This is a genomic window from Cryobacterium sp. BB307 (genome assembly GCF_012274275.1).
Lineage (GTDB): Bacteria > Actinomycetota > Actinomycetes > Actinomycetales > Microbacteriaceae > Terrimesophilobacter.
Map to the genome: position 1 here is coordinate 57,024 of NZ_JAANZA010000003.1, position 114,853 is coordinate 171,876.

Genomic DNA, 114,853 nt, shown 5'->3' on the forward strand with positions numbered 1-114,853 from the left:
GCGCGATTCGCGACGCTCGCTCGCGAGGCTGCCGTTCCGGTAGCGGCCGGCTTGTCCATGACCCTTCCCGGCATCCCGGTGGTGTTCGCCGGCGACGAGTTGGGCCTCACGGGCATGGACGGCGAGGACTCGCGCACACCCATGCCGTGGGCGACCATCGACGAGCATGACGAGACCATGACGCTGTACCGCGAGCTCATCGCGTTGCGGAACGCCCATCCGGCGCTGAGCTCGGGTGGCCTCCGTTGGCTTGTCGTCGACGACGAGGCTCTGGTGTTCATTCGCGAGGCAGCCGGGGAGTCGGTCCTCGTGGTGGCAACACGCTCAAGCCTGCAGATGGAGCTGGAGCCCAACGCCGTCGCCGGTATCGGTTCAGCCAAGCGGTTGTTCGGCGACACGGTGATTGAGCCGAGCGGGAAGATCCAGGCGACCGGACCGTCGTTCAGCGCCTACCTGCTGCCCGGCGTGCGGATCGCAGCCTGACGCGAGTTTCGAGCGCCCTTGACCGGGCCTCTCAGCTTGCGGCGAGCAGCACCGTCTGGAACTGCGACACGTACCGCTGCTCCTCCGCCGACTGCAGGTAGCGGAACGTCTTCGCATCCTCCAGCGTGATCGGTGTCGGGAACACCATCCGGTTCTGCGCCACCGCAGGGTCGAGGGCAGACGACTCGAGTTCCCGGATGTCGACGGGCGATACGTAATTGGTGCCCGCGGCGACCTGCACGGCGACCGACGGGTCGAAGTAGAAGTTCACGAAGTTCTCGACGTGCGTCTTGCGCTGCGACCCGATCGGGATGACCAGGTCCTGCGTCCATAGCACGCCACCCGGGGTCGGCAGAGCGAAGCCCCATTGATCGCCAGCTTCCTGGTTAAGCCGCAGGATGTCAGCCGAGCGCGCGAAGGTGGCGAGGGTCTTGCCCGACTTGAGGTCGTCCGTGTAGTTCGCGCCCTGCACCGCGCCGACCTGGCCGCTGGCGACGTGACCACGAAGCACCTCAACGGCGGCGGCGAATTCGGTGTCGCCCCAGCCGCCCGAGATGTCGACCCCGCCGTCGAGCATGATGAGGCCCATGGTCTCGCTCATGCTCGAGAGGACACCCACCTTGCCCTTGAGCGACGGGTCCCACAGCTGGGAGACGGCGGTCAGGCCGTCGCCGAGCTCTGCCTTGTTCCAGGCGATTCCGGTGAAGCCGTTGCGCCACGGCATCGACTTCGTGCGCTGCGGGTCGTAGGCGGCCTGACTGAAGCGCGGGCGGATGTGCGCGGTGTTCGGCATGCGCTCGAGACCGAACTCCTGCACGTAGCCGAGACGGATCCAGCGCGCAGCCATCCACTGGTTCAGCACGACCGCATCGGAGCCGATGTCCTGACCCTTGCTGAGCTGCTCCTTGACCTTGTTGTAGTAGAGGTTGTCGTCCTTGACCGCACTCGAGTACGTGACGTCAACGCCGAACGTGCCAGCGAACTGCGCCAGCACTGGGAAGTCTTCACCGACGGTGTTGCGGTACGTTTCCCAGCTGTCAACACGCAGCGATCTCTGCTGGTCGGAGAGGTCCGCCGCGGGCGACGGCCTGGCTGGCTCGTTGCTCGAGCACGCTGCGACGGTGAGGGCGGCGGCGCCGACCCCGGCGCCCTGCAGGATGTTGCGACGGGTCAGACTGAGCGGGCGTGCTGAAGTCATGCGAGCGGTTCCTATCGAATCGGGCAAACCACGATGGTCCCCCGCTCGATAGTGGCAGAAGCGGTCCTCACAATATGAGCACCAAAACTGGGGGTACTCCCGCGAAACCCCGCGTTAGCGTTTTGTTCGCTTGTCTGGCGGCATCCGGCGTCGCTAGGCTACGAACTCGCCGCCAGCAGCACCGACTGGTATTGCGCGATGTAACGCTGCTCCTCCGCTGCGGCGAGGTGCCGGAACGTCTTCGTGCCCTGCAGGGAGACGGGTGTGGGGAACACCAGCCGATTGGCGGCCACAGCCGGGTCGAGAGCCGACGCTTCCTGGTCGCGGATGTCGACCGGCGACACGTAGTTGGTGGCCGCAGCGACCTGCACCGCAACCGTCGGCTCGTAATAGTGGTTGACGAAGGCCTCGACGTTGCCCTTGCGCGCCGATCCGATCGGGACGACCAGGTCCTGCGTCCAGAGCACGCCACCGGCGGCCGGGATGGCGAAGCCCCACGGCTCGTCGAACGCTTCGCCCGACCCCGCCCGGGCCGCAGCGGCCTGGTTCAGTCGCAGGATGTCCGCCGACCGCGCGAAGCCCGCGACGATGTCGCCCGACGTCAGCGCATCCAGGTACTTCGAGTCCTGGATCGCCGCGACCTGGCCGCTCACGACGTGCTGGTGGAGCGTGTCGGTCGCCGCCGTGAACTCGGCATCTCCCCAGGCGCCCGAGATGTCGACACCGGCGTCGAGCATGATCAGGCCGATGGTCTCCTGCATGCTCGACAGCACGCCAACCCGGCCCTTCAGCGCCGGATCCCACAACTGCGAGACGCTCCTGATGCCGTCCGGGAACTCCGCCCGGTTCCAGGCGATGCCGGTGATAGCGCTCCGCCAGGGCATCGAGTGCATCCGCTTCGGGTCGAACGCCGCTTCCCGGAACCGAGGCCGAACGTTCACCGTGTTCGGCATGGTGTCAAGCGCGAACTGCTGCGTGTAACCGAGCCGGATCCAGCGTGCGACCATCCATTCGCTCAGCACGACGGCATCCGCGCCGATGTCACTGCCGGACGCGAGGCGGGTCTTGACGTCGTTGTAGTACAGGTTGTCGTCGGTGACGGCCTTCCAGTAGGAGACATCGACGTCGTACTGTTTGGCGAACTCCTCGATGCCCGGAAAGTCCTCGCCGAGCGTGTTGCCGTAGGTTTCCCAGCTGTCGATGCGCAGCGTGCGCCACTCGTCGGAGCGGTCGGCCGCGGGCGAGGGCTTCGCAGGCTGGTTGCTCGAGCACGCGGCGAGACCGATCACCGCACCGCCGATACCGGCTGCGGCGAGAAGGTTGCGACGGGAAGGAAGCGGGCTCGAGCGGTGTGCGGGCAGCATGGGCGGGACTTTCGTGCTCTGGCGGGTTCTTAGGAAGCCTCGGATGCTTCCGGTGCGAGCGTGGCGCATCCGACCTAACGCTGAACGACGCTCAGGTGAACAGCGGGTGAACCGACCCGTTACAGAGCGGCGAGCCTCTTCCGCCTGGCCGCCGACGAGACCTGCACGACGATCACGATGACGATCGCCGCAATGAACACTGCGCTGGCGACGACATTGGCCTCAGGCGGGATTCCGCGCGCAGCAGCCGTGTAGATGTACCTCGGCAGCGTGACGGCGGGACCGGCGTTGAAGTTGGTGATGATGAAGTCGTCGAAGCTCAGCGCAAAGGACAGCAGCGCTGCGGCCATGATCCCGGGTATCAGCAGCGGGAAGGTGATATGCCAGAACACCTGTGCGGGCGAACCGTACAGGTCGCGGCCGGCCTCCTCGAGCGCCGGATCGAGTGACTCGATGCGGGCGCGCACCGTCACCACCACGAAACTGATGCAGAACATGGTGTGGGCCAGGATGATCGTGCCGACGCCCTTCTGGACACCGGCGGTGAGGAACTCGGCGGCCAGTCCGGCACCGAGGACGACCTCGGGGGTTGCCATCGGCAGGAAAAGCAGCAGCGTCGTCGCCTTGCGGAACCGGAACCGGTAACGGACCAGTGCGATGGCGATCATCGTCCCGAGTACGGTAGCGAGGACTGTCGCGACGACACCGACCAGGATGCTGGTGCCGAACGCCTCGCACACGCCCTGCGACTGGCACACGTTGAGCCAGTTGTCGAGCGTGAATCCACGCCAGATGATGTTGGTGCGCCGGGCGTCGTTGAACGAGAACACGATCGTGTAGACGATCGGGATGAGGATGAAAGTGAACGCGATGACGCTGTACACGATGAGCGCGTAGCGACCGAACCCTCGAGTCATACCAGGTCCTCCGTTCCGCTGCGCCTCACGTAGAAGCTGATCAGGACCAGGATGACGCTCATCAGGATGAACGACAGTGCGGCCGCGGCCGGGTAGTTCTGCAGCACCAGGAAGTTCGCCTCGATGACGTTTCCGATCATCGCCGTGTCGGTGGAGCCGAGGAAGTCGCGGCTGGCGTTGATGTAGTCGCCAGCGGCGGGGATGAACGTGAGCAGCACGCCGGAGATGATGCCCGGCGCCGACAGCGGAAGCGTCACCTTGCGGAAGGTTGTCGCCGGTGACGCGTAGAGGTCGGCTCCCGCCTCCACGTAGCGCAGGTCCAGGCGCTCGAGCGAGGTGTAGATGGGCAGCACCATGAACGGGATGAAGTTGTAGGTGAGGCCGAAGATCACCGAGAACGCGGTGCCGGTGATCTGGGCATCCGCGGGCATTAGTTGGAGCGCCTGCAGGAACGAGACGACCGGTCCCTCGTCGGCGAGGATCTGCTTCCAGGCCAGCGTCCGCAGCAGGAAGCTGATGAAGAACGGCGCGATCACGAGGACGAGGGCGAGGCCCTGCAGCAGCCGGTAGGGCCGCAGGGTCACGCCGATGAAATACGCGAGCGGGTAGCTGAACAGCAACGCAAACACCGTGGCCGTGACGGCGTAGCCGAACGAGCGCAGGATGTGCGGCCCGTACCGTTCGATCACGACCACGTAGTTCTGCCAGTTGAACGCGTAATCGTAGCTTCCGATATCCCCGGTCAGGCTCGGCTGCTGCAGGCTCGTGAGCGCGAGCGACACCAGCGGGACGGCGAAGAACAGCAGCAGGTACAGGATGCCGGGCAACAGCAGGAAGAGGACGACCCTGCTCTTCCGCCGGGGCGCCTGCTCGACAGCCGGCGCCTCGGTCGAGGCGAATGCACCGAAGGCCATCTCAGCCCGCCTCGAGCTCCGACTCGAGCCGCTTCCTGCGTTGCACCGCGAGGGTCTGGGTGTCGGTGTCCGACGCGAACTTGGACTCCTCGCCCGGCTCGTCCAGCAGGCCGAAGCCGTGCTCGATGTGCCAGGTCAGCCAGACCTCTGCCCCCTCTGCGGCGACTGGACCGAACGTCGAGTTCTGGGCGAACACGACGATCGAGCCGACGCCGGGTATGTCCACCAGGTACTGGGTGCTCACGCCGGAGAACGAGACGTCCGCGATGCGGCCGGGGCCGAGCAGGTTGTCCTCCGGAACCGGCGTCGGCGCTTCGGTGTGCAGGCGCAGCTTCTCCGGCCGGATGCCCACGGTGACCTCGCCCGTGTGCCGCTTGGCGCGCGACTTGGGCACGACGATCTTGTGACCCGCGAGTTCGACCGAGATCGAGTCGGCTGTCGTGCCCGCTACCGGGCCGGTGAACAGGTTCGACTGGCCGAGGAAGTTCGCCACGAACGCGGTGTGCGGCAACTCGTACAACTCCTCGGGCGCGCCGAGCTGCTCGATCCTGCCCTTGTTCATCACCGCGACGGTGTCGGCCATTGTCATGGCCTCCTCCTGGTCGTGGGTCACGTGCAGGAAGGTGAGCCCGACCTCACCCTGGATCGATTTCAACTCGAGCTGCATCTGGCGCCGCAGCTTGAGGTCGAGCGCACCGAGCGGCTCGTCCAGGAGCAGCAGCGCCGGTCGGTTCACGATCGCGCGCGCGAGCGCGACACGCTGCTGCTGCCCACCGGAGAGCTGCTGCGGCTTGCGCCCGGCGAGGTGGTCGAGCTCGACCAGGCGCAGCGCTTCGTGTGCCTTCTGCCCCGCGTCGGAGATTCCTCGTCGCTTCAGGCCGAACTCCACGTTCTCCAGCACGGTCATATGCGGGAACAGCGCGTAGCTCTGGAACACGGTGTTGACTGGCCGCTGGTGCGGCTTGGTCGAGGTCACGTCCTTTCCGCCGATCAGGATGCGCCCTTCTGTTGCGTCCTCGAGTCCGGCGACGAGGCGCAGGGTCGTGGTCTTGCCGCATCCGGATGGCCCCAGCAGCGCGAAGAACGAGCCTGCGGGGATGGTGAGTGTCAGGTCGTCAACCGCCGTGAACCCCGGGAATCTCTTTGTCACTCCCTGGAGTTCAAGGTCGGCTCCGGCCTCGTCGAATTGCCCTCTTGCCATTGTCAGCCCAGCAGCACGCTCTGGAACTCGCTGCCGTATTGCTGCTCCTCCGCGTTGGAGAGCTTGCGGAATACGTGAACCTGGGAGAGCGTGTCGTCGTCGGGGAAGATCAACTGGTTTTCGGCGAGCTCGGGATCGATGGCGATTGCGGCCTCCTTCGCCCCCACGACCGGTGTCACGTAGTTCACCCACGCGGCGACCTCTGCTGCCACCTCTGGCTCGTAGTAGTAGTTGATGAGCGCCTCGGCGTTCTTCTTGTGCGGCGACCCCATCGGCACGACGAAGTTGTCGTTCCACAGCGTGCCGCCTGCTTCCGGAATCGCGAACTTCCACTTCTCTTCGCCTGCTTCGGCGTTGATCAGCGTGATGTCACCCGACCAGCAGATGGCCGCGAGGGTGTCACCGTTGACGAGGTCCTCCAAGTAGGAGTTACCGCGGACGGCGCCGATCTGACCGGATTCCACCTGCTCGCGGAAGACATCCATCGCTTTCGCCCACTCGTCGTCACCCCAGTCTCCCGAGATGTCGACGCCCTCGTCTTGCAGGATCACGCCCATCGTGTCGCGCATCTCGGACAGCACGCCGACGCGGCCCTTGAGGGACGGGTCCCACAGGTCGCTCACGGACTTGAGGCCGTTCGGGACTTTCTCGATGTTCCAGCAGATCCCGGCGAAACCACCCTGCCACGGGATGCTCTTCTGACGGCCAGGGTCGAAGTCGGTGTCAGCGAACTCCGGCGTCAGGTTGGAGATGTTCGGGATGTTTGCGTGGTCGAGATCCTGGACGAAGCCGAGGTTGATCCAGCGGGTGATCATCCAGTCGGTGAGGCAGACCGTGTCCGCCCCGATGTCCTGACCGAGCGCCAGCTGGTCGCGCACCTTCGCGTAGTAGGTGTTGTTGTCGTCGACGTCGATCAGGTACTCGACGCTGATCCCGGTCTTCTCCTGGAAGCCTTCGATCGTCGGGTAGTTTCCGTCGTCATCCTCGTCGATGTAGGCGGGCCAGTTCGCCCAGCGCACTGTCTTATCGGTGTCGGAGACGTCCTCGGCGGGCGTGAGCACGGTGCGTCCTGATGGGGTGCAGGCGGCGAGTCCCAGCGCGACCGCGCCTGCACCCGTGCCAGCCAACATGGTGCGACGGGACAGCTGGTGCGCTCGAGCCTGCTGGACAAGACGGCGGATGATCGGGTCTTCGGGCAGTTGGCGGTTCATTAGCTTTGCCTCTTCTCTCAAGCAACGCTGCAAGGGGTCGGAGTCACGCATCACACGTGCCGTGGAAAGATACTTGCACACTCCCGCGCAATATCGCACCACTCACGGCTGTTTACGGCAGGTTCTTTTCACGATTGTGACGAAATCAGCACAAATGTGCGGGGGTTACGTTCGGAATCCATCGTGGCATCCGAGCTATGGTTGTAGCTGAGCGGTGATCCAATGACGGGCCCGCGTTTCGTCATGTCTACGGCAGGAGAGCAATGAAGGTCGGCATCCCCAAGGAGATCAAGAACAACGAGTTCAGGGTCGCGATCACGCCGGCGGGGGTTCATGACCTCGTCTCCAACGGCCACGACGTCATTGTCGAGACCGGCGCTGGGCTGGGGTCATCGATTACCGACAGCGAGTACGCGGCCGCGGGGGCGACTATCGCGCCGGATGCAGCGAGCACCTGGGGCGAAGCCGACCTGTTGCTAAAGGTCAAGGAGCCGGTGCCCAGCGAGTACGGGTTCTTCCGTGAGGACCTCACTCTCTTCGCCTACCTGCACCTTGCCGCCGAGCCCGAGCTGACCAGGGCCCTTGTTCAGAGCCGTATGACGGCGATCGCCTACGAGACGGTGCAGCTGCCGTCGCGGGCCCTGCCGCTGCTCGCCCCGATGAGCGAGGTCGCCGGACGACTCGCCCCCATCGTCGGCGCCTACTCGATGCTGAAGCCTGCCGGCGGCCCCGGTCTCCTTGTCCCCGGCGTACCCGGCACCGCTCCCGCCAAGGTGGTCGTGCTCGGTGGTGGCGTCGCTGGCACGAACGCGATCTCGGTCGCGGTCGGCCTTGGCGCCGAGGTCACCGTGCTCGACACCAACCTGCAGCGGCTGAAGGAACTCGACGCGCTCTACAGCGGGCGCATCCGCACCATCGCGTCCAACGCGTTCGAGGTCGAGCGTGCTGTCCTGCCTGCCGACCTTGTCATCGGGTCCGTGCTGATCCCGGGTGCCAAGGCGCCGAAGCTGGTCAGCAATGACCTGGTGTCCCGGATGCGTCCGGGCAGCGTGCTCGTCGACATCGCCGTCGACCAGGGCGGTTGTTTCGAGGACTCCCGCCCGACCACGCACTCGGACCCGACCTTCAGGGTGCACAATTCGCTGTTCTACTGTGTCGCCAACATGCCCGGAGCGGTTCCGAACACGTCGACGTATGCGCTGACCAACGCCACCATGCCGTACGTGCGCGCGGTCGCGAACAACGGCTGGCAAGTCGCGCTGCAGGCTGACCCGAGTCTCGCGCTCGGCCTGAACACGCACGGCGGTCGGGTTGTCAACCGGCCGGTCGCCGAGGCGCTCGGCTACGACCACGTGCAGCTGGAAGAGGCGATCGCCTAACGCCGCCGGCGGGCCGTGGCGGGTCGGCCGCCTGCTATGCAGGAGCTTCCTCGTTCTGCAGGACATGTGGCCCGGTTGCCATGGATTGTCGGGGATCCGGGCGCGTTTGACGGCGGATGTCCTGCACAACAGGGGTCCCGGCGATCAATCGACTGCGCAACTGAGCGCGCGCACGGTGATAGCGGCTGCGAATCGTGCCCTCCTTGATGCGAAGGATGCGACTCACCTCGACAAGCGAGAACCCGTCCCAGTGAACGAGGCCGATGATGTCGCGATCGACTGGGTCGAGTTCTCGAAGCATCGCGTGCAATTCGGCGTACTCGGACGAGTCAACGAATCCTGAGTCGTGGTTCGTCAGGAGTTCGCTCCTGAGCCGGTCAGCAACTGCACGGCGGCGATACCCGCTGCGTCGATGGTGCAGGAGAACGTTCCGGGCGATTCCGAACATCCATGGCCGGACTTCGTCATTCGATCGGGGCAGCGATGCCGCACGCTTCCAAAGGATCATGAAGGTCTCCGCGAGTAGGTCCGCCGCGTCGTGCGACGGCTCCACACGTCGGGACAAGTACGCGAGCAAAGCCGGAGAATGGTCCGCTACCGCTCGCTCGATGCGTGCACGACGCGACTCCGAGTGTTCTCTCACAGGTCTGCCGGGACGCAGGTCATCCCGTGGGCATCCACCCCGACCGTGTCGCCTGGCTCGCTGAACCAGAGCACTCCAGGTACGACCTCGCGGGCGAACTTCTGGAGAAACGGCGAAAGTTGATCGGCTACGCGCCGTTCGCCATCGGGATCGAACGGCTCCGGCTTCCCGGCGTCATAGAGGTGCTGCCCGAAGCCCGCCCAATCACGAGCTTCGATCGCTTCGTCCAGCGCTGCGCGATCTCCCGGACCCGGGTTGCGCAATTCGATCCAAGCGCGACAGGTCTCGGAATGCCCATCGTCGGTGGTCCAGTTCACCGGGATTGGAGTCGTGTTTCTTGCGTTCTCCAGTGGCATGCTCACGCCCGCCCAGTGTGACATCTCCACCACAGCGACACCCGCACCCGCCGTGAGAGCCAATGAGCCGCCAACGAGCATGGGCACGAACCATCGTGACCTCACCGGACGACCTTCCCGAAGCTGTGCAGGCATCGATGCGTCAACCAGCATCGCGGTCTCGCGCAACGCGGCCGGCGTCATCGGCTTGATGGCGGCTGAGAGCAGTTCGTCGAGTCGGTCGTCGTTCACGGATCCTCCAGTGGTGTTTGCCTCTTCATTCCCGGATCGCTGCACATCGTTGCACACCGACGAACTTGACAGGTTTTAGCCCTGTTTAGGCATCGGCAGGGCGACCCGCTCCACCGGCCCGTCGCCGGGCACGAGCCACGCCGTCTGGCGCGGGTTCTCCAGCGGCGGCGGCAGTTCAGCGAGTCTCGTCACTGCACGGAACTCGGAAGTGGAGCAGCCGTGCACGAGGACAGGAAGCCTTGACCGCAAGCGTGGCAGCAAACCCCAGCGCGCCTGCCACGCATCCGGATCACCGATGATGACCGTGCGGCGTCCACCACTTGCCGGTTCCAGGCCATCCGCCGCCGAATCCAGTTCGACGACCTCGAGGTCCGACCCCAGCGTGCGCAGAAGGTCGCCGAGCTGGCCAGGTGCCGCAGCGACAACAGCAAACGATCCGTCCAGCCGCTCCGCGACGGGTGGTGTCACCGGCCGGGGCGCGGGAGACAGCGGATCGGCGAGCACGAACTGGATGCGCTTCGCTTGCCACTGGCCGCCGCCGGGCGGCAGCGTCGGATCGTGCAGCCCCGGCTCACCACCCGCCAGCAGGTAGTCCGCTCGATCGGGAATCCGCAGGAGGATCCGGCTGTCGCACAACGCCGAGATCGCGTTCGATCCGAGCCGTCGAGCCGCCGCGACGACACGCACGCCGGCCGATGGCCCCTCCTGCAGCACCGCGGCCAGCAACTCCACGAAAGCCTGCTGGTAGTCGATGGTGAACCTCGAGCACAGGGTGTCCAGGTCGTCGACCAGCAGCAGCGGAACCGTTCGCTGTCCGGCCCTCACCGCGGCGAGCGTGCCGAACACGACATCCCACGCTCCCTCGATGTCGGCCGGGATGAGCTGCGCGTTGCCTGCTGAGCCGATGGCGGCCAGCGCCCCGCTCTTGCCTGAACCCGCCCCGCCGAGCACAAGCAGGTTCCCGTGCTGACGCGGACGGTAGACCGCGACCGGCTGCTCTTGCCGCTCGGGCAGGTCGAACAGGCCAATCGGCACGGCGATCTCGTCTGCGTCGGCGTCCCCTCCGAGCAGCGCCGGCAAGGCCGAGAACGGGAGTCTCGGCGGCAGCGGGTCCAGCCACGGGCGGTGCAGCTCCCATTCGCGGTCCCGCCAAACCGCGGCGACCTCCCGGGCGTCCGCGGGTCCGGCCAGAGCTAGTTGCACGATAGTCGGTCGCTCCCCCGCGACCGCCGCGAGCGCCCGACCGGGCGTACGCGGCAGTCGCGACGCATCCGGCACGCCCACCACCGCCGCGCTGTCAGCTGGATTGTTCACCCGCAGGCAGATGCGCAGGGAGCAGTTCGCCAGTACGGCATCCCGGATGACGCCGGATGGCCGCTGCGTGCACAGCACCAGGTGGAGGCCGAGCGACCGGCCGCGCGCGGCGATATCGGCGAACAGCTCATGCAGGCCGGGGAGCTCGCTGACCATGGCAGCGAACTCGTCGACCACGATCACTAGTCTCGGCAAGACCCCAGGCGCGAGCTCCGCCACGTCCTTCACCGCGGCGCGCGCGAGCGCCGCCTCACGCCTTCTCAGCTCCGCGCGCAGGCTCTCCAGTGCGCGGCCGGCCTCCCGCTCGTCCAGATCGGTCACGACACCCGCGCAGTGCGGCAATACCGCCAGCGGGGCGAACGCCGAACCGCCCTTGAAGTCAACCAACAGGAAGTTCACCTCCAGCGGAGAGCGTGTCGAAGCCAGTGCGAGCGCCAGCGTGACGAGCAGTTCGCTCTTGCCGCTTCCGGTCGTGCCTCCGACGAGCAGATGGGGGCCGTCCCGCACGAGGTCAAGGATGACCGGTCCAGCCGCACCGACCCCGATCGCGCAGCCGAACACGCCACCGCCGACGCGGCCGATCGATGAGAACGTGACGGACTCCGGGAGGCCCGCGGATGCGCCCAGGCCATCCTGCTCCGCCGCCAGCGCCAGTCGCCGGCTGAACGCGACGGCCTGTTCCAGCGACGCGAACTCGGGAACAAGGTCGCGAACGTCGGGCACTTCCGGATGGCTGAGGATCCCAGCGGGAGCAGTCAGCGAGACAACTACTCGGCACGAGCTTGGGAGCGTGTCGGCGGTCGCGGCCACCGCGACGACGATCGTGTCGTCGTCCGAGACGAACTCGACGCCAGGCACCTCCGACGACAGCTCGACCCGGTGCGGTAGGTCACGCAGCCAGCGCCATTCGGTTGCCGCCCGGATGGTGACGTCACCCGGCCCAAGCGCAAAGGCGAGCCTCAACGTCACGGCTCGCGCGGCGGCGTGAGCGAGAGGGAGCGGCCCGCAGAAGCCGATGCCGAGCCGAGCATCGACGCTCACCGGGGCGTCCGGAAGGCGGGTCGCGTGCTCCAGCAACTCGAGCAGCGACGGATCGTCGGACAGCGTCGGCGCGAGGTCGAGTCCGCTGACCAGCGTGCCGCTGCCGATGCGCACCGGCAGCGCATCGCCGCCTCGCGCTCGCCACCGCTCCGGATCCCGGTGACCGTTTCCGAGGAGCCTCGAAAACGACGGCGCCGCGGATTCGGCCGCGTCCCGCTCGCGGTCGTGCTCGGTGTCGATACTCTCCCGCGTGCGACGCACAGTTGCCTCGAATGCGGCATGCGCCTCACGGGAGCGACGGGTGTTGCCGCGCCTCGAGTCGACCAGGCTCGCGATCGCCACCAGCGGTCCTAGCAGCGCGAACAGCAGCGTGAACGGCGATGAGGTCAGCAGGAACAGCGCGAGGGACACCACCACGGGCGCGATCGTCGCGATCAGCGGGAATGGTGCGCGTGCCGGCGCCTGCGGTGGGGTCGGCAACGCGATCGATGGCACTGGACAACCCCACCAGACGCCCGCGCTCCTCGGATGCCCGCGCCTCGGCATCCGGGGACATCGCCGGCTCGATCCTGTGCCGCGCGGAGCGGACCTCGGGCGCCGCTCTATCAGCTGACGATGAAGAACTGCTCGCCGATGTCAATGCGGGAGCCGCGGATCACGCGGTAGCGTCGATCGGCTTGCAATCGGCGTGGCAGGGCCTCGGGCTCCCTCAGCACCGTCCCGTTGCCGGAGAACCGGTCACGAACCCAGAACACGCCGGACTCCTGCCCGTACTCGAGGTGCGTCTTGGACACCGAGCGCGTCGGGTCGACCACCGCGAGCAGCTGGTCGAAGTACTCGCCGGGCTCCGGGCGCGGATTCCGGCCGACCAGACCGGAGCCGAAGACCGTGTAGCTCTCGCCCGTGCTGAACTGGAGCACGAACCGCTCGCCGGTGACCCCCAGGGCAACGATGCGGGTCGCCTCGACGTCCTCGAAGGCCGTGGACGGTTCGGCGGGCGCTGGGACCGGCTCGTGCTCGAGCACTGGCTCGGGTTCGGGAGCCGGCTCCGGTTCCAGTTCGAGCTCGGGTTCGGGAGCCGGCTCCGGCTCCGGCTCCAGCTCCGCTTCCGGCTCTGGCTCCCACTCCGGCTCCAGTTCCGGCATCTCTTCGACCTCCGTGACGGTGGGCACGCCCACCGGGATGGCCGTCACGACCGCGGTGTCGCGCGGATCGCCACCCGACGCGAATGCCTTGCTCACCGCCTGCGACACGAAGCCGCACTCGGGGCAGAAGATGTCCTCGCGAAGCATGGCCGAGCCACACTGGTCGCACCGGGTCTCGTCGACCGCAGCCCCCAGCGACGGCGGCGGTGCGGGTGTCGTCAGAGGACGAGCGACGATCGGGCGTGGGGGTGGCGCGACGGTGGTCTTCACCGCCCTGCCGCATTCGCCGCAGAACAGTGCCCCGGTCGGCAGCTCGGTGGAGCAGTAGCTGCACTTCATTGCGGCTTCCCCTCCCGCCGGAACAGCTTGCTGACACTATATCCACCGAGCGATCGCAGTGAGACGAGGGCCTTCAGCCGCTCCCATCGGGTGAGCCCGGCACCGAGCGCGTAGCGCAGCTCCTCAACCGCGCTCCACACCTGGTCCGCATCCTCGTCGCTCGGATTGCCGGGGGCGAAGACCGCACGGTCGGCCACCGACGCGAGAACCAGGGGCTGCGTGCCGCCCACCGCCTGCGCCACCTCGAGCCGGGTCGGGGCGGCGCCAGGGCTGACGCCATGATCGATTGCCGTGTCCTCGAACTCCCGCCATCCGCCGGCGATGCGCAGTGCGGCTGTCGGCGCCTTCCGCCTGAGCCGGCGTCTGCGCCACTTCGCCGCGACGATCGTGATGAACGGAGACAGGACGATCGCGGCGACGACCAGTGAGAGCCCGAGCACGGCGAGCACACGGAGGACGATGCCGACGATCACGTTCTCCTCCGGCGGCTGCTCCTGGGTGCTCTCCGGCGGAAGCTGGGTGTCCGGCTGCTCGGGCTCGAGCACCGGCGGCTGGACCGGCGACTGCGGGCGCGCGACGACGGCAGGGTCCTCGGGGACCTCGGCGGGGATGGGTCGCTCCGGCGGCGTCGGGTCGATCGCGACCCAGCCGTAGCGGGCGGTGTTCACCTCGATCCACGCAGTGATGTCATTCCCCCGGATGATGGTGCTGCCGCCCGCGGTCGGATCGGTGGAGAAACCGACGACGACGCGCGCCGGGAACCCGAGTTCTCGCGCCATCAGCGCTGCGGTGACCGCGTACTGTTCCTGGTCGCCGATCATCCGCTGCGAGCCGAGAAGCTCGGTGATGCGGTCGGCGCCGTGCCCCGATCGGCTCACCGGCTCATCCGGATCGATGCCGTGGCTGACGAATCCCTCGGCGCGCAGTCCGTTCAGCATCGCTGCGAGACGCTCCCCCGGACCGTTCGCGTTTCGCACCCACCTGTCCAGTGTTGCCGCGAGCTCGTCGGGGACGACCTGCACAGGCGGCTGCGGAAGCGGGTTCGGTTCCAGGCTGGTGAGCTGCTCGTCGGTCGGCTGGGTGGGGATCACCGCGGTGACCGTGTAGCTATCGCCGCCGTCCAGCGAACCGAGCACCGCCGCCGAGCCCGTGCTGTCGTTGTAGTAGAAGCTGTCGCGAAGCTGCCGTCCCCGGTCGCCCGCGAAGTCGATGCTCACGAGCTTGCCGACCGTGGGCACCCAGACATCCGAGTAGCCCTGGATCGTGAACACCGCGGTCACCTCGTCGCCGTCAACCGACGACTGGTCGACACGGAACGGCAGGCGTGTGAACGAACCGGATGCGCTCTCGACGTCCGGGGTCCCAACCGAGTACACGATGCCGTCGTAGGTGTCGAGTGTCGCGACCCGGATGAAGGTACCTGGGGGCAAGCCGTCGACGGTGAACAGTGTGCGAGTCGCCTCCGGCTGAGTGAGCATCGCCCGGAAGCCGACGAGCGGACTCGCATAGTCACGCGGGTCGAACGGCTGCTCGATGCTCGAGCGGAGCACGATCCGCTCATGACCGGGAGGCAGCAGCGTCGCCGCCCCCACCCCGGTGCTGGCGGCGATGGCGAAGATCGCGCCCGCGCTGAGCAGGGTGCGCACGCCGACGAACGGGCCGTCTGGTCGCGTCTCGAGCGGCCCGGCTGGGTCGGTCGCCTGACGTGCGAGCAACCGCACCGCCTCCCGCCTGCGGTACCAGCGCCGCCAGATGAGCCACAGCAGCACGCTCGCGACCAGCCCGAGGGTGAGTCGGAGTGGCCATTGCGCCTCGATCGGGCCGAAGAGGCCGGCGACGAGGTAGACGGCCAGTGGCCCGATGGCGGCCAGTTCGCCGTAACGCGCGCGCAGCGCCACCGACAGGGTGATCACGACGGTGACGAGGATCAGGGCGAACGCGGGGACGAGCAGGGCCTGGAAGCTGCCAACAGGGAGGCTGATGGTGAGCAGCTGCTTCCAGCCGAGCGCCACGCCAGCGATCAGGTCGATAAGACCGTCGACGGAGGGCAGCAGGCCGGCGATCGCCTTGCCCGGCACTGCCAGCGGGACGCCGAGCAGCAGGAACGCGCCCGCTGTGGCCAGCAGCAGCACCAGGCTTGACGCGCGCACGCGGGCCCCGATGATCGCGATCGCGGATCCGACGAGGACCGTGACGACGGCCATGATCACGAACGGTGGGCTCCCGTAGGTCGCCCAGAAGGCGGTGATCGCCAGCGCCATGGTGAGCCACACCATCGCGGTGCTGACGATGATGAAGCCGACCCCGGGTTGCTGGTTCATGCCGCCGCCGATCGGGCGAGGGCTCGAGCGAAGTCGTTCAGCGACCCGATCGTGAGCACGCTCAGGCCGGGCACGCGACGCAGGCCGGGGATCGTCTCCGGGTCGCAGACCACCGCGACGACCTCGACGTCGACCGGGAAGCTCGCGGATGCCGCCCGCAGCGTGCCCGGTGTCGGCAGCGAGCCGCAGATCAGGAAGGCGACGGAGACGCCCGCGATGCCGTCGGCGACCACGCGCGCCACGTCCCGCACCTGCAGGGCGGTGGGAGCGAGCTCGACCGTCGCGAGATCGTCCAGCAGGCGGGGCCGTGTCAGCGTGTCCAGCTTGGCGACCGAGAACAGCTTGCGCTTGGCGAACTCTGGGGTGCGCTCTCCCACCACCACCGAGACCTGGCGCGCGTCCCGGATGGCTCGCACGCCGAGCGATCCGGTGACGCTGACCGCGAGCTCGAATTCCTCGGCGTTGGCGTAGTCCGCCTCGGCGAGGCTCAGAGCGACCACGAGGTGGCTGCGCCGTGTCTCCTCGAACTGGCGCACCATGTAGGTCCCGGTCTTCGCCGTGCTCTTCCAGTGGATGTAGCGTCGTTCGTCACCGGTGGTGTACTCGCGCAGGGCGTGGAAGGCGACATCGCTGTTGGAGAGCTGCCGGGTCGGATTCCCCTCGAGGTCGCGGATGAATCCGGTGGTCGTGCTCGGGATTCCGATTGTGCGCGGGTGCACGAACAGCTGGCTCTGCTCTGTCCACAGCAGTTCGCGCCGCACCAGGCCGATCGGATCGGCGCGGACCGTGCGCACAGGGCCGATGGAGAGCACACCGCGCTTGGCGGTGGGGATGACGAAGTCGTGCTCGAAAGTGGTCCCGCGGCTCAGTCCAGGCATGGCGAACTCTGCGAGTCCCCGCCCGACCGGAACCTCCACCGTTGTCCCGAGCAGACGCCGGCGGGTGGGGTTGCGGGCGACCACGGTCCCGACGGCCTCTTCTCCGACCACGACTCGCGGATGCTCAAGGGTCAGGTCGAACTGGAATGGGCTGCGGCCGACGAGGTAGAGCACCGCGAACAGCAGCAGGATCACGCAGAGGTAGCCGACGACGAGCAGTTCGCTCCAGCCGAATCGGTAGCCGGCGATGAGGCTCAGCGGCAGGACCGCGAGCAGGGTCCAGCCGAGCGGTGTGATGACCCCCGCGATCCTGCTCAGCGATTCGCGCAGCAGCGCGCCGACCGACTTGCTGAAGCGCACGATCGCGACGATGGTGTCGGCGAGCACGCCGGTGCGGTCGCCGACGATCCGGGCGCGGGTGTTGTGCAGGTCGAGCGTTGAAGCCGTGTCGAAGCGGCCGGAGACGCCTCGCGGCGACTGAGTGCGGACGATGCCGTTCTTCACACGGCTTGCCTCTCGGACGGTGGTGGCGTCTCGAGCAGGAGCTGGGCGACGATGCTGGAGGTCGTGACACCGTCGAACTCCGCCTCCGGATCGAGCACCAGCCGGTGCGCGAGCACCGGCTCCGCCAGCACCTTGACGTCATCCGGGATGACGTAGTGTCGACCGCTCGCGGCTGCGAGCGTCTTCGCCGTCCGCACGAGCGCGAGAGCGGCGCGCACGCTGGCACCCAGCCGCACCTCGTCCGAGTTGCGGCTCGCGTCGACGAGCCGGGAGACGTAGTCGTTGATCGACGGGTCGACATGAACCGTGCGGGCCCGAGCGGCCAGCTCGATGATCTGGGCCGCGGTGACCACGGCCGGGATCGTCGAATCGTGGGCCCGCGTCCCCGCCCCCTGGAGGATGCGCAGCGTGGACGCGTGGTCCGGATAGCCGATCGAGGCCTTCATGATGAAGCGGTCGAGTTGCGCCTCCGGCAGTCGGTACGTGCCAGCCTGCTCGATCGGGTTCTGCGTTGCGATGACCATGAACGGCATGCCGACATGGTGGGTGACGCCGTCGACGGTGACGTGGTCCTCTTCCATCACCTCGAGCAGGGCAGCCTGCGTCTTCGGGCTCGCACGGTTGATCTCGTCGGCGAGGACGATGTTGGCGAACACCGGGCCGCGGTGGAACTCGAACTCGCCGGAGCGCTGGTCGTACACGCTCACCCCGGTGATGTCCCCCGGGAGCAGGTCGGGTGTGAACTGGATCCGGTTGGTCGAGCCGTCGATGCTCTGCGCCATCGCGCGAGCGAGGCTGGTCTTCCCTGTGCCCGGGTAGTCCTCGAGCAGCAGGTGGCCTTCGCTGAGCATCGCGGTGAACGCGAGCTTGACGATGAACGTCTTTCCGAGCAGCACCTGGTCGACGCCGGCGACGAGCCGGTTAAAGACGTCGGCGAACTGCGTGGCCTGCTCTGGGGTCATCGTCATGCTGGTGCCTCTTCCGCGGTGCGTGTCGGTGTCGTGGTCGTGCGGGTCATTGCGAAGTCAATCATGGCGAGCACACCGCCTCGGCGAAGCCCGGGTCGGTGTGCTGCGTGCCCGTTCCGAAGTCGACGACGGCCTTGACTCGCACGGAGACCTGGCTGCCGAGCAGTCCGGGCGATGGCACCGTCGGATCGTCTGAGAAGGCAGTCCACCCCCCGAGCACTGCGCCGTCGTTGAACGACCACAGGTAGCTGACGGTGGGAGTGCCGGCGTTGATGGGCGGGTTCGCCGACGCGAGCTCGCCGACGACACAACTGAGCACGCTCGCCCGCGCGTTCACCGGGGTGACGGTCTGCGGGTCGGATGCCGGTCCGCAGAAGCTGTCGGACAGGTCACGGCAGCCGCGGAAGCTGACCGTGAGCGGATGCCCGTAGACGCTGGAATCTGCGGTCGAGGTGAGCCAGCGGTCGGCCGGAACGTCGCGCCACGCGCCGCCGTTCACCTGGTACTGGAACTTCTCGGCAGACAGGCTCGCGACCGCCAGGTCGGCGCCCGCGCGCGCGTCGTACTGGCCGCCATGGGGTTCAAGCACCAGGCTCCCGCTCGCCTGGCCGGGAGGCCTCAGGCTCAGCACAGAACCGGAGGCGGTCGGGGTGCAGTAGTAGCCGTTGTCCGCGTAGACGACGTAGCGGTAGGTGCCGCCGTCGTCGGTCGAGGTGTCGACCCAGCCGCTGGCCACCGGACCACCGGATCCGGGGTTCGGTGCGCGACACACCGTCGGCATCGCGTCGCTCGCATTGAACCGTCCGACCGAGTAGCTCACCGACGGCGCTCCGTTTGCGGCGCTCGCTCCCCAGGTGACCCGGATGTGACCTTGCGCGTTGACGACCGCCGCGGCGACGCCGCCGGCGGTCTGGCTCGGCGGCCCGACCGTCGTCACCGCCACAGGGGCGTTGCGCTGCCAGGCGGCGCTGCTCAGCACTTGCGCGCTGTTGCGCGCGTACACGCTGATCGAATACTGGGTGGCCGGCGCGAGCTCCCCGCCGCTGTTGCTGAACGCGAACGTCGTCGTGCCCGGTCCGACCGTCGGCGACAGATCGACGCCGGGGCCGATGATGCGGATGGTGTAGCCGACGAGCGCCGACCCCGGCGACGGGTCCGGCACCGGGTTCCAGGAGACCGAGATGGACCCGCCGGCCGGTGCGGTGTTCGTCGGGACCGCGGAGATTCCGCTTGGCGCGGCCGGCAGCACGTCCGACCAGGCGCTGCTCGGCGCGGTCGCCGGAGTCGAGCGGCCGATCGAGTTGATCGCGACCACGGAGACGGTCAACGCGTTCTCGGGTCCGTTGCCTGGCGTCGGGATGTCGCAGCCGCTCGTGATGGCGCACGCGGTCGTGCTGACCACGTCACCGGCGCGAGTGGCGATGACCTCGTAGCCGGTGATCGGCGAGTTGTTCGCTGCCCCTGGGGTCCAGGCGACGGTGAGTCGCCGGTCACCGAACGAGGTGACGGTGACGCCGGTGACCGGGTCGGGGACATCCTGAATCTGGACGCGCACGCTGCCCCACACCGCGCGGTCAATGTCCCGAGTCGCATCGAGCACCCGGTACTGGATGTTGATGTCCTGCGGAGCCGCGTCCTCAGTGACCGTCACGGACAGCCGGCGGCTGTCCGGGCTCGGCACGACCTGCACGCCGGCTGGCAGCGCGGAACCGTCGATGCCGCGCACCTCGATCACCGACATCGGGCTGCCGGGGAACGGGTTGCCCGGTTCGTCGTTGGCGAGCACGTCGACGACGGTCGTCTGCCCGCGCGCGGCGATGGCGATGTCATCCGCCGGTCGCGCGAGAGGTCTGCTGGACGCCACTACCGAGAGCTGGATGCTGCCTGCCTTGCCGACGGTCAGCTCGTCCCTGACACCGAGCACGAGGGCGGTGGATGATCCCTTGACCGCGTTCTCCGCGGCGCGGATCACCAGCTCCTGCCCGGTGAGTGAGTAGCTGAACCCGACCGGCAACGGCGCGAGCGCCGTGTAGGTGAGCTCGTCCAAATCATCCGGATACGGGTAGGTGGTGAGCTCGAGCAGGTCGAGCACCTTCTCCTCGGCCGGTTCGAACTCGATGACGCCGCCATTGAACACGGGCGGCTGGTTCTCGCGCGGGGTGACGTTGATCGGCAGCACGAGGGTGGCGCGGCGACCGTTCGGGTCGTTCGCGCTCGCCCCGTCGGTGACCTCGAACGAGATCGACGCCGGCCCGAAGTACTTGTCCGCGGAGGTGAACACGAGCGTGTGGTCGTCGATGACAAGTGAATCGCCGTTGGAGTGAGTCGCCTGCACGGTCGTGCGGTCCGCGAGCCGCACCGTGCCGCCGCCGATTGCGACGACGTATTCTGCCAGCGGGATGCGCAGCGTCGACTCGCTGGGAATGGTGAGCGGCCGAGCACGCCGGTTCACCTGAGGGAGGGCGTCGTCATAGCCGGGCACCCAGATGAAGGCGTACGACACGATCGTGGGGTCGCCGGGGTGCGCAACCCCGAACGGGATGATCTGGCTCTTGTCGTGCACGCGCACCCGGATGCGCTGCCCGTCGGTCAACTCCGCCGTACTGTCGAACCCGGGCAGCAGGGAGACCCGCAGCGACGACACCGGCCCGTCGGCGAAGAAGACGCCAGCGAGCACGTTCACGTCGACCTCGTCCCGGTCGAGGACATCCGTCAGGGTGAGCACGGTGTCGGTGGCGACCGGGTAGGAGAGCGGCGCCTCCGGGTCGACGGTCACGGTCAGGAACGCCGAACTGGTGCCGCCCAGCTCATTCTGGATCCGGTAGATGATGCCGTAGGAGCCCGGCGCTGCCGGAGCGGTGACGGTGACGACCTCACCGTTGGTCTTGGCGACGATATCCGGCGTATTCGGCTCCACCTCGACCACCCTCAGCGGGCTTCCATCGGGATCGGAGTCGTTGCCGAGCACTTGCACCGTCACCGTGCTGCCGGGCCTCGTGAGCACTTCGTCGGCGGTAGCCACCGGGTTGCGCGGCCCGTCGAGCCGGGCGGTGATGCCGACGCGGACGGTGCCGGTTGCCCGTGCGCCCAGCGCGTCGACGACCGTGTAGGTGAAGGTGTCCGTGCCAGCCGAGTAGGTGCCGGCCTCATAGGTGAGCGAGTCGGAGGTGACACCGACCACCGCGCCCTTCTGCGGATTGGTCGCCTGCCCCAGCAGCTGCACGGTGTCCCCGTCGGGGTCGATCCCGGACAGCGGGATGCTGATGGTCACCGACTCGCCCGCGAGCACGCGTGCGATGACGGGCTGCGGCGCCGGCGGCTGGTTGGTCTCCGGCACGGCCTCCCGCACCGCGATCTGCACCTGCGCTTGAGCCGCCTGACCGTCAGGGCCGGTCACCTCATAGGTCGCGGTGAAGTTGCCCGGCTCCTGGGGTGCGAGATAGCGGAGCATGGTGCCCGCCGCGAACAGCAGACCGGCACCGTCCCCGAGGGTCGTCGCCAGTTTCGGGCTGAGGGTGAGTTCTTCGCCATCCGGATGCGAGTCGTTCGCGAGCACCGGAATGTCGATCGCCGCACCGACCCGCACCGCGGTCGCATCGGAGACGGCGACCGGCGGCTGCAGCAGCGTCGGCCTGGGGATCTCGACGACCGTGACGACGCCCTCGGCCTCGGCGAGGCCGTTGCTGACCCGGTAGTTGAAGGTGACCGGGCCGGAGTCGAATGGCGCGGTCAGCGTCACGCGCACGGCACGCTGCTCGAGGACCTCGGCCTGGATGCCCGAGCCGGACGGGATGTTGTACACCCCGGTGAGCAGCAGTACGCCACCGGCAGGGTCGATGTCGGTGCCGGCGATGTCGACCGTCTCGGTGCCGAGCGTCTGCACGAACACGGTCTTCGGCACGGTGATGGGCTTGGTGTTGGCATCCGGCGGCGCGGCGACGTCGATGCGCACGATCCCGGTCGCGGACTGGGTCCCGTCGTTGACCACGTACTCGAGGTTGAAGGTGCGGGGTTGTTCGCTCAGGAAGCGGAAGGTGCCCCGCTCGAGGTTGGGCGTGATGGTCGCTCCGGCGACGGAGGGGACGCTGCCGAGACGCACCTCGCCGGTGCCGCCGCGCACGTGCTCGAGCGGCGACACTCGGATCTCCTGCCCGGCGTAGGCGAGCACCACGAAAGGTTCGGCGATGATCGGCACCTCGCCGGCCGGCGAGACCTCGACCGTCAGCGTGCCGAAGCCTTCGGCCGAGCCGTCGGTGACGCCGAGGGTGACGGTGCGGCTGGGCCCGCTGCCGCCGCCCTCCGTGAACACGACGACCCCCTCCGGCTTGTAGCTGACCTGGTCGGGACCGGCGACTGCGGCAGAGGACAGGTAGATGGAGTCACCGTCGGGGTCGACCCAGTCGCCGAGCACGGGGGTGCTAACCCGGCCGCCTTCGGCGACGAGCGTGGAGGAGTTGCGCACCTGCTGCGGCGGCGAGTTCTCCCCCGAGGAACGGACCGTGACGGTGACCCTGGCTGTCGCCTCGCCGCCGCGGCCGTCGCTGATGGTGTAGTCGAAGGTGAGGACTCCGGATGCCGCCGGCGTCAGGCTCAGCTGCAGTTGCTGCCGATTGTTGATGAGGTCGATCCGGCCGATCGCCTCGTCCAGCGGGGTGACCAGCGAGATGACCAGCACGTCGCCGTTCGGGTCGTAGTCGTTGAGCAGCACCGGCAGCACCGAGCTGCGGCCCGGCCGCGCACCGAACTCGTCCGGCACCGCGACCGGCGGCTGCTGGACCTTCTCGAACTCGGTCTCGGCATCCGGATCGTCGACGACGATCTCGTCGTCGTCCTGGGCGACGGTGATCAACTGGTCCCAGTTGTCGATCAGCTCACCGGAGCGCTGCACCGCCCAGGTGGCGCCGCTCGCCGGATCGTTCAGCACGACGCGGGCGTCGTTGACGTTGAAGGTCAGCTGCGCGGCGCCGGCCGGCATGGCGTCCAGCGTGAGCAGTTCGCCGTCGCCTTCGCCGCACTTTCGCCAGGCACCGCCGTCCGACCAGGCCGCGTAGGAGCAGCCGTCGACCTCGACCGGCGCGGCGGCGAACCCGCCGCGACCGTCGACCAGCGTGCGAGGTTCGCCGGAGGCCAGTGGCACCGACAGCAACCCTCCGCTGAAGGCGATGAGAGCTGCCGACCCAGACGCGGTCGACGACTGCAGCCTCGGCCGGTCCGCGGCGCTGAACGCGTCGGACAGGTCGAGCTCGCGGCCGTCGACGACCAGCTGGCGTGAGATCGCGTCGAACAGCAGCCAGCTGTCGCCGATCTTGGCGACCGACAGTTGGGCGTTGACCTCATCGAACGCGTGCGGGACAGTTTGCACTGTCGACATCGAGCCGGCTGCGTCGACCAGGTAGAACTGTGCTGCTGCCTGCGAGTACGCGGCGAGCTGCCCTTGCTCATCGACGCTGTAGACGGCGCCACCGCCCAGGTTCAGTGTGGCCTCCGATTCGAGGTCGAAGGTGCCGAGGTCCGCGACCGGCATAATCCACACGCGCCCGTCCCCGTCGGTCAGCACCGCGTTCTCTCCAGCGAGGAAGACCCTCGGCGCGAGCGTCGGCGTCGGCACGCCGTCGATCACCGTCGACGTCGCGGGGTCGATGATGTCGATCCGCGCGTTGCCACGGTCGAGCATGAGCACGTCCGCGCCGTGCTGCACTACCTCGAGCTCCGCGCCATCCGCCTCGACGATCGAGTTGAATTCGAGCACCTGGGTGTTGGCTCGCCCGATGACCTGACGCTCACCGTTGGCGACCCACACCGAAGCGTCGTTGAGGTTCACCTTCTGCGCCTCGTACCCGCCGGAGACCACGGCGACCGTCGCGACCAGGGCCGCGATGACGCCGCAGCTGGTCACCGTCGCGGCGAGCGATCGGTGGTCCTTCAGCCAGCGCTTCAGCATCGGTGGTCCGTCACTGGCCTATCTGCACGCATTTCTCGCCGCTGGCCGGCCCGGTGCGGCCTTCGCGGTTGACGGTGACCGTGATGCAGACACGGTCTCCGCGCTCGGCTGCGACCGAGAACGACTCGGACTGCTGGATGCTTGTGGAGCGTCCGCCGTCCGTCGAGATCTGATAGCTGTCGCCGCCAACCAGGCCGGGGTCGGACCAGCTGAAGGTCACGGCATCCGTGTGCAGCTGGGCCTCGATGTCGGTGACCTGCGGAATGTCCGCCAGGTTGCTTCTGAGCAGCACGATCGCGGCAACGGTGCCGAGAGTGATCACAAGCAGGGCGCTGATCACGGTGATCCACGCGAACGCCGCGATCGGTCGTCCGTCCGGTTCACGGCTGTTGGTCGACCGCGCCGTGCCCAGCTCCTGCGACTGCATGCCCCCGGCGGTCTGCGCCGTCCGCAGCCGTTTGCGCCGCCGCGGTGGGACCGCGGTCAGCTGCCCGGCCGCGACACGGATGCGCGTCCTTTCCCCGAGATCGCCGACGCTCCTGGCGGCCCAGTCGTCCACCGCGACCTCGACCGGCGTCTGGCGCACACCCAGCTGGGATTCGATGGATTGGAACTCCCGCACCAGCTCGAGGGCGCTCGCGGGCCGGTCCTCGGGTTTCCTGGACATCGCGCGCAGCAAAGCCTCCTCGAGAGCGGCCGGGACATCCGACCTGCCGAGGGGCAGCGGTTTCCCGCGGGTGATGCGGGCCATCAGGTCGGCCGGCTCGTTCGCCCCGCCGGGGATCTCGAACGGAGAACGCCCGGCCAGCAGCGAGTACACCGTCGCGGCGAGCGAGAACACCTCGCTGGCCACCGTCCCTGCCGTCTGGTCCAGCAGCACCTCTGGTGCCGACCAGGGGATCGACATGCCGACAGCCTCGAACTGGTCGGATTCGCTCAGCGTCGAGGCGATCCCGAAGTCGGAGAGCACCGGATGCCCGTACGCGGTCAGCAGGATGTTGGACGGCTTGATGTCGCGATGCAGCACCCCCTCGCGGTGTGCGGATTCGATTCCGCTGCCGACCTTGATGGCGATCGACAGCACCTCGACGACCGGGATCCGCTCGCGCCGGTAGCGCTCGCTCAGAGACGGCGAGCACAGCTCCATGACGAGGTAGGGCCGGCCGTCGGATGACACGCCCGCCTGGTACACCGTGAGGATCGATGGGTGCGTGCTCAGCTGCGCCATGAGGTTGGCTTCGGCCTGGAACATCTGCCGCACGTGGTCGTTGACCATCTCGCTCAGCATGACCTTGACGGCCACTTGCCTGCGCGGCATGTTCTGCTCGTACAGGAAGACGTCGGCGAAACCGCCGGAGCCGAGCACGTGCACGTAGGAGAACCCGGGCAGCACCGGAGGCTGTGAAGGCAGACGCCGCGCCATGGTGCCCCCTCACTTCTGCCGTGTCCCCTTGGCGCCTCGGGCGGGCGCCACATCGGTTCCTACATTGTAGGCAAAGGGAGGGCGAACACTACTCGCCGCGGCGGCACCGGATCCGGTGGCCCGTCACCCCACTCCGAGGGGGCTGTCCGCGGCCGCTCAGCCGTCGACGCTGACGACGTCGACAACCAGGGCGGTGATGTTGTCGCGACCGCCCGCTGCGAGCGCGGCGTCGACGAGGGCCTTCGCGGTCTCCTCGGCCTCCATTCCCGCGGCCAGGTGCAGCCGCAGGCGCTCGTGGTCGACCTCGCGCGACAACCCGTCGGAGCAGATCAGAAAGCGCATCGACCGCTTCACCGGCAGGAGCCAGACATCAAGCATCGGTTCGGCGTTGAAGCCGACCGCGCGCGTGATGACGTTGCTCTCGGGGTGCTGCTCCGCATCCGCCGGATCGAGCAGTCCGGCGCTCACCAGTTCCTGCACGACCGAGTGGTCGACGGTGACCTGGGTGAGAAGATTGCCTTCGAGCAGGTAGACGCGCGAGTCGCCGATGTTGAATACCGCCCACTGCGGCTGCTCCTCGGAGCGGGTGAGGACGGCCCCGGTGACGGTTGTTCCCACTCCGACGCCCTCGACATCCGTCGCCGACACCAGATCGACGGTCGCCTGCCGGAGCGCCTGGATGACCGCTTCCGGTGTTGTGAAGTCGTCACCGGCGAGTTCCGCGAGCCGTTTGACCACTGCGTCGCTTGCGACATCGCCGGCCGCGTGTCCGCCCATGCCGTCGGCGACCGCGAACACCGGCGGCAAGGCGACCAGGCTGTCCTCGTTGTGGGTGCGCTTGCGGCCGATGTCGGTCGCTGCGCCCCAGGCCAACTCGATCGCGCCGCCGTCCGGAATTCGGATGACCTGCTCTCCGGTGTTGGAACCGAGTTCCGTCATGTCCGCTCCCCCTGCTCGATCTCGATCCGGATGCCGTCGCCGATGTCGACGATGCTGCCGGAGAAGGCGACCATCGACTCCCCGCGTCTCAGCGTGAGTGGTTCCGCCCCTGGCAGCAGCACCGTGGTGCCGTTGGTCGGGCTGAGGCTCGTGACGACGACGGTGCGGCCCTCCTGTCGCACCGAGACGTGGGTGCCGGAGATCTCGCGCCGTCGGGACGGCACACGCACCAGCCGGAACGGCTTGCCGCCGGTGATGCGCGGCGTGCTCGGCGCACGGCCGATGAACGCTGGCACCTCGAGGCTGAACTCGTGGCTGCCGATCCGGATGCGGCTGCTGACAAGCGGGGTCGGCTGCGGTTCGTCGGCGACCGGCTCTGCCAGGCCGGCCGGCGCCGGCTGCGCAGCCGGCGTCGGCACCGGACGGGTGGCCGGATGGCCGGCATCCGGCAGCAGGATGATCGTGTCGTCGTCGGCGACGTCGGCATCGTCGGCCGGTGCGTGCTGGATCGGCCCGATGATGACGGTGTCGTCGACGTCTGAGCGCACGGGACGATACTTCCACATCCACCCCACGAACAGGTGGGGAAGCGCTACTTCCCGATGTAGGACATCACGTGCTTGATACGCGTGTAGTCCTCGAATCCGTAGCTCGAGAGGTCCTTGCCGTAGCCGGAGTGCTTGAACCCGCCGTGCGGCATCTCGGCGACGATCGGGATGTGCGTGTTGATCCAGACGCATCCGAAATCGAGGTGCTTGGCGAAGCGCATCGCCCGGCCGTGATCCCTGGTCCACACCGATGAAGCGAGGCCGTACTGCACGCCGTTCGCCCACTCGAGGGCCTGCTCTTCGCCGGTGAACGACTGCACGGTGATGACAGGACCGAAGATCTCGTTCTGGATGGCGTCGTCGCTCTGCCTGAGGCCACTGACGATGGTGGGCTCATAGAAGTAGCCGGACTCCCCCTGCCTGCGCCCGCCGACTTCGACGTTGGCGTTCGACGGGAGCGACTCGATGACGCCCTTGACGCGCTCGAACTGGTTCAGGTTGTTGAGCGGACCGAACAGCACGTCCTCGGTCGGGGCGCCGGTGCGCACGTTCGCGCGCACGTACTGGACGGCGGCCGCGACGAATTCGTCGTGAATCGACTCGTGAACGAGGACGCGTGTGGCCGCGGTGCAGTCCTGGCCGGCGTTGAAGTAGCCGGCGGTGGCGATGCCCTCCACCGCCTTGTCGATGTCGGCGTCGTCGAAGACGATGACCGGCGCCTTGCCACCGAGCTCGAGGTGGACGCGCTTGAGGTCGCTCGCGGCCTCGCGCGCCACCTCCATACCGGCACGGACCGAACCGGTGATCGAGACCATCTGCGGGATCCGGTGCCTGATCATGGCTGCGCCGGTGGTGCGGTCTCCGGTGATGACGTTGAGCACGCCGGGCGGCAGGAACTCGGCGGCCACCTCGGCAAGCAGCAGCGTCGAAGTGGGCGTGGTGTCGCTGGGCTTCAGCACTGTCGTGTTGCCCGCGGCGAGCGCCGGTGCGAACTTCCACACCGCCATGTTGAGCGGGTAGTTCCACGGGGTGACCTGGCCGATGACGCCGATCGGCTCGCGACGGATGCTCGAGGTGTGGTCGGGCATGTACTCGGCGGTCGCCATGCCCGAGAGGTGGCGGGCTTCGCCCGCGAAGAAGCGGATCTGGTCGACGGAGAGCAGGATCTCGTCCTCGACGAGGGTCCCGAGCGGCTTGCCGGTGTCCTTCGACTCTGCCGCGGCGAACTCGTCGGCCCGTGCTTCCATCGCGTCGGCGATGCGGAACAGCGCGAGCTGCCGCTCGGCGGGAGTTGTCTCTCCCCAGGTCTCGAATGCCTTGGCGGCGGCGGCGAAAGCCGCGTCGACATCGGCGTCGCTCGACACCGGCGAGGTCGCGTAGGTCTCCTCGGTCACCGGATCGACGACGGCGAAGGATGAGTCGGCGTTCGCCTGCGTGAAGTCACCGTCAATGAAGTTGCGCAGTTCTGTGGTCATGTCTCCCAACCTAGCCACTGGTTCAGGGAAACTCCATGCCTCAAGGCAACCGATTTCGTCGTGAGAGTGGCGCGAATGTACTGATTCGCTTGTACAAGTGTCAGTTCACTGACAGAATCGCTATATGTCAACGCACGGGAAGAACGGCGGCCTCGATGACGTCTCCAAGGCGATCATCGAACAGTTGCAGAGCGACGGTCGCCGCTCGTACGCCGAGATCGGCAAGGCTGTCGGGCTCAGCGAGGCCGCTGTGCGGCAGCGCGTGCAGAAGCTGACCGACTCGGGCGTGATGCAGATCGTGGCCGTGACCGACCCGATGCAGCTGGGGTTCTACCGGCAGGCGATGATCGGGGTTCGCGTCGAGGGCGATTCGACAATCGTCGCCGATCGGCTGGCCGCCATCCGCGAAGTCGACTATGTCGTGCTGACGGCGGGCAGTTTCGACCTCCTGGCAGAGGTCGTCTGCGAGAGCGACGACGACCTGATCGCATTGCTCAACAAGGAGATCAGGAACATTCCGGGCGTGCAGTCCACGGAAACCTTCGTGTACCTGCGACTGAAGAAGCAGTTCTACAACTGGGGAACGAGATAGGGAAATGACAACGACAACCTCCGCTGGGATCAACCTCACTGAGGCCGACCTGCAGCAAAAGGCCAAAGACCACCTCTGGATGCACTTCGCGCGCCAGTCGACGATGGAGACCGACGGCGTGCCCATCATCGTGCGCGGCGATGGACACCACATCTGGGACAGCCGCGGAAAGCGCTACTTCGACGCGCTCAGCGGGCTGTTCGTCGTCAACGCGGGGCACGGGCGCAAGCGCCTCGCCGAGGCAGCGGCGCGGCAGGCCGAGACGCTCGCCTTCTTCCCGATCTGGTCCTACGCGCATCCGGCGGCCATCGAACTGGCCGACCGGCTCGCCGACTACGCTCCCGGCGACCTGAACCACGTGTTCTTCTCGACCGGCGGTGGCGAGGCGGTCGAGACGGCGTTCAAGCTCGCGAAGGCGTACTGGAAGCTGCAGGGCCGGCCGACCAAGCACAAGGTCATCTCACGCTACGTCGCCTACCACGGCACGCCGCAGGGCGCGCTGGCCATCACAGGCATCCCGGCGATGAAGGAGATGTTCGAACCGGTCACCCCCGGCGGGTTCCGGGTGCCGAACACCAACTTCTACCGCGCCAAGGAGATGGGTTACGAGGGAGAGACCATCGAGGGCTTCGGCCAATGGGCGGCGAACCGCATCGAGGAGATGATCCTCATGGAGGGCCCAGAGACCGTCGCGGCCGTCTTCCTCGAGCCGGTGCAGAACTCGGGCGGATGCTTCCCGCCGCCTCCCGGCTACTTCCAGCGCGTTCGTGAGATCTGCGACAAGTACGACGTCCTCATGGTCGCCGACGAGGTGATCACCGGATTCGGCCGGATCGGCAACTGGTTCGCGTCGACCACCTACGGCTTCGTACCGGACATGATCACCTGCGCGAAGGGCCTCACCAGCGGCTACTCCCCCGCAGGTGCCACCATCGTGAGCGATCGTATCTACGAGCCGTTCCGCACCGGAGAGACAGCCTTCTACCACGGCTACACGTTCGGCGGACACCCGGTGTCGGCGGCGGTGGCACTGGAGAACCTCAACATCTTCGAGGAGGAGAAGCTCAACGAGAACGTGCGAGAGAACTCGCCGATCTTCCGGGCGACGCTCGAGAAGCTGCTCGACCTGCCGATCGTCGGCGATGTCCGCGGCGACGGCTACTTCTTCGGAATCGAGCTGGTCAAGGACAAGGACACGCGCGAGACATTCAACGACGAGGAGTCGGAGCGCTTGCTGCGCGGCTTCTTGTCGAAGGCGCTGTTCGACGCCGGCCTGTACTGCCGCGCGGACGACCGGGGAGACCCGGTGGTGCAGCTCGCGCCGCCGCTGACCATCGGTCCGGCCGAGTTCGACGAGATCGAAAGCATCCTGCGCTCCGTGCTGAGCGAGGCGTGGACCCGACTCTGACCGACAACGCGTCGCACCCGAGCCTCTGGATGGACACGCTCGGGCGCGATGCGGTCGGAATTCGCGAGCCGCTGGCCGGCGACATCGAGGCGGACGTCGCCATCATCGGCGGCGGGCTCACCGGCCTGTGGAGCGCCTACTACCTCCTGCAGCACCGGCCCGACCTGCGCGTCGTGGTGCTGGAGAAGCGGTTCGCCGGGTTCGGCGCCTCCGGACGCAACGGCGGCTGGTGCTCTGCGCTGTTTCCCAAGTCGGCGAGCGCGCTGGAGCGCCGTCACGGTTTCGCCGCCGCGGTCGCGATGCGGCGGGCGATGGTGGACACGGTGGACGAAGTCGGCCGGGTCGTCACGGCCGAGGGCATCGACTGCGACTTCCTGAAGGGCGGCACGCTGCTCTTCGCACGCACGCCCGCCCAGCTTTCAAGCGCGCGCGCCGACGTGGTGGAGTCGACCAGGTTCGGTGTCGACGAGTTGCGGATGCTCGCGGACCCCGACCGCGTGCTGGATCCGTCGTGCGCACGCGTGCATCCGGCGAAGCTCGTACGCGGCGTCGCCGAAGTGGTGGAGCGCCTCAGCGCGGTGATCCACGAGGCCACCACGGTCACGTCCTGGCAGCCCGGAGTCGTCACCACCGACCGCGGCGCGGTGCGGGCTGGCTCGATCATCGTCGCGACGGAGGGCTACGGCGCTGCCATCGCGCAGACCCACCGCTCGGTGCTTCCGCTGTACTCGCTCATGATCGCCACCGAACCGCTCCCGGATGCGCTCTGGGAGGAACTGGGGATCGAACACGGGCAGACCTTCTCCGACTACCGGCACCTGCTGATCTACGGGCAGCGCACGGCCGACAACCGGATCGCGTTCGGTGGACGCGGCGCCAGATATCACTGGGGCAGCAGCATCCGGTCCGATTACGACCGCAGCACGCGCGTGTTCCACCATCTGCGCGAGGCGCTCGTCGACCTGTTCCCGCAGCTGGCGGACGTCGCCGTCACGCACAGCTGGGGCGGGCCGCTCGGTGTGCCGCGCGACTGGCACGCCGCGGTGCGGTACGACGAGCACACCGGCATCGGCTGGGCGGGCGGCTACGTCGGCGACGGGCTGTCGACCACGAACTTGGCCGGGCGCACGCTCGCGGAGTTGATCACCGGCGAACGCACCGAACTGAGCGAGCTGGCGTGGGTAGGGCATCGCTCCCGTGACTGGGAGAGGGAACCGCTGCGCTTCCTCGGTGCGAACGCCGGCCTGCTCGCGATGTCGGCCGCGGACATCGAGGAGCGCGTCACGAAGCGCCCCTCCCTCGTGGCGCGTGCGATGGGCCCGCTCGTCGGGCAGTGACCGGCCGCCGAGGCTGCCGATCGTCATTGAGTCGGGAGGAGTGGCCCCTATCCGCTAGCTCATAACGGCCAAACCTCCCGACTCAACTGCACAACAAACTCGTTACGAAGCCGAAACGCGCGGTTCCGCGATTCGCCCGCTGGTAGCCTAGACGGGCCAGTTCACCCGAAGGAACCGATGATCGACGACCCCGAACTACCCCTCAGGCGGATTCGGCGTCGTCGGCGGCGCTGGCCTGCGATCGTCGGCGGGGTGGTCGTGGCGATTCTCGTCGCCGGAGCGGGCGGCGCCGGAATCTGGGCCGCGAACAACCCGCAGCACGTCCTGGACCGCGTCACGGTCTGGCAGTTCGAACCCACCGGGGACGTCGCCGGTCATGTCGAGCGCCTGAAGCTCACCGAGCACGGCGAATACCTGTACTACGCGAGCCAGCCGGAAGTGAACTCCGGAGAGGCGTTCGAGGCGAGTTGCCCGAGCCGCGACGAGGACTTCGGCATCCTCGGCTGCTACCGGCCCGCCGAGAAGCTCATCTTCATCTTCGACATCACCGACGAACGCCTCGACGGCGCCGAGGAGGTCACCGCCGCGCACGAGCTGCTGCATGCGGCGTGGGACCGGATGGACACCGACGAGCGCGATCGCCTTGCGGTGCTGCTCGAGGCCGAGTTCGACGCCCTCGCCGACGACGAGCGCTTCCAGGCGCGCATGGAGTTCTACGCCAAGACCGAGCCAGGGCAGCACGCCAATGAACTGCACTCGATCATCGGCACCGAGGTGCGCGAGCTGGCACCCGAGCTCGAGGAGTACTACGAGCGCTACTTCACCGACCGCAGCATCGTCGTCGGCCTGCACGAGCGCTCCAATACCGTCCTCACCCAACTGCGCGCCGAGGCCAGTGCGCTGGTGGAGCAGCTGGACGCCTTGGCGCTGGAGATCGAGGCCGACTACGAGGCGTACACGGCCGGCTACGAGCGGCTGAACGTCGACGTGGATGTGTTCAACGCTCGCGCCGACCGCGGCGACTTCGAGAGCTCGTTCGCCTTCAACCGGGAACGGGATGCGCTGCTCTCCCGCCAGAAGGCGCTCGACGCCCTGTTCACCTCCATCCAGGACCGCAAGGGCCAGTATGACGAGATGGTGATCCAGCTCGGCGAGGTCGACGCGACCCTCGGCGAGCTGCAGCGGGGCCTCAACATCGGCTCCCAGGAAGCCGCCGACCTGTAGCCGACTACACCTCGTCAGAGACGGGGGCGGCGAACTGCGCGTCGTAAAGTCGGCGGTACGCCCCGTCCGCATCCAGCAGTTCCGCGTGGGTGCCCTGCTCGACGATGCGTCCCTTCTCCATCACCAGGATCAGGTCCGCGTCGCGGATGGTGGAGAGCCGGTGCGCGATCACGAAACTGGTCCGGTCGCTGCGCAGCGCGGCCATCGCATGCTGCACGAGCACCTCGGTGCGAGTGTCGACCGAACTGGTTGCCTCATCCAGGATGAGCACGCTCGGCTTGGCCAGGAACGCGCGCGCGATGGTGAGCAGCTGCTTCTCCCCCGCACTGACGTTGGACGCCTCGTCGTCGAGGACCGTGTCGTAGCCGTCGGGCAGGGTGCGCACGAACCGGTCCACGTAGCTGGCCTCGGCTGCCGCCTCGATCTCGGCCTCTGTGGCATCCGGGCGGCCGTAGGCGATGTTGTCGCGGATGGTGCCGCCGAACAGCCAGGTGTCCTGCAGAACCATTCCGGTGCGGGAGCGGAGGTCGTCGCGGGTCATGTCCCGGATGTCGACGCCGTCCAGTGTGATGCGCCCGGCGTCCAGCTCGTAGAACCGCATGATGAGGTTCACGAGCGTGGTCTTGCCCGCGCCGGTGGGCCCGACGATCGCGATCGTGCTGCCGGGTTCCGCGACGAGGTTGATGTTCTCCAGCAGCGGCCGGTCCGGTGAATAGGAGAATGACACATCCTGGAACTCAAGGCGCCCGCTGCGAGTGCCGGGGGTTGCCGGATGCTCAGGGTCGGGGGTCTGCTCGCGCGCGTCCAGCAGCTGGAAGACCCGCTCGGCGGAGGCGACGCCGGACTGGATCAGGTTCGCCATGCTGCCCAGCTGCGCGACCGGCTGGGTGAATTGGCGCGAGTACTGGATGAAGGCCTGCACGTCACCGAGCCGCATCGAGCCGGCGGCGACCTGCAGCCCACCGACCACGGCAATGGCCACGTAGAGCAGGTTTCCGACGAACATCATCGACGGCATGATGATGCCGGACACGAACTGGGCGCCGAAGCTGGCCTCGAACAGCTCCTGGTTCTTCTCCTCGAAACGCTTGCCCACCTCACGTTGCCGGCCGAAGACCTTGACCAGCGAGTGGCCGGTGATGGCCTCCTCGACCTGCGCGTTCAGCTCACCGGTGTTCTTCCACTGCGCCACGAACATCGGCTGCGACCGGCGCGCGATCAGCGCGGTGATCACTACCGAAAGCGGGATGGTGACCAGCGCGATGAGGGTCAGCAGCGGCGAGGTGATGAACATCATGATCGCGATGCCGATGACCGTCAGCAGCGAGGTCAAGATCTGGCTCAGTGTCTGCTGGATGCTCTGCGACACGTTGTCGATGTCGTTGGTGACCCGGCTCAGCAGCTCGCCGCGGGGCATCCGGTCGAAGTAGCCGAGCGGGAGACGGTTGATCTTGTCCTCGACGTCCGCGCGCAGCGTGTAGATGGTGCGCTGCACGACGGCGTTGAGCACCAGACCCTGCAGCCAGCCGAACACCGACGCGAGCACGTAGAGCGTGAGCACCCACAGCAGCACCGTGCTGAGCGCAGCGAAGTCGATGCCGGCACCGGGGACCAGGTGCATGCCGCTCAGCAGGTCAGCCTGCTGGGTCTCGCCGGCCGCACGCAACTGGGCGATCACCTGCTCCTGGGTGACCCCGGCCGGCAGCTGCTTCGAGATCGCACCCTCGAAGATGAGGTTGGTGCCCTCGCCGAGAAGCTTCGGCCCGAGGACCGAAAAGACGACGCTGATGATCGCAAGCACTGTGACGGCGATAAGGCTCAGCCATTCCGCACTGAGCAGCCCGGCGAGCCGCCGCAGCGACCGGGCGAAGTTCAGCGGCTTCTCGACCGGCGCACCCATGTTCCAGCCGCCGCGCTCGCCCTTCGGCAGTCGCTCGGGCGAACGCTCCTCCTCGGGCTCGACCGCATCCGCCGAGTCGCCGGATGCGCGTTCCGCCTCGTCCCTGAAGCTCACGCCGCCTCCTCCGGGGTCAATTGCGACGAGACGATCTCTCGGTAGGTCTCGTTCGAGAAAAGCAGCTCATCGTGCGTGCCACGCCCGACGATCTCGCCCTTCTCCAGCACCAGGATCTGGTCGGCGTCGATGATGGTCGAAACGCGCTGCGCGACGATCAGCTGGGTCGCGCCGTGCACGTTGCTGCTGAGCGCCGCGCGGAGTCGCGCATCCGTTCCCGTGTCGAGCGCGGAGAACGAGTCGTCGAACACATAGAACTCCGGCTTCTTCACCAGCGCGCGGGCGATGGCGAGCCGTTGCCGCTGCCCGCCGGACACGTTCGTGCCGCCCTGCGCGATCGTCGCCTCGAGCTGGCCGTCGAGCTCCTCGACGAAGTCCCGGCCCTGCGCGATCTCCAGTGCAGCCCACAGCTCGTCGTCGGTCGCATCCGGCTTGCCGAACCGCAGGTTGGAGGCGACGGTGCCCGAGAACAGGTACGGCTTCTGCGGCACGAGCCCGATAAGACTCCAGAGCAGGTCGGGGTCGAGGTCGCGAACGTCGACACCATCGACCAGCACCGCGCCGGCGGTGGCGTCGACCAGCCGCGGGATCAGGCTCACCAGAGTGGTCTTGCCCGCGCCCGTGCTGCCGATGATGGCTGTGCGCGTGCCGGGCTGAATGGTGAAGCTCAGCGACCGGAGAACCGGCAGTTCCGCGCCGGGGTAGGAGAAGGTCACATCGCGGAACTCGAGCGAGCCGGGAACGCCAAGTTCGGTCACCGGCGATACGGGGGGCGTCACCGAGGTCTCGGTCTTCAGCACCTCCCCGATGCGGTCGGCGCTGACCGCGGCGCGCGGCAGCAGGACGCCAAGGAAGGTGGCCATCATGACGCCCATCAGAATCTGCACCAGGTACTGCAGGAAGGCCACGAGCGTGCCGACCTCGATCTCGCCGGCGTCGACCCGGAGCCCACCGAACCAGATGACCGCGACGCTCGAGACGTTCATCACGAGCAGCACGGTGGGGAACATGAGTGCGAACAGCCGGCCGGCGCGCAGCGCGGTGTCAGTCAGGTCCCGGTTGGCGGTCGCGAACCGCTCCCGCTCCGCCTTCTCGCGCACGAACGCGCGGATGACCCGGATGCCGGTGAGCTGCTCACGCAGCACCTGGTTGACCCGGTCGATGCGCTTCTGCATGAGCCGGAACAGCGGCACCATCCGCACGATGATCGCCCCGAGCGCGATCAGCAGCACCGGGATGCTCACGGCCATCAGCCAGGACAGCCCGACATCCTGCTGCAGCGCGAGGATCACGCCGCCGATGGCGAGGATCGGCGCGGAGATGAACAGCGTGCAGGTCATCAGCACGACCATCTGCACCTGCTGCACGTCATTCGTGGCGCGAGTGATGAGCGATGGTGCGCCGAAGGAGGCGACCTCACGCTCGGAGAATTCGCTCACCCGGTGGAAGATGCCGTCGCGCAGGTCGCGCCCGAGCAGCATCGCCGTCTTGGCGCCGAAGTAGACCGCGGCGATGGCCGCCGTGATCTGCACGAGGGTGACCCCGAGCATCACGCTGCCCACCATCAGGATGTACCCGATGTCGCCCGTGGCGATTCCGTCATCGATGATGTCGGCGTTGAGGGTCGGGAGGTACAGCGACGCGATCGACTGGGCAAGCTGGAAGGCTGCGACCGCGACAAGGAGGGGCCAGTGGGGCTTCAGGAAGCGCCCCAGCAGAGGAAGAAGCATAGGGAAGAGAGTGTACTCCGGCGGTGGGATCGCGGCTTCTACACTTGGGAAAAGTCAAGGAGGTCGGCGTGCGCGCGGTCAGCTATTCGGAGTACGGGGGTCCCGAGGTGTTGCAGGTGGTCGACCTGCCGGATCCGGAGGTCGGCGATGGCACGGTGCGCGTGCGGGTGCGCGCGGCCGGTCTGAACCCGTTCGACTTCAAGGTTCGTCGCGGCGGCTACCTGCCGTCGCATACCCTGCCGAGCCTGCAGGGTGCCGAGTTCGCCGGTGTCGTCGACGCGGTCGGTGATGGTGTCACCGGATGGGCTGCAGGCGACGAGGTGCTCGGCTGGGTCGGCCGCGGCGCGCAGGCCGAGTTGGTCGTTGTCCCCGCGAAGAACCTCGCGCGCAAGCCGGCTTCGCTGGACTGGGCGGCGGCCGCCGGGATCGGACTCGTCGGCAACACCGCGAAGCGGTCGACCCAATCGCTTGGCCTGGGCGACGCCGACACGGTGTTTGTGAGCGGCGCATCCGGAAGCGTCGGCCTGCTGAGCGCCCAGTTCGCGCTGCGCACCGGGGCGAAGGTCGTCGGCACCGCCGGCCCGGCGCACCACGACTTCCTGTCTGGCCTCGGCATCGTCCCGGTCGCCTACGGTGATGGCATGCTCGACCGGTTGCGCGAAGCCGCGCCGCAGGGGTTCACGGCGATGCTGGACACGATCGGGGGCGAGTCGATCGAAGCCGGGCTCGCGCTCGGCATCCCGCCGGAACGCATCAACACCATCGCGGACAGCGCCTCGGCGCAGACGTATGGGCTGAACACGGTCGGCGGCGGCGGCAAGACCGCAGCGGAGCTCGAGGAGCTCGCGGCAGACCTCGCCGATGGACGCCTGGTGCTGCCGGTGCGCGCTGCCTTCCCTCTCGACCAGGTCGCTGATGCGTTCCGGGAGCTGGAATCTCGCCACGGCTCGGGCAAGGTCGTGCTGCTCCTCTGATCACCCGCAAAGGTTTGTGCCAAAAGCAAGCGAACGTTCCGTTGCGGTTGGCACAAACCTCTGCCGAGGGTGCCGAGCTAGGCGAAGATCGCGGTGATCTGGGCGACCTCGTCGGCGGTGGGCTTCCACAGCGTGCCCAGACCGGCATTCTGTTCGATCTGCTCAACGCTCGTGGCGCCAGCGATGACACTCGTGACGTTCGGCTGGGCGAGCAGCCAGGCGAAGGTCGCCGCGATCATGCTCACGCCGCGCTCGTCGCAGAACGCGCGGTAGCGCTCGACGGCGTCCCAGTTCACAGTCGCCATCAGCTCGGGCTTGATGACGGTGATGCGCGCGCCCTTCGGGCCGCCGTCCTTCGAGTACTTGCCGGTGAGGATGCCGTTGTACAACGGGAAGAACGGCAGGAACCCCAGCCCATACTGGCGCACGGCCGGCAGCACCTCCTTCTCGACACCGCGGGAGAGCAGGCTGTACTCGTTCTGCGCCGAGATGAAGCGCTGGTGCCCGTTCAGGCGCGCCGTGAACTCAGCCTCGGCGATCTGCCAGCCGGTCAAGTTCGAGTGGCCGAAGTAGCGGATCTTGCCCTCGTCGACGAGTTCATCGAGCGCCGCGATGGTCTCCTCGATCGGGGTGTGCGCATCCGGGGCGTGCAGTTGGTACAGGTCGATCCAGTCGGTCTGCAGGCGGCGAAGCGACGCCTCGATCGCGAGACGGATGTACCGGCGCGAGCCGCGAGCGCCCCAGTCGGGACCGTTGGCGCCGGCCATGTCCATGCCGAACTTGCTCGCGAGCACGATCTGATCGCGGCGCCCCTTGAGCGCGTTGCCCATGAGCGTCTCGCTGAGCCCCCGCTCGTGGCCGTAGATGTCTGCGGTGTCGAAGAGTGTGATGCCGGCATCGATCGCTGCGCCGATGACCCGGTCGGTGCCCTCCTGTGTCTCGGTTGCCGTGTGGGCGCGGCCGAAGTTGTTGCAGCCGAGGCCGACGGTGGAGACACGGAGCCCGGATGGGCCGAGATTGCGGTAGTCGATCGTTGCCATTCCCCTACGCTATCCGCTCCTCACCACGGCTCTTGACCGCCGCGGAGTGCGCCGATCACCGGCCGTTCGTGCCGGACGCGACAACGCCCGAGTACCGTCGCCCCATGACCGCATCAGCCCCGTCCCCGTCCTTTCTCGTCCGCACCGACAGCCCGATCGGGCGGCTCGAACTCTCCAGCGACGGGGCGAACGTCACGCGTCTGGTAGTCGAGTCGAACGGCACCCTGCCGCGGGACGGTGAGCCGGAGCGGGGCAATCGTGTGCTCGAACGTGCTGTTCAGCAGCTCGAGCAGTACTTCTCGGGTCGACGTCGGAAGTTTCGCCTGCCGCTGCAGCTGACTGGCACGGCGTTTCAGCAGGCGATCTGGAATCGATTGCTCGAGCTCGAGCATGGTGAGGTCATCAGTTACGGGACTCTCGGCGCGGCGGCCGGTCGAGCCGGGTCCGGACGGGCGGTGGGCACGGCCGTGCGCAGCAATCCGGTGCCGATCATCGTGCCGTGCCACCGGGTGCTGTCCACCGCCGGCACCGTGATCGGGTACTCGGGCGGACAAGGCATCCCGACCAAGCTGTGGCTGCTCGCCCACGAAGGGGTGCTGCTCCCCCAGCCAGCCTGACGGGTCTCAGGCGACAAGCAGCTCCAGCTCGCCGCCGTCGGCGACAGTCAGGTCGAATCCGGCGCCGGCCGCCCAGGCGGTGAGGGACGCGGCATCCGAATGCTCGATGCCGGCTTCGAGCAGAGCCCGGGTGAAGAGGCCCTTCGACTTCTTGTTGAAGTGGTTCAGCGCACGCCGTCGGCCGTCACCGTCGGCGGACACCACACGCACGTAGGCTGCCTGCGACGGCGCAGGGCCCATGTCGACGTAGGACTCGGAGCGAAGATCCAGCACGAACGTCTCCCGGGCCAGTTCGGCCGCGATGGCATCCCGCCAGGTGCGCTGCAGCGACACGCCCGGCAGGCGCGAGTCGTGCGACAGCCGATACGCCGGAATCGGGTCCAGCGCCCCGACGAGTCCGAACAGCGCCGAATGGACGACCAGGTGGCGACCGGCGAACTCCCGCGCACCGACCGACAGGCTCTGCGCGTCGAGCGCGTCGAACAGCACTCCCGTGTAACGGTCCATGGCGGGCAGCTGGGGCGACCGGTTGATCGCGCGGTTGCGTTCCAGTTCGTGCGACTGGGTGGGGCCGAGCTTCAACGCCCGCGCGGCGACCTGGGGATCCTCGTCGAGCAAGCCCAGCGCATCGAGGACCGCCGTGCGTGGTTCGGTCAGCGCCGGGAAGCGCAGCGCCGCGAGGTCCAGCGCCGTGTCCGGCGCGCCACCGTCGCGTTTGGTCTCGGACGGCGGGAGGAGGATCAGCATCGTGGCGGCTCGCAGGTAGACGGCGAATGGGCAGGTGGTGAGACACGAAATCGGCGGGAGCCCCAGGGTTCCCGCCGATTTCGAAGAGTGCGCGCCTCTAGGAGATCAGTTCGGCGTTGCGCGCCACGATCGTCACCGTGTCGTGCTCGACCGAGAGGAAACCGTCCTCGGCGTTTGCCCTGACGGTGGCGCCGTCCTCGGTCGTGACGCGAACCTCGCCGACGCCGAGGATCGCGAGCATCGGCTCGTGACCGGGCAGGATGCCGATCTCTCCCTCGACCGTGCGGGCGACGATCTGCTTCGCACGACCCGACCACACCTCCTGGGCGGCCGAGACGACGCTCACGTTGAGGTCGGCCATATCAGCCGTTCTCCTTCTGGATCTGCGCCCAGCGCTCTTCGACGTCCGAGATCGAACCGACGTTGAAGAACGCCTGCTCTGCGACGTGATCGAAGTCGCCGCGAGCGATCGCGTCGAAGCTCTCGATGGTGTCCTTCAGCGGAACGGTCGAGCCCTCGACACCGGTGAACTTCTTCGCCATGTAGGTGTTCTGCGAGAGGAACTGCTGGATGCGGCGCGCACGCGACACCGTGATCTTGTCCTCTTCGGACAGTTCGTCCACACCGAGGATCGCGATGATCTCCTGCAGTTCCTTGTTCTTCTGCAGGATCTGCTTCACGGTCGTCGCGACGCGGTAGTGGTCCTCGCCCAGGTAGCGCGGGTCCATGATGCGGCTCGTCGAGGTGAGCGGGTCGACCGCGGGGTACAGACCGCGAGATGCGATCTCACGGCTGAGCTCGGTCGTCGCGTCAAGGTGCGCGAAGGTCGTCGCCGGGGCCGGGTCGGTGTAGTCGTCCGCGGGAACGTAGATCGCCTGCAACGACGTGATCGAGTGACCACGCGTCGAGGTGATGCGCTCCTGCAAGATGCCCATCTCGTCGGCAAGGTTCGGCTGGTAGCCCACCGCGGACGGCATGCGGCCCAGCAGCGTCGATACCTCGGAGCCGGCCTGCGTGAAGCGGAAGATGTTGTCGATGAACAGCAGCACGTCCTGCTTCTGCACGTCGCGGAAGTACTCGGCCATGGTCAGGGCCGACAGCGCGACACGCAGACGCGTGCCGGGCGGCTCGTCCATCTGGCCGAACACGAGCGCGGTCTTGTCGAAGACGCCCGCCTCTTCCATCTCGTGGATGAGGTCGTTGCCCTCACGGGTGCGCTCACCGACACCGGCGAACACGGACACACCACCGTGGTCCTGCGCGACGCGCTGGATCATCTCCTGGATGAGGACGGTCTTGCCGACGCCCGCACCACCGAACAGGCCGATCTTTCCACCGAGCACGTACGGCGTGAGCAGGTCGATGACCTTGATGCCGGTCTCGAACAGCTGGGTCTTCGACTCGAGCTGGTCGAACGCCGGGGGCCGGCGGTGGATGGGCCAGCGTTCGGTGATCTCGATGGTCTCGCCTGGCTCGGCATTCAGCACATCGCCGATGACGTTGAAGACGCGACCCTTGGTGACATCACCGACGGGAACCGAGATCGGGGCGCCGGTGTCACGCACTTCCTGGCCGCGGACCAGGCCGTCGGTCGGGTTCAGAGCGATGGCGCGTACAACGTCGTCGCCGAGGTGCTGCGCGACCTCGAGGGTGATCTCGTGCGCGTCGTCGCCGATGGTGACGGTGGTCTTCAGCGCCTGGTAGATGTCGGGGATCGCATCGTGCGGGAACTCGATGTCGACGACCGGGCCGGTGACGCGCGAGACGCGGCCAATGCCGGAGTTGTCGAGCGGCAGCTGGTCGGCCTTCTTCGCCCGGGATGCCGCGGGCTTGCGCGCCGCGGGCTTCTTGTTCTCAGCGGGGGCTGTCGTGGTCATGGCTTCCCTATTCTCCTAAAGAAGGTTACTTGGCCGAGGCGAGGGCGTCTGCGCCGCCGACGATCTCGGAAATCTGCTGGGTGATCTCGGACTGGCGCGCGTTGTTGGCTAGGCGCGTGTAGTCCCGGATGAGCTTGTCTGCGTTGTCGCTCGCCGACTTCATCGCCTTCTGCGTCGCCGCCTGCTTGCTCGCATCCGACTGCAGGAGCGCATTGAAGATGCGGCTCTCGATGTAGACCGGCAGCAGCGCGTCCAACACTGCGTCGACCTCGGGCTCGAACTCGTAGAGCGGAAGGATCTCGCGCTCCCCGGGCTCCTCGACACCCTCGACGACCTCCAGCGGCAGCAGACGAACGACCTCGGGGGTCTGCGTCAGCATGCTCACGAAGCGGTTGTAGACGATGTGGATCTCATCCACTCCGCCTTCGCTCGTCGGCTGGATGAACCGCGACACCAGGGCATCGCCGATCTCGCGAGCGAGCTCCACCTTGGGGGTGTCGGTGCCGCCGATCCAGGCTTCCTCGGTGGCACGCTTGCGGAACGCGAAGTACCCGACAGCCTTGCGGCCGATGAGGTAGTAGACGACGTCCTTGCCCTGGCTCTTCAGCAGGCTCGCGAGTTCCTCAGCCTCGCGGAGCACGTTCGCGTTGAACGCGCCCGCGAGACCGCGGTCCGAGGAGAAGATGACGATCGCAGCGCGCTCGACCTTCTCCGGCTCGGTGGTGAGGATGTGGTCGACGTTGGAGTACGTCGCGACGGCCGAGACCGCACGCGTGACCGCACGCGAGTACGGTCCTGAGGCCGCGACCCGCTGTTGCGCCTTCTGGATGCGCGAAGCGGCGATCAGCTCCATGGCCCGAGTGATCTTCTTGGTCGTCTGGGCAGAACGAATTTTCTGCCGGTAGACCCGAAGTTGCGCTCCCATGTCCCTACTCTTCTCGTGTTACTCGTGCGGTCTCAGGTGGCCGGTTCAGCGGCGTGCCTTGACGATTTGCTCCTGGTTGACGTCTTCCTCGTCGAGTTCTTCGAACTCTTCGTGGCCCGCCTGGATGAGCGACTTGCCCTCGCTGGTCTGGAACTCCAGCTTGAACTTGTCGACCTCCTTGTCCAGGGTCGCGATGGTGTCGTCGTCCAGCTTGCTGGTCTCGCGCAGCGTGTCGAGCACCTTGGTGTTGCGTGCGAGGTGGTCGAGCAGTTCGCGCTCGAAGCGCAGGATGTCCTCGACCGGGACCTCGTCAAGCTTCCCGTTGGTGCCGGCCCAGATCGAGACGACCTGGTCCTCCACCGGGTACGGCGAGTACTGCGGCTGCTTGAGCAGCTCGGTGAGGCGGGCGCCTCGCGCGAGCTGGCGGCGGCTGGCGGCGTCGAGGTCGGATGCGAACATCGCGAACGCCTCGAGCGCGCGGTACTGGGCGAGCTCGATCTTGAGAGTGCCGGAGACCGACTTGATCGACTTGAGCTGCGCGTCACCGCCGACTCGCGAGACGGAGATTCCGACGTCGACGGCCGGGCGCTGGTTCGAGTTGAACAGGTCGGACTGCAGGAAGATCTGGCCGTCGGTGATCGAGATCACGTTGGTCGGGATGTACGCCGAGACGTCGTTCGCCTTGGTCTCGATGATCGGCAGGCCGGTCATCGATCCGGCGCCGAGCTCGTCCGACAGCTTCGCGCAACGCTCGAGCAGGCGCGAGTGCAGGTAGAACACGTCACCGGGGTATGCCTCACGGCCCGGCGGGCGGCGCAGCAGCAGCGACACGGCGCGGTAGGCCTCAGCCTGCTTCGACAGGTCATCGAAGATGATCAGGACGTGCTTGCCCTGGTACATCCAGTGCTGGCCGATCGCGCTGCCGGTGTACGGCGCAAGGTACTTGAAGCCCGCAGCGTCGGATGCCGGGGCGGCGACGATGGTGGTGTACTCCATCGCGCCGGCGTCCTCGAGCGCGCCCTTGACGGATGCGATGGTCGAGCCCTTCTGGCCGATCGCGACGTAGATGCAGCGGACCTGCTTGTCGGTGTCGCCCGACTCCCAGTTCGCCTTCTGGTTGATGATCGTGTCGATCGCAAGAGCGGTCTTGCCGGTCTGGCGGTCACCGATGATCAGCTGGCGCTGGCCGCGGCCGATCGGGATCATCGCGTCGATCGCCTTGATGCCGGTCTGCAGCGGCTCGTGCACGCTCTTGCGCTGCATGACGCCGGGCGCCTGCAGTTCGAGCGCGCGGCGACCATCCGTTGCGACCTCGCCGAGACCGTCGATCGGGTTGCCGAGCGGGTCGACCACGCGGCCGAGGTAGCCGTCGCCGACGGGGACCGAGAGAACCTCGCCCGTGCGGGTGACCTCCATGCCCTCTTCGATGCCGGTGAACTCACCGAGCACGACGACGCCGATCTCGTCCTCGTCGAGGTTGAGCGCGAGGCCCAGCGTGCCGTCGGCGAACCGCAGAAGCTCGTTCGCCATGGCGCCCGGGAGCCCCTCGACGTGAGCGATGCCGTCCGCGGCGTCGATGACCGTGCCGACCTCGGCCGTTGCGGCCTTGTTCGGCTCGTAGGACTTCACGAAGTCCTGCAGCGCGCCGCGGATCTCCTCCGGGCTGATCGTCAGTTCTGCCATTGTCGTACCCTTTCGTGCGGGGCTAGGCCCCTGAAGTGTCGACTCGCTAGCCAGCGAGTTGAAGTCTGAGTTCCCCGAGCTTGGACGCGACCGTGTCGTCGATCACGTCGTTGCCGACCTGCACGCGCAGGCCGCCGATGATCGTCGGGTCGACCACCAGGTTGATGGTGAGCTGCCCGTAGCGTGCCGCGAGACCGGCACGCAGCCGCTGGAGCTGTTCGGATGCGAGCGGCTGAGCTGCGGTGACGGTGGCGATGCGGCTGCCGGCCTCGCTCGCGACGATCTCGGCCGCGTCGCGAAGCAGCGCGCCGATGCGGCGGCCGCGAGGCTGCTGCACCAGGTGGCGGACGATGACGAGCGTCTGCTCGGAGGCCTTGCCCGCCAGCAGAGCGTCGACGAGCGCGAGCTTCGCGTCCGCATCCCCGAGTTTGCTGACGACCGCCAGCTCCAGCTCGGCGTCGGACGTCACCGCTGCACCGAACGCGAACAGCTCACCGACGATGTCGGTTCCCGCGTCGGCCGACCGGGCGACAGCGCGGATGCCGATCTCCTCGATGCCGGCCAGAAGGTCGACCCCGCTTGACCAGCGGTTGGCCACCAGCACGTCGAGCAGACCGCGCGGCTGCTCCTCGAGCGCGCCGAAGATGCGGTCAGCGAGGACGCGCTTCTGCTCGGCCGAGGCGGACGGGTCGGCAATGGCCGACGCGAGCTGCTTCGACCCTCCGATGAGCCGACCTGCCGACAGCAGTTCTGCACCGGTCGACATCGGCACCGGACCCGGAGCTGCTGACAGCGCTGAACGCGCCGCCTCGAGCGCCTGAGTGGTGGCTGAACCCATTTACTTTCTCGCCTTCGCCCTGCCGGAGGTCGCTCCGGCGGTGGCGGTCGTCTGCTTCTCGCCGGCTTCGAGGTCAGCGAGGAAGCGGTCGACGAGCGCCGCTGATTTCCTGTCGTCGCTGAGGCTCTCGCCGATCACACCGGATGCCAGGTCGATCGCAAGCGACCCGACCTCGGCACGCAGCGAGACGAGCGCCGCCTGACGCTCCGCCTCGATGGTCGCCTGGGCGTTCGCGGTGATGCGGGCGGCCTCTGCGGCAGCCTGCTCCTTGAGCTCGCTCAGGATCTTCGTGCCGTCGATGCGGGCCTGCTCGCGGATCTTCGCGGCTTCGCCACGCGCGTCAGCGAGCTGCTTGCGGTACTCCTCGAGTGCGGCATCCGCTTCGGCCTTGGCCTCATTCGCCTTCTCGATGTTGCCCTCGATGGCGGCGGAGCGCTCGTCGAGCATCGCCTGCAGCTTCGGGAGCGCGTACTTCCAGAAGAAGAAGATGATGATGACGAAGATGACCAACGACCAGATGATGTCGTAGTCCGCCGGCAGCAGCGGGTTCACAGTCGTCTCGCCCTCAGCCGCGGCGAGGAATGCGCTGCTCTTTCCAGCAAGCATCCTTGCCTCCTTACTTGCTTACGTGGCTTACGGGAACGGGATGAACGCGACGGCGATGCCGATGAAGGCGAGCGCCTCGGTGAACGCGATGCCGAGGAACATGAGGCCGGTGAGGCGACCCTGAAGCTCTGGCTGGCGAGCAACGGCCTCGACGGTCTTGCCGACGACGAGACCAACGCCGATCGCGGGGCCGATGGTTGCGATGCCGAAGGCGACCGGGGCGATGTGGCCGGTGAGCTCAGCGAGGTCCATAGTGATTCCTTCCGTTGGGTGAATCGGGCGGTTGCCAGATCCGTCTCTAGTGCTCTTCAACCAGCGCGAGCTGGATGTAGATCGTTGTGAGTAGTGCGAAAACGTAGGCCTGCAGCGCGGCCACCATGATCTCGAACAGGGTGAACGCGAAGCCGAAGGCGAAGGTGCCGATGCTGAACAGTCCGAACCATCCACCGGCGGAGAACAGGAAGAAGTGGGTGGCCGAGAAGCACAGCACGAGGAGCATGTGCCCGCCGACCATGTTCATCAGAAGACGAAGGGCCAGTGTGACCGGGCGGACCAGGAAGGTCGAGATGAACTCCATCGGCGTGACCACGAGCAGCACCGGCCACGGGACACCAGAGGGCACCAGCGAGTTGCGCACGAACCCTGCCGGGCTCTTCTTGATGCCTGCGTAGACGAACGCGATGTACGCGACCACCGCGAGCACCAGCGGGAACCCGATCACCGACGAGCCGGCGATGTTCAGGAACGGGATGATGCCGGTGATGTTCAGCGCGATGATCGAGAAGAAGATCGTCACGATCAGCGGCAGGAAGCGCTTGCCGTCCTTCTCGCCGAGGTTGTTGTAGACGATGCTGTCGCGGACGAAACCGATGGACAGTTCGACGAGGTTCTGGCCGCGGCCCGGGACGAGTCGCATCCGCCGGGTGCCGAGCCAGAACAGCAGCAGCAGCGCGGCGACAGCGAGAAAACGCACCAGCATGAGCCGGTTGATCTCGAACGGCGTGCCCTCGAAAAGGATGGCCGGCGGGAAGAAGTCGTCGAACGAGGGACCGTGGAATTCCCCTTCACCGGCAGCGGCCAGGACAACCGTGTTGAGAGCGTTAACTAGCAGCGCTGTCTCCAAGATTTAGGCGTGCGGACACGCGGCGGAAAGAGGGGGAGGTACCTGCGAAAGCTTAGCAATACCTCACACAGGGAACTAATCGCTGGATTCGTCAGCTTTCGGGGACGACTTCGGCGGTGTCGAATCCCCGGTTTCATGCGGGAGTTTGACGTCCGAGACATAGCCCATGCGGCTGGTCATGAAGGCGTAGACGTCGATCGCGAGGCTGCCGACGACGGATGCGACGACGGTGAAGAACAGCACGAGCGGGTCGATCGCGGGGCTCCTGCCGAACACGATCGCGACCACCAGGAAGATGGCCAGCTTCACCATCCAGCCGCCGAGGACGATCCCGAAGAACAGGGGGCTGAGCAGGTCGCCCTTGGTGGTCCGGGCAGCGAGGATGACGGTCAAGGCGGTCAGTCCCATGAAGACGAAGGTCAGCGCGGCCCCGATCACGGCGCCGAGGACCCCGGGGGTCCCCGCAACCCACAACCCGATCCCGCCGCCGACCACGGCGATTGCGACCGCGAGAAGGGCGTCGAGCACCAGGGTGCGCTTGAGCATCGGCACTACGGTCATGGAATTTCCTCTACTTGGTCGGGATGGGCTCCGCGGGCGCGTGCCGCAAACGACTTGCGCCACAGCGGCGTGATGGTGAAGAACGCGCACACGGCGAAGCCGATGCCGAGGAACGCGAGCACCCAGGCGATGGGAACGAACAGGAACAGCAGGCATCCGACTGCGATGACGGCGCTCCACGCGTAGAAGATCAGCACCGCCTGCAGGTGGGTGTGACCCATGTCGAGCAGCCGGTGGTGCAGGTGCTTGCGGTCAGCCGAGAACGGCGACTTGCCCGCGCGCAAGCGCCGCAGGACGGCCAGCGAGAAGTCGAGCAACGGGACGATGAGCACGGCGATCGGCAGCAACAGCGGGATGAATGCCGGTGCGAGGATGCGGCCGGAGTCGAGCGAGTTCGGGTCCACCTGCCCGGTCACCGAAATAGCCGAGGTGGCCATCAGGAGGCCGACGAGCATCGACCCGGCATCGCCCATGAACAGCTTCGCCGGATGCCAGTTGAGCGGCAGGAACCCGACACACGCGCCGACCAGCACCGCGGAGAGCAGCGAGGCGAGGTTGAAGTACTCGGCTTCACCGACCACCCGGGCGAGGATGTAGCTGTAGAGGAAGAAGACGCCGTTGGCGATGATCGCAACGCCTGCGACGAGGCCGTCCAGGCCGTCGATGAAGTTGACCGCGTTCATCACCGCGACCACCGCGATGACGGTGAGCACGAGACCGAGAATCGGCGGGACGACCGTGACGCCACCCACCGGCAGGGTCACCAGCTGCACGCCCTGCCACACCAGCAGGCCGGCGGCGATCATCTGGCCGGCGAGCTTGGTGAGCCAGTCGAGGTCCCAGATGTCGTCGGCGACGCCGATCACGACGATGATGAATGCCGCGCTGAGGATGGCGGTGATCTGGCCGGGGTCGGCGAAGACGAGGTGGAACCAGCTGACCTGCGACGCGACCGCCATCGCGACCAGGATGCCGAGGAACATGGCAATCCCGCCCAGCCGAGGCGTCGGGGTGGTGTGCACGTCACGCTCGCGGATCTTCGGGTAGAGCCGGAACCGCGAGCTGAGCTTCCAGATGACGAAGGACAGTGCGAACGTGACCACCGCGGCGATGAGCCCCGCGAGGACGTAGAAGATCACGTCACGGCCTCCCAGATGGCGTCGTCCGGGATCACCCCGTGGCGCACGATCTTCAGTTCGCCGCCGATGAGCAGGCCGGTGACATCGACGATGGTGGAGCCGTTGCTCCGGCCGTCTTCGACCGCGCTCTCACCGACCGTGCCGCCGTCGAGGTACACGCTGACGCTGTCGCCGAGCGCGTCGACCGCCTCCTGGGCGGTGGTCGCGGCCGGCTCCCCGGTCTTGTTCGCCGAGGTCACCGCGAGCGGGCCGGTCTCCGACAGCAACTCGAGCGCGACCTTGTTGGCTGGCATCCGCAGCGCAACGGTGCCGTGGGTCTCCCCCAGGTCCCACTGCAGCGACTCGCGTGCCGGCAGGATCAAGGTGAGTGCGCCGGGCCAGAACGCCTTGACCAGCTTGCGCGCAGCATCCGGGACGTCCTCGGCGAGCGCGTCGAGCGTCGGGATGCCCGGCAGGAGCACGGGCGGCGGTGCGTTGCGGCCGCGGCCCTTGGCGTCGAGGAGGCGCTGGACGGCGTCCGGGTTGAAGGCGTCGCAGCCGACCCCGTAGACCGTGTCGGTAGGGATGACGATGAGCTCGCCCCGGCCGATCGCGCCTCGCGCGAGGCGCATTCCGGTGAGGAGCTCCGAGCTGTCGGAGCAGTCGTAGATGGTCGCCATGTCGGCACAATCCTACTTGGCGACCATCTGACGACTGTTGTCACTCAGCGGCGCCCGGCCTTGCGCTGGAACATGACAGCTCCGAACACGATCGACACGGCAAGGATGGCGACGCACCAGCCCAGCGCCCAGAGCGGCTCATTGCCCAGCTCAGTACCCATCAGCAGTCCGCGGATGGTCTCGATGATGGGGGTCAGCGGCTGGTTCGATGCGATCCAGTGCATCCAGTCGGGCATCGTCTGGATCGGCACGAACGCGCTGGAGACGTACGGGAGGAACAGCAGGATGAACCCGTAGCTGGCCGCCGCCTCCGCACTGCCCGCGGCGAGGCCGATCGCCGCGAACAGGTAGGTGATCGCGAGGATGTAGAGCGCGACGAGCGCCAGCGCACCCAGCCAGCCGAGCAGCGAGCCCTGCGGCCGGAATCCGACCGCGATGCCGACACCGATCACCAGCGCCGTGGCGAGCAGGTTGCGCACGAGGCTCGCGACGACGTGCCCAGTCAGCACCGCCGATGCCCGGATCGGCATGGTGCGGAAGCGGTCGACGATGCCGTTCTGCATGTCCTGCGCGACCGAGACGGCCGTCGAGGACGCCCCGAAGCCCGCGCAGAGCAGGACGATACCGGGTACGACGTAGTTCACGTAGTCGCCGGAGGAATCGATCGCGCCTCCGAACACGAACGTGAACATCAGCATGGTGATCACCGGCAGCATGATGGCCATCACCATGGATTCTCCGTCGCGCAGCGAGTGCAGCAAGCTGCGCCGGATGAAGGTCGCCTCCTCTGCGCCGAAGGGCAGCGGCTGGGTGGTCAGGGTGGTCATCGTGCGGTCCTTCCAATCAGTTCTGGCGCTGCGTGTCCCGCGCCTGCGTCGGTGAGGGCCAGGAAGACGTCGTCGAGACTGGGTTCGCGCACCGTGACGTCCCCATCCACTCCGGATGCGTCGACCTCGGCGATCGCGGCGCGAAGACCGTGGATGCTTCCGTCGGTCGGCAGCTGCAGCAGCAGGTTCCCGGCGCGGTCCCGCACCTCCACGACATCGCCGCCCACTGTCGCCTTGAGCGCAGCGGGCGTTCCCGATGCAACGACGTGCCCTTCGTTCAGCACAGCTACGGTGTCCGCGAGCTGGTCGGCTTCCTCGAGGTACTGGGTGGTGAGGAACACCGTGCGGCCGTCCTCCTTCAGTGACCGGATGACGTTCCACAGCTCCTGCCTGCTGCGCGGGTCGAGACCCGTGGTCGGCTCATCGAGGAACAACACGGAAGGGGCGACGATCAGGCTGATCGCGAGGTCCAGCCTGCGGCGCATCCCGCCCGAGTAGGTCTTCGCGCGCTTGCGTGCGGCCTGGACGAGGTCGAACCGCTCGAGCAGCTCGTCGGCGCGAGCGGCGCTCGCTGACCGGCTGAGGCCGAACAGGCGTCCCATCATCCGGAGGTTCTCACTGCCGGTGAGCACCTCGTCGACGGCTGCCGACTGTCCGGTGAGACCGATGCTGCGACGAACGGCCAGCGGATCGCGCCCAACGTCGAATCCGTTCACCGTCGCGGTGCCGGCATCCGGAGCGACCAGCGTGGAGAGGATGTTGATGAGCGTGGTCTTGCCTGCGCCGTTCGGTCCGAGCAGGGCGAAGATCTCGCCTGGCGCGACCTCGAAGGTCACGTCGTTCAGCACCGGGTGGGTGCCGAACGTCTTGCGCAGTCCGGAGACCGCGATTGCCGGGGTTTGCATAGCCGACTAGCCTTTCTGTTTACGAGGCATAGCCTGTTTATGAGCTACGCAGTTTATGATGTACACAGTGTGTATGACGCACACAGTGCTGTCAAGCTGAGCGCGTCCCACCGTGAAAGGCCACCCGATGACAGAGCCAGTCGAGCCGAAACTCCCCCACGCCATCGCCCTCGCCTGGGGTCTCGCCGAGCCGCCGCAACGCGGCCCCAAGCGCGAGCTGAGCCTCGACGCGATCATCGATGCGGCGATCGCGATCGCCGACGCTGAGGGAATCGGTGCGCTGTCGATGAGCCGGGTCGCATCGTCGCTCGGCTTCACGACGATGTCGCTGTACCGCTACGTGACTAGCAAGGACGACCTGCTGCAGCTCATGCAGAACTCCGCAGCCAGGGTCGTCGTGCCGCCCCTCGACGAGGCCCAGGGTTGGCGAGAGGCCCTCCGCGAGTGGTTTGACGCGCTCGTCGGCGCCTACCGGAAGCACCCGTGGACCCTCGACATCCCGGTGAGCGGTGTGCCGATGATGCCCACCGCCCTCGTCATCGTCGATTGGGCCATGCGCGCCATGCGCGACCTGCCACTCGATCCCGGCGAGAAGATCGAAGTGCTCCTGCTGCTGACCAGCTACGCGCGCGCCACCGCACAACTCGAGCGCGACCTCACTCGCGCAGGGGAGAACGCGACAATGGGAGCAGAGAGCACCGCGGCCCTGACCGAGGTGGTGAGCGAAGAAGCGTTCCCCTACCTGTTCCCGCTCATCCGGGACGGCGTCTACGCCGGCGGTGACCCGGCAGACTTCGAGTACGAGACCGACATGCTCTTCGGCCTCGAACGCATCCTCGACGGCATCGAGAGCTACACCAGCCGGTAGCCGGTCAGCGGATCGCGGTCGTCATCCGGTCGCGGCCGAGGAGATCCGGATGCGTGGCTGCCGCCTGCCAGCCGTCATCGGTCAACAGCGCTCGGATGGCGGCGCCCTGCAGCTCGCCGTGCTCGATCACGAGCGTGCCACCCGGGTGCAGCAGCCGCAGCGCGGCCGCCGACAGGTCGCGGATGACATCCAAGCCGTCCGGTCCGCCGTAAAGCGCGAGCTCCGGATCATGCAGCCGCACCTCGGGGTCGCGCGGCACGGCATCCGTCGGCACGTAGGGCGGATTGGAGGCGACGACCGACACTGTGCCGTCCAGCTCACCGAGCGCGCTCGCCAGGTCAGCCAGCACGAGGGTCACCGCCGCACCCGTGTGCTCGATGTTCCTTTTCGCCCAGGCGTGAGCATCCGGGGATAACTCGACCGCATACACGCGCGCGTGCGGCACCTCAGTCGCCATGGCGATCGCGATGGCACCGCTGCCCGTGCCGAGGTCGACCGCGACCGGTTCGGCCGCTGCGACCGCACTCAACGCGTCGACGGCCACGCCCGCGACGAGCTCGGTCTCCGGTCGGGGCACGAACACGCCTGGTCCGACGAGCAGCTCAACATTGCGGAACGGCGCGCGCCCGGTGATGTGCTGCAGCGGCTCGCGCGCGGCGCGGCGGGCGACCAGGCCGCGCAGGGCGGTGGCCTCGTCCTCGCTCAGTGCGGCATCCAGCGCCACCTTTGCCTGCACCTCGCCGCGCCCCACGCCGAGCACGTGCCCGATCAGCAACTCGGCGTCGACCTCGGGATCGGGCACCCCGGCAGCGGCAAGCTCGCGGGCCGCCTCGGAGCGCAGGTGTCGTACACCGGACGTCATAGTTCCTCTTCCGTTCGACCGCCACGTCTATTCTGTCGTGGTCGGGAATACCAGCGCGCAGCCGGTGTTATCCCGCACGAGCCCTCGCGCGTGGGCGCCCGCCCGTCGCGCCAGTCACGAAAGCGAGAGAAATGACTCAGATCTACTCCGACATCACCCAGGCAGTGGGACGCACACCGCTCGTGAGGCTCAACCGGGTGACGGATGGTTCGCAGGCGACGGTGCTCGCGAAGCTCGAGTTCTACAACCCTGCGTCGAGCGTCAAGGACCGCATCGGCGTCGCGATCGTCGACGCGGCCGAGGCCTCGGGTGAGTTGAAGCCCGGTGGCACCATCATCGAGGCGACCAGCGGCAACACCGGCATCGCGCTCGCGTTCGTGGGTGCCGCCCGCGGCTACAAGGTCATCCTCACCATGCCGGAGACCATGAGCAAGGAGCGCCGCAAGATGCTGCGCGCGTACGGGGCCGAGATCGTGCTGACCGCCGGTGCCGACGGCATGCGCGGCGCCGTGCAGAAGGCCGAGGAGCTCGCGGCGAACACCCCGGGCGCGATCTTGGCCAAGCAATTCGACAACGACGCCAACCCGCGCATCCACCGTGAGACGACCGGTGAGGAGATCTGGGCGGACACCGACGGCGCCGTCGACATCCTGGTCTCTGGCATCGGAACCGGTGGCACCATCACCGGCGCTGGCGGTCTGCTCAAGGAGCGCAAGCCCGAGGTGAAGGTCGTCGCGGTGGAGCCGAAGGACTCCCCGCTGCTGAGCGAGGGCACGGCAGGGCCGCACAAGATCCAGGGCCTCGGCGCCAACTTCGTGCCGAGCGTGCTCAACCGTGACGTCTACGACGAGGTGTTCGACGTCGAGCTGCCGGACGCTATCCGCACCGCCCGCCGCCTCGGCACCGAGGAGGGCGTCCTCGCGGGCATCTCCGGTGGAGCAGCCGTCTACGCCGCGACCGAGGTCGCCAAGCGTCCGGAGAACGCGGGCAAGACGATCGTCGTGGTGGTGCCGGACTTCGGCGAGCGCTACTTCTCGACTGTCCTCTTCGAGGATCTGGAGGACTGAGCCGACGTGCCCTTCAGACGCGCGCGTGAGGACATCCGCAATGCCCTCATGCGGGACCCAGCTGCCCGCAGCCGGCTTGAGGTGTTCCTCAGCTACTCCGGGCTGCACGCGGTATGGAACCACCGGTTCAACAACTGGCTGTGGCGCCACAACCTGAAGACCCTCGCGCGCGTGCTGTCGCAGCTCAGCCGCTTCTTTACCGGCATCGAGATCCACCCGGGCGCCACCATTGGCCGGCGCCTGTTCATCGATCACGGCATGGGCGTGGTGATCGGCGAGACGGCGGAGATCGGCGACGACGTGACCCTGTATCACGGCGTCACGCTCGGCGGTAAGCACCTCGGCAAGGTCAAGCGCCACCCGACGCTGGAAGACGGCGTTGTGGTGGGCGCGGGCGCCCAGGTGCTGGGCGCAGTGACGGTGGGCGCGGGTAGTGTCGTGGGCGCGAACGCCGTGGTCGTGCACGATGTGCCGCCAGGCTCGCTTGCGGTGGGGGTTCCGGCCGTGATCAAGCCGCGCACGAAACGCGATCAGCCTGAGCAGTGGATCGACCCGGCGATGTACATCTGACTAGTCCGGCTGGCCGGGTGTGGGAGGGATATCTGCTCCTCGCTCAAACATTGAAGGGTTCGGGAGGCCCTGGCGGGCCGCCCGAACCCTTCAAAACTCGCAACCCCGCAGACATCCCTCCCACACCCTCAACCTCCTGAGGACCTAGGTAGTCGTTGTCGGGGTTCGGTCCGTCGCCAGTGACGGCGGGCTCGTCAGCTGGCGCATCACCCACTCGAGCGGGCCGGGACCGACGAAGCGGCGCCAGAGGAGCGCGAACAGCGCTGAGCCGATGATGAGCCAGGCGACGAGCGCCCAGCTGTCGTAGACGACGAACGGGCGGCCGGCTGCGATGAAGAACGACGCGATCACCAGGATCTGCCCGGCGTAGATGGTCAGGGGCATCGAGCCCATCGCCCCGACCGGGGCGAGAGCGAATCGGATGCCGCGCCCGATTGCGCCGAGTGCGGGGCCGGTGAGCAACAGGAGGGCGCCGATCACGGTGAACGCGAAGCCTCCTGATCCGAGGATCTCCGCGTGCGTGGCCGAGTGCGCAGAGGCGTCGACGCCAAGGACCACCGCTGCTGCGCCGTAGCCGACGAGCATGCCGCCGATGCCGCCCAGCAGCACGAGCAGCTGGGTTCCGACGCGGCGCAGGTCGCTCCGCGCGGCGATCAGGCCGAGGATGAGCACGGGTAGCCAGACCAGGGCCGGGTAATAGCCGGTGAGCAGCCACTCGACCGGCACGACGACCAGGGCCGGTGTCGTGGCACTGTCCACGATCGGCTGCGCGGCATCCGCCAGCAGCGGCGCGATCACGAACAGCGTGACGGCGACGATTGCGAGCACGCGGCGCGGCAGGAACAGCAGCGGAACGAGCAGCAGGAACATCACGCCGTAGTAGTCGAGGATGATCGCAATGTCGGTCGGCACGATCCACAGCACCAGCCCGAGCAGGATGAGCAGCAGCGCACGCAGCACCACGGTCTGCCGCATACGGCCACGTCCCGCTGTCGGCTCCGCTGAACCGCTCATCAAGCCGAGCGACACCCCCGCGAGGGTGGCGAACAGCAGCGACGAGCGACCGTCGACGATCCATTCGGCATCCGGATCCGGGTAAGGCGCCGCATGCGCGATGAACATCCCGATCAGCGCAAGGCCACGGGCGATGTCGATGCCAGCCAGCCGGGGTGGTGTCACCCCATCATTGTCGGCTACTTGTCGCCGATATCGGCGAGTCTCGCTTCCTCGTCCGCCTGGATGCACGATTCGATGACCGCGTCGAGCGCGCCGTTCATGACCGCGTCCAGATTGTACGCCTTGTACCCGGTGCGGTGGTCGGCGATGCGGTTCTCCGGGAAGTTGTAGGTTCGGATGCGCTCCGAGCGGTCCATGGTGCGAATCTGGCTCTTGCGGACATCGGACGCCGCGGCCGCAAGCTCCTCCTGCTGCCGCGCGAGCAGGCGAGCGCGGAGCACGCGCATGCCCGCCTCGCGGTTCTGCAGCTGGCTCTTCTCGTTCTGCATCGACACGACGATGCCGGTCGGCACGTGGGTGATGCGCACCGCAGAGTCGGTCGTGTTGACCGACTGGCCACCGGGACCGCTCGAGCGGTAGACGTCGATCTTGAGGTCGTTCTGGTTGATCTCGACCTCTTCCGGCTCGTCCACCTCCGGGAAGACCAGCACACCGGTCGTCGAGGTGTGGATGCGCCCCTGTGACTCTGTCACCGGGACGCGCTGCACGCGGTGCACGCCGCCCTCGTACTTGAGGTGCGCCCAGGCGCCCTGCGAGGGGTCGCTCGCGTTGGACTTGATCGCGAGCTGTACGTCCTTGTAGCCGCCGAGGTCGCTTTCGTTGCGATCGAGCAGCTCGGTCTTCCAGCCCTTGGACTCTGCGTAGTGCAGGTACATGCGCAGCAGGTCGGCCGCGAACAGCGCGCTCTCGGCACCGCCCTCGCCGCCCTTGATCTCCATGATCACGTCACGGCCGTCATCCGGGTCCCTGGGGATCAGCAATCGGCGCAGCTTCTCCTGCGCTACCCGCTGGGCCTCCTCGAGGGATGGGACCTCTTCGGCGAACGTTGCGTCCTCTTTGGCGAGTTCGCGCGCCGCGGCGAGGTCCTCCCCCGCCTGAATCCAGTGCTCGTGGGCAGCCTTGATCTGGCTGAGCTCGGCGTAGCGCCGGTTGATCTTTTTCGCCCTGGCCGCATCCGCGTGAACGGCGGGATCCGAGAGTTGCCTCTGCAGGTCCTCATGCTCGGCCAGCAGCGATGCCACTGACTCGAACATGCCGGTTAGTCGTCCTTCGATCCGGGTGACGGCATCGACTTCTGCACCTGCATCAGGAACTCGACGTTGCTCGAGGTGTCCTTCAACCGGCCGAGCACGAGCTCGAGCGCGGCCTGGGTGTCGAGTCCGGCGAGGGCGCGGCGCAGCTTCCAGACGATCTTGGTCTCGTCAACACCCATGAGCATTTCCTCACGACGGGTGCCGGATGCGTTGACGTCGACCGCGGGGAAGATGCGCTTGTCGGCGAGCTGACGCGAGAGGCGCAGCTCCATGTTGCCGGTGCCCTTGAACTCCTCGAAGATGACCTCGTCCATCTTGGAGCCGGTCTCCACGAGCGCCGTCGCGAGGATGGTCAGCGAGCCGCCGTCCTCGATGTTGCGAGCGGCGCCGAAGAAGCGCTTCGGCGGGTACAGCGCCGACGAGTCCACTCCACCGGAGAGGATGCGTCCGGATGCCGGTGCTGCCAGGTTGTAGGCGCGGCCGAGGCGAGTGATCGAGTCGAGCAGCACGACGACGTCGTGGCCGAGCTCGACCAGGCGCTTGGCACGCTCGATGGCGAGCTCCGCGACTGTCGTGTGGTCCTCAGCGGGGCGGTCGAAGGTGGAGGCGATGACCTCACCCTTGACGGTGCGCTGCATGTCGGTGACCTCTTCCGGTCGCTCGTCGACGAGCACGACCATGAGGTGCACCTCTGGGTTGTTCTTGGTGATCGCGTTGGCGATCGCCTGCAGCACGAGGGTCTTGCCTGCCTTCGGCGGCGAGACGATCAGTCCGCGCTGGCCCTTGCCGATCGGGGAGACCAGGTCGATGATGCGCGTCGTGAGCTTGTTCGGCTCCGTCTCGAGGCGCAGGCGCTCGGCCGGGTACAGCGGGGTGAGGTTGCCGAATTCGACGCGCTCCGCGAGCGAGTCGAGCGGCATGCCGTTGACCGAGTCGATCTTGACGATCGCATTGTACTTCTGGCGGCTGGTGTTCTCGCCCTCACGCGGCTGGCGGATGGCGCCGACCACGGCGTCACCCTTGCGCAGGTTGTACTTCTTGACCTGGCCGAGCGAGACGTACACATCGTTGTTGCCGGGCAGGTAGCCGCTGGTGCGCACGAATGCGTAGTTGTCGAGCACGTCGAGTATGCCCGCGACGGGGATGAGGACGTCGTCCTCGCTCAGCTCCGGCTCGAGGTCGTCGCCGCCACCCTGGCCGCGACGCTTGCGGTCGCGGTAACGGCTGCGGCCGCTGCGCTCGGTCTCACCGTCGCCGTGGCCACGGTCCTGACGCTCGCCCTGCTGCTGACGCTCACCCTGCTGCTGACGGTCGGTCTGCTGCTGCTGCTGCTGCTGGCGATCCTGGCGGTCGCCCTGCTGGCGCTCGCCCTGCTGGCGCTCACCCTGCTGGCGATCGCCGCCGCCGCGGCGGTTGCGGTTGCGGCCGCGGCGCGGCTGCTCCTCGCCACCCTCGCCGGCCTCGGCACCCTCGGCACCCTCGGCACCCTCGGCTTCGCCATCGGTCGGGATGCTGACGCCGGTCTCGCCGTGATTGACGTGGTCTGCGGCCGACTTGCGTCCGCGCTGCTGGGCCGGCTCGGCCGCAGCGGTGTCGGCGGCCTCTGCCTGCTCGGCGACGACGGTGTCGGTGCCGGCCGCTTCTGCTGGAGCGGGCGGCGTGGTCTGCTCTGTGGCGGGCGCCTCGGTCGTCGTGATGACTCCCGCGGCTGCCGTGGCGCGACGCGGGGCACGCTTGCGCGGCGCCGCAGCCGGGCCCTCCTCGGCCGTGGGCTGCTCGGCAACGGGCTGCTCGGCCGACGGCTCTGCGGCGGGCGCAGGCTCGGTCACGGGCTCGCTCACGGCGGGCTCAGTCGCGGTGGCGACGGCGCCGCCTGCGGACGATTCGGATTCGGGCGCTGAAGCACCGTCCTGGGCCTCGGAGATTTTCTCCACGAGTTCTCCTTTACGAAGTTTGGAGGCACCACTGATGCCGAGCTCGGCCGCGAGAGCCTGAAGCTCGGGCAGGCGCAGTGCTGAAAGCGTGGTGGTACCTGAGTTCGGCGCTGCGGCTCGAACGTTGGATTCGGTCACTGAGAGGATTCCTTCCCCTGCGGACGGCACCTGAAAGTGCTTACGCGCCACGCAGCGGAGCTTGTCGCCTGCCACCACTTACCGGGTACTGTGCGGGATGCTCAGCGGGTGAGGCGGGAGCGAAGCGAATGCGGGGTGATTACGCGATCCGGGAGTTTCCGAACTGGTCGTTAGGCTCTACCGGACGCGTACTCACTGTAGCACCTTTGAAGTCCACGGCCAGCATGAGGGTCTGCCACAGCGATCCGCGCCGCGCTGCGATGAGCTCGGCGGCCTCGAGACGCTGAGCCGGGTCGCTTGAGAGCACCAGGATCGACGGCCCGGATCCGGAGACCACCGCGGCGTGACCTGCCGCGCGCAGTTCGGCCAGCAGCGCCTCGGTGTCAGGCATCGCCGCCGCCCGGTAGCTCTGGTGCAATCGGTCCTCGGTCGCAGCGAACAGCAGTTCAGGACTCTGGACGAGCGCGGCCACCAACAGTGCCGAGCGCGACACGTTGAAGATCGCGTCCTCGTGGGGCACGGATGCCGGACGCAGGCCGCGCGCGACCTCGGTCGACATCGTGTGCTCTGGCACGGCGATGAGCGGCGAGACGCCACGGTGCACGATGAGCTTCTTGTACGCCGGCCCGTCCTCCGTGGTCCATGCGATGGTCAGCCCGCCGAACAGTGCGGGGGCGACGTTGTCGGGATGCCCCTCCAGTTCGGTCGCGATCTTCAGCAGCGTCTGCGGGTCGAACTCGACGTCACCCTCGAGCAGTCCCTTGGCGGCCATGATCCCGGCCACGATCGCCGCACCAGACGAGCCAAGGCCGCGCCCGTGCGGGATCGCATTCTTGGCGACCAGGTGCAGTCCCGGCATCGGGCGGGACACCCGCTCGAAGATCCCTGCGATCGTCCGCACGACAAGGTTCGTCTCGTCGGTGGGCACCTCGCCCTCGCCGACACCATGCACCTCGACGGATGCGCCGGGCGCCTCGCGGGTGGTCACGGTGAGTTCGTCGTACAGCGACAGCGCAAGACCGAGCGTGTCGAATCCCGGCCCCAGGTTCGCAGTGGTCGCGGGAACCTTGACGGTGAGGCTCGTCGGTTGGGGGCCCATCAGGCCTTCTGCAACTCGAGGACCTGCGCCACGGCATCCGTGTCGACCGGCACGACCGTGGGCGTCGCCTCGGTGCCGTCAGCGCCCTGCACTGCCCACTGCGGGTCCTTCAGCCCGTGCCCGGTGACCGTCAGCACCACCGTGGCGCCCGGCGTGATCATCCCGGCCTCCGCGCGTTCGAGCAGGCCCGCGACGCTGATCGCGGAGGCGGGCTCCACGAAGATGCCGACCTCAGCGGAGAGGATGCGGTGCGCCTCGAGGATCTTCTCGTCGGTGATCGCACCGAAGTAGCCGTCGGTGGCCTCGCGCGCCGCGGTCGCGAACTCCCACGATGCGGGGTTGCCGATGCGGATGGCGCTCGCGATGGTGTCCGGGTCCTTGACGACCCGGCCGAGCACGATGGGTGCGCTTCCCGCGGCCTGGAAGCCGAGCATCCGGGGCAGCTTCGTGGTGACGCCGCGCTCCAGTTCCTCGCTGTAGCCGCGGAAGTAGGCGGTGTAGTTGCCCGCGTTGCCGACCGGGACGATGTGGAAGTCCGGGGCGTCGCCGAGCACGTCGACGACCTCGAACGCCGCGGTCTTCTGCCCCTCGATGCGGTCGGGGTTCACCGAGTTCACGAGGTGCACCGGGTAGTTCGCGGACAGGTCACGAGCGATGTCGAGGCAGTCGTCGAAGTTGCCCTGCACCTGGATCAGTTGGGCGTTGTGCGCGATGGCCTGGCTCAGCTTGCCGAGCGCGATCTTGCCCTCCGGCACCAGGACGGCCGCGGTGATGCCCGCGTGAGTCGCGTAGGCGGCGGCGGATGCCGAGGTGTTGCCTGTGGAGGCGCAGATGACCGCCTTGGCACCGTGCTCGACGGCCTTGGAGATGGCCATCGTCATGCCGCGGTCCTTGAACGACCCGGTCGGGTTCATTCCCTCGAACTTCACCCACACCTTCGCGCCGGTGCGCCGGGAGAGGGCGTCGGCTGGGATGAGCGGGGTGCCTCCCTCACCCAGTGTGACGATGGGTGTTTCGGCGGTGATGTTCAGCCGGTCCGCGTACTCGCGCAGGACGCCGCGCCACTGGTGTGCCACTTCAGGAACCTTCCACTCTCAGAACTGATGTCACGGACCGCACGACGTCGCTGTCAGCCAACGCCGAGACGGTCGCCGCCAGGGCGGCTTCTGTGGCGCGGTGGGTGCCGATCACCAGCGTAGCCGTGGCGGCATCCGTCTCCTCGACCGCCTGCTCGACGGTCTCGAGCGACACGCCGTGTTCGCTGAAGATCGTCGCGACCGCGGCGAGCACGCCCGGCTTGTCGAGCACGTCCAGCCGCACGTTGTACCGCGTGATGATGTCGTCGATCGGAAGGAGGGTGAGGTCGGCGCTGTGCGACTCCCCCACGCCGGGACCGCCGATGACATGCCTGCGCGCGGCCGACACCAGGTCGCCGAGCACCGCCGATGCCGTCTCGGTGCCACCGGCGCCAGCGCCGTAGAACATCAGGTCACCGGCGGCCTCGGCCTCGATGAACACGGCGTTCTTTCCACCGTGCACCGCGGCAAGCGGATGCGTGGACGGAATGAGTGCCGGGTACACGCGCGCGGAGACCCCATCGGGTGCGCCGTCTGCGGAGATGCGCTCGCAGATCGCCAGCAGTTTGACGGCGAAGCCCGCCCGACTGGCCGCCTCCACCTGCTCGAGGGTCACCCCGGTGATGCCCTCGCGGTAGACGCTCTCGATCGGGACGATGGTGTGGAACGCGAGGCCGGCCAGGATCGAGGCCTTCTGCGCCGCATCGTAGCCCTCGATGTCAGCGGTGGGGTCGGCTTCGGCATAGCCCAGGTCGGTGGCGACCGCGAGTGCCTGCTCCTGCGACTCGCCGAGGGTCGTCATCCGGTCCAGGATGAAGTTGGTCGTGCCGTTCACGATGCCCATGACGCGGTTGATGTTGTCGCCCGCGAGGCTCTCCCGCAGCGGCCGGATGATCGGGATCGCGCCGGCGACCGCGGCTTCGTAATAGAGCTGCGCGCCCACCTGCTCAGCGGCCTCGAACAGCTCGGCCCCGTGGGTGGCCAGCAGCGCCTTGTTGCCGGTGATGACGTCAGCGCCCGAGTTCAGCGCCTCCAGGATGAGCGTGCGCGCCGGCTCGAGCCCACCGATCAGCTCGATGACGATGTCGGCGCCGACGACCAGCGACTGCGCATCCGTCGTGAACAGTTCTCGGGGCAGGTCGACCGCGCGCTCGGCATCCGGGTTCCGCACCGCGATGCCGACGAGTTCGAGGCCCGCGCCGGCGCGGTCCGCGAGCTCGCGTCCGTTCTCGAGCAGCAGGCGCGCCACCTGGGATCCGACGTTGCCAGCTCCAAGCAGGGCGATGCGCAGGTTGCGGTACTCGATCATTGGGTTCCTTTTCCTTGGTTTCTTTGCGCCGCGCGCGGGTCAGATGCCGGCATCGCGGGCGAGCAGGTCGGCCTCGGTCTCCCCGCGCACGATCACTCGCACCTCGCCGTCACGCACCGCGACGACCGGTGGCCGTCCGACGTAGTTGTAGTTGCTCGCGAGGGACCAGCAGTACGCCCCGGTGGCGGGCACGGCGAGCAGGTCGCCCGGCGAGACATCCCCGGGGAGGTAGTCCGCGTGCACAACGATATCGCCACTCTCGCAGTGCTTTCCGGCGACACGGACGAGGGCGGCATCGGCATCCGAGACCCGACCGGCGATTCGCACCGTGTAGTCAGCGCCGTACAGCGACGACCGCACGTTGTCGCTCATGCCGCCGTCGACGCTCACGTACTTGCGAATGGCGGTGCCGCCGCCCTGTGCAACCTCGACGTCCTTGATGGTGCCGACCTCATACAGGGTCACCCCGGACGGTCCGATGATGGCGCGGCCAGGTTCGACCGCGATCGCCGGGAGCGGGATGCCCAGGCGCTCGCACTCGTCGGCGACGATGTCGGCGAGGCTGGCTGCGATGTCGCTGAGCGGCACCGGCGCATCGACGCTCGTGTAGGCGATGCCAAAGCCGCCGCCGAGGTTCAGTTCGGGCACCGGGCCGTCGGCCAGGAGTTCGCGGTGCACCTCGAGCAGCCTGCGCGCGGCCTCGGCGAACCCGTCGGTCTCGAAGATCTGCGACCCGATGTGGGAGTGCAGCCCGAGGAAGTCCAGTGCGCTGTGCGCGCGGATGCTCGCAACGACCCCCGGGACATCGGCGAGCGGGATCCCGAACTTCTGGTCCTCGCGCGCGGTCGCCAGGTAGTCGTGTGTCTGAGCGTGCACGCCGCTGTTGACCCGCAGCCTGACACGCTGGGTGCGGCCGTGCCGAAACGCCGCCTCGGCGACCCGTTCGATCTCCTGCACGCTGTCGATGACGATGACCCCGAGCCCCACCGACACTGCGCGGTCGATTTCGGCGAGCGACTTGTTGTTGCCGTGGAAGCCCAGGCGGGAGGGCGAGATCCCCGCGGCGAGCGCGACCGCGAGCTCTCCCCCGGTGCACACGTCGAGGTGCAGGCCCGCCGCATCCACCCAGCGGGCGATCTCCGCGGACAGGAACGCCTTGCCCGCGTAGTACACGGTCGCGGTGCCGCCGCGCCGCTCGAACTCGCGCGTGAAGGCGTCGTGCGCCTCCTGTGCGCGGGCACGGGCATCCGCCTCGTCGACCACGTAGAGAGGGGTGCCGAAGCGGGCCGCCAGTTCGTGTGCGCGGACGCCCGCGAGCTCCAGTTCGCCGTCGGTGGTGCGCGCGGCGCCGCGTGGCCAGACCGCTTCGGCGAGGGCGTTGGCGTCGGCGGGCACATCGAGCCAGCTCGGGGCAAGCGGGTTGACGGTCACGTGCACCTTTCGGCGGGGAGGGTGGGCTGCGGTCAGGCGACGGGTGCCGGCACGGCTGAGACGGTGCGGTCGATGGTGCACTGGCCGAGCACGCGGGTGCCGATGTACACGACCGCGGTCTGGCCGGGCGCGACACCGCCGAGCGGCTCCCGCGGGGTGATGACCAGTTCGCCGTCGCGCAGCTGCGCGGTCGCGGGGACCGGGTCGGCGTGGGCACGGATCTGCACGTCGCAGTCGAACGGTTCCTCGGCGCCGAGGGGACCAAGGCCGGCCCAGCTGTACTTGCTGCCAGCCAGCTCGGAGACGTCGAGCGCTTCCTTCGGTCCGACGACGACCTCGTTGGTCTTGGGCCGCACCTCGAGCACGAAGCGGGGCTTGCCGTCGTCGGCCGGGTAGCCGATGTTGAGACCCTTCCGCTGGCCAACGGTGAACGCGTGGGCACCCGGATGCGTGCCGAGCTTATTGCCGCTGCGGTCCAGGATGTCCCCCTCGGCGGCGCCCACCTTGTCGGCGAGCCAGCCGCGAGTGTCGCCATCCGGGATGAAGCAGATGTCGTGGCTGTCGGGCTTGTTCGCCACCGCCAGCCCGCGCCGCGTGGCCTCCGCGCGCACGTCGGCCTTGCTCGGGGTGTCGCCGAGCGGGAACATCGCGTGCTCGAGCTGCTCGGCTGTCAGCACGCCGAGCACGTAGGACTGGTCCTTGGCCCAGGCGGCCGCGCGATGCAGTTCGCGGTTGCCGTCGGCATCGGTCAGGATGCTCGCGTAGTGGCCGGTGCACACCGCGTCGAAGCCGAGGCTCAGCGCCTTCTCGAGCAGGGCGGCGAACTTGATGCGCTCGTTGCAGCGCATGCATGGGTTGGGCGTGCGGCCCGCGCTGTACTCGGCGATGAAGTCGTCGACGACATCCAGCTTGAAGCGTTCGGAGAAGTCCCACACGTAGTACGGGATGCCGATGATGTTGGCGGCGCGCTGGGCATCCATCGAGTCCTCGATGGTGCAGCAGCCGCGGCTTCCCGTGCGCAGCGTCCCTGGCATCCGGGACAGCGCCAGGTGCACGCCGACAACCTCGTGGCCCGCTTCGACGGCGCGCGCAGCAGCCACCGCGGAGTCGACGCCGCCGCTCATCGCTGCGAGAACCTTCATGCCTTCAAGTGTAGGCGGGTGCTCCTGAGGCGTCTCACGGGATATCGGTGAGGGTCTTCTCCACCGAGCCGAGGCGCGCGTCGATCGCGTCGAGCCGTTCGGCCAGGCGCTCGTTGGCCCGCGTGTTCTCTTCGAGCGCTTGAGTCGCGCGACTCCTGCCGCGCGCCAACTCGCTCGTGATCGTGATGACGCCGCCGACGATGATCGCGACGATGATGATCCAGGCGAACCAGGGGATGTATTCCATCAGGTGCTGTCCTTCTGTTGTGTGGTTGATTTCGCGCCCGTTCCGGACATTGGCGCCCGTTGCGCGGGGCGCGGATGTCCGGAAGGGGTGCGGTCGGGGTGGTCGACGGCCGCGACTATCGCGTCAGCGTCGAGGGTCACGGAGAACGGGACGACCTCGAAGAACTTGAGCGCCTTGCCGTCGGCTCCCAACTCCAGTTCTCCGCTGACGAATCCGGCCTCCTCGAGCTTGCTCAGGTGCATGTAGAGGAGCGCGCGCGACATCTCGACGCGACGCGCGAGTTCGCTCACGTGGAGGCGCTGCCCCGCGAGGGTCGCGATGATGCGCATGCGCTGCGGGCTCGCGATGGCCGCAAGTCGCGTGCTGAGCGTTTCCGCGTCCATGATCCCCTTACACCTGTCAGTAAGAACTTACAGGTGAGGCGACCTGCGATCCAAACCCGCCGAAGACTGCGTCTTCCGGTCGCACCGCATCCCCCCCTCGCGCGGTGTCTCTTTCGTGCGCTGGTGTTGCAACACCCGCGCGTGGATGGAACACCCGCGCGACCGGTCGGGGCGAGCGGGTGCGGCCGCCTCAGCCTCAGCCGAGCGCGGAGACGATCGCGTCTCCGAGTTCCTTCGGCTTGGTGAACTGCGGCCAGTGGCCCGTCGGGAGGTCGATGTAGCTCACGTCACGGATTTTCGACAGCTCTCGCGTGTACGGGTGGTCCTTGGTGATGAGGTCCTTCAGCATCGCGCTGGGGAACTCGCACGCGATGACCGTGACCGGCACGTCGTAACGGCGCTCGTCGGTCAGGCGCTGCTGATCGCTCGCGACCCGCGCGGGCGATGGGATCGACCGCTCGCGGAACATCGCCCGGAGCTCGTCGTTCAGGTCGACCAGGTCTTCGTCGTCGAAGACCTCCCAGGCCGGCAGCGGCAGGTCCACTCCCTCTGTTGGCAGCTCGTCGTTGATCACTCCGCCGTCACCGAGCGGTCCAGCGTCCACATAGACGACCCGCTCGATCCGGTCCGGGCGAGCGTCGGCCACCGCGTGCGCGATCGCCCCGCCGCCGGAGTGACCGACCAGCACAACCTTGCCCTCGGACGCATCCAGAGAGTCGACGAATCGCACGACCGCGTCGACGTGGTCGCGCAGGCCGATGCCGGAGCGGTCGGCATCCTTCGATTCCATCCCGGGCAGCGTGAGCGGGTAGGTGCGATGTCCGGCGGCCTGCAGTGCTGGAATGACCTCGTCCCACGTCGACGCGTCAAGCCAGAGACCGGGGATCAGAATGAGGTTCATGTGCCGAACCTAGACCTTGCCACCGACAGCGGAAAGGGGCGGATTCTCAGCCGCCGAGCGACGGTGTCCGCGCGGCGAGGCCGGCGCGGGAGGCTCGGGAATGGGCATCCGGGAGCGCATTCAGGAGCGCGTCGACATCGGCCGCGGTCGAGGAGTGGCCGAGCGTGAACCGCAGCGCGCCGCGCGCGTCGTCTTCGGCGAGCCCCATGCCGAGCAGCACGTGCGAGGCCTCTGGGATGCCGGCCTGGCATGCCGAGCCCGTGCTCACCGCAACGCCGGCGGCGTCCAGCAGGAACAGCAGCGAGTCGCCCTCGCAGCCCGGGAAGGTGAAGTGCGCGTTGTTGTCCAGCCGGTTCACCGGATCGCCGCGCAGCTCCGCGGACGGCACTGCCGCGCGCACGCCGTCGATGAGTCGGTCCCGCAACGGTGACAGCTCGGCCACCGGATGCCGGGCGGCGACTCCAAACGCGACAGCCGCTGGCGCATCCTGCGTGCCGCTGCGCACGTGCCGCTGCTGCCCGCCGCCGTGGATGAGCGCCTCGATGCTGGCGGTGCGGGACAGCACGAGGGCGCCGATGCCCATCGGGCCGCCGATCTTGTGCGCGGATACCGACAGTGCCGCCAGGCCGCTGGATGCGAAGTCAATCGTCAGGTGCCGGTAGGCGGCGACCGCGTCGGCATGCACAGGGACACCGCGCCCTTCGGCGAGCGCGGTCGCTTCGGCGATCGGCTGGATGGTGCCGACCTCGTTGTTCGCCCAGAGCAGGGTGAGCAGGGCGATGTCGTCGTGGCGCTCGAGAGCGTCCGCGAGGGCGGTCAGCTCGAGCCGACCGTGACCGTCGATCGGGAGCCATTCGATGATCGCCCGGTCGTGCTTCGCAAGCCATTCGACGGTGTCCACGGTCGCGTGGTGCTCTCCGCGCGGGACCAGGATGCGCGGGCGTGTCCCGTCCGCGTTGCGTGCCCAGTACAGGCCTTTGATGGCGAGGTTCACCGATTCGGTGCCGCCCGAGGTGAACACCACTTCGATGGGCGTCGCCCCGAGCGATGCCGCGACCGCCTCGCGCCCGTCCTCCAGCATCCGCTTCGCGTTCTGCCCCGCGCTGTGGATCGACGACGGGTTGCCGACCACCGCGAGCGCGTCGGTGTAGGCCGCGATCGCCTCCGGCAGCAGCGGGGTCGTCGCGGCGTGGTCGAGATAGACCACCATCGCGCACCTCCTCACCGCGGGCTCCGAGCGGATTCGCCCAAGATTCGACTCATTTACTCTAGAACGATGCCCCTCACCGAAAGCCTCGAATCCGACACTCTGCGAGACCTCGGGGTGCGGGTGGATGCCGACGGCGGTGAGGTGCGGGTCTTCTCGGCCAACGCGGACGCGATCGAGTTGTGCCTGTTCGACGAGAAAGACCCGACCTGGGTCGCCGAGCGCGTCCCGCTTGTCAGGGGCGAGGACGCGGTGTGGTCGGCCCGGTCACCGCTGCTGACCGCGGGCAGGCGCTACTCGCTGCGGGCAAACGGCCCGGAGTCCCCGGGCAACCGCTTCGACCCAGAGCTCCACCTCATCGACCCGTACGCGCGCGGGCTCACCCGCACGGGCTCCGGCGACTGGCGCGCCACCGTGGTCGATGACCACTTCGACTGGGGCGGCATCCAGAAGCCGGAAACACCGCTGGATAAGACCGTCATCTATGAGACCCACGCGAAAGGTCTGACCAAGCTCAACCCGGCGGTGCCGCAGGAACTGCGCGGCACCTACGCGGGGCTCGCACACGAGAGCACCATCGCATACTTGAAGGATCTCGGTGTCACGGCCCTCGAACTGCTCCCCGTGCACCAGTTCGTGACCGAGCAGCGCCTGGTGAAGCTCGGGCTCAGCAACTACTGGGGCTACAACACACTGAACTTCTTCACCCCGCACGCGGCGTGGGCGTCCGCACGCGCGCAGGCGGAGGGTCCGGCCGCGGTGCTGCGCGAGTTCAAGGGGATGGTGCGGATTTTGCACGAGGCGGGGCTCGAAGTGATCCTCGACGTCGTCTACAACCACACCGCAGAGGAGGGCATCGGCGGCCCGACCACGAGCCTGCGCGGCCTCGATAACGCCACCTATTACCGGCAGAACGCCGACGGCGAGTACGTCGACTACACCGGATGCGGGAACACCCTGAACACGTCGACCACGGCCGCTCAGCGACTCGTGCTGGATTCGCTGCGCTACTGGGCGAACGAGGTGCAGGTCGATGGCTTCCGCTTCGACCTCGCCGTGGCTCTCGCGCGCAACGCCCACGGCGAATTCGACCCCGCGCACCCGCTGCTGACCGCCATCCGGGACGACCCGGCGCTGGCCGGTGTCAAGCTGATCGCGGAGCCGTGGGATGTCGGCCATGACGGCTGGAAGACGGGCGGCTTCCCGGATGGCTGGCTCGAGTGGAACGACAGGTTCCGGGACCAGTCGCGGGACTTCTGGCTCGGCGACATCGCTCACGCGCGAGCTCACGGCGAGGCGCCGCTCGGCATCGGTCGCGCGACGACGCGGTTCAGCGGCTCCGATGACATGTTCGCGACCAAGCGCGGGCCGCTCGCATCCGTCAACTTCATCACCGCGCACGACGGCTTCACGCTCTTCGACCTGACCGCCTACAACGAGAAGCACAATCAGGGCAACGGTGAGGACAACCGGGACGGCACCGACAACAACCGCTCGTTCAATCACGGAGTGGAAGGGCCGACCGATGACCCGAATGTGACGACGGCGCGGCGCAAGGCGGTGCGGAACCTGCTGGCGACGCTGCTGCTGGCAGCGGGAACGCCCATGCTGACGGCGGGCGACGAGCTGGGCCGGACGCAGCGCGGCAACAACAACGCGTACTGCCACGACGATGAGCTCAGCTGGCTGCCGTGGAACCTTCAGGACTGGCAGCGGGACCTGCAGGCGATCACCCGGTCGCTGCTGCGCCTGCGCAGTGAGAACCCGGCGCTGCGCCCGGTGCGGTTCGGCAGCTGGGGAGAAACCGTGCCAAATGCCACCCAGATGGACTGGTACAACGCGAGCGGTGAGGCGATGACGATCGAGGACTGGGACTCCCCCGCGCAGCGCACCCTGCAGTACCTCGCCGCGTCGACATCCGAGGTCGAGGAGTTCAACCGGGTGCTCGTCGTGGTCCAAGGGCTCGAGCGCGAGCAGGAGGTCAGGCTTCCAGCGCACGAGGGTGTCGAGAGCTACACGCTGCTGTTCGACAGTGCTCTGGACATCATCGAGACCGCGACCTACGCACCGGGTGACACCGTGACGATCGCGCCGACGTCGCTGCAGCTGTTCCGCGCCGGCTGATCACCCTCGACCACCGACGCGGGGCTAGCGCAACGACTTCTGCAGGAAGAGTGTGCCCATCCAACGTTCGAACTTGAAGCCGACCCGGGTCAGGTGACCGTTCCGGACGAAGCCGAAGGACTCGTGCAGCTTCAGCGACCCATCCGCCCCGTGGTCGGCGATCACCGCGATCAGCTCGCGCAAGCCGACCGCCTCGGCCTGCCGGATCAGCTCGGCCAGCAGTACGCGCCCGAGCCCTCTGCCGGTTGCGTCGGGCCGCAGGTAGATGGTGCTCTCCGCGGTGAACCGGTACGCGGCTCGGTCGCGCCACGGGTAGACATACGCGAAACCCAGGATCTCATCATCCGGGCCCTGCGCGACGAGGTAGGGGAAGCCGAGCGCGCCGATCCGCGCGAACTTGTCACGCAGTGTATCCAGCGTCATCGGCTCTTCGTCGAACGTGACGGTCGAGTGTGCGACGTAATGGTTGTAGATGGCGAGCACCTGCGGCAGGTCCTCGTCGCGCGCGTCCCGAAGCCGGTGCTGGAACGGATGCTCCGGCACCGGCTTCTGGTCCGCTTGACGCGGGTCTTCCTCGTGGGGCACGAAATCAGGTTACGTCGCGCCGCCAGGTCGTGAAGTACCCGACCACGGTTGTCAGCAGTGCGATGCCGAGCAGCACCAGCCCGCCTTGCCACCATTCGAGGGGTGTCGCCGTGCCCATGCCGATCGCGCCGTAGAAGCTGGCGCCGACGAGGGCGTCGCTCGCCGCACCCGGCAGGAACCGGCCGACCTCGCCCGCCCACTCCCAGACGCTCGCTGCCGTGCGCAGGATCGGCTCGACGAACTGGGTGAAGGCGACGACGACCACGATCGCTGCGACCTGGCTGGGAATCAACGCGCCGAGACCCACGCCGATGATTGCCCACAGCGCCATCGCGATGACGGCTCGTCCGGCGAGCGCCCAGTTGTCGCTGTCCGCAAGCCCGAGGTCGAAGCCGCCGATGGCGAGCATCGCCGCGCCGAGGCCGATCGAGGCAATGAGCGCGATGACGCCGAAGAGGGCGCCGAATCCGCCGAGCGCGACGATCTTGCCTGCGAGCACGGCGCCGCGCTTCGGCGTGGCGAGGAACGTCGGAGTCAGCGTCTGGTGGCGGACTTCGGATGTCGTGGCGAGCGCTCCAAGGATCACCGGGAACACGTAGCCGATCGAGGTCGCGATGCTGTACACGATCGGCGGCAGCATCTCGTCGGGGATCGCGGGGGTCTGGCCGGTCTCGCCGAGCGCCTCGCCGAGGCCGCCGAAGAGCAGCCCGATGAGTCCCGAGGTGAACCCGACGTAGATGAACATGACCAGCGCCAGGACCCACCACAGGCGGGTGCTCGTCAGCTTGAGCGCTTCAGCGCCGATTGCCCTCAGGGTGTTCATGCGCGCTCCGCCTCTCCGCCAAGCCCTGTGTCGCCGACGATCTCAAGGAACGCCGCCTCGAGCCGGTTGTTCTCCGCTGCCAGTTGGCTGAGCGGCACGTCGGCGCGGTGTGCGATCGCGCCGACTTCTGCCGAGCTGAGCCCGGCGACGGTGAGGGCACCGCCGGCGACGTGCACGTCGGCGCCCGCCTGCACGAGCGCCGCCTCGAGGGCGTCACGGTCGGGGGCGTCGACGACGACCCGCGAACCGGTGTCGAGACCGGCGAGGGTGCCTTCGTACATGAGCCGCCCGCGCGAGATGATCACCAGGCGGTCGACGCTCTGCTGCACCTCGCTCAGCAGGTGCGACGAGACGAGGACGGTGCGCCCCTGGCTCGCCATCTCTCGCATGAAGGTGCGGATCCAGCGGATGCCCTCGGGGTCGAGACCGTTGACGGGCTCGTCGAGCACAAGCACGCGGGGGTCACCGAGCAGCGCGAACGCGAGGCCGAGCCGCTGGCGCATGCCGAGTGAGTAACCGCCGACGCGCCGGTCGGCGAAGGTCTCCAGCCCAACCAGGCGAAGTGCTTCGTCGATGCGGGACTTCCGGATGCCCGCTGCCGCGGCGTAGACGGCCAAATGGCCGCGCGCGCTGCGCCCGGGGTGGAAACTCGACGCCTCCAGAGCGGTGCCGACGGTTTCGAACGGGGAGGCGAGGTCGCGATAGGCGACGCCGCCGAAGGTTGCAGTTCCTGAGGTCGGTCGCACGAGCCCGAGCAGCATCCGGAGTGTCGTCGTCTTCCCAGCGCCGTTCGGCCCCAGGAAACCGGTCACTTGACCGGGCTCGACGGTGAAACTGAGGTCACTCACGGCGTGCACCGACCCGAAGCTCTTGGTGAGCCCCCGGAATTCGATAGTTGTGCTAGTTGCCATAGAACAAGTATGTCGGATTAACGAGCAATGCGCCAATCGACGGGGCTGGCTCCCTGAGCGAGCAACAACTCATTGGCGCGACTGAACGGACGCGACCCGAAGAAGCCGCCACTCGCCGACAACGGGCTGGGGTGCACCGATTCGATGAGCGGCGTCGTTCCGAGTAACGGTGCGAGCATACGGGCATCGCGGCCCCACAGGATGGCGACGAGCGCAGTGTTTCTCGCGACCAGTGCACGAATCGCGAGCGCGGTGACGTCCTCCCAGCCCTGACCCCGGTGGGCTCCCGAAATTCCGGGCTGAACCGTGAGTACCCGGTTGAGCAGCATGACCCCGTTCTCCGCCCAAACGCTGAGGTCGCCGTGCTCGGGCGTTTCGATTCCGAGGTCGTCCCGCAGTTCGCGATAGATGTTCTGCAGGCTGCGCGGCAGCGGCCGCACTTCGCGATCGACCGCGAAGGCCAGACCGATCGGGTGGCCGGGCGTCGGGTACGGGTCCTGGCCGACGATGAGCACCCGGACGTTCGCGAGCGGATAGCCGAATGCGCGAAGTACGTTCTCTTCCGCGGGCAGGTAGTCCCGACCGGCCGCGACTTCAGCGCGCAGGAACTCCCGCAGGTCCCGGATGCGATCGGCTGCCGGTTCCAGGGCGGCAGCCCAGCCGGGGTCAACGAGCTCGTGCAGCGGTACCCGCGATCCCATGCTCGAAAGCCTATTAGCCACGCCGAAACCGCCCGCGGCACTAGCATCCGTACATGACGAGTGCACTCCGCGGCAGTGCTGCCGCCGTCACCGCTGGCCTCATCGGCTTCCTGTTCCTGGTCGAGTTCGTCAGCGGCATCCTGCAGGGCTTCTATGTGCCCCTCATCCCCGACCTGGTGCGCTACCTCGACATCACCGATGCAGACTTCAACATCTTCGAGGGCGCACAGCTGCTGCTGTCCGCGCTCGTCGTCCCGGTGCTCGCCAAGCTCGGCGACATGTACGGGCACAAGCGCATCCTGCTGGTCTCCACCGCCCTGACCGCGGGCGCGACCTGGTGGCTCGCGTTCGCCGGCGACTTCACGAGCTTCCTCATCGCGTTCACCCTGCAGGGTTTCTACGTCGTCTGGCTGCCGCTCGAGATCGCGCTCATCTTCGACAAGGGCCGCCGCTCGGGGCACGCAGCGTCCGCGACGCGCAAGGCGGCGGCGCTGCTGATCGTCGGCCTCGAGGCCGGGGCGATCGCCGGCGCGCTCGGCGGTGCGGCGGTGTTCGACGCGTTCGGCGGCGCTGAACTGCTCGCGCAGGCGATGGTGCCGACGCTCACCGTGCCGGCCGTCGCGGTGACCATCGCGTTCTTCGTCATCCTGTTCGGGGTTCCGGAATCGGAGCCGCTGCCGGGCCGCACCCTCGACTGGGTCGGCTTCTCGGTGCTCTCGATCGGCCTGCTGCTCATCACCTCCGGCCTCACGTTCCTGAAGTTCAACGGCCCCGAGGCGCTCTGGGCGTGGGGCATCATTCTGCTCGGGCTCCTCAGCTTCATCCCGTTCGTGCGCTTCGAGCTGCGACAGACCGACCCGGCCATCGACATCCGGGTGCTCAGGCAGCCGAACATGTGGCCGGTGCAGCTCACCGCGTTCCTTATCGGCATCAGCCTGCTCGGCGCACAAGCGCCACTGTCGACGTTCGCCGGCACCGATCCGGAGGTCCACGGTTACGGGCTGGGGCTTGCGGCGGGCTCGATCTCGATTCTGATCGGCGTCTATCTCATCTCGATGATCATCGGTGCGCTGGCGTTCCCCATCGTGTCCCGGATGCTGTCCCCTCGGACCGCGCTCATCATCGCCGCCTTCCTGGTCGGGACCGGCTACCTGCTCTTCATCCCGTTCCACGATGAGACCTGGCAGGTGTTCATGAACATGTTCGTCGCGGGAATCGGCTCCGGCGTGCTGATGGGCGCGATGCCGGCCGCCGCCGCGGCGGCCGCACCGCGCGGACAGACCGGCATCGCCTCCGCCCTCACCAATACGACCAAGACCATCGGCGGCTCGTTCGCGTCCAGCGTCTTCGCGATCGTGCTGGCGATCGGCGCGGTGCAGGTCGCCGGGCACACCGCCGGCAGCCTGTTCGGCTACCACCTGGTGTGGATCATCTGCGGTGCGGGCGCGGTCCTCGCGGCGATCCTCCTCTTCGTGGTGCCGCGACAGGCATTCGCCGACACGGCGGACGACGCCGCCCAGGCCGCGATCGAACCGGCAACGGAAGGCGCATGAGCATGCAGTATCGAGAGTTGGCGACCGAGGCCGCAGGCTACCTGCCGGAGCTGCAGTCGGTGCGCCGTGACATCCACCGCAGGCCCGAGCTCGGGCTGCAGACTCCCCAGACCCTCGAGCGCGTGTTCGCGTCGATCGACGGACTGCCCATCGACATCACGCGATCGACGACGATGTCTGCGGCGGTGGTCCGCGTCCGTGGAGCTCACCCCGGACCCACGGTGGTGCTGCGCGCCGACCTCGACGCGCTGCCGCTGACCGAGAACACCGGTCTCGACTACGCATCCGAGATCCCCGGCCTGATGCACGCGTGCGGCCACGACCTGCACGCCGCGATCGCGGTCGGTGCGATCCACCTTCTCGCCACCCACCGGGACCAGCTCGCCGGCGAAGTGCTGTTCCTGCTGCAGCCGGGCGAGGAGGGCTATCGCGGCGCGAACCGGATGCTCGATGAGGGCGCGCTCGAGCTGGCGAGCGGTGACCTGGTCGGCGCGTATGCCCTGCACGTCACCACCGCGTACCCGCTCGGATGCTTCACCACTCGCCCCGGAACCGGGATGGCTGGCGCGGCAACCCTGAAGGTCACCGTGCACGGACGCGGCGGCCACGGTTCTGCACCGCACCGGGCGCTCGACCCCAACCAGGTGGTCGCCGAGATCGTCGTCGGCCTGCAAACCCTGGTCACCCGCCGCTTCGACATCTTCGACCCGGTGGTGGTCACCGTCGGCTGGCTGTCCGGCGGCGAGCCGGGCGCATCCAACGTGATCCCAGAGTCGGCGGAGTTCGGCGCGACCGTGCGCACCTTCTCGGCCGAGACGGCCGGTGTCATCGAGCAGCGCTTGACGGAGCTCGTCACCGGCATCGCGGCCGCGCACGGTCTGGTGGCCGACGTCGAGTTCGCGAGCGTGACCGACCCGCTCATCAACAGCGAACAGCACACCGACCTTGCCGCCCGGGTCGCGCAGGAGATGTTCGGCGAGAACCGCTTCGTGACGATGCCGACACCGATCGCCGGCGCGGAGGACTTCGCCGCGATCCTGCAGGCCGTCCCCGGGGCGTTCGTGTTCGTCGGCGCCTGCCCGCCGGAACTCGACCCGGCGACTGCGCCCTACAACCACTCCGATCTTGCGCTCTTCGACGACACCGTGCTGCCGGATGCGTCGGCCTATCTCGCCGCGCTCGCTTTCGCCCGGCTCGACGAGGTCGCCTCCGGCACCGTCGTCAGATCATCGGATTAGGCGACCCCGCCCCGGCTCGCGACTTCGCCTCGGCGCGTTCCTTGATGCCCAGCAGCAGCTTGCGCTCCATCAGGTACTGGCCCGGTTCGACGAACCCGCGGACTGCGGCGCCGATCATCGGCGAGGAGTACGCGACGCGCGTGCGGGTGATCAGCCGGGTGGAGGTCTCCCCGACCGGCTTCAGCACGAACGTCCACGACACGTCGACAGGGTCTTCCGGCCGCGCGGCGGTCGCCCCGACGAACTTGCCGGTGGACGCGTCCATGGTGCCGCCGAGGGACAACACGGAGCCCGCTTCGAGCATCCGCACCGGAATTCCCTCGTTCTTCTCGCCCCACGGGATCACGTCACCGACGCTCAACTGCTGGAACTCCGGCAGGATCCGGCGTGACCGCTTCGGGTCGGCGTCATGGGCGGCCTTCTCGCTCTGATCGAACGAGTAGAACCCGGCCCTGCCGTATCCCATCTGCACGAGCCAGGGCCACACCTCATCCGGTGTCGCATGGATCGTGACCGCGCGGGTCGAGTGCATCTTCGGATGCTGGACGAAATCGTCCCCGGGAAGGTCAGCGAACACCTCCGAGTCGTCACTGCCCCAGCGCAACTGCTTTGGGCGGAAGAATCGCGCGTACCATGCCGCTGCGATGACGGGGACGGCTACGACTGCGATCGCCTTCGCGACCGTCGACGAACCACTCATGAGAAACCTCATCTCGCCGTTAGGCGCACCACCATACGCTCCGCCCCTGCGGTGCGACTAGCGATCGTCAGATTTTGGGGCTGAGCGGACGGCGGGTCACGTTATGCGCGGCGGCCTGCGCGAGGGGCCGCACCATGATCAGGTCGAGGTTCACATGGCCGGGCAGCTCGAGCGCGTGCACGATCAGCTCGGCAATATCCTCGGCGACGAGCGGGTTCTCGACCCCCGCGTAGACGGCATCCGCTTTCGCCTGGTCTCCCCCGACGCGCTTGAGCGTGAACTCGTCGGTCTTGACCATGCCCGGCGCGATCTCGATCACGCGGATCGGCTCCCCAGCCAGCTCCAGACGCAGCACTGCGGACAGCGCGTGCTCCGCGTGCTTCGCGCCGTTGTACCCGCCGCCGCCCGGGTAAGGTTCGTGGCCGGCAACCGAGGTCACCGTCAGGATGTCCGCGTGGCCGTATTCGGCCGCTGCGCTTCGGAGCAGCGGGAGCAGCGCGCTCACCACGCGTTGCACCGCGATCACGTTGACATCGAACATCCGGGCCCAGTCGCCCGGATCTGCACTCTCGATCGCATCGACGCCGAATGCGCCGCCCGCGTTGTTGACAAGCGAGTGCACTGGGCCGCTGGAGGCCAGATAGTCGCGCAGTGCCTCGACCTGCGACTGGTCGGTGAGGTCGGCGACGAAGGTGTCTGCACCGGTCTGGGCGGCGAGCGCCTCAAGCCGATCCGCGCGTCGAGCAACGCCGACGACATCCCAGCCGCGGGACCGGAACAGCTTGACCGTGGCGGCGCCGATGCCAGAACTCGCTCCCGTGACAACCACTCGCCGTGCCATCCTGCCGCCCTTCGAAGCACTGATGTGGGGCACCAGTCTGCCAGTTATCGCGAAACCAGGCGTGTTAGGCATAGGGGTGTGACCGACACTGGGACAGCGCCTGTCCGCGAGCGCCGCGTGCCGTTCTGGGACAACGCCCGCTTCATCTGTGTGACGCTCGTCGTGATAGGCCACGCCATCCAGCGGCTGACGGCCGATTCGGATCCGGCGCACGTCGCCTACCTGTTCATCTACTCGTTCCACATGCCCGCGTTCGCGATCATCAGCGGGTACTTCTCCAAGGCGGACCCGCCCAACAAGCGCGCGATGCTGCGCATCATCACCGACATCCTGATCCCGTACCTGATCATGGAGTCGGTCTGGTCGCTCGTGCAGTTCCTGGTCGAGGGCAGGAGCGACTTCAACCCGTCGACGCCGTCCTGGACGCTGTGGTTCCTGCTCGCGCTCGGCATCTTCCGCGTGATCCTGCCCTACCTTGCGCTGCTGCGCTGGCCGCTCATCATCTCGGTCATCGCATCCGTCGGCGTCGGCTACTTCGCCAATGTCGACAGCACGTTCTCGCTGTCCCGCGCGATCGGCATCCTGCCATTCTTCGTGCTCGGCTGGCGGGCGCGCGAGTGGGGAATCGCCGACCGCTGGCTGCGGCTGGAGCGGATGCTCTGGATGCGAGTCGTCGCGGTCGCGGTGCTCGCTGCCTGGGTGACGGTGCTCACGGTCTACATCGACGTGTGGCGGCGGTTCGAACTCCGCTTCTGGTTCTTCTTCAACGACGGGTACCAGGAGCTGGGCGAGGAAGAGTGGTGGGCCGGACTCATCCGGCTCGCGGTCATCCTGCTCGCCGTGGTGCTGTGCGCCGCATTCCTCACCCTGATCCCCCGACGAGCCAGTTGGCTGACCCCGCTCGGTCAGGGCACCATGTACGTCTACCTGCTGCACAGCTTCCTGCTCTACCCGTTGCGCGAATCCGGGCTGCTGACCATCGGCTACCCCTCGGGCAGCCTGCTGGTGCTCATGGTGCTTGCCGGCATCGCGATCTCCATCGTGCTCGCGAGCCCGCCGGTGCGAAGGCTGTTCCGTCCGGTCATCGAGCCCAAGCCGAAGTGGCTCTTCAGGGCCTTCGACGATGCGCCGACCGGGCATTCGCGAATCGACCCGACCGGGTCACGACGAGATCGGCCCGCACCGCGCCGCTGACTCGTACGGCGCCGCCAATAGTTACGGCATGTTGCGGGTTCCCTTGTCGGCTTCAGGTGTGGTTCTTAGGCTCAACCAACCGCACGAATCGCCCCCCGTGAACCACCAAGGAGTTCCCTTATGACTGACACCGCGAACTGGAAGTTCGAGACCAAGCAGATCCACTCCGGCGCCGCACCGGACCCGGTCACCAACGCGCGGGCGACCCCGATCTACCAGACGACCGCGTACGTCTTCAACAGCTCCGAGCACGCGCAGAACCTGTTCGCGCTTGCCGAGTTCGGCAACATCTACACGCGGATCCAGAACCCGACCCAGGATGTCGCCGAGCAGCGCCTCGCGGCCCTCGAGGGCGGCACCGCTGCGCTGCTGTTGTCGTCAGGCCAGTCCGCGACGACCTACGCCATTCTGAACATCGCCCAGGCGGGCGACCACATCGTCTCGTCGTCGACGATCTATGGCGGCACCTACAACCTGTTCAAGTACACGCTCGCGAAGCTGGGCATCGAGACGACCTTCGTCGAGGACCAGGATGACCCGGAGCAGTGGCGCCGCGCCATCCGTCCGAACACCAAGCTGCTCTTCGGCGAGACGATCGGCAACCCGAAGATCAACGTGCTGGACATCTCCGCGGTGGCCGGTATCGCGCACGAGGCCGGCGTCCCGTTGATCGTCGACAACACGATCGCGACGCCGTTCCTCATCCGCCCGTTCGAGCACGGCGCCGACATCGTCGTGCACTCGGCCACCAAGTTCCTCGGCGGCCACGGCACCGTCATCGCCGGCGCGATAGTCGACGGCGGCACGTTCGAGTGGTCGAAGCACGTCGACAAGTTCCCCGGCCTCACCGAGCCGGACGAGTCGTACCACGGTGTCAGCTACACCGGCGTGCTGGGCGACGCGATCGCCTACATCATCAAGGCCCGCGTGCAGCTGCTGCGCGACCTCGGGTCGGCCATCTCGCCGCAGAGCGCCTGGCAGCTCATCCAGGGCATCGAGACGCTGAGCCTGAGGGTCGAGCGGCACGTCGCCAACGCGCAGAAGGTGGCCGAGTGGCTCGACGCGCGCGACGACGTCGACATCGTCTACTACGCCGGACTGCCGTCTAGCCCCTGGTACGAGGCGGGACGCAAGTACGCGCCGAATGGAAGCGGCGCGGTGCTGTCGTTCGAGCTCAAGGGTGGCGTCGACGCCGGCCGCACGTTCGTTGACAACCTCGACCTGTTCAGCCACGTCGCGAACATCGGTGACGTGCGCAGCCTCGTCATCCACCCCGCATCGACGACCCACTCGCAGCTCACCCCCGAGCAGCAGCTGAGCGCCGGCGTCACGCCGGGCCTGGTGCGGCTCTCGGTGGGCCTCGAGAACATCGACGACATCCTCGCCGACCTCGACAAGGGTCTGGCCGCGGCTCGCGGCACGGCGGTGAGCGCCGCCTGACCCGCACGGGCCGTGCCGTAAGCAAGGGAACTCTCGCTCGCTTACGGCACAGCCCTGCGGGGCCGGCGCGTAACACTCGCGTTGCGTTCAGTCGTTCGGGGGCAGAATGGCTTCACATGGACTGGCAGACGGCAGAGGATTCGGCACCTTCGGCGTTCATCACCGAAGCCAACCTTCGCTCTGTGCTGGGCAAGCCGCCCGCGACCGGCGCGTGGCGGGAGGGCGACCCCGTCGGTGACCGGCGCTTCGTCTCGCTCGGTGCGCTGCCGCTGGAGTTCGGCGGGTCGCTTCCGACCGTGCGCATCGCCTACGAGACCTGGGGCACGCTGAACGACGACCGCAGCAATGCGGTGCTAATTCTGCACGCGCTCACCGGCGACAGCCACGTCCTCGGGGAAGCGGGGCCCGGGCATCCGACCGACGGGTGGTGGAGCGGCATCGTCGGTCCCGGCGGCTACATCGACACCGACCGCTGGTTCGTCGTCGCACCCAACATGCTGGGTGGCTGCCAGGGTTCGACCGGCCCGGCGTCGACCGCACCGGATGGCGCCGAGTGGGGCGCGAGATTCCCCTACCTGAGCATCCGCGACCAGGTCACGGCGCAAGCGGTCTTCTCGGATCGGCTCGGCATCGGACGCTGGGCAGCGGTGGTCGGCGGGTCGATGGGCGGCATGCAGGCCCTCGAGTGGGCAGTCAGCCACCCCGACCGGCTCGACTCGGTCGCAGTGCTCGCCGCCCCCGCGACCAGCACGGCCGACCAGATCGCGCTGAACTCGGTGCAGCTGGAGGCGATTCGGATCGACCCCGGCTGGGCGGACGGCGACTACTACGACGCCAACGACGGCGAGGGCCCACACCGCGGACTCGCCCTCGCCAGGCGGATGGCGCTCCTCAACTACCGCTCCCCCGACGAGCTCAACGACCGGTTCCGCCGCAGCTGGCAGAGCGGCATCAGCCCGATGGGGTCAACCGGTCGCTTCGCGGTCGAGAGCTACCTCGACTTCCACGGCAACAAGTTCTCCCGCCGCTTCGACGCCAACAGCTACATCACCCTGGTCACCGCGATGAGCTCGCACGACGTGGGACGCGACCGCGGCGGGGCCGAGCTTGCGCTCTCCCGCTCCACCGCGCGCAGCCTGGTCCTCGGCATCGACAGCGATCGCCTGTTCCCGCTCGAGGAGCAGCAGTTCCTCGCACGACACCTGCCGAACGGGGTCACCGCCCGCGAGCCGATCGTCATCAGCTCTGAGTATGGTCACGACGCATTCCTGATCGAGAACGAACTTGTCGGCGCCGCACTGGAGCGGCTGCTGAGCGACGTGCGAGTGGGCGGCAGTTGACTATGCTGTTCAGTTAAGCCCGGGGAAAGAGTCCCGATCCGACCGACGGGCTTGTGGGGGCAGAATTGGCAGGCACGCCGCAACGAAGCGCTCGGCCCGAAGTTCGAGTTGCGATCGTGGACGACTTCCGGATGGTCGTCGACGGCCTCGTCGCGAATCTCCGCGACCGCAGACTGCGGCTCCGCGTGGTCCTCCAGGTGACAACCTGGGCGGACCTGCTCGCCCACCCCGAGTACCCGGCCGACGTGACGGTACTCGACCTGAACCTCGGCGACGGCATTCGGATCGACACCAAGGTGCACGCACTGCTGGCCGCAGGCAGCCAGGTCGTGCTGATCAGCCGGCATGCGGACTCGACGTCGATCGCGCGCGCGCTGCATGCGGGAGCGCTGAGCTTCGTGCCGAAGTCCGCGCCGGCTTCCGAGCTGGCGAAGGCGGTGCGCGCCGCGGCGAACGGCGAGCGCTACCTGCCGGAGGAGTTCGCGCCGACGACGCTGGAGGCCCTTCAGCATCCGAAACTCGGACCGCGCGAATTCCGGGCGCTCGAACTGTACGCGTCGGGGCACTCGATCCGCGAAGTGGCCGAGGACATGGGATCGACGGTCGAGACGGTGAAGTCGTACATCAAGCGCGCTCGGGCGAAGTACCGCGCTGCGGGGGTCGAGCTTGGCTCCAAGCTGCTGCTGCGGCAGCACGCGCTGCGTGAGGGCTGGCTCGACCGCGAATAGCGCCCTCTTGCCCGAGCGCCGTGATTAGCATGACTGCATGCGACCCGCCGCCGTCAGTTGCGCGATTGTCGCGATCGGCCTGCTGGGCGCGTGCTCGCCGATCGCGCACACGGCGCTGCCCGACGGTGTGAGCGTCGACGTCTACCAGACCCGGATGGACTACGGCGCCCGTGAGCTCGAGGTATCCGTCACCAACGAAACCGACGCGGAGCTCGAGGTCCTCGAGCTCGTCTTCGACTCACCGGCATTCGTCTCCGAGACCGCGTACCAACGTGCCCCGTCGACGATCGGCCCCGGGCGGACGACGGACTTCCGGGTGAGCCTGCCGGCGGCCGACTGCTCCGCCACCGACCCGAAGCCGGTCGTGCGAATCGAGTTCGAGCATGACGGGATGCCGGGCAGCGCATCCGTGGAACCGGTCGACCGTCTGGGCCAGTTGCCAGGCATCACCGCGGAAGACTGCCTGGCTGAGGCACTGGCCGAGCACGTCAGGGTGGAATGGTCGGATGAGCTTCGTGTCGTCGACCGCGGCGGACGGAAGGTCGCGCTGCTCGATCTGGTCCTCGAGCCGACCGGCGCGCGCGGCGAGGTCACCCTCGAGACGCTCCACGGCACACCGCTCTTCCTGCTGACCGACGAGAACGGTGCGGCGACCGACGAATTGGCGCTCGCCACGCCCGTGCAGGCGCAGAGCGAACGATCGACCGTCACCGTCGGCGTCGTCCCGACCCGATGCGACCTGCACGCCATGGCCGACGACAAACGCGGCACCTGGTTCCCGCTGCGCGTCAGCACCGATCGGCTGGAGGGCACGGTCTACGTGCCGACGAGCGAGCGGATGCGCACCGAACTGTTCGCCTACATCGGAGCATCCTGCGTCACCTGATCCGGGTGGGCTGAGCAGACGATGCGGTTAACGGCCAAGCGGGCCGCTTTTTACGCGACCCGCTTGCACTCCCCAATGAAGCCGGTGTGCTTTCCGGCAAGTGTTCCGGATCTCCGCTAGGACGGGTTTCCGGGGCGAGCGTGTGGCTTGGTGCCCCTCTGTGCTCGCTATCGAGCTTAATGTGCCGATGTGGGGAGTAGAACGGTGTCGTACCCCCATTTGAGGTCACAGACGTGCCACGATTGCCGGTGTGGAACCCATCGCTAAAGAGCGCGACCGTCTCCTGTACCGGACGACGCGCGCGCTGGGTATGGCGACGGCCACCACGAGCCTGATCGCCCTCAGCGTTCCCGGCATGATGCCGACGAATGCGTGGCTCGCGATGCTCGGGCCGTTTGTTGTCTTGTTCCTCAGCCTGTATGCCCTCGGGCGCGATCCCCGGTTGCCATGGGCCGTTCTGGGCATATTCGCAGGAATCGTGATCCTGGTCATCGCCAACCTGCCGTTCGCCGCGGACCACGCCGCGAGCCTGCCTTTTGCGCTCGCGCCGCTCGCAGGCGGAACGCTGGCCTCCTTCTCGTTGGTGCTCACAACGAGCGTCCCGCGCCTGGTCATCCTCGGCCTGTCGTTCGGCACCGCGACCGTGCTCACCGAGCTCGTCAGCCCGAGCAGCGGCATCCTGTCGGAGAAGACCATCATCGTCATCGTCGGCTGGCTGCTCATCATCCTGCTCGGCTTCTGGCTCAGCTCGAGCGTTCCCCGAACCGCCCGGCGGATCTACAGCATCGGCCGAGCGCACCGCGCCGAGCGTCAGGCGAGCGAGATCGAGGCACAGCGACGCCAATCGGCTCGGTTGCTGCACGACACGGTGCTTGCGACGCTGACGCTGTTCGCCCACTCGGGCGTCGGGGTGTCACCGGATGCCTTGAAACAGCAGGCTCGGGAGGACGCGCAGCTGCTGCGTCAGCTGCGCCTCGGCGCGACTCCGGTCCCCGGAGCACACCAGGCCACGGAGACCTCGCCCGTCGCCGTGGTCGAGATCGACCCGTCCGCGGGCACAACTCTGGAGTCGGTGAAGAGCAGGTTCCACCGCATCGGCCTGGAGGTCAGCTGGCACGGAACGAGCCAGGTGCTGCTTCCGCATCACGTGCTCGACGCGTTCCTGCTCGCGCTCGCGGAGTGCCTCGAGAACGTGCGCAGGCACGCCGGCGTCAAGGTCGCCCACGTCACAATCACCGACGATGAGACGACAGTGCGTGCAATGGTGACCGACTCGGGCGTAGGGTTCGATGTCAAGGACATCGACTCGGCGAGGATGGGACTCAAAGAATCCGTGGTCGGCAGGTTGGGGGAAGTGGGCGGCAACGCCCGCCTGTTCTCCGCGCCCGGAGCCGGGACGACGGTCGTGCTGGAGGTCCCTAAGTGAGCCACCCCGTCGAGGTCAACACCCTCGGAACGGTCGTCGGCAAACGCGGCCGGCCGCGCAACATATCGAACTCCCCGGCCGCCCGGGCGCTGCGCAAGGCGGCGACCGGCGGCGCAAGTCTCGGCACGGGGTACCTGGGCATCGGCGCCGGCATCATCGCCGGACTTCAGGCGGTCTTCGCGTTGGGCTTCTTCCTGACACGCATCGACACGTACCCGAACCTCATTCCCATCTCGCTCGCCTGGGTGCTGTTCTTCGTCACCACGATCGCGGTCGGCATGGTCATTGCGCTGGCGGGCGAGCGGATGCCGGGTTGGCTGTTCGCGGTGCTGCTGGCCGCGATGGGCGGCGTGATCGTCCTCGATTTCGCCGCCATTGGGCCGTTGCTGAACATCGGAGCGACAGCCACAGCATCCGTCTCCGCGAGTTTCGGGCTGCTGCTGGCCGTCACACTGCGCCCCGCGTTGGAGCTGGTTCTTGCCGGCAGCGCGATCGCGGTCGCTTTCGTCGTGGCGATCCTGTCAACCACTCAGCTCACCGTCGAGACCATCCCCGCGCAACTCGGTGTGCTGCTCCTCGTGCTGCTGCCGCCGTTCTTCGGCAGCTGGCTGGTCGCGCAGTTCCGCCGGATGGTTCAGATCGAGCTCGACCGCGTGCTCGTGCAGTCGACGGTGTCGGCACCACGGCTGGCGGTGGGCATGCTCGCCTCGGAGGAGCTGGCCCGGCTGGACCTCGCCGCGGAGGAGCTCTTCGACTCGGTGGCAAGCGGCCGCACCAAGCTGCCCCTCGACCCGGCGACCGCGTCACGCGCGGCATCCCTCGCCACCGAGTTGCGTCTGCACCTCATCGAGGGACGCCGTGAGACCTGGCTGTACCACGCGATCACCGAGTCGGAGCAGCTCGGCCGTTCGGTGACGCTGACCGACCCCAACAGCCTCGCCGGGCTCCTCGACGCGGGCGAGCGCGACGGGCTGCTCGCGGCTGTGTGGCTGCTGGTCTCCGACAAGGGGAAGAAGAAGCCCACCGTGCACCTGCAGTTGGGTCCGCTGGCCGCGCCGGATCCGGATGCCCAGACCCGCACCATCACGATTCCCATAGTCATCTCGACCACCGGCGTTTCGCGCAACCGGGTCGAGCCCGCGACGTGGAGCGCGATCGAACGCGTCGGACGTTTCACCACCACCATCGAGAACTCGAGCCTGCGGGTCGAGATCAATTGCTCGGTGGTTGCCCCTTCAGACCAATACCATGCTGAACAAGCAGTCCAGAGATAAGGAACCACCGTGGCAACAGCAGAAGCACCCATTCGACTCGCCCTTGTCGACGACCACCGGATGCTGCTCTCGGCGCTCACCGAGTGGATTCGCAACGCTGCGGATGACATCTCGATGGTCGCGGCAGTGACGACCTGGCCCGAATTGCTCACGCATCCGCAGTTCCCCGTCGATGTCGTCCTGCTCGACCTCGACCTGAAGGACGACCTGCCGGTGTCCCTCAAGATCTCCACCCTGAAGACCACTGGTGTTAAGACCGTGCTCATGAGCACCTACTCCGAACCCAACGTGGTGCGCGAGGCGCTGGGTGCCGGTGCGCTCGGCTACCTGGTGAAGAGCGAGGACGCGTCGATGATCGTCGAGGCGATCCGCGCGGCGCACGCCGGAGAGTCGTACATCTCGGCGGAACTCGATCTCGCTCTCAACGCCAACGATGTCGGTGGGGCGCCGAAGCTGAGCGCGCAGGAGCGCCGGGTGATGGCCCTGTACGGCGGCGGCGAGCCGGTCAAGGCGGTGGCGTTCCAGCTGGGCATCTCGGAGGAGACCGCGAAGTCGTACCTCAAGCGCATTCGAGAGAAGTACCGCGTCGCGGGCATCGACGTGGGCACCAAGGTGGCGCTGCGGAAGCGCGCCATCCAGGACGGCATCCTGCTGCAGACTCCGGAACCGACCGGCGGGTTCTAGCCCCGGGTCGCGTCGAGGCTTCCGCGCTCGCTGCGGTCATCCGCTGCAGTTGCACCGGGCGCGGATGACCGGAACGGGCGCGGCGGACCGGCCGCGAGCCGCACGAGCACCGCGACCGACCAGCCGAGCAGCACGATCAGCATCGCGTTGCGCACGGTGATGGCGGCAAGCATCGCTGGGTCCAGTGCGAGCAACCAACCGTACAGGTACGGGTAGATCACCTGGGTCAGCGCCGCGATCGCCAGGCTCAGGATCGCGGGGATGCCGAACGAGCGGCCAGCACCGCGCGCACCCAGCGCCAGACCGAGGATCACGGGCGGCGCGAGCCAGCTCATGATCTGCGGCGAGCCCACCTTGTTGAACACGATGAGCGCGGTCACGAGAGCGAGCGACAGAGGCGCGATCAGGTCGGTCGGCTGCGCACCGCGGCTGACCGCGAGCACGGCGGTGAGAGTGAGGGCGAGCACCGCGAGTACTAGCAGCGGCGTCATGAGCGCGCTCAGCACCTCGACCCCGGCGCCGCTCACCTGGTAGGTCAGGATGTCGTGGCTGTAGTAGACCTCGGTGTCCGGTTGGCCCGCGAACGCCTGCCACAGCCAGGGTGTAGTGACGACCGCTTCGACCTGCAGTCCTCGGCCGGTGTGCTGCCAGAGGAAGCTGAGCACGTTCGCGCCGCTGCCGTAGAGGAGCGCGACTCCGATGATGGCCGCGCTGATTCCGATGGCGGTGCCGAGGATGCGCCAGCGGTCCCTGAGGGTCACGACGAGCGCGCAGACGAGTGCCGCTGGCCAGACTTTCATCCACGCGCCGACGGTGAAGAGCAGGGTCGCGGCCAACGGATGCTTCACTGCGATCAGCACGCCGATGATCGCGAGCGGGATCGTGATGGCGTCGATGCGCCCCATCGCAATGGGTCCGAGCAGCACCAGGAATCCCAGCCACCACCAGGCGGCGAGCGGCCTGCGCGCCGGGGCACGCCATCCGATGATCGCGGCGAAGGCTGCGGCGTTCAAGGTCAGGACGAGCGTCAGCCATGCGCCCTCGTTGTTCTCGGGCCCGAAGATCGTGACCGCAAGCATCGGGAAGATCGCGAGGATCGGGTATACCCATTCGGCGTCGATGCCCACCCAGAAGTCGGCGGCACGGACCTGGTCGGTCCAGTACCGGTAGACGAGCGTGACGTCGCCGAGCGGCATTCCGTCGGCGGTGAGGTTCAAAACGCCGAGCCAGAGGTGCACGACGATGACCGCCACCCACAGCACGATCGGTCTGCGAGCGCGGTGCGCGATGCCGCTGGTGAATTTCATCGGCTCAAGCGTAGCCGTGGGGCATCCTCGCACTCGAAAGACGCGAAAGACCGCCGCCGGAGCGAACCTCCGGCGGCGGTCGTGATACCGCGCATCAGCGAACGGGCATGGTGAGCCGCAGCATCCGTTCCGAATCGCGCTCGCGCTCGAGGTGAGCGAGGCGCAGTTCGACCCGGTTGGCGCGGCGCTCGCGCGACTCCTGGTGGAGTGTGCGGCGACCGTACGTGATGAGAGCGAGACCGACGTGCAGGGCAAGTCGGTCGAGGGTGCTCACCCGGCGAACCGGGCGAAGGTCGTGCACCCGCGCCTGTTCGGGCGGGTTTTCATGGCGAGACCGGATGGTCGTCATGGTCGAGTTCATTTGTTTAGCCTCACTGGTTGCGGACCGCGGGCGCGCTTGTGGGCGCGCGGGAGCTGTCCGACGATGCCGCTCGTGGCGGCGAAATGGGAGCGACGACATCCGACAAGACGCGTCGTGGAGAGGGGTGCTCAGCCGAGCAAGAGGCTGCCCGGCCGACTGGGCTTCGAGAGCGTCACCACCGTCTGAGCCGGCAGCGGAATCTGTCAGCCGTTATGCGGTGAGGACGCCGACGAAGCCGGCGGCAGCTGTACGGGGCATTCCCGTTGTGTTTGTAATCACGCTCGGCTCCTTTCTTGTAATTGGCGCGGGGAACACCGTATCGGGGAACGGTAGCTGAGGGCAACCCTTATTTCACGCGTGTCGCGAAATCTTTCTGCTCGCGCGGGTGCACCTTCCACGCGCGGGTCGAATTCGTGGGGCGGGTGGAAGTTCGACCCGCGTTCGGCGGTCGAGCTAGGCGATCAGCTCGGCGATGACGTCGGCCACCGCCCGATTCAGGTCCAGCACCGTGAACGGCCCAGCGAAGCGCTCGGCCGCCATGGAGTGCACCACGGCGGCAGTGGCCCCCAATCGCGCGAGGGCCGACGGGTTCGAGGCCACCTCGTCGGCGTGCGTGGCGACAAGCGCCCCGACGATGCCTGCGAGCGCATCCCCGGTCCCCGCGGTCGCGAGCCAGGTCGAGCCCGACTTCACCGCGAGATGAACGCCATTCGGGGCGGCGACGTGGGTGGTGTTGCCTTTCAACAGCACAGTAACTCCGAAGCGGCGGGAGGCGACGGATGCGGCACGCGCGCCATCCCCCTCGACCACAGCCCGCTCGGCGCCGAGCTGACGCGCAAGCTCCCCCGCGTGCGGGGTGATGATCGCGGGCGACGACACCCTCCGCACCAGGTCAATGGCGCCCGCGTCGATCACAAGCGGCACGCCGGACTCGAGCGCGTCGACCAGGTCCTCACTCGCGGTCTCGACGGCCTCCGCGTCCATCCCGGAGCCGATCAGCCACGCCTGAACCCGGCCCTCGGTGATCACCACCTCTGGCCGCCGCGCGAGCACCAGGTCCGTGGCGCGCTCCGGCCCCAGATAGCGGACCATGCCGACGCCCGTGTGCAGCGCGGCATCCACCCCGATGACCGCTGCCCCGGGAAAGCGATGCGACCCGGTGAGCACGCCGAGCACGCCACGCGAATACTTGTCGTCACGCGGCAACGGCACGGCGACCCAGTCGCGGGCCTCAGCGGTGCTCCACCCGGCGAACTCGGTCATGGACTCACGATAGTTTGGAACAAAGAAAGGTGACCAGAAATTGTCAGGAACCGAAGCGACGGATACCGCACCATCGAACGTGGAGATAGCCGACGGCGGTGACCCCACATCCGCCGGGCGGGCGCTCTTCAGCACCTACACAATCCGGGACGTCACCTTCCGCAACCGCATCTGGGTCTCCCCGATGTGCCAGTACTCAACCCCGGACGGTGTGCCCGGCCAGTGGCACCTTGTGCACCTCGGCTCGCTCGCTGTCGGCGGTTCCGGGCTCGTCATGACCGAGGCCACGGCCGTCACCGCAGACGGACGCATCTCCCCTCACGACACGGGCATCTGGACCGACGAGCAAGCGGATGCCTGGGCACCGATTGCCGCGTTCGCCAAGGCTCAGGGCGCTGTCGTCGGCCTCCAACTCGCCCATGCCGGGCGGAAGGCCTCCACCTACCGGCCGTGGGAAACCGAGCACGGTACGGTGCCCGCAGGGGACGGCGGCTGGCAGACCGTCGCACCGTCATCCATCGCCTTCGACGGGTACACGACCCCGACCGAACTCGACCGCGACGGCATCCGGAACATCGTGGCCGCGTTCCGGGCGGGCGCCCGTCGGGCAATGCGTGCGGGTTTCGACCTGGTCGAGGTGCACGCCGCCCACGGCTACCTGCTGCACCAGTTCTTGTCCCCGCTCTCGAACCAGCGCACCGACGAGTACGGCGGCACTCTCGAGAACCGGGCGCGCCTGCTGCTCGAGATCACGCGTGCCGTGCGCGACGAGATCGGCGACGCACCCCTGTTCGTGCGCTTCTCCGCGAGCGACTGGGTCCCGGGCGGCTGGGATGCCGAGCAGACGGCGACCGTCGCCGCGTGGGCGGCCGACGCCGGTGCCGACTTCTTCGACATCTCCAGCGGCGGCCTGCACCCCGATCAGCAGATCACGGTCGGTCCCGGCTATCAGGTGCCGTTCGCGGCCTCGGTTCGCGAGACCGCCGGCGTGCCGGTCAGTGCCGTCGGCATCATCACCGAGCCCGCACAGGCGGCCGAGATTGTCGCATCCGGACAGGCGGATGCCGTGATGCTGGCGCGCGAGCTGCTGCGCGACCCGCATTTCCCGCTCCGCGCCGCGCACGAGCTCGGTGTCGAGATCGACTACTGGCCGAACCAGTACCTGCGAGCCAAGTGGCGCGCCTGACTCACTGGCGCGCCTGACTCACTGGAAGGTGACGGGTGTATCGGGCGTGTCAATCGCCGTGACGCCGTGAGGACTGGTCCATTCCAGCACGCCGAGACTGATCTGTTTCACGCTCCAGCCGGGTAGGTGCTTGATGGTGTGATGATTCGGGCACAGGTCGGCGAGGTTGCCGACCTCCGTCTTGCCGCCGTGCTGCCAGGCGGTGGTGTGGTCGAGGTCGCAGTCGCCGGGTGGTTTGGTGCAGGACGGACATCGACATCGCCCGTCGCGGCGGTGCAGGTAGCGGCGCAGCTTCTTTGACGGCCGGTAGCTGTCCACCGCCAGGACCTGCTGGCTGACCGGATGGGTGAGCACCCGGATCAGGCTGGGCGCGTTCCCGGCCAGCCGGGTGGCATCGTCCAAGCCGATCGGACCGCGTCCGGCGATGCTCGCCGGCTCGTCGCTTTCCCCGAGCAGGGTGAGGACCGGAATGAGGATCGACACCTCCGGGCGGATACCGATCCCGGCGGCGTGTGGGGCATCCGGGTCGCCCGAGGGCTGCCCGGTGAGCACCAGCTCGCAGGCCAGGTCGGCACGCACCTGATCCAGAGTGCGGGCATCTGCCGGGTTGGCGGCCTTGACCGCCTTGGCTTGGGCGGTGAGCCGATCGAACATCGCCACGGCTAGCACGGAGGGCACGATGTGAACCAGCTCGGACATCCCGTCACCGATCTCGAAGATGCGCACCGAGCGAGATTCCTTGGCCTTCAAATGCCGATCCTCGAAGGTCACAGCGGCCAGCTTCTCTGCCGCCTGCCGAGCCAACCGGCGCAACCGGCCGGGGGTGACCTTCACGGCCCGCTCGACGACGGCAACCTCGTACTGGCTGCGAAGTTCCGGATCGTTGATCGCATCGCCACACTCGACAATCACCCGGGCGTGGCCGATGCCGATGCTTCCGGTCTCCAACGCCTGCAGCGTCGCCGGGTACTCGTCGACCAGCTCCTCGGCGCGCAGGATCCGCGACTCCATGGTGCGATCGGACACCCGGCAGGCCAGCGCCAGCTCGGCCGCGAGCGACCGGTAAACCAGGTCTATCCGCGCGCCCGGGCCCTCTTCAGCCACGTATAGGCGAGCCAGCGCCGCCAGCTCCCGGGCCTCCTCGGCCTCCAACGCAGCCTTGCGGGCCTGCAGCCGGGCCACCCGCTGGATGGCCGCGTCGATCGGATGCTCCTCCACCAGCCCGGCTACGAGAGCCCGGAATCTCGTCTCGACCTCCTCGGCCGGCAACGTGTTCCACCCCAGCTCGGCGAGCGAACTACGCCGACTCGAGGCTTCGACCTCGGGGCTGCTGTCGCTGATGTTCTCCATGTATTCAGTGGACACCCGGCCACCGACATTGCGACATTGAAGGGGGGAAGTTATCCACAGACCCTTGCGTATCGGCATCGACGACGCGTCAGGCGAGCTTCCGCCTGGTCGCGTCCTGCACCTCGCCGACGAGTTCCTCGATGATGTCCTCGAGGAACAGCACCCCATGCGTCATGCCCTGCTCGTCGAAGACGCGCGAGATGTGCACGCCGGAGCGTCGCATCGCGGCAAGCGCGTTCTCCAGGTCGGCATCCTGGAACACCGAGATCAGGCGACGGATGCGCTTGGCCGGCACCGGCTCGTCGATCTCGTCGTCATCCTCGAGGTCGATGACGTCCTTGAGGTGCAGGTAACCGGTCGGCTCGCCCTCACCATCGACGAGCACGTACCGCGAGAAGCCGTGCTGGGTGACGGCACGCTCGACCTCGCTCGGCGTCGCAGCCTCGGGGAGCGTCACCAGCTGCTCCATGCCGATGGCGATGTCGCGCGCCTTCTTCTCAGTGAACTCGAACGCGGCGTTCAACGCGCCCGAATCGTCCTTGAGCACGCCCTCGCGAGTCGACTGCGCGACGATGTTCGCTACCTCGTCGATCGTGAACGAGCTCGTCGCCTCGCTCTTCGGGGTCACCCCGAAAAGCCTGAGCACACCGTTTGCGGTCGCGTTCAGCGCAACGATCACGGGCGCGAAGATCTTCGACACGACGACCAGCGGCGGGGCGAGCACGAGCGCCATCCGGTCGGGCATGGAGAACGACAGGTTCTTCGGCACCATCTCGCCGAGTACGACGTGCAGGTAGGACACGACGAGGAGGGCGATGACGAACGCGATCGTGCCGATCACTTCCTCCGGCCAGCCGGTGAGCTGAAGCGGGATCTCGAGGAGGTGGTGGATGGCTGGCTCGGACACGTTCAGGATGAGCAGCGAACACACCGTGATGCCCAGTTGGCTGGTCGCCAGCATGAGGGTCGCGTGCTCCATCGCGAACAGTGTCGTCTTGGCCGCGCGGTTGCCTGCCTCCGCCCTGGGCTCGATCTGGGAGCGCCGCGCGGAGATGACCGCGAACTCGGCGCCGACGAAGAACGCGTTTATCAGCAACAGGATGCCCAGCCAGGCGATTCCCCACCAGTCGGTCATTCTTCTTCACCGCCTTCGGGCGGGTTCGGTGTGAAGCGCAGTCGATCGATGCGGCGTCCGTCCATCCGCTCGACCCGGAACTCGCCCGCGTCGGTAGCAACGGTGTCGCCAACCAGGGCCAGCCGGCCGAGTTCGCTCATCACGAAGCCCGCGACGGTCTCGTACGGTCCGTCATCCGGAACTCGCACGCCGGCGCGCTCCAGCAGCTCGTCCGGTCGCAGGATGCCGGGGAAGGTCACTCCGTCGCTTGAGCGCACAACGCCCGCGTGGGTGCGGTCGTGCTCGTCGGCGACCTCGCCCACCAGCTCCTCGACGAGGTCCTCGAGGGTGACAACGCCGGCGGTGCCGCCGTACTCGTCGACGACGACCGCCATCTGGTAGCCGCGACCGCGCAGCTCACCGAGCAGCGTGTCGAGCTTCATGGTTTCCGGCACGCGAAGCGCGTCCGATTTGAGGGCGGATGCCGGCACATCCGGTCTCCGCTCGCGCGGCACCGCGACCGCCTGCTTGACGTGCACCAGACCGACGACGTCGTCGACGCTGTCGTCGATCACCGGAAAGCGCGAGAGCCCGGTCTTGCGGGCGAGCTCGATGACGCTGTCGGCGGAGTCGGAGCGGTCGACGCTCGAGACCCGCGGCCTCGGGGTCATGACGTCGCCGGCGTTGCGGCGACTGAAGACCAGAGTGCGCGAGAGCAGCGTCGCGGTGTCGGCGTCGAGGCTGCCCTGGGTCGCGCTTCGCCGCACGAGTGACCGCAGTTCTTCCGCGGTGCGCGCCGAGGACAGCTCCTCCTTCGGCTCGATGCCGAAGGCCCGCAGGATGACGTTCGCAGTGTTGTTGAGCAGCACCACCGCCGGCCGGAACAGCCAGGTGAAACCGGCCTGGAACGGCATGACGAGTTTCGCCGTGCGCAGGGGCAGCGCGAGCGCGAAGTTCTTCGGCACCAGCTCGCCGACGATCATCGACAGGAGTGTTGCGATCAGAACGGCGATGACGCTGCCGACAGCGCGGACGGCTCCCTCGCTCAGCCCGAGCGATTCCAGCGGCCCGCTGAGGAGCGAGCTGATCGCCGGCTCCATGGTGTAGCCGGTAAGCAGCGTGGTCAGCGTGATGCCGAGTTGTGCGCTGGAGAGGTGCGTCGAGGTGATCTTGAGCGCACCGATGGTGATGTTCAGGCCCTTTTCACCCCGAGCGGCGCGAGCTTCAAGCTCGGAGCGGTCGAGGTTGACGAGGGAGAACTCGGAGGCGACGAAGAATCCGGTACCGATGGTCAGCAGGAGCCCGATCCCAAGCATGATCAGCTCATACATGGGTGCCACCGGCCCGGCAACTATAAGGGGGGTCGTCCATTATTCGATCGAGTATAGCTAGGGACTTACTACCACCCGACCGGCAGGGCCTTCCCCTCCTCGTAGCCCGCGGCGGACTGCAGGCCCACAACCGCGCGGTCGCGGAACTCCGGGATGCTGCGCGCGCCCGCGTAGCTCATCGACGAGCGCACGCCGGACGTGATCATGTCGATCAGGTCCTCGACGGAGGGGCGCTGCGGATCCAGGTAGATGCGGGAAGACGAGATGCCCTCGGCGAAGAGCGTCTTCCGCGCGAGTTCGTAGGCGTCGAGCCGGTCGAACCGCTCGTGCACAGCCTTGGTCGAGGCCATGCCCCAGCTCTCCTTGTACAGCTTGCCGTCGTCGTCGCGCTGCAGGACGCCCGGCGCCTCGATGGTGCCTGCGAACCAGGAGCCGATCATGACGGATGCCGCACCTGCGGCCAGCGCGAGCGCCACGTCGCGGGGATAGCGCACTCCCCCGTCCGCCCACACCGAGGCACCGACCTCTCGCGCGGTGGCCGCGGTCTCCAGCACGGCCGAGAACTGCGGACGGCCGACGGCCGTCATCATGCGGGTCGTGCACATGGCGCCGGGTCCGACGCCGACCTTGATGATGGTCGCACCGGCGTCGGCGAGGTCCCGCACCGCATCCGGGGTGACCACGTTGCCTGCCACGATCGGCACACCGAGACCAAGCGCCGTCACGGTCTGGACTGCCTTGACCATGCCGTCTTGAGCCCCGTGCGCGGTGTCGATAACCAGCACGTCGACACCGGCGCCGGCGAGCGCACGCGCCTTGGCCGCGACATCGCCGTTCATGCCGAGCGCTGCGGCAACCTTGAGCTTGCCGTCGGCGTCGACGTTCGGCTGGTACAGCGTCGAACGCAGGGCGCTCGTGCGGCTCAGTGTGCCCACGACCGCGCCGTGCCGCATGACCGGGGCGAACGCGAGGTCCGCCGCGATCATCAGGTCGAATGCCTCGCGCGGGTCCCCGACGTCTTCGACGTCGATCGCCGGAAGGTTTTCTCGCACGAGGTCGCCGAGCCGCGCATCCGGCATCGCCTTCAACAATTCGGATGCGTCGATGCAGCCCGCGTACTTGCCACCACCGTCGAGCAGCACGATGCCGTGTCCTGCTGCGGCAGGCACGAGCCCCAGCGCCTTCGCCACGGTGTCACCCGTGTGCAGTTCGATCGGGGTGTCGTAGGCGACCGGCTGGTCCTTGACCCAGCGGATCGCGGTGTCCAGTTCCTGCAGGTGCATGTCCTGCGGAAGCACGCCCAGACCACCACGGCGGGCGAGCGTCGCTGCGAGCCGAGCACCGGTGACCGAGTTCATGTTCGCCGAGACGAGGGGGATGGTCGCACCCGTGCCGTCATCGGTCGCGAGGGAGACATCGAGGCGGCTGGTCACGTCCGACCGGCTCGGCACGAGAAACACGTCCGAGTAGGTCAGATCGTGGGTCGGAGCCGCTTCGTAAAACCTCATGTTCTTAAGGCTAGCCTCTCGCCCTGCCCGTCGGCAGAGAGCAGTCAAACCGATTACGCTTGACCACTATGTGGCCGCTCGGAGGCCACGCGCGAGAGCACCCAGCAGTGACAATGAAAGTGGGCGGTCGGCTGTGTCAAGCCAGGAAACAGGGTTGGCCCCGGAGGATGCATCCTCGGGCGAGTTCGGAGCCAATGAGTGGCTCGTCGACGAGATGTACGAACGGTACCTCGCGGACAAGAACTCGGTCGACCGGTCGTGGTGGCCCATCCTCGAGAACTACAAGCCGGTAGACCAGCAGGACGCTGGGCAGACGGCAGCCTCCCAGCAGGATGCCGCACCGGTGACCTCGGCGTCGAGCACCGCCGCACCGGCTCCCGCCACGCAGGAAGCGCCCGCACCGGCCCCTGCGCCGGAGCAGGCCACCGAGCCCGGGCATCCGGAGCAGCAGGTGACCGGCGAGCCCGCGATCCCCGAAGCGGTCATGGAGGCCGCACCGGCTGACGTCCAGGCGGCCGTTGCGCCGGCCCCGGCCGGCAGCCAGCCCATCGCGAGGACCACCTCGATTGAGCCGAAGCCCCAGCCGATTCCGGCCGAGGTGCCGCCCACAGGGCCGATCGACAAGACACCTGAGGAGCCCGCAGAAGAGCCCCAGGACAAGGTCAGCCCGCTGCGTGGCATGGCCAAGTCGCTCGCGACCAACATGGATCAGAGCCTCACGGTGCCGACCGCAACCAGCGTGCGCACGGTCCCGGCGAAGCTGATGATCGACAACCGCATCGTCATCAACAACCACTTGAAGCGCGCCCGCGGCGGCAAGGTGTCGTTCACCCACCTCATCGGGTGGGCGATCGTGCAGGCCGCGAAGGAGTTCCCGAGCCAGAACGTCTACTACGAGGAGGTCGACGGCAAGCCGTCACTCGTGCAGGCGGCTCATGTGAACCTGGGCCTCGCGATCGACATCCCGAAGCCCGACGGCAGCCGCGCGCTGCTCGTCCCGAACATCAAGCGTGCGGACACCATGGGCTTCGGCGAATTCCTCGCCGAGTATGAGGCGCTGGTCGGCAAGGCTCGCGCCAACAAGCTCACCGCCGACGACTTCGCCGGAACGACGATCTCGCTCACAAACCCAGGCGGCATCGGCACCGAACACTCGGTCCCCCGCCTGATGCGCGGTCAGGGCAGCATCATCGGCGCCGGTGCCCTCGACTACCCGGCCGAGTTCCAGGGCATGTCGCCGACCACGCTCGCCGATCTGGCGATCGGCAAGACCGTGACGCTGACCTCGACCTACGACCACCGCGTCATCCAGGGCGCCGGCTCCGGCGAGTTCCTCAAGAAGGTGCACGAGCTGCTCACCGGCGAGCGCGGCTTCTACCAGGGCATCTTCTCCGCGTTGCGGATCCCGTACGACCCGATCCACTGGGCGCCGGACATCCACATCGACCCGGCCAACATGGTCGACAAGACCGCGCGTGTGCAGGAGCTCATCAACTCGTTCCGCGTGCGCGGCCACCTGATGGCCGACGTCGACCCGCTCGAGTACCGTCAGCGCACGCATCCGGATCTCGACATCGCGAGCCACGGACTGTCGTTCTGGGATCTCGACCGCGAGTTCGTGGTCGGCGGCTTCGGCGGCAAGCGCGCTGCCCTGCTGCGCGATGTGCTCGGGATGCTTCGTGACGCGTACTGCCGCACGGTCGGCATCGAGTACATGCACATCCAGGACCCGACCGAGCGCAAGTGGATCCAGGATCACGTCGAGACGCCGTACAAGAAGCCCAACCACGACGAGCAGATGCGCATCCTCGCGAAGCTCAACGAGGCGGAGGCGTTCGAGACGTTCCTGCAGACCAAGTACGTCGGGCAGAAGCGGTTCAGCCTCGAGGGAGCGGAGTCGCTCATCGCGCTCCTCGACTCGACGCTGCACGAGGCAGCCAAGGCGAACCTCGAGGAGGTCGCCATCGGCATGGCCCACCGCGGCCGCCTCAACGTGCTCACCAACATCGCAGGCAAGACCTACGGTCAGATCTTCCGCGAGTTCGAGGGCACCCAGGACCCGCGCACGGTTCAGGGCTCCGGCGACGTGAAGTACCACCTCGGCACCGAGGGCACCTTCACCTCAGGGACCGGCGAGAAGATCCCGGTCTACCTCGCGGCCAACCCGTCGCACCTCGAGGCGGTGGACCCCGTCGTATCCGGCATCGTCCGGGCGAAGCAGGACCGCAAGCCGATCGGCAGCTTCCGCGTGCTCCCGCTCGTCATCCACGGCGACGCGGCGATGGCCGGCCAGGGAATCGTGGTCGAACTGCTGCAGATGTCGCAGCTGCGCGGCTACCGCGTCGGTGGCACCGTGCACATCGTCGTCAACAACCAGGTCGGCTTCACCACGCCTCCGAACGAGGGACGCACCTCGGTGTACTCGACGGATGTCGCCAAGACCGTCCAGGCACCGATCTTCCACGTGAACGGGGACGACCCGGAGGCGGTCGTGCGTGTCGCGCAGTTGGCGTTCGCGTTCCGCCAGGAGTTCCACAAGGACGTCGTCATCGACCTCGTCTGCTACCGCCGCCGCGGCCACAACGAGGGCGACGACCCGTCGATGACCCAGCCGCTGATGTACAACCTGATCGAGGCCAAGCGCTCCGTGCGTACCCTGTACGCCGAGGCCCTGGTCGGTCGTGGTGACATCACCCAGGAGGAGTACGAGGCGGCGCAGGCCGACTTCCAGGACCGCCTCGAGCGCGCGTTCGCCGAGACGCACGCGGCGCAGACCGGCTCCATCCCGGTCATCTCGCAGGACGAGAACGCCATATCCGACCTGGAGCGTCCGGACTCGCAGCAGGACGACGCCGCCGGAGAACCGGAGACCACCGGTGTCGACCCGAGCGTGATCACGACAATCGGCGACGCACACGCCAACCCGCCTGCCGGGTTCACCGTGCATCCGAAGATCCAGAACCTGCTCACCAAGCGAGTCGAGATGAGCCGCAACGGCGGCATCGACTGGGCGTTCGGCGAGCTCCTCGCGCTCGGATCGCTGGTCGTCGAGGGCACCCCGGTGCGCTTCGCCGGTCAGGACTCGCGTCGCGGTACCTTCGTGCAGCGTCACGCGGTCATCCACGACCGTCAGAACGGCCAGGAGTGGCTGCCGCTCGCGAACCTCAGCGAGAACCAGGCGCGCTTCTGGATCTACGACTCGCTGCTCAGCGAGTACGCGGCGATGGGCTACGAGTACGGCTACTCGGTCGAGCGTGCCGACGCGCTCGTGCTCTGGGAGGCACAGTTCGGCGACTTCGCCAACGGTGCGCAGATCATTGTGGACGAGTTCATCTCGAGTGCGGAGCAGAAGTGGGGCCAGCGCTCAAGCGTTGTGCTGCTTCTCCCCCACGGCTACGAGGGCCAGGGTCCTGACCACTCGTCCGCACGCATCGAGCGTTACCTGCAGCTGTGCGCCGAGAACAACATGACCGTTGCACGCCCGTCGACGCCTGCCTCGTACTTCCACCTGCTGCGCAGGCAGGCGTACGCGCGTCCCCGTCGCCCGCTGGTCGTGTTCACGCCGAAGTCGATGCTCCGCCTGCGCGGCGCCACGAGCGAGGTCGCGGACTTCACTTCGGGTCGCTTCGAGCCGGTGATCGACGACCAGACGATCGCCGACAAGGCGGCAGTCAAGAAGGTGCTGCTGCACTCGGGCAAGGTGCACTACGACCTGCTCGCGGAGCGCGAGAAGCGCGGAGTGCAGAACGACATCGCGCTTGTCCGCGTTGAGCAGTACTACCCGCTGCCGCTGCGCGAACTGGTCTCGGTGCTCGGCCAGTACCCGAATGCTGAGCTGGTCTGGGTTCAGGAAGAGCCGGAGAACCAGGGCGCCTGGCCGTTCATCTGCATCGAGTTGCTGCGCGTCGGCAAGCGCGACCTGAGCGTCGTCTGCCGTCCGGCATCCGCGTCACCCGCAACCGGCTCGTCGAAGCGGAGTGCGCAGGAGCAGACGGACATCCTGGACCGCGCGCTCGCCCTGTAGCTAGTCGGTGAGGGGCCGGAGAGCCTTCTCCGGTTCCTCGTCGGGCGCAACGCCGGCGAGGATCGCAGCGGAGAGCTCGTAGAGCTGCTCCACCTGCGCGTCGGTGAGTCGATCGAAGACGTGGTCGACGACGGTGGTGACGTGGCCGGGAGCCGCATCAACCAGCACGCGCATTCCCTCGTCGGTGAGGCACGCGTAAGTGACGCGCTTGTCCGCGGGGTCGGCGTCCTTGCGGATCCAGCCCAGTTCCTCGAGCTTGCGGACGGCGTGCGAAAGCCTGCTGACGGATGACAGAAGGACGTCGGCAAGGTCACTGATGGTCAGAGCGCGATCCGGTGCCTCGGAGAGCATCGCGAGGATCATGTAGTAGGCATGCGGCATGCCGGATTTGCGCTGCAGGTCTCGATCGAGCAGCTGCTGCAACTGGCCGGACGCCACCAGGTACGCACGCCACGCGCGCTGCTCGCGGTCGTTCAGCCAGCGGAAGGGCTTCTGCTCGTCGGTCACGTATCCATTCTAGCTTTTTACTTGAATGTTCAAACAAACGGGTGACGGTCGGGTATCTCGGTTACGGTCGATCAACGAAGTGGGAGCATCGCATGACCACCATCAGCATCGTCGGAGCGGGTAACGTCGCCCGCGGTATCGCCACTCGTGCCGTCGCCGCCGGTGACGACGTCCAACTCCTTGTGCGCAATCAGGAACAGGGCAACGCGCTAGCTGGAGAGCTCGGCGGCAAAGTCACCGCCGCGATGATCGGCGGACCGGTGCACGGTGAACTGGTGTTCCTCGCGGTCCCATTCTCCGCCGCGCCCGAGCTGGTCAGGGCCTTCGATGGCTTCACCGGCAAGGTGGTCGTCGATTCGTCGAACCCGATCAATGATGACTTCACGGGCCTTGCTACTGCGCCGGGAACATCCGGTGCCGAAGAGATTCAGAAGCTCGCCCCAAACGCGAGGGTCGTGAAGGCGTTCAATACGGTCTTCGCTCCGAATGTGATCGCGGGCACCAAAAACGGTCACCAGCTTGACCTGTTCATCGCAGCCGATGATGCCGATGCCAAGGCTGCGGTCGCTGAATTCGGCGACAAGATCGGGTTCCGGGTGATCGACATCGGTGCGCTTGCTCAAGCCTCGGTCATGGAAGCAATCGCCTGGCTGCACATGCAGCTGCAGTTCACGCGTGGCACCAACTTCCAGTCGGCGATCGTCATCCTTGACTGATCGGTCCCGCTGCGGGCGAACGCGCCCGCTCCGGACATCCGCGCCTGGCGCACCTGTCGCGACCGTCCGGAACGGGCGCGTCGCTCAGTGGGAGGACTGAACCTCTCGGATGCGCTCCAGCACGTGCGAGCGCAGATCCGCGGGTGCCTTCTCCTGGCAGGCGCGCTGGATCGCCTGCATGAGCACGCGACCCACTTCCGCCTCTGCGGAGCAGTCATCGCATGACTTCATGTGCTCTGTGATGTCGGCGACATCCTCACGGCACAGTTCGTTGTGAAGGTATTCCTCGAGTTCGGCTTTGGCCTTCTCGCATCCGCAGTCGGTCATTTCTTCTCTCCCGAAACCTGTGCAGCGGTCGCGAGCCCACGACCCCGCGCGTAGCCGGCAAGCAGCTCGCGAAGCATCCGCCTGCCACGATGCAGGCGACTCATCACGGTGCCAACCGGAGTCTTCATGATGTCGGCGATCTCCTGGTAGGAGAAGCCCTCAACGTCGGCCAAGTAGACCGCGAGCCGGAAGTCCTCGGAGATGGACTGCAGCGCTTCCTTCACGGCCGAGTCCGGCATGCGGTCGATCGCTTCGGCCTCGGCCGAGCGTGACGACATCGAGGTGGCGGACTCCGCGCCGCCCAGCTGCCAGTCCTCGAGCTCGTCGATGGTGCCCTGGTACGGGTTGCGCTGGTTCTTGCGGTAGCTGTTGATGTACGTGTTGGTGAGGATGCGGTACAGCCAGGCCTTCAGGTTCGTGCCCTGCTTGAACTGGCGGAAGGCGGCGAACGCCTTCACGAACGTCTCTTGCACCAGGTCGGCCGCGTCGGCCGGGTTGCGCGTCATGCGCATGGCGGCGCCGTACAGCTGATCCATGAACGGGATCGCCTGCTCCTCGAAGAGCGCCCGCAGGCGGTCATCGTCGACGGGGGTGGGCTCCGCGTTATCCGTGCTTGTCATCGCCGCCAAGCTTAGTTCCAGAGCATGAACATCCACCGTGGATGGTGGCGCATCGGGTGCGAGGATCGCGGTCACACTGGGCCTTTCTTAGCGGCGGGATACTACCCTGATAACCGATGCTGACTTCTAGATATTCCAAACCTGAGTTCAATCCGTACGGAAACGACGATCCAGACGACGCGACCGAGAACGGGCCGTGGGAGGCGCCGCGTTCCGCCGGGCCGCTGAGCGCGCACGTTTCGCTCCCCGGCTCGAAGTCGCTCACCAACCGTGAGCTCGTGCTCTCTGCGGTCGCATCCGGGCCGTCGCGGCTCCGCTCCCCCCTCCACTCGCGCGACACCGCGCTCATGGTGCAGGCGCTGAAGGCCCTCGGCGTCGGCATCGAAGAGACACCGGGCACCGGCGAGTACGGGCCCGATCTCGTGATCACCCCCGGCGAGCTCAGCGGCGGCGCATCCATCGACTGCGGTCTCGCGGGCACGGTGATGCGGTTCGTCCCGCCGTTGGCGGCGCTCGCTCTCGGGCCGGTGGCGTTCGACGGCGACCCGCACGCACGCAAGCGGCCGATGCGCACGACCATCGATTCGCTGCGCCGCCTCGGCGTCTCGGTCTCGGATGACGGTCGCGGCACCCTCCCATTCAGCCTGTACGGCACCGGACGCGTCGCCGGCGGCACCATCGAGGTCGACGCGTCGGCATCCAGCCAGTTCGTCTCCGCGCTGCTGCTCGTCGGCGCTCGGTTCGACAACGGACTGGAACTGCGTCACACGGGCGACAAGCTGCCCAGCCTGCCGCACATCGACATGACGATCGCAACCCTCGCCGGTCGCGGCGTCAGGGTCGAGAACCCGAGCCCCGGCGTGTGGATCGTGCCGCCCAGCCCGGTCGCCGGTCTCGGCGTGACCCTCGAACCGGACCTCTCCAACGCGGCACCATTCCTGGCGGCCGCGCTGGTCGCGAGCGGTTCCGTCACTGTTCAGAACTGGCCGGATGCGACGAGCCAGGTCGGCGCGGAACTGGAGCGGCTGCTGCCGCTCTTCGGTGGCGTCGTCACGCGATCCGACGGCAACCTCACCGTCGAGGGTTCCGGAACCATCCACGGTGTCGAGCTGGACTTGAGCTTCGGCGGCGAACTGGTGCCCGCCCTGGTCGCGCTCGCGGCACTCGCCGACGGCCCGAGCCGGTTCACCGGCATCGGCCACCTCCGCGGCCACGAGACCGACCGCCTCGACGCGCTCGCGACCGAGGTCAACGCGCTCGGCGGCAAGGTCACCGTGCTTGAGGACGGACTCGCAATCGACCCGCAGCCGCTGCACGGCGGGCTCTGGCGCAGCTACGAGGATCACCGGATGGCGACAACCGGCGCGATCATCGGGCTCGCGGTCGACGGGGTCGCGATCGACGACATCGGCACCACCGCGAAGACCCTCCCGGAGTTCCCGGAACTGTGGCAGCAGATGATCCGTCCGAGCGCGAAGCCGGTCGACCCGCTGAACCTGGGGCTGATGTGAGCCGCCGATGAGTTGGCTGACCGACGTCGACGACGATGACGACGACAAGTACGCCGACTTCGAGGCTCGGGTGCGCCCGAATCCGAAGGGAAGCAGGGCTCGCACCAAGATCCGGCCGGAGCACAGCGATGCGCTGACCGCGCGCGTGCTCGCGGTTGACCGCGGTCGTTACCGGGTGCTCATCGCGGAGGGCACCGACGACGAACGCGACCTCACGACCACTCGGGCGCGCGAGCTGCGCAAGGAGGCGATCGTCACGGGTGACCGTGTCGATGTTGTCGGCGACACCACCGGCGACGAGGGCACCCTCGGCCGCATCGTGCGCATCCAGCCCCGAGACACCGTGCTGCGCAGAAGCGCCGACGACACCGACGAGGTGGAGCGGGTGATCGTGGCCAACGCCGACCTGATGCTCATCGTCGTCGCGGCGGCGGACCCGGAGCCGCGCCCCCGGCTGGTCGACCGCTACCTCGTGGCGGCCTTCGACGCCGGCATCCGGCCGATCCTCATCATCACCAAGACCGACATCGCCGACCCGGAGCCGTTCCTCGCGAACTTCGCCGGCCTCGACTTGACGGTGGTCAAAAGCTCCCAGGACGCCTTCCCGCTGGCCGAACTCCGCTCCCTGCTCTCCGGGAACACCGCGGTCGCTGTCGGCCATTCCGGAGTCGGCAAGTCGACACTCGTGAACGCCCTTGTTCCGGATGCGAACCGCGCCACCGGTGACGTCAACGCGGTGACCGGACGCGGCCGCCACACTTCGTCGTCGAGCGTCTCGTACCGAGTCGGCACCGGCTGGATCATCGATACCCCCGGCATCCGCTCCTTCGGCCTCGGCCACGTCGACCCCGACAACATCCTGAAGTCGTTCACCGACCTGGCGGAGGTCGCCGAGGAGTGCCCGCGCGGCTGCACCCACCTTCCGGATGCGCCGGACTGCGCGATCATCGAGCGGGTCGAGGAGGGTCGGCTCGGTGAATTCGGGGCGAAACGACTCGACTCCCTGCAGCGGTTGCTCGCGACGCTAACCTGAGAGTCGTGAACGGTCATTCCGAAGACGATCTAGAACTCGCCCTCCGACTCGCGGACCTCGCCGACACGATCTCGCTCGTGCGGTTCCGCGCCACTGATCTCCGCATCGACACGAAGCCGGACCGCACCCCGGTGACCGATGCGGACCAAGCTGTCGAAGAGGCCATCCGCCACGAGCTCGCCCAGGCTCGGCCGGAGGACTCGATCCTCGGGGAGGAGTACGGCACCGTCGGCGAGGCGCGCAGGCAGTGGATCATCGACCCGATCGATGGCACCGCCAACTACCTGCGCGGCGTCCCGGTGTGGTCGACGCTCATCGCGCTCGCGGTGGACGGCCATCCGGTGGTCGGCGTCGTCAGCATGCCCGCGTTCGGACGGCGCTGGTGGGCAGCAATCGGCCACGGCGCCTACACGACCGACCGCGACGGTGCACAGCGCGGCCTCCGGGTCTCCGCCGTGTCGGAGCTGGCGGATGCTTCACTGGCGATGAGCGGGATCGACCGGTTCGAGCAGGCCGGTCGCCTCGAGAATTACCTCGGGCTGACGCGTCGCGTGTGGCGCACGCGCGACTACGGCGACGCCTGGCCGTACATGATGGTCGCGGAGGGTCTGGTCGACATCGCCGGCGAGTTCGGTTTGCAGCCGTACGACATGGCGGCGCTGTTCCCGATCATCCACGAGGCGGGCGGAACGATGACTTCGATCGACGGTGAGGAGGGACCGTGGGGCGGCTCGGCGCTTGCGACGAACGGTAGACTCCACGAGGCGGTTCTCGCCACATTCACAGTCGATTAGGAGTCTTTTTTCATGGTTAGCCCCAGCCGTCGTGTCCTCGGAATCGCCGCTGTTCTGGCAGCATCCGTCACTATGAGCGGCTGCAGCGTGATCGGCGGGCTCCTCGGCGGTGGCAACAATGTGTTCACCCTCAAGGTCGGCGACTGCTTCAACGAGGGCACGCTGGTGAACGACGAGGTCGCGGATGTTCCCATCGTCGAATGCAGCGAACCGCACCTCTACGAGGTGACCAAGAGCGTGATCCTGGAAGACGGCGACTACCCCGGTGAGGATGAGGTCGTCGGGCAGGCGGAGGACGAGTGCTTCGTCGCGTTCGAGGACTACATCGGTGCTTCCTGGGAGCAGAGCGGCAGCCTCGACTACAGCTACTTCGTGCCCACCACTGAGACCTGGAACGACGCCGACGACCGCGAGATCCTGTGCCTGGTGGTCGACCTCGAGGGCGAGCGCAAGGGCAGCGTGAAGAACGCCGGACCGCAGTCCTAGCCCTTCGGCAGAGGTTTGTGCCATAGGCAAGCGATTGTTCCCTTGCTATTGGCACAAACCTCTGCGCAGGCTGCCGCAAGGTTGCAGTAGTGCAAGTTTGCACCCTGTGCAATAATTCATGGAGTGACGACGAACGAGGGGCTCCGGCAGCGCAAGCTGCGTGAGACCCGCGAGGCGATCCACCGGGCTGCTCTGCGGCAAGCCGCGGAGCTCGGCCCGGATGCGGCGACTGTCGCGGCGATCAGCGCCGAGGCCGGAGTCTCGGCGCGCACCTTCTTCAATTACTTCGCGACGAAGGACGACGCGATCCTCGGCTTCCACGAGGAACAGCCGACGGATGAGCAGCTGGCGGCCTTCGTGGCTGGAACAGGCGAACTGCTGGCCGACCTCGTCGAACTGGCGCGCCACGTGCTCGTCTCGTCCGACAACGAGGTGTTGCAACAGCGTCGGAGGCTGCTCTTTGAGCATCCGGAGCTGTTCCGAGACCGGTTCGCGAGGATGTTGGCGATCGAGCTGCGCATCGCGTCGGCCGTCGCAAAGCGGATGCGCGCGTCAGGAGAATACTCTGACGCGTCCGATCCGGGCGACGCGGCAGCCGTGCTCGTGATGATCGCCAGTGGCGTCGTTCGACTCGCGGTGCGCAAGCTCCTGGCGGACCCATCCGCCGCCCCTGATACCGACTCGGCAATCGCCGACATGCTCAACACACTTCGAGAGGTAACCCGCTCACTCCAATGACCACAGGCACCACCACGCGCAAGCAGTCGAGCGACTCCCGGCGCGGCATCATCCTCCTGTTCATCGGCCTCATGCTGTCGATGCTGCTCGCCTCCCTCAGCCAGACCGTGCTCAGCTCGGCGATGCCGACCATCGTTGGCGAGCTGAACGGCGTCGAGCACATGCTGTGGGTGATGACGGCGTACATTCTGGCGTCGACCATAGTGATGCCGATCTACGGCAAGCTCGGCGACCTGATCGGGCGCAAGTCACTGCTCATCGCGGCGATCTCGCTGTTCATGGCCGGCTCGGTAATCGGCGCTCTCGCAGGCGACATGAACTGGCTAATCGCGGCTCGCGTTGTGCAGGGGCTCGGTGGCGGCGGGCTGATGATCCTGTCCCAGGCGATCATCGCGGACGTTGTCCCCGCACGCGAGCGCGGCAAGTACATGGGCGCGATGGGAGCGGTGTTCGCGGTGTCATCGGTGGCCGGCCCGCTGCTGGGCGGTTGGATCACCGAGGGTCCAGGATGGCGCTGGGCGTTCTGGATCAACCTTCCGCTCGGGGTGCTGGCGCTCGCGGCGGCGGTGTTCCTGCTGCATCTGCACCGGCCGCGGACAGGTCGTCCGAAGATCGACGGATGGGGCATGGCGCTGCTCGCGGCCTCCACCACGTCGCTGGTGCTCGTCGCATCCTGGGGCGGTAAGGACTTCGCGTGGGACTCCCCCGTGATCATCGGGCTGATCATCGCGACCGTAGTCACCGCGATCGCGTTCGTGCTCGTCGAGCGCCGCACCGCGGAGCCGATCATCCCGATGTCGCTGTTCCGTGACCGCAACTTCAACCTGACCACGATCGCGGGTCTGCTGACCAGCGTGGCGATGTTCGGCGCGATCGGGTACCTGCCCACCTACCTGCAGATGACGGTCGGTGCGGATGCGACCGAAGCCGGACTGCTCATGATCCCGATGATGGGGGCGCTGCTCATCGCATCCGTCGGCTCCGGCGTGCTGGTGAGCAAGTACGGGCGGTACAAGTGGATGCCGATCGTCGGCACCGTGCTCGTCGCGGTCGCCCTCGCGCTGCTCAGCACCCTGACGCCGCAGACTTCGGTGTGGCTGTTCTGCGCCTACATTGCGGTGTTCGGCATCGGCCTCGGGCTGGGCATGCAGATCCTGGTGCTGATCGTGCAAAACTCGTTCCCGAACTCCCAGGTCGGGACCGCGACTGCTGCGAACAACTTCTTCCGGCAAATCGGTGCGACGCTCGGAAGTGCGGTGGTCGGCAGCGTGTTCACGTCGCGGCTGGTCGCCCTGCTGGGCGAGCGCCTGCCGGATGCGGAAGCGGCGACAGGCGGCGTCAACTCGCTCACGCCGGATTCGCTGGCCGCGCTGCCTGCTCCGATCTATGACGTCGTTGTGCTGAGCTTCAACGACGCGCTCATGCCGTTGTACCTGTTCATGGTGCCGCTCGCGGTGGTCGCTGTCATCTTGCTGTTCTTTGTGAAGGAAGTACCGCTGGCTACGACGATTGAGCGTGACATCATGCCCGAGGCCGTGGCTGAGGGCAATCTGCAGATCACGTCGCGCGACGACTGACTCTCAGCGCCCTCGCTACTGTGGGGGAAGAAATCGGGGGTGCGAATGCGCGCGGTGCTGTTCAGTGAGTTCGGTCAGTTACCTGCGGTGACGGATGTGCCGGCGCCGGTGTGCGCGCCGACCGGTGCGGTGATCCGGGTCGAGGCGACCGGGCTGTGCCGCAGCGACTGGCACGGCTGGATGGGACACGACCCCGACATCCGGCTCCCCCACGTTCCCGGCCACGAGCTCGCCGGCGTCGTGGATGAGGTCGGCGCCGAGGTCACTCGGTGGAAGGCCGGCGACCGCGTGACCGTGCCGTTCATCTGCGCGTGCGGGCGGTGCGAGCAGTGCCTGGCCGGCAACCAGCAGGTGTGCGACAACCAGGAGCAGCCAGGGTTCACGCACTGGGGCTCGTTCGCCGACCTCGTGGCGATCGCCGAGGCAGACACCAACCTGATCGCGTTGCCAGATGGGCAGGACTTCGTGTCCGCGGCGGCGCTCGGGTGCCGGTTCGCGACCGCGTATCGCGCGGTCATGACTCAGGGTCGCGTGCAGGCCGGCGAGTGGGTGGCGGTGCACGGCTGCGGCGGTGTCGGGCTGTCGGCGATCATGATCGCGGTCGCGGCGGGTGCGCGGGTGGTTGCGGTGGATGTGTCGGCGGATGCGCTGGCGCTCGCCGAAGGTCTGGGCGCTGTCGCGGTACGCGGAGACGGTGACGTCGCATCCACGGTGCGAGAGGCGACGGATGGCGGCGCGCACCTGTCGCTGGATGCCTACGGGAGCAGCGCGACGAGCCTCAACTCGGTGCGCAGCCTGCGTAAGCGCGGGCGGCATGTGCAGGTCGGGCTGATGCTCGCGGAGCACTCGCTTGCGCCGATGCCGATGGATCTGGTGATCGCGAACGAACTGGAGCTGCTCGGCAGCCACGGGATGGCGGCGCACGAGTACCCGGCGATGCTGGAGGCGATTCGCTCGGGTCGCATCGACCCGACAGTGCTGGTCGGACGCACGATCACGCTGGAGGAGGCTTCAAATGCGCTCGCAACGATGGACGCCGGCGGGCATCCCGGGATGACCGTGATCGTGCCATGAGGTCAGCGGCGCCCAGAGGCTGACCTCGCCTGCCTCAGCTACTGTGTCTGCCGTTGACACATACGGTCTAGGTCATCCAGCGCAGAGGGGTAGCCAAAATGAGCACAACTGAAGGCGGTTCTCCGGGTTTGTCGGCGGCAGAGTTCCATCGCCAAGCCGGTGTGACGGAATGGCGCGTGACTGCCTGGGGACCACAGGCGGTGTTCGTGTCAGAATCACTCGCTCATGCCTCGCGTCTTGTGCCTGCGATCGTGGCGGAGTCCGATCGGCTCTCGATCGAGCCGGATGTCGATCTGCGGCCGGAGGCGATTGTCGTCCGTGTCCCGTACCGAGGCGCCGACAGCATCACAGCGCGTGCGGCCGAGTTCGCGGCGGCGGTGTCTGTTGCCGCCAAGGAGTTGTCGTTGCGCGCCGATCTAACGCTCATCCAATGCGTCGACATCGCTGTCGCGCAGCACTCGGAGGTCGACACCCGGCCGTTCTGGACGGCAGCACTGGGATACGAGATCTCGGGCGAGTACGACTCGATCGATCCGCTGCGCCGTGGCCCACAGTTGTCGTTCCAGCCGAACAAGCGGGATGCGCGCCGTCGCGGCCGCACTCACATCGACGTTTCTGTTCCTGCTGACCAGGCGGAAGCTCGGGTCGCCGCCGCTCTTGCCGCCGGCGGCCGCCTCGCCGATGACTCCCGTGCTCCGATGTGGTGGACGCTCGCCTCGCCCGACAACCACGGAGTCGACATAGCGGCGTGGACAGACACCTACGAGTGAATGATTCCGCCCGTCAGCGCGACCGGCGGTTCAGTCCTCGTAGCCGATGAGCCACGGCACACCGAAGCCGTCCACCACCTGGCCGTCGTGCCCGCCCCACGGTCGCTCCTGAAGTGGGTCCTTGACTTCGCCGCCTTCGGCCAGGGCAGCGAACCAGGATTCGAGGGTCGCCGGGTCGGCGGTGCCCAGCAGCGAGAACATGACTCCCTGCACCTTCAGGGGTACATCGTCCTTGCCTGCATCAGCGCCGAACAATTGGACACTGCCGTTCAGCTCGCCGTGTGCGATGGCATCCCCAGGGCCGTCGGTGCGGCCGAAGTCAGCGTACGTGTGAAGTTCAAGCTCGCCGCCGAAGATGTCGCGGTAGAAGGTAAGCGCCTCACGGGCGGTTCCATCGAAGTGAAGGTACGGAGTTAGACCGGTCATCCCCCGACCTTATTTCACGGCTCGGTTCCACCCAACGGAACCCACAGTCATGCAACCTCGAAAAACCGTCAAACCGGCGGTTGGCACCCCTCCACGCCTACCTGCTAAGGCGGGGCGTAAATTGGGGCGCGTTCTGACGCGCTCCGCCGCGGGACATTCAAAGGAGAACGATGCCAATCGACCACATTGGTTTGGGCGTCCCCGGCGTGGAGTCTGCGAAGGCGTACTACGACCAGCTGATGCCAATGGTCGGCTTCCAGCCCTGCTTCGGCAACGGCTACTGCCCGAATGACTGGAACGGCGCCCAGCTCTTCCTTTACGAATCGAGCGCGGACGGAGCCTACTCACGACACCAAAGCGGGCTGCAGCACCTCGCGTTCCTAGTCGCTACGCGGGAGGAAGTGGATACGGTGCACGCGTGGGTCCGCGATCGGGGTGACGAAGTTCTGCACGCGCCGAGACCGTTCCCGCAGTTCGGCGAGCACTGTTACGCCACCTATTTCCTGGACCCGCACGGCTTCAAACTTGAAGTCGTGTGCCAGAGCCCGGCCGCCGACTAGGCGGCTGACGCCGAGGCGCCAAGATGGCAACAGCGCGCGATAGCGACCTAAATGGTGGAGATGGGGGGAATTGAACCCCCGTCCACTGCTGTGGTCGTACGTCTTCTACGGGCGTATCCAGTGAAGCGTTCTACTCGGCCCCGGAATTTGCCACTGGCAGCTAAACCGACGAGCCCAGCCCAAGTGCAAGTCCCTCCGCGCCCTTAGGCGCAACGCGGAAGCAATCCCTCTAGATGACGCCAGCATCCGGGTAGAGGGCATCCCCGGGCTGACGGACTTTTAGTTCCCTTGCTTAGGCAGCGAGGGTGAAGTCAGTGCGTGATTTATTGGCACTTGTTTTTTGCAGAGATCGTTAACGAGATAACCCTGCATCCTCGACCCGCTTCTCGTACTCGCTCAGGCAATGTCGAAACCGATCATCCCCATGCTCGAGCTCACTAGAGCCAAGTCACTATCGCGCGCTGTTGAGTTGCCAAACCTGCATGCTATTTGATGCAGCCTTGAATTCTACAACGGATGCCGCTGGTTGGCTATTCCCTCTCGCATGCCAAGATAAGGCAACCGCGGAAGGGGCTTCGATGACCGACACCATCATCACCGTGCAGGGGTCGTACTCGACCTACTACCCCGCCGAGCGGGCCACAGTGACGCTGAGCGTGCACTTCGAATCGGACACCCGCGACGGCGCTTTCAACTCGGCAACCTCCTCGGCCGTCACCGTGCGCGAGTCGATCGTCGACATGCATGACTCTCAGGCCGGGCCGATCACCTGGTGGGCCAGCGACATGGTTCAGGTGTGGAGCGAGAAGCCGTGGAGCAACACCGGCGAGCAATTGCCCCTCGTCTACCATGCACGCATCAACTTCTCGGCGAAGTTCAGCGACTTCGAGGCGCTCGCCCGCTGGGTCGAGGAGACCGCGGCCATCGACGGCGTGACCATCAGCCACATCGCGTGGGACCTCACCGAATCGCGTAAGACCGCCCTCACCGCAGAGGTGCGCTCCCGCGCGGTGAAGGATGCCGTTGCCAAGGCGAGCGTCTATGCGCAGAGCATCGGGCTCGGGCAGGTGAAGGCGATCGCCCTCGCGGATCCGGGGATGCTCGGCAGCGAGGCATCCGGTGCCAGCGAACTGGCGCGTGCCCGGATGTCGAAAGCCGCGCTGATGGCGGACGGAGCGGGCGTGAGCGAGCTGTCGCTCAAACCCGAGGAGATCGAGGTCGCATCCGTAGTCGACGCGAGGTTCGTGGCCAGCTGACCATCGAGTTGCCCACTTCCGCCCCCGAATCACCCGAAAACCAGGGCCGAAGTGGGCAACTCGGCGTGCGGGAGTGTTGAGCGCCTACTCGCCGAGGCGACTCTTCGAGGCGATCGCGCGACGCGCCTCCATGTTGTCCTGACGCTCACGCAGCGTCTGCCGCTTGTCGTACTCGCGCTTGCCCTTGGCCAGCGCCAGCTCGACCTTCGCGCGCCCATCGCTGAAGTACAGCGACAGCGGGATGAGCGTGTAGCCGCCCTCCTTGACCTTGCTGTGCAGCTTCAGGATCTGCGCCTTGTGCAGCAGCAGCTTGCGCTTGCGGCGCGGCGGATGATTGGTCCAGGTGCCCTGGTTGTACTCGGGGATGTGCACGGCATCCAGCCACGCCTCTCCCCCGTCGATGAACGCGTAGCCGTCGACAAGGGATGCACGACCGGCCCGCAGCGACTTCACCTCGGTCCCGGTCAGGACCAGTCCGGCCTCGACGGTGTCTTCGATGGTGTAGTCGTGGCGGGCCTTACGATTGGTGGCCACCACGTTCTGGCCACGTTCCCTGGGCACGGCTCACTCCAATGGTTCTTGTTTGACAAAGCCCACCAGTGTATCCGGAATGGCCAGTGCGCGGCTACACGCGCAGGTAGCGCCGGATGGCGATGGCCGCCGACATGGCCGCCAGCCCGACGCCGACCACCAACAGGATGGGCACCACAATGAGTGCATCTGTCAGCCCGACGTACGGTGTCGTGCCCGGGACCGCGTTCAGGTAGCCCTGCACGAAGAAGTGCACGAGCGACACGATTGCCGCTCCGGCCAGGATCGACCCGATCAACGAGGCGACAACCCCCTCAAGCACGAACGGCGTCTGGATGAACCGGTTCGAGGCGCCCACCAGGCGCATGATTCCGAGCTCGCGACGCCGGCTGAACGCGCTCAACCGGATGGTGGTCGCGATGAGCAGCACCGCCGCGATGAGCATGAGGACGGCCACACCGATCGCCGTGTAGCTCGCGACGTTCAGCGCGTCGAAGATGGGCTGCAGGTACTCCCGCTGGTCGAGGACCTCCTCAACCCCCGGCAGTCCGGACAACCGCTCGACGAGCGCATCCGACTGCTCCGGGTTGTTCAGGTTCACCCAGAATGTCTCGGGCAGGAAGTCCGCGGTCACGAAGCTCGACTCACCGGTCTCGCCGAACTGCTCCAGGTACTTCTCGTACGCCTGCTCGTGATCCTCGAACGCGTACTTGCTGATCAGGGATGCTAGCGGCGCCGTCTTGAGCTGCTGCTCGACGAACGCCTTCTGCTCCGCGGTCGCCTCGGTCTGCCCGCAGTTCGCCGAATCGACGTACTCGGTGCACAGGTAGACGGCGACCTGCGCGCGGTCGTACCAGTACCCCTTCATCTGCCCGATCTGCATCTGCAGCAGGATGGCGGCGCCCACGAAGCTCAGCGAGATGAAGGTCACCAGAACGACCGCGATCACCATCGACAGGTTGCGACGGATGCCTTGCCCCACCTCGGAGAGGATCAACCCGAGCCTCACCGCTTGACCTCCGCCTCGATGTCGGTTCCCGCGTCGTACAGGTCGCTTTCGCGCTGCACCGGCACGGCCTGGGTGAGGTAGCCGCCCTGACGTTCGTCACGCACGACCTGGCCGCTGATCAGTTCGATCACGCGGCGCTTCATCTGGTCGACGATGCCCGCGTCGTGGGTCGCCATGATCACGGTGGTGCCGCCGGCGCTGATGCGCTCCAGCAGGGTCATGATGCCGGCGCTGGTCGAGGGGTCGAGGTTTCCGGTCGGCTCGTCGGCGAGCAGGATCGACGGCTTGTTCACAATCGCGCGCGCGATTGCCACGCGCTGCTGCTCGCCACCGGAGAGTTCGTGCGGCAACCTGCTCGCCTTGCCGGCCAAGCCCACCATCTTGAGCACATCCGGGACCGCCTCCTGGATGAATCCCTTGCTCTTGCCGATCACCTGCAGCGAGAACGCGACGTTGTCGAACACGGTCTTCTGTGGCAGCAGGCGGAAGTCCTGGAACACCACCCCGAGGTTGCGCCGGAAGTACGGCACCTTGCGGCTCGACAGCTTGCCGAGGTGCTGCCCGAGCACGTGGATCTGTCCGCGAGTCGGGTGCTCTTCCCGCAGCACGAGGCGGAGGAAGCTGGACTTGCCGCTCCCGGACGCGCCGACGAGGAACACGAACTCACCGGGCAGGATCTCGAGCGACACCGAATTGAGGGCTGGCCGCGTGTTGCCGGGGTACAGCTTGGTGACCTGGTCGAAGCGAATCATTTGCCTTCGAGCCTACGGACGGGCATTCCGGATGCGCGTAGCGACTCACCCCACCGGCGGCGCCGCCCGACCCTTACTCTTCGATGTCGCGCTTGCGCCAGCGGATGCCGGCGCTGATGAACCCGTCCAGGTCACCGTCGAAGACGGCGGACGGGTTGTTAACCTCGAACTCGGTGCGCAGGTCCTTGACCATCTGGTACGGCGCGAGCAC

The 114,853-nt window shown here is 67.4% G+C and carries 104 protein-coding genes and 1 other RNA gene (2 of these 105 only partly in view); 36 read left to right on the forward strand and 69 right to left on the reverse strand.

The annotated features are described in order from the left end of the window. On the forward strand, positions 1-483 hold the 3' portion of the coding sequence (locus HGK58_RS11815) for a glycoside hydrolase family 13 protein (protein ID WP_168627826.1). Its footprint begins 1,353 nt before the window's first position; only the last 483 of its 1,836 coding nucleotides appear in the window; its start codon lies beyond the left edge, outside the window; it ends in the stop codon at positions 481-483. Positions 484-514: 31 nt separating this feature from the next. Here HGK58_RS11815 and HGK58_RS11820 read toward each other — a convergent pair whose 3' ends face one another. From HGK58_RS11820 to HGK58_RS11845, 6 genes are all read right to left on the reverse strand, one after another. After that, entirely contained in the window at positions 515-1,681 is a 1,167-nt protein-coding gene (locus HGK58_RS11820; RefSeq protein ID WP_168627827.1) for a substrate-binding domain-containing protein, read from the reverse strand. Positions 1,682-1,839: 158 nt separating this feature from the next. Further along, positions 1,840-3,045, reverse strand: coding sequence for an extracellular solute-binding protein (locus HGK58_RS11825; RefSeq protein WP_168627828.1), 1,206 nt, complete (start codon positions 3,043-3,045; stop codon positions 1,840-1,842). 119 nt (positions 3,046-3,164) lie between these two features. Further along, positions 3,165-3,962 carry an ABC transporter permease gene (locus HGK58_RS11830; RefSeq protein WP_168627829.1) on the reverse strand — a complete coding sequence of 266 codons (798 nt, stop codon included), beginning with the start codon at positions 3,960-3,962 and terminating at the stop codon, positions 3,165-3,167. After that, positions 3,959-4,876 (reverse strand): ABC transporter permease, encoded by a 918-nt coding sequence (locus HGK58_RS11835; RefSeq protein WP_168627830.1) that lies wholly within the window; start codon positions 4,874-4,876, stop codon positions 3,959-3,961. Before HGK58_RS11835 ends, HGK58_RS11830 begins: the two co-directional genes overlap by 4 nt. A 1-nt stretch (position 4,877) precedes the next feature. Beyond that, positions 4,878-6,077: an ABC transporter ATP-binding protein gene (locus HGK58_RS11840; RefSeq protein WP_168627831.1), complete on the reverse strand. Its 1,200-nt coding sequence runs from the start codon at positions 6,075-6,077 to the stop codon at positions 4,878-4,880. 2 nt (positions 6,078-6,079) lie between these two features. Next, a complete protein-coding gene (locus HGK58_RS11845) occupies positions 6,080-7,288 on the reverse strand; it encodes a spermidine/putrescine ABC transporter substrate-binding protein (RefSeq protein WP_168627832.1) in 1,209 nt (402 codons plus the stop codon). A gap of 263 nt (positions 7,289-7,551) precedes the next feature. Here HGK58_RS11845 and ald point away from each other — a divergent pair, with 263 nt between their 5' ends. Continuing rightward, a complete protein-coding gene (ald, locus tag HGK58_RS11850; protein WP_168627833.1) occupies positions 7,552-8,667 on the forward strand; it encodes an alanine dehydrogenase in 1,116 nt (371 codons plus the stop codon). A 639-nt stretch (positions 8,668-9,306) separates the two neighbouring features. Here the strand turns inward: ald and HGK58_RS11860 are convergent. From HGK58_RS11860 to HGK58_RS11870, 3 genes are all read right to left on the reverse strand, one after another. Beyond that, positions 9,307-9,897: a hypothetical protein gene (locus HGK58_RS11860; protein WP_168627835.1), complete on the reverse strand. Its 591-nt coding sequence runs from the start codon at positions 9,895-9,897 to the stop codon at positions 9,307-9,309. A gap of 75 nt (positions 9,898-9,972) precedes the next feature. After that, positions 9,973-12,747, reverse strand: coding sequence for an FtsK/SpoIIIE domain-containing protein (locus HGK58_RS11865; RefSeq protein WP_168627836.1), 2,775 nt, complete (start codon positions 12,745-12,747; stop codon positions 9,973-9,975). 110 nt (positions 12,748-12,857) lie between these two features. Next, positions 12,858-13,544: a hypothetical protein gene (locus HGK58_RS11870; protein ID WP_246865562.1), complete on the reverse strand. Its 687-nt coding sequence runs from the start codon at positions 13,542-13,544 to the stop codon at positions 12,858-12,860. On the opposite strand from HGK58_RS11870, the gene HGK58_RS13850 reads away from it, so the two are divergent. Further along, complete coding sequence (locus HGK58_RS13850; protein WP_246865563.1) at positions 13,543-13,725, forward strand: hypothetical protein; 183 nt, start codon at positions 13,543-13,545, stop codon at positions 13,723-13,725. The genes HGK58_RS11870 and HGK58_RS13850 overlap by 2 nt on opposite strands. 7 nt (positions 13,726-13,732) lie before the next feature. Here HGK58_RS13850 and HGK58_RS11875 read toward each other — a convergent pair whose 3' ends face one another. The 8 genes from HGK58_RS11875 to HGK58_RS11910 all read right to left on the reverse strand — a co-directional run bounded on the left by HGK58_RS11875 (position 13,733) and on the right by HGK58_RS11910 (position 28,733). After that, positions 13,733-16,057, reverse strand: coding sequence for a transglutaminaseTgpA domain-containing protein (locus HGK58_RS11875; protein ID WP_168627838.1), 2,325 nt, complete (start codon positions 16,055-16,057; stop codon positions 13,733-13,735). Continuing rightward, a complete protein-coding gene (locus HGK58_RS11880; RefSeq protein ID WP_349236214.1) occupies positions 16,054-17,439 on the reverse strand; it encodes a DUF58 domain-containing protein in 1,386 nt (461 codons plus the stop codon). Before HGK58_RS11880 ends, HGK58_RS11875 begins: the two co-directional genes overlap by 4 nt. Beyond that, on the reverse strand, positions 17,436-18,407 hold the full coding sequence (locus HGK58_RS11885; protein ID WP_168627839.1) for a MoxR family ATPase: 972 nt from the start codon (positions 18,405-18,407) through the stop codon (positions 17,436-17,438). Before HGK58_RS11885 ends, HGK58_RS11880 begins: the two co-directional genes overlap by 4 nt. A 61-nt stretch (positions 18,408-18,468) precedes the next feature. Next, positions 18,469-24,348 carry an Ig-like domain-containing protein gene (locus tag HGK58_RS11890; RefSeq protein ID WP_168627840.1) on the reverse strand — a complete coding sequence of 1,960 codons (5,880 nt, stop codon included), beginning with the start codon at positions 24,346-24,348 and terminating at the stop codon, positions 18,469-18,471. A 10-nt stretch (positions 24,349-24,358) separates the two neighbouring features. Further along, positions 24,359-25,771 (reverse strand): protein kinase, encoded by a 1,413-nt coding sequence (locus tag HGK58_RS11895; RefSeq protein ID WP_168627841.1) that lies wholly within the window; start codon positions 25,769-25,771, stop codon positions 24,359-24,361. A 156-nt stretch (positions 25,772-25,927) separates the two neighbouring features. After that, on the reverse strand, positions 25,928-26,710 hold the full coding sequence (locus HGK58_RS11900) for a protein phosphatase 2C domain-containing protein (RefSeq protein WP_168627842.1): 783 nt from the start codon (positions 26,708-26,710) through the stop codon (positions 25,928-25,930). Beyond that, positions 26,707-27,258: a hypothetical protein gene (locus tag HGK58_RS11905; RefSeq protein ID WP_168627843.1), complete on the reverse strand. Its 552-nt coding sequence runs from the start codon at positions 27,256-27,258 to the stop codon at positions 26,707-26,709. Before HGK58_RS11905 ends, HGK58_RS11900 begins: the two co-directional genes overlap by 4 nt. Positions 27,259-27,302: 44 nt before the next feature. Continuing rightward, complete coding sequence (locus HGK58_RS11910) at positions 27,303-28,733, reverse strand: gamma-aminobutyraldehyde dehydrogenase (RefSeq protein WP_168627844.1); 1,431 nt, start codon at positions 28,731-28,733, stop codon at positions 27,303-27,305. 124 nt (positions 28,734-28,857) lie between these two features. Here HGK58_RS11910 and HGK58_RS11915 point away from each other — a divergent pair, with 124 nt between their 5' ends. From HGK58_RS11915 to HGK58_RS11930, 4 genes are all read left to right on the forward strand, one after another. After that, positions 28,858-29,325 (forward strand): Lrp/AsnC family transcriptional regulator, encoded by a 468-nt coding sequence (locus HGK58_RS11915; protein WP_168627845.1) that lies wholly within the window; start codon positions 28,858-28,860, stop codon positions 29,323-29,325. A 4-nt stretch (positions 29,326-29,329) separates the two neighbouring features. Continuing rightward, positions 29,330-30,733, forward strand: coding sequence for an aspartate aminotransferase family protein (locus tag HGK58_RS11920; RefSeq protein ID WP_168627846.1), 1,404 nt, complete (start codon positions 29,330-29,332; stop codon positions 30,731-30,733). Beyond that, positions 30,718-32,070, forward strand: a complete 1,353-nt coding sequence (locus HGK58_RS11925; protein ID WP_349236215.1) for an FAD-binding oxidoreductase — start codon at positions 30,718-30,720, stop codon at positions 32,068-32,070. The genes HGK58_RS11920 and HGK58_RS11925 overlap by 16 nt, the downstream gene beginning before the upstream one ends. Before the next feature lie 177 nt (positions 32,071-32,247). Then, positions 32,248-33,294 (forward strand): hypothetical protein, encoded by a 1,047-nt coding sequence (locus tag HGK58_RS11930; protein ID WP_168627847.1) that lies wholly within the window; start codon positions 32,248-32,250, stop codon positions 33,292-33,294. 4 nt (positions 33,295-33,298) lie between these two features. On the opposite strand, the gene HGK58_RS11935 is transcribed toward HGK58_RS11930, so the two are convergent. Continuing rightward, on the reverse strand, positions 33,299-35,224 hold the full coding sequence (locus HGK58_RS11935) for an ABC transporter ATP-binding protein (protein WP_246865570.1): 1,926 nt from the start codon (positions 35,222-35,224) through the stop codon (positions 33,299-33,301). A gap of 80 nt (positions 35,225-35,304) precedes the next feature. After that, positions 35,305-37,038, reverse strand: coding sequence for an ABC transporter ATP-binding protein (locus HGK58_RS11940; protein WP_168627848.1), 1,734 nt, complete (start codon positions 37,036-37,038; stop codon positions 35,305-35,307). Between the two features lie 68 nt (positions 37,039-37,106). Between HGK58_RS11940 and HGK58_RS11945 the strand changes: the two genes are divergently transcribed. Further along, positions 37,107-38,012: an NADP-dependent oxidoreductase gene (locus tag HGK58_RS11945; protein WP_168627849.1), complete on the forward strand. Its 906-nt coding sequence runs from the start codon at positions 37,107-37,109 to the stop codon at positions 38,010-38,012. A 77-nt stretch (positions 38,013-38,089) separates the two neighbouring features. On the opposite strand, the gene HGK58_RS11950 is transcribed toward HGK58_RS11945, so the two are convergent. After that, a complete protein-coding gene (locus tag HGK58_RS11950) occupies positions 38,090-39,052 on the reverse strand; it encodes an aldo/keto reductase (RefSeq protein ID WP_168627850.1) in 963 nt (320 codons plus the stop codon). A 104-nt stretch (positions 39,053-39,156) separates the two neighbouring features. Here HGK58_RS11950 and HGK58_RS11955 point away from each other — a divergent pair, with 104 nt between their 5' ends. Continuing rightward, the gene (locus HGK58_RS11955) at positions 39,157-39,669 is read left to right on the forward strand and encodes a methylated-DNA--[protein]-cysteine S-methyltransferase (RefSeq protein WP_168627851.1); all 513 of its coding nucleotides are present in this window, start codon (positions 39,157-39,159) and stop codon (positions 39,667-39,669) included. Positions 39,670-39,675: 6 nt separating this feature from the next. Here the strand turns inward: HGK58_RS11955 and HGK58_RS11960 are convergent, their stop codons facing one another. From HGK58_RS11960 to HGK58_RS12025, 14 genes are all read right to left on the reverse strand, one after another. Beyond that, positions 39,676-40,416, reverse strand: a complete 741-nt coding sequence (locus HGK58_RS11960) for a peroxide stress protein YaaA (RefSeq protein ID WP_168627852.1) — start codon at positions 40,414-40,416, stop codon at positions 39,676-39,678. Positions 40,417-40,513: 97 nt separating this feature from the next. After that, complete coding sequence (locus HGK58_RS11965; RefSeq protein WP_168627853.1) at positions 40,514-40,777, reverse strand: F0F1 ATP synthase subunit epsilon; 264 nt, start codon at positions 40,775-40,777, stop codon at positions 40,514-40,516. Position 40,778: 1 nt separating this feature from the next. Continuing rightward, positions 40,779-42,293 carry a F0F1 ATP synthase subunit beta gene (atpD, locus tag HGK58_RS11970; RefSeq protein WP_227411675.1) on the reverse strand — a complete coding sequence of 505 codons (1,515 nt, stop codon included), beginning with the start codon at positions 42,291-42,293 and terminating at the stop codon, positions 40,779-40,781. A 25-nt stretch (positions 42,294-42,318) separates the two neighbouring features. Continuing rightward, the gene (locus HGK58_RS11975) at positions 42,319-43,218 is read right to left on the reverse strand and encodes a F0F1 ATP synthase subunit gamma (protein WP_168627854.1); all 900 of its coding nucleotides are present in this window, start codon (positions 43,216-43,218) and stop codon (positions 42,319-42,321) included. A 45-nt stretch (positions 43,219-43,263) separates the two neighbouring features. Further along, positions 43,264-44,901, reverse strand: coding sequence for a F0F1 ATP synthase subunit alpha (gene atpA / locus HGK58_RS11980; protein ID WP_168627855.1), 1,638 nt, complete (start codon positions 44,899-44,901; stop codon positions 43,264-43,266). A 46-nt stretch (positions 44,902-44,947) separates the two neighbouring features. Next, positions 44,948-45,739 carry a F0F1 ATP synthase subunit delta gene (locus tag HGK58_RS11985; protein WP_168627856.1) on the reverse strand — a complete coding sequence of 264 codons (792 nt, stop codon included), beginning with the start codon at positions 45,737-45,739 and terminating at the stop codon, positions 44,948-44,950. Further along, positions 45,740-46,345, reverse strand: coding sequence for a F0F1 ATP synthase subunit B (locus HGK58_RS11990; protein ID WP_168627857.1), 606 nt, complete (start codon positions 46,343-46,345; stop codon positions 45,740-45,742). It lies immediately after the preceding gene. Between the two features lie 27 nt (positions 46,346-46,372). Beyond that, complete coding sequence (atpE, locus tag HGK58_RS11995; RefSeq protein WP_168627858.1) at positions 46,373-46,597, reverse strand: ATP synthase F0 subunit C; 225 nt, start codon at positions 46,595-46,597, stop codon at positions 46,373-46,375. 46 nt (positions 46,598-46,643) lie between these two features. Further along, positions 46,644-47,468, reverse strand: coding sequence for a F0F1 ATP synthase subunit A (gene atpB, locus HGK58_RS12000; RefSeq protein ID WP_210422931.1), 825 nt, complete (start codon positions 47,466-47,468; stop codon positions 46,644-46,646). Positions 47,469-47,543: 75 nt separating this feature from the next. Then, positions 47,544-48,029: a hypothetical protein gene (locus HGK58_RS12005; RefSeq protein WP_168627859.1), complete on the reverse strand. Its 486-nt coding sequence runs from the start codon at positions 48,027-48,029 to the stop codon at positions 47,544-47,546. Continuing rightward, positions 48,026-49,168 carry an MraY family glycosyltransferase gene (locus tag HGK58_RS12010; RefSeq protein WP_168627860.1) on the reverse strand — a complete coding sequence of 381 codons (1,143 nt, stop codon included), beginning with the start codon at positions 49,166-49,168 and terminating at the stop codon, positions 48,026-48,028. The genes HGK58_RS12005 and HGK58_RS12010 overlap by 4 nt, the downstream gene beginning before the upstream one ends. Beyond that, on the reverse strand, positions 49,165-49,827 hold the full coding sequence (locus tag HGK58_RS12015) for an L-threonylcarbamoyladenylate synthase (protein WP_168627861.1): 663 nt from the start codon (positions 49,825-49,827) through the stop codon (positions 49,165-49,167). The genes HGK58_RS12010 and HGK58_RS12015 overlap by 4 nt, the downstream gene beginning before the upstream one ends. 44 nt (positions 49,828-49,871) lie before the next feature. Continuing rightward, entirely contained in the window at positions 49,872-50,654 is a 783-nt protein-coding gene (locus HGK58_RS12020) for an ABC transporter permease (protein WP_168627862.1), read from the reverse strand. After that, entirely contained in the window at positions 50,651-51,559 is a 909-nt protein-coding gene (locus tag HGK58_RS12025; protein ID WP_168627863.1) for an ATP-binding cassette domain-containing protein, read from the reverse strand. Before HGK58_RS12025 ends, HGK58_RS12020 begins: the two co-directional genes overlap by 4 nt. Positions 51,560-51,686: 127 nt before the next feature. Between HGK58_RS12025 and HGK58_RS12030 the strand changes: the two genes are divergently transcribed. Then, positions 51,687-52,427 carry a TetR/AcrR family transcriptional regulator C-terminal domain-containing protein gene (locus HGK58_RS12030; protein ID WP_168627864.1) on the forward strand — a complete coding sequence of 247 codons (741 nt, stop codon included), beginning with the start codon at positions 51,687-51,689 and terminating at the stop codon, positions 52,425-52,427. 4 nt (positions 52,428-52,431) lie between these two features. Here HGK58_RS12030 and prmC read toward each other — a convergent pair whose 3' ends face one another. After that, positions 52,432-53,289, reverse strand: a complete 858-nt coding sequence (gene prmC, locus HGK58_RS12035) for a peptide chain release factor N(5)-glutamine methyltransferase (protein ID WP_168627865.1) — start codon at positions 53,287-53,289, stop codon at positions 52,432-52,434. Positions 53,290-53,420: 131 nt separating this feature from the next. Here prmC and cysK point away from each other — a divergent pair, with 131 nt between their 5' ends. Then, on the forward strand, positions 53,421-54,356 hold the full coding sequence (cysK, locus tag HGK58_RS12040; RefSeq protein WP_168627866.1) for a cysteine synthase A: 936 nt from the start codon (positions 53,421-53,423) through the stop codon (positions 54,354-54,356). A gap of 6 nt (positions 54,357-54,362) precedes the next feature. Continuing rightward, on the forward strand, positions 54,363-54,926 hold the full coding sequence (epsC, locus tag HGK58_RS12045) for a serine O-acetyltransferase EpsC (protein WP_168627867.1): 564 nt from the start codon (positions 54,363-54,365) through the stop codon (positions 54,924-54,926). A gap of 144 nt (positions 54,927-55,070) precedes the next feature. On the opposite strand, the gene HGK58_RS12050 is transcribed toward epsC, so the two are convergent. From HGK58_RS12050 to HGK58_RS12105, 12 genes are all read right to left on the reverse strand, one after another. Beyond that, the gene (locus HGK58_RS12050) at positions 55,071-56,105 is read right to left on the reverse strand and encodes a heparan-alpha-glucosaminide N-acetyltransferase domain-containing protein (RefSeq protein ID WP_168627868.1); all 1,035 of its coding nucleotides are present in this window, start codon (positions 56,103-56,105) and stop codon (positions 55,071-55,073) included. A 14-nt stretch (positions 56,106-56,119) separates the two neighbouring features. Beyond that, the gene (prfA, locus tag HGK58_RS12055; protein ID WP_168627869.1) at positions 56,120-57,196 is read right to left on the reverse strand and encodes a peptide chain release factor 1; all 1,077 of its coding nucleotides are present in this window, start codon (positions 57,194-57,196) and stop codon (positions 56,120-56,122) included. Positions 57,197-57,201: 5 nt separating this feature from the next. Then, positions 57,202-59,268 carry a transcription termination factor Rho gene (gene rho, locus HGK58_RS12060; RefSeq protein WP_168627870.1) on the reverse strand — a complete coding sequence of 689 codons (2,067 nt, stop codon included), beginning with the start codon at positions 59,266-59,268 and terminating at the stop codon, positions 57,202-57,204. Between the two features lie 139 nt (positions 59,269-59,407). Then, complete coding sequence (gene thrB / locus HGK58_RS12065) at positions 59,408-60,367, reverse strand: homoserine kinase (RefSeq protein WP_168627871.1); 960 nt, start codon at positions 60,365-60,367, stop codon at positions 59,408-59,410. Next, the gene (gene thrC, locus HGK58_RS12070) at positions 60,367-61,443 is read right to left on the reverse strand and encodes a threonine synthase (RefSeq protein ID WP_168627872.1); all 1,077 of its coding nucleotides are present in this window, start codon (positions 61,441-61,443) and stop codon (positions 60,367-60,369) included. Before thrC ends, thrB begins: the two co-directional genes overlap by 1 nt. A gap of 1 nt (position 61,444) precedes the next feature. Further along, positions 61,445-62,752, reverse strand: a complete 1,308-nt coding sequence (locus HGK58_RS12075; protein WP_168627873.1) for a homoserine dehydrogenase — start codon at positions 62,750-62,752, stop codon at positions 61,445-61,447. 39 nt (positions 62,753-62,791) lie between these two features. Beyond that, positions 62,792-64,183 (reverse strand): diaminopimelate decarboxylase, encoded by a 1,392-nt coding sequence (gene lysA, locus HGK58_RS12080; RefSeq protein ID WP_168627874.1) that lies wholly within the window; start codon positions 64,181-64,183, stop codon positions 62,792-62,794. A gap of 32 nt (positions 64,184-64,215) precedes the next feature. Then, the gene (gene mnmA / locus HGK58_RS12085; RefSeq protein ID WP_168627875.1) at positions 64,216-65,325 is read right to left on the reverse strand and encodes a tRNA 2-thiouridine(34) synthase MnmA; all 1,110 of its coding nucleotides are present in this window, start codon (positions 65,323-65,325) and stop codon (positions 64,216-64,218) included. A gap of 34 nt (positions 65,326-65,359) precedes the next feature. Further along, a complete protein-coding gene (locus tag HGK58_RS12090; protein WP_168627876.1) occupies positions 65,360-65,572 on the reverse strand; it encodes a hypothetical protein in 213 nt (70 codons plus the stop codon). Continuing rightward, positions 65,572-65,955 carry a winged helix-turn-helix domain-containing protein gene (locus HGK58_RS12095; protein ID WP_168627877.1) on the reverse strand — a complete coding sequence of 128 codons (384 nt, stop codon included), beginning with the start codon at positions 65,953-65,955 and terminating at the stop codon, positions 65,572-65,574. Before HGK58_RS12095 ends, HGK58_RS12090 begins: the two co-directional genes overlap by 1 nt. A 196-nt stretch (positions 65,956-66,151) precedes the next feature. Next, positions 66,152-66,856, reverse strand: coding sequence for an alpha/beta hydrolase (locus HGK58_RS12100; protein WP_168627878.1), 705 nt, complete (start codon positions 66,854-66,856; stop codon positions 66,152-66,154). Between the two features lie 46 nt (positions 66,857-66,902). Beyond that, the gene (locus HGK58_RS12105; protein ID WP_168627879.1) at positions 66,903-68,066 is read right to left on the reverse strand and encodes a cysteine desulfurase family protein; all 1,164 of its coding nucleotides are present in this window, start codon (positions 68,064-68,066) and stop codon (positions 66,903-66,905) included. 66 nt (positions 68,067-68,132) lie between these two features. Here HGK58_RS12105 and glgX point away from each other — a divergent pair, with 66 nt between their 5' ends. After that, the gene (gene glgX / locus HGK58_RS12110) at positions 68,133-70,187 is read left to right on the forward strand and encodes a glycogen debranching protein GlgX (RefSeq protein ID WP_168627880.1); all 2,055 of its coding nucleotides are present in this window, start codon (positions 68,133-68,135) and stop codon (positions 70,185-70,187) included. A 24-nt stretch (positions 70,188-70,211) separates the two neighbouring features. Here the strand turns inward: glgX and HGK58_RS12115 are convergent, their stop codons facing one another. Genes HGK58_RS12115 through HGK58_RS12130 form a run of 4 tightly spaced genes read right to left on the reverse strand, consistent with a single transcriptional unit; the run spans position 70,212 to position 73,207 of the window. Then, complete coding sequence (locus tag HGK58_RS12115) at positions 70,212-70,772, reverse strand: GNAT family N-acetyltransferase (protein ID WP_168627881.1); 561 nt, start codon at positions 70,770-70,772, stop codon at positions 70,212-70,214. Positions 70,773-70,776: 4 nt separating this feature from the next. Continuing rightward, positions 70,777-71,595, reverse strand: coding sequence for an ABC transporter permease (locus tag HGK58_RS12120; protein WP_168627882.1), 819 nt, complete (start codon positions 71,593-71,595; stop codon positions 70,777-70,779). Then, positions 71,592-72,506, reverse strand: a complete 915-nt coding sequence (locus HGK58_RS12125) for an ABC transporter ATP-binding protein (RefSeq protein WP_168627883.1) — start codon at positions 72,504-72,506, stop codon at positions 71,592-71,594. Before HGK58_RS12125 ends, HGK58_RS12120 begins: the two co-directional genes overlap by 4 nt. 17 nt (positions 72,507-72,523) lie before the next feature. Further along, complete coding sequence (locus HGK58_RS12130) at positions 72,524-73,207, reverse strand: uracil-DNA glycosylase (protein ID WP_168627884.1); 684 nt, start codon at positions 73,205-73,207, stop codon at positions 72,524-72,526. A 53-nt stretch (positions 73,208-73,260) separates the two neighbouring features. Between HGK58_RS12130 and HGK58_RS12135 the strand changes: the two genes are divergently transcribed. Together HGK58_RS12135 and HGK58_RS12140 are read left to right on the forward strand one after the other, a co-directional pair. Next, entirely contained in the window at positions 73,261-74,760 is a 1,500-nt protein-coding gene (locus tag HGK58_RS12135; protein WP_168627885.1) for an MFS transporter, read from the forward strand. Next, positions 74,757-75,998, forward strand: coding sequence for a M20 family metallopeptidase (locus tag HGK58_RS12140; RefSeq protein WP_168627886.1), 1,242 nt, complete (start codon positions 74,757-74,759; stop codon positions 75,996-75,998). The genes HGK58_RS12135 and HGK58_RS12140 overlap by 4 nt, the downstream gene beginning before the upstream one ends. Here HGK58_RS12140 and HGK58_RS12145 read toward each other — a convergent pair. Then, positions 75,982-76,698 (reverse strand): SRPBCC family protein, encoded by a 717-nt coding sequence (locus HGK58_RS12145; RefSeq protein ID WP_168627887.1) that lies wholly within the window; start codon positions 76,696-76,698, stop codon positions 75,982-75,984. The genes HGK58_RS12140 and HGK58_RS12145 overlap by 17 nt on opposite strands. 67 nt (positions 76,699-76,765) lie before the next feature. Next, a complete protein-coding gene (locus HGK58_RS12150) occupies positions 76,766-77,539 on the reverse strand; it encodes an SDR family NAD(P)-dependent oxidoreductase (protein ID WP_210422932.1) in 774 nt (257 codons plus the stop codon). Positions 77,540-77,617: 78 nt separating this feature from the next. Here HGK58_RS12150 and HGK58_RS12155 point away from each other — a divergent pair, with 78 nt between their 5' ends. From HGK58_RS12155 to HGK58_RS12190, 8 genes are all read left to right on the forward strand, one after another. Further along, positions 77,618-78,733 carry an acyltransferase family protein gene (locus HGK58_RS12155; protein ID WP_349236216.1) on the forward strand — a complete coding sequence of 372 codons (1,116 nt, stop codon included), beginning with the start codon at positions 77,618-77,620 and terminating at the stop codon, positions 78,731-78,733. A gap of 120 nt (positions 78,734-78,853) precedes the next feature. Next, positions 78,854-80,173, forward strand: coding sequence for a bifunctional o-acetylhomoserine/o-acetylserine sulfhydrylase (locus HGK58_RS12160; RefSeq protein WP_168627888.1), 1,320 nt, complete (start codon positions 78,854-78,856; stop codon positions 80,171-80,173). A 116-nt stretch (positions 80,174-80,289) separates the two neighbouring features. Next, the gene (locus HGK58_RS12165) at positions 80,290-81,513 is read left to right on the forward strand and encodes a homoserine O-acetyltransferase (protein WP_168627889.1); all 1,224 of its coding nucleotides are present in this window, start codon (positions 80,290-80,292) and stop codon (positions 81,511-81,513) included. Between the two features lie 116 nt (positions 81,514-81,629). Beyond that, on the forward strand, positions 81,630-82,241 hold the full coding sequence (locus HGK58_RS12170; protein ID WP_168627890.1) for a response regulator transcription factor: 612 nt from the start codon (positions 81,630-81,632) through the stop codon (positions 82,239-82,241). Positions 82,242-82,278: 37 nt separating this feature from the next. Further along, on the forward strand, positions 82,279-83,127 hold the full coding sequence (locus HGK58_RS12175; RefSeq protein WP_168627891.1) for a hypothetical protein: 849 nt from the start codon (positions 82,279-82,281) through the stop codon (positions 83,125-83,127). Positions 83,128-83,377: 250 nt separating this feature from the next. Next, positions 83,378-84,553, forward strand: a complete 1,176-nt coding sequence (locus tag HGK58_RS12180; RefSeq protein WP_168627892.1) for an ATP-binding protein — start codon at positions 83,378-83,380, stop codon at positions 84,551-84,553. Beyond that, on the forward strand, positions 84,550-85,827 hold the full coding sequence (locus HGK58_RS12185; RefSeq protein ID WP_168627893.1) for a hypothetical protein: 1,278 nt from the start codon (positions 84,550-84,552) through the stop codon (positions 85,825-85,827). Before HGK58_RS12180 ends, HGK58_RS12185 begins: the two co-directional genes overlap by 4 nt. Before the next feature lie 9 nt (positions 85,828-85,836). Beyond that, complete coding sequence (locus tag HGK58_RS12190; RefSeq protein WP_168627894.1) at positions 85,837-86,511, forward strand: response regulator transcription factor; 675 nt, start codon at positions 85,837-85,839, stop codon at positions 86,509-86,511. Here HGK58_RS12190 and HGK58_RS12195 read toward each other — a convergent pair. The 3 genes from HGK58_RS12195 to HGK58_RS12205 form a co-directional block, all read right to left on the reverse strand. Next, complete coding sequence (locus tag HGK58_RS12195; RefSeq protein WP_168627895.1) at positions 86,508-87,818, reverse strand: glycosyltransferase 87 family protein; 1,311 nt, start codon at positions 87,816-87,818, stop codon at positions 86,508-86,510. The two genes, HGK58_RS12190 and HGK58_RS12195, sit on opposite strands and share 4 nt — an antisense overlap. A gap of 94 nt (positions 87,819-87,912) precedes the next feature. Continuing rightward, a complete protein-coding gene (locus HGK58_RS12200; protein ID WP_168627896.1) occupies positions 87,913-88,179 on the reverse strand; it encodes a hypothetical protein in 267 nt (88 codons plus the stop codon). 453 nt (positions 88,180-88,632) lie between these two features. After that, positions 88,633-89,442 carry an ADP/ATP-dependent (S)-NAD(P)H-hydrate dehydratase gene (locus HGK58_RS12205; protein ID WP_168627897.1) on the reverse strand — a complete coding sequence of 270 codons (810 nt, stop codon included), beginning with the start codon at positions 89,440-89,442 and terminating at the stop codon, positions 88,633-88,635. Between the two features lie 85 nt (positions 89,443-89,527). On the opposite strand from HGK58_RS12205, the gene HGK58_RS12210 reads away from it, so the two are divergent. Further along, on the forward strand, positions 89,528-90,628 hold the full coding sequence (locus HGK58_RS12210) for an NADH:flavin oxidoreductase/NADH oxidase (protein WP_168628146.1): 1,101 nt from the start codon (positions 89,528-89,530) through the stop codon (positions 90,626-90,628). A gap of 18 nt (positions 90,629-90,646) precedes the next feature. Here HGK58_RS12210 and HGK58_RS12215 read toward each other — a convergent pair whose 3' ends face one another. The 4 genes from HGK58_RS12215 to HGK58_RS12230 all read right to left on the reverse strand — a co-directional run bounded on the left by HGK58_RS12215 (position 90,647) and on the right by HGK58_RS12230 (position 95,931). After that, positions 90,647-91,978: an HNH endonuclease signature motif containing protein gene (locus HGK58_RS12215; RefSeq protein ID WP_168627898.1), complete on the reverse strand. Its 1,332-nt coding sequence runs from the start codon at positions 91,976-91,978 to the stop codon at positions 90,647-90,649. An 88-nt stretch (positions 91,979-92,066) separates the two neighbouring features. Next, positions 92,067-93,113, reverse strand: a complete 1,047-nt coding sequence (locus HGK58_RS12220; protein WP_168627899.1) for a hemolysin family protein — start codon at positions 93,111-93,113, stop codon at positions 92,067-92,069. Next, positions 93,110-94,423 (reverse strand): hemolysin family protein, encoded by a 1,314-nt coding sequence (locus tag HGK58_RS12225; RefSeq protein ID WP_168627900.1) that lies wholly within the window; start codon positions 94,421-94,423, stop codon positions 93,110-93,112. Before HGK58_RS12225 ends, HGK58_RS12220 begins: the two co-directional genes overlap by 4 nt. Before the next feature lie 68 nt (positions 94,424-94,491). After that, positions 94,492-95,931: a GuaB1 family IMP dehydrogenase-related protein gene (locus HGK58_RS12230; RefSeq protein WP_168627901.1), complete on the reverse strand. Its 1,440-nt coding sequence runs from the start codon at positions 95,929-95,931 to the stop codon at positions 94,492-94,494. Between the two features lie 133 nt (positions 95,932-96,064). Here HGK58_RS12230 and HGK58_RS12235 point away from each other — a divergent pair, with 133 nt between their 5' ends. Then, positions 96,065-99,955: a multifunctional oxoglutarate decarboxylase/oxoglutarate dehydrogenase thiamine pyrophosphate-binding subunit/dihydrolipoyllysine-residue succinyltransferase subunit gene (locus HGK58_RS12235; protein ID WP_349236217.1), complete on the forward strand. Its 3,891-nt coding sequence runs from the start codon at positions 96,065-96,067 to the stop codon at positions 99,953-99,955. Here the strand turns inward: HGK58_RS12235 and HGK58_RS12240 are convergent, their stop codons facing one another. Next, positions 99,956-100,462, reverse strand: coding sequence for a MarR family transcriptional regulator (locus HGK58_RS12240; protein ID WP_168627903.1), 507 nt, complete (start codon positions 100,460-100,462; stop codon positions 99,956-99,958). Positions 100,463-100,554: 92 nt separating this feature from the next. On the opposite strand from HGK58_RS12240, the gene HGK58_RS12245 reads away from it, so the two are divergent. Further along, complete coding sequence (locus HGK58_RS12245) at positions 100,555-101,178, forward strand: NAD(P)-binding domain-containing protein (RefSeq protein WP_168627904.1); 624 nt, start codon at positions 100,555-100,557, stop codon at positions 101,176-101,178. Positions 101,179-101,262: 84 nt separating this feature from the next. Here HGK58_RS12245 and HGK58_RS12250 read toward each other — a convergent pair whose 3' ends face one another. Both HGK58_RS12250 and HGK58_RS12255 read right to left on the reverse strand, forming a co-directional pair. Then, entirely contained in the window at positions 101,263-101,505 is a 243-nt protein-coding gene (locus HGK58_RS12250) for a zf-HC2 domain-containing protein (protein ID WP_168627905.1), read from the reverse strand. Further along, positions 101,502-102,125 carry a sigma-70 family RNA polymerase sigma factor gene (locus tag HGK58_RS12255; RefSeq protein WP_168627906.1) on the reverse strand — a complete coding sequence of 208 codons (624 nt, stop codon included), beginning with the start codon at positions 102,123-102,125 and terminating at the stop codon, positions 101,502-101,504. The genes HGK58_RS12250 and HGK58_RS12255 overlap by 4 nt, the downstream gene beginning before the upstream one ends. A gap of 116 nt (positions 102,126-102,241) precedes the next feature. On the opposite strand from HGK58_RS12255, the gene aroA reads away from it, so the two are divergent. From aroA to HGK58_RS12295, 8 genes are all read left to right on the forward strand, one after another. After that, on the forward strand, positions 102,242-103,636 hold the full coding sequence (gene aroA, locus HGK58_RS12260) for a 3-phosphoshikimate 1-carboxyvinyltransferase (RefSeq protein WP_168627907.1): 1,395 nt from the start codon (positions 102,242-102,244) through the stop codon (positions 103,634-103,636). 7 nt (positions 103,637-103,643) lie between these two features. Then, positions 103,644-104,669, forward strand: coding sequence for a ribosome small subunit-dependent GTPase A (rsgA, locus tag HGK58_RS12265; protein WP_168627908.1), 1,026 nt, complete (start codon positions 103,644-103,646; stop codon positions 104,667-104,669). A gap of 5 nt (positions 104,670-104,674) precedes the next feature. Continuing rightward, on the forward strand, positions 104,675-105,463 hold the full coding sequence (gene hisN, locus HGK58_RS12270; protein WP_168627909.1) for a histidinol-phosphatase: 789 nt from the start codon (positions 104,675-104,677) through the stop codon (positions 105,461-105,463). Positions 105,464-105,475: 12 nt separating this feature from the next. Then, on the forward strand, positions 105,476-105,949 hold the full coding sequence (locus tag HGK58_RS12275) for a septum formation family protein (RefSeq protein ID WP_168627910.1): 474 nt from the start codon (positions 105,476-105,478) through the stop codon (positions 105,947-105,949). Between the two features lie 123 nt (positions 105,950-106,072). Next, complete coding sequence (locus HGK58_RS12280; RefSeq protein WP_168627911.1) at positions 106,073-106,687, forward strand: TetR/AcrR family transcriptional regulator; 615 nt, start codon at positions 106,073-106,075, stop codon at positions 106,685-106,687. Continuing rightward, positions 106,684-108,264, forward strand: coding sequence for an MDR family MFS transporter (locus HGK58_RS12285; RefSeq protein WP_168627912.1), 1,581 nt, complete (start codon positions 106,684-106,686; stop codon positions 108,262-108,264). Before HGK58_RS12280 ends, HGK58_RS12285 begins: the two co-directional genes overlap by 4 nt. A 45-nt stretch (positions 108,265-108,309) precedes the next feature. Further along, positions 108,310-109,338, forward strand: a complete 1,029-nt coding sequence (locus HGK58_RS12290; RefSeq protein ID WP_168627913.1) for a zinc-dependent alcohol dehydrogenase family protein — start codon at positions 108,310-108,312, stop codon at positions 109,336-109,338. Positions 109,339-109,544: 206 nt separating this feature from the next. Continuing rightward, positions 109,545-110,108, forward strand: coding sequence for a VOC family protein (locus HGK58_RS12295; RefSeq protein ID WP_349236218.1), 564 nt, complete (start codon positions 109,545-109,547; stop codon positions 110,106-110,108). Between the two features lie 30 nt (positions 110,109-110,138). Here the strand turns inward: HGK58_RS12295 and HGK58_RS12300 are convergent, their stop codons facing one another. Next, a complete protein-coding gene (locus HGK58_RS12300) occupies positions 110,139-110,534 on the reverse strand; it encodes a VOC family protein (protein WP_168627915.1) in 396 nt (131 codons plus the stop codon). A 170-nt stretch (positions 110,535-110,704) separates the two neighbouring features. Here HGK58_RS12300 and HGK58_RS12305 point away from each other — a divergent pair, with 170 nt between their 5' ends. Continuing rightward, complete coding sequence (locus HGK58_RS12305) at positions 110,705-111,094, forward strand: VOC family protein (protein WP_168627916.1); 390 nt, start codon at positions 110,705-110,707, stop codon at positions 111,092-111,094. Between the two features lie 52 nt (positions 111,095-111,146). On the opposite strand, the gene ssrA is transcribed toward HGK58_RS12305, so the two are convergent. Next, positions 111,147-111,518, reverse strand: a transfer-messenger RNA (tmRNA) gene (ssrA, locus tag HGK58_RS12310). Positions 111,519-111,672: 154 nt separating this feature from the next. On the opposite strand from ssrA, the gene HGK58_RS12315 reads away from it, so the two are divergent. Then, positions 111,673-112,350 (forward strand): SIMPL domain-containing protein, encoded by a 678-nt coding sequence (locus HGK58_RS12315; protein WP_168627917.1) that lies wholly within the window; start codon positions 111,673-111,675, stop codon positions 112,348-112,350. 84 nt (positions 112,351-112,434) lie between these two features. Here the strand turns inward: HGK58_RS12315 and smpB are convergent, their stop codons facing one another. The 4 genes from smpB to prfB form a co-directional block, all read right to left on the reverse strand. After that, the gene (gene smpB, locus HGK58_RS12320; RefSeq protein WP_168627918.1) at positions 112,435-112,911 is read right to left on the reverse strand and encodes an SsrA-binding protein SmpB; all 477 of its coding nucleotides are present in this window, start codon (positions 112,909-112,911) and stop codon (positions 112,435-112,437) included. Between the two features lie 64 nt (positions 112,912-112,975). Beyond that, positions 112,976-113,890, reverse strand: a complete 915-nt coding sequence (ftsX, locus tag HGK58_RS12325) for a permease-like cell division protein FtsX (protein ID WP_168627919.1) — start codon at positions 113,888-113,890, stop codon at positions 112,976-112,978. Further along, the gene (gene ftsE, locus HGK58_RS12330) at positions 113,887-114,642 is read right to left on the reverse strand and encodes a cell division ATP-binding protein FtsE (protein WP_168627920.1); all 756 of its coding nucleotides are present in this window, start codon (positions 114,640-114,642) and stop codon (positions 113,887-113,889) included. The genes ftsX and ftsE overlap by 4 nt, the downstream gene beginning before the upstream one ends. A 73-nt stretch (positions 114,643-114,715) precedes the next feature. Further along, positions 114,716-114,853: the 3' portion of a peptide chain release factor 2 gene (gene prfB / locus HGK58_RS12335; protein WP_168627921.1), read on the reverse strand. Its footprint extends 972 nt past the window's final position; 138 of the gene's 1,110 nt are visible here — the last part of the coding sequence; its start codon lies off the right edge, out of view; it ends in the stop codon at positions 114,716-114,718.

What these genes read in the sequence shown, in the direction of transcription:
- HGK58_RS11900 (WP_168627842.1), bottom strand. Translation starts at nt 26,710, where the DNA reads ATGACGGAACTCGGTTCCAACACCGGAGAGCAGGTCATCCGAATTCCG.
- prfA (WP_168627869.1), bottom strand. Translation starts at nt 57,196, where the DNA reads ATGTTCGAGTCAGTGGCATCGCTGCTGGCCGAGCATGAGGACCTGCAG.
- HGK58_RS12150 (WP_210422932.1), bottom strand. Translation starts at nt 77,539, where the DNA reads ATGGCACGGCGAGTGGTTGTCACGGGAGCGAGTTCTGGCATCGGCGCC.
- ald (WP_168627833.1), top strand. Translation starts at nt 7,552, where the DNA reads ATGAAGGTCGGCATCCCCAAGGAGATCAAGAACAACGAGTTCAGGGTC.
- HGK58_RS12195 (WP_168627895.1), bottom strand. Translation starts at nt 87,818, where the DNA reads ATGAAATTCACCAGCGGCATCGCGCACCGCGCTCGCAGACCGATCGTG.
- cysK (WP_168627866.1), top strand. Translation starts at nt 53,421, where the DNA reads ATGACTCAGATCTACTCCGACATCACCCAGGCAGTGGGACGCACACCG.
- HGK58_RS11940 (WP_168627848.1), bottom strand. Translation starts at nt 37,038, where the DNA reads ATGCTTCTTCCTCTGCTGGGGCGCTTCCTGAAGCCCCACTGGCCCCTC.
- HGK58_RS12255 (WP_168627906.1), bottom strand. Translation starts at nt 102,125, where the DNA reads ATGACAAGCACGGATAACGCGGAGCCCACCCCCGTCGACGATGACCGC.
- HGK58_RS12145 (WP_168627887.1), bottom strand. Translation starts at nt 76,698, where the DNA reads ATGAGTGGTTCGTCGACGGTCGCGAAGGCGATCGCAGTCGTAGCCGTC.
- HGK58_RS11990 (WP_168627857.1), bottom strand. Translation starts at nt 46,345, where the DNA reads ATGCTTGCTGGAAAGAGCAGCGCATTCCTCGCCGCGGCTGAGGGCGAG.
- mnmA (WP_168627875.1), bottom strand. Translation starts at nt 65,325, where the DNA reads ATGAAGGTTCTCGCAGCGATGAGCGGCGGCGTCGACTCCGCGGTGGCT.
- HGK58_RS12125 (WP_168627883.1), bottom strand. Translation starts at nt 72,506, where the DNA reads ATGGCAACTAGCACAACTATCGAATTCCGGGGGCTCACCAAGAGCTTC.
- HGK58_RS11955 (WP_168627851.1), top strand. Translation starts at nt 39,157, where the DNA reads ATGACCGCATCAGCCCCGTCCCCGTCCTTTCTCGTCCGCACCGACAGC.
- HGK58_RS11965 (WP_168627853.1), bottom strand. Translation starts at nt 40,777, where the DNA reads ATGGCCGACCTCAACGTGAGCGTCGTCTCGGCCGCCCAGGAGGTGTGG.
- HGK58_RS11915 (WP_168627845.1), top strand. Translation starts at nt 28,858, where the DNA reads ATGTCAACGCACGGGAAGAACGGCGGCCTCGATGACGTCTCCAAGGCG.
- HGK58_RS12205 (WP_168627897.1), bottom strand. Translation starts at nt 89,442, where the DNA reads ATGACCGAGTTCGCCGGGTGGAGCACCGCTGAGGCCCGCGACTGGGTC.
- HGK58_RS12175 (WP_168627891.1), top strand. Translation starts at nt 82,279, where the DNA reads ATGCGACCCGCCGCCGTCAGTTGCGCGATTGTCGCGATCGGCCTGCTG.
- HGK58_RS12275 (WP_168627910.1), top strand. Translation starts at nt 105,476, where the DNA reads ATGGTTAGCCCCAGCCGTCGTGTCCTCGGAATCGCCGCTGTTCTGGCA.
- HGK58_RS11845 (WP_168627832.1), bottom strand. Translation starts at nt 7,288, where the DNA reads ATGAACCGCCAACTGCCCGAAGACCCGATCATCCGCCGTCTTGTCCAG.
- atpD (WP_227411675.1), bottom strand. Translation starts at nt 42,293, where the DNA reads ATGACCACGACAGCCCCCGCTGAGAACAAGAAGCCCGCGGCGCGCAAG.
- HGK58_RS12100 (WP_168627878.1), bottom strand. Translation starts at nt 66,856, where the DNA reads ATGAACCTCATTCTGATCCCCGGTCTCTGGCTTGACGCGTCGACGTGG.
- HGK58_RS11975 (WP_168627854.1), bottom strand. Translation starts at nt 43,218, where the DNA reads ATGGGAGCGCAACTTCGGGTCTACCGGCAGAAAATTCGTTCTGCCCAG.
- HGK58_RS12220 (WP_168627899.1), bottom strand. Translation starts at nt 93,113, where the DNA reads ATGACCGACTGGTGGGGAATCGCCTGGCTGGGCATCCTGTTGCTGATA.
- HGK58_RS11920 (WP_168627846.1), top strand. Translation starts at nt 29,330, where the DNA reads ATGACAACGACAACCTCCGCTGGGATCAACCTCACTGAGGCCGACCTG.
- atpA (WP_168627855.1), bottom strand. Translation starts at nt 44,901, where the DNA reads ATGGCAGAACTGACGATCAGCCCGGAGGAGATCCGCGGCGCGCTGCAG.
- HGK58_RS12230 (WP_168627901.1), bottom strand. Translation starts at nt 95,931, where the DNA reads ATGAGGTTTTACGAAGCGGCTCCGACCCACGATCTGACCTACTCGGAC.
- HGK58_RS12135 (WP_168627885.1), top strand. Translation starts at nt 73,261, where the DNA reads ATGACGAGTGCACTCCGCGGCAGTGCTGCCGCCGTCACCGCTGGCCTC.
- HGK58_RS12285 (WP_168627912.1), top strand. Translation starts at nt 106,684, where the DNA reads ATGACCACAGGCACCACCACGCGCAAGCAGTCGAGCGACTCCCGGCGC.
- HGK58_RS12015 (WP_168627861.1), bottom strand. Translation starts at nt 49,827, where the DNA reads ATGGCGACCATCTACGACTGCTCCGACAGCTCGGAGCTCCTCACCGGA.
- HGK58_RS11985 (WP_168627856.1), bottom strand. Translation starts at nt 45,739, where the DNA reads ATGGGTTCAGCCACCACTCAGGCGCTCGAGGCGGCGCGTTCAGCGCTG.
- rsgA (WP_168627908.1), top strand. Translation starts at nt 103,644, where the DNA reads ATGAGTTGGCTGACCGACGTCGACGACGATGACGACGACAAGTACGCC.
- HGK58_RS12120 (WP_168627882.1), bottom strand. Translation starts at nt 71,595, where the DNA reads ATGAACACCCTGAGGGCAATCGGCGCTGAAGCGCTCAAGCTGACGAGC.
- HGK58_RS12300 (WP_168627915.1), bottom strand. Translation starts at nt 110,534, where the DNA reads ATGACCGGTCTAACTCCGTACCTTCACTTCGATGGAACCGCCCGTGAG.
- ftsE (WP_168627920.1), bottom strand. Translation starts at nt 114,642, where the DNA reads ATGATTCGCTTCGACCAGGTCACCAAGCTGTACCCCGGCAACACGCGG.
- HGK58_RS12025 (WP_168627863.1), bottom strand. Translation starts at nt 51,559, where the DNA reads ATGCAAACCCCGGCAATCGCGGTCTCCGGACTGCGCAAGACGTTCGGC.
- HGK58_RS12215 (WP_168627898.1), bottom strand. Translation starts at nt 91,978, where the DNA reads ATGGAGAACATCAGCGACAGCAGCCCCGAGGTCGAAGCCTCGAGTCGG.
- HGK58_RS11835 (WP_168627830.1), bottom strand. Translation starts at nt 4,876, where the DNA reads ATGGCCTTCGGTGCATTCGCCTCGACCGAGGCGCCGGCTGTCGAGCAG.
- HGK58_RS11890 (WP_168627840.1), bottom strand. Translation starts at nt 24,348, where the DNA reads ATGCTGAAGCGCTGGCTGAAGGACCACCGATCGCTCGCCGCGACGGTG.
- HGK58_RS11830 (WP_168627829.1), bottom strand. Translation starts at nt 3,962, where the DNA reads ATGACTCGAGGGTTCGGTCGCTACGCGCTCATCGTGTACAGCGTCATC.
- HGK58_RS12030 (WP_168627864.1), top strand. Translation starts at nt 51,687, where the DNA reads ATGACAGAGCCAGTCGAGCCGAAACTCCCCCACGCCATCGCCCTCGCC.
- HGK58_RS11825 (WP_168627828.1), bottom strand. Translation starts at nt 3,045, where the DNA reads ATGCTGCCCGCACACCGCTCGAGCCCGCTTCCTTCCCGTCGCAACCTT.
- HGK58_RS11870 (WP_246865562.1), bottom strand. Translation starts at nt 13,544, where the DNA reads ATGCTTCGCGAGGACATCTTCTGCCCCGAGTGCGGCTTCGTGTCGCAG.
- HGK58_RS11950 (WP_168627850.1), bottom strand. Translation starts at nt 39,052, where the DNA reads ATGGCAACGATCGACTACCGCAATCTCGGCCCATCCGGGCTCCGTGTC.
- aroA (WP_168627907.1), top strand. Translation starts at nt 102,242, where the DNA reads ATGCTGACTTCTAGATATTCCAAACCTGAGTTCAATCCGTACGGAAAC.
- HGK58_RS11960 (WP_168627852.1), bottom strand. Translation starts at nt 40,416, where the DNA reads ATGCTGATCCTCCTCCCGCCGTCCGAGACCAAACGCGACGGTGGCGCG.
- HGK58_RS11930 (WP_168627847.1), top strand. Translation starts at nt 32,248, where the DNA reads ATGATCGACGACCCCGAACTACCCCTCAGGCGGATTCGGCGTCGTCGG.
- glgX (WP_168627880.1), top strand. Translation starts at nt 68,133, where the DNA reads ATGCCCCTCACCGAAAGCCTCGAATCCGACACTCTGCGAGACCTCGGG.
- HGK58_RS12225 (WP_168627900.1), bottom strand. Translation starts at nt 94,423, where the DNA reads ATGTATGAGCTGATCATGCTTGGGATCGGGCTCCTGCTGACCATCGGT.
- HGK58_RS12140 (WP_168627886.1), top strand. Translation starts at nt 74,757, where the DNA reads ATGAGCATGCAGTATCGAGAGTTGGCGACCGAGGCCGCAGGCTACCTG.
- thrB (WP_168627871.1), bottom strand. Translation starts at nt 60,367, where the DNA reads ATGGGCCCCCAACCGACGAGCCTCACCGTCAAGGTTCCCGCGACCACT.
- HGK58_RS11895 (WP_168627841.1), bottom strand. Translation starts at nt 25,771, where the DNA reads ATGGCGCGGCGTCTGCCTTCACAGCCTCCGGTGCTGCCCGGGTTCTCC.
- HGK58_RS11910 (WP_168627844.1), bottom strand. Translation starts at nt 28,733, where the DNA reads ATGACCACAGAACTGCGCAACTTCATTGACGGTGACTTCACGCAGGCG.
- HGK58_RS12095 (WP_168627877.1), bottom strand. Translation starts at nt 65,955, where the DNA reads ATGGACGCGGAAACGCTCAGCACGCGACTTGCGGCCATCGCGAGCCCG.
- HGK58_RS11885 (WP_168627839.1), bottom strand. Translation starts at nt 18,407, where the DNA reads ATGACGATGACCCCAGAGCAGGCCACGCAGTTCGCCGACGTCTTTAAC.
- HGK58_RS12075 (WP_168627873.1), bottom strand. Translation starts at nt 62,752, where the DNA reads ATGATCGAGTACCGCAACCTGCGCATCGCCCTGCTTGGAGCTGGCAAC.
- HGK58_RS11820 (WP_168627827.1), bottom strand. Translation starts at nt 1,681, where the DNA reads ATGACTTCAGCACGCCCGCTCAGTCTGACCCGTCGCAACATCCTGCAG.
- HGK58_RS11875 (WP_168627838.1), bottom strand. Translation starts at nt 16,057, where the DNA reads ATGAACCAGCAACCCGGGGTCGGCTTCATCATCGTCAGCACCGCGATG.
- HGK58_RS12005 (WP_168627859.1), bottom strand. Translation starts at nt 48,029, where the DNA reads ATGACCGTAGTGCCGATGCTCAAGCGCACCCTGGTGCTCGACGCCCTT.
- HGK58_RS12200 (WP_168627896.1), bottom strand. Translation starts at nt 88,179, where the DNA reads ATGAACTCGACCATGACGACCATCCGGTCTCGCCATGAAAACCCGCCC.
- HGK58_RS12290 (WP_168627913.1), top strand. Translation starts at nt 108,310, where the DNA reads ATGCGCGCGGTGCTGTTCAGTGAGTTCGGTCAGTTACCTGCGGTGACG.
- atpE (WP_168627858.1), bottom strand. Translation starts at nt 46,597, where the DNA reads ATGGACCTCGCTGAGCTCACCGGCCACATCGCCCCGGTCGCCTTCGGC.
- prmC (WP_168627865.1), bottom strand. Translation starts at nt 53,289, where the DNA reads ATGACGTCCGGTGTACGACACCTGCGCTCCGAGGCGGCCCGCGAGCTT.
- HGK58_RS12105 (WP_168627879.1), bottom strand. Translation starts at nt 68,066, where the DNA reads ATGGTGGTCTATCTCGACCACGCCGCGACGACCCCGCTGCTGCCGGAG.
- HGK58_RS12090 (WP_168627876.1), bottom strand. Translation starts at nt 65,572, where the DNA reads ATGGAATACATCCCCTGGTTCGCCTGGATCATCATCGTCGCGATCATC.
- HGK58_RS12160 (WP_168627888.1), top strand. Translation starts at nt 78,854, where the DNA reads ATGACTGACACCGCGAACTGGAAGTTCGAGACCAAGCAGATCCACTCC.
- HGK58_RS12250 (WP_168627905.1), bottom strand. Translation starts at nt 101,505, where the DNA reads ATGACCGACTGCGGATGCGAGAAGGCCAAAGCCGAACTCGAGGAATAC.
- HGK58_RS13850 (WP_246865563.1), top strand. Translation starts at nt 13,543, where the DNA reads ATGGCCGAGCCACACTGGTCGCACCGGGTCTCGTCGACCGCAGCCCCC.
- HGK58_RS12165 (WP_168627889.1), top strand. Translation starts at nt 80,290, where the DNA reads ATGGACTGGCAGACGGCAGAGGATTCGGCACCTTCGGCGTTCATCACC.
- HGK58_RS12130 (WP_168627884.1), bottom strand. Translation starts at nt 73,207, where the DNA reads ATGGGATCGCGGGTACCGCTGCACGAGCTCGTTGACCCCGGCTGGGCT.
- HGK58_RS12245 (WP_168627904.1), top strand. Translation starts at nt 100,555, where the DNA reads ATGACCACCATCAGCATCGTCGGAGCGGGTAACGTCGCCCGCGGTATC.
- HGK58_RS12020 (WP_168627862.1), bottom strand. Translation starts at nt 50,654, where the DNA reads ATGACCACCCTGACCACCCAGCCGCTGCCCTTCGGCGCAGAGGAGGCG.
- HGK58_RS12315 (WP_168627917.1), top strand. Translation starts at nt 111,673, where the DNA reads ATGACCGACACCATCATCACCGTGCAGGGGTCGTACTCGACCTACTAC.
- HGK58_RS11840 (WP_168627831.1), bottom strand. Translation starts at nt 6,077, where the DNA reads ATGGCAAGAGGGCAATTCGACGAGGCCGGAGCCGACCTTGAACTCCAG.
- HGK58_RS12305 (WP_168627916.1), top strand. Translation starts at nt 110,705, where the DNA reads ATGCCAATCGACCACATTGGTTTGGGCGTCCCCGGCGTGGAGTCTGCG.